The sequence below is a fragment of the Streptomyces sp. NPDC048751 genome, from assembly GCF_043198595.1.
GTDB lineage: Bacteria > Actinomycetota > Actinomycetes > Streptomycetales > Streptomycetaceae > Streptomyces.
Genome location: NZ_JBICUX010000002.1, coordinates 788058 through 897020, shown reverse-complemented (window position 1 = coordinate 897020; position 108963 = coordinate 788058). Strand labels below are relative to the sequence as shown.

Annotated in this window: 125 protein-coding genes, 3 tRNA genes and 2 pseudogenes (2 of these 130 running past the window's edge); 74 read left to right on the top strand and 56 right to left on the bottom strand. The window is 69.0% G+C overall.

The annotated features are described in order from the left end of the window. The 6 genes and pseudogenes from ACGFNV_RS11150 to ACGFNV_RS11125 form a co-directional block, all read right to left on the bottom strand. A protein-coding gene (locus ACGFNV_RS11150; protein ID WP_393621310.1) for a hypothetical protein crosses the window boundary here: on the bottom strand, positions 1-1715 show its 5' portion. Its footprint begins 460 nt before the window's first position; 1715 of the gene's 2175 nt are visible here — the first part of the coding sequence; its start codon is at positions 1713-1715; its stop codon lies beyond the left edge, outside the window. Continuing rightward, a complete protein-coding gene (locus ACGFNV_RS11145) occupies positions 1708-3864 on the bottom strand; it encodes a hypothetical protein (protein WP_393621308.1) in 2157 nt (718 codons plus the stop codon). Before ACGFNV_RS11145 ends, ACGFNV_RS11150 begins: the two co-directional genes overlap by 8 nt. 109 nt (positions 3865-3973) lie before the next feature. Further along, positions 3974-4336 (bottom strand): annotated as a pseudogene (locus ACGFNV_RS11140) (RRQRL motif-containing zinc-binding protein); the annotation flags it as partial. A 13-nt stretch (positions 4337-4349) separates the two neighbouring features. Then, positions 4350-5240, bottom strand: a complete 891-nt coding sequence (locus tag ACGFNV_RS11135; protein ID WP_393621306.1) for a DUF2637 domain-containing protein — start codon at positions 5238-5240, stop codon at positions 4350-4352. Beyond that, the gene (locus ACGFNV_RS11130; protein WP_393621304.1) at positions 5237-5548 is read right to left on the bottom strand and encodes a hypothetical protein; all 312 of its coding nucleotides are present in this window, start codon (positions 5546-5548) and stop codon (positions 5237-5239) included. The genes ACGFNV_RS11135 and ACGFNV_RS11130 overlap by 4 nt, the downstream gene beginning before the upstream one ends. Next, positions 5545-5856, bottom strand: coding sequence for a hypothetical protein (locus ACGFNV_RS11125; protein WP_393621302.1), 312 nt, complete (start codon positions 5854-5856; stop codon positions 5545-5547). The genes ACGFNV_RS11130 and ACGFNV_RS11125 overlap by 4 nt, the downstream gene beginning before the upstream one ends. A 742-nt stretch (positions 5857-6598) precedes the next feature. Between ACGFNV_RS11125 and ACGFNV_RS11120 the strand changes: the two genes are divergently transcribed. Beyond that, entirely contained in the window at positions 6599-7399 is an 801-nt protein-coding gene (locus tag ACGFNV_RS11120; RefSeq protein ID WP_393621300.1) for a GntR family transcriptional regulator, read from the top strand. Between the two features lie 25 nt (positions 7400-7424). After that, positions 7425-8093, top strand: coding sequence for a histone deacetylase (locus ACGFNV_RS11115; RefSeq protein ID WP_393621298.1), 669 nt, complete (start codon positions 7425-7427; stop codon positions 8091-8093). Between the two features lie 92 nt (positions 8094-8185). Here the strand turns inward: ACGFNV_RS11115 and ACGFNV_RS11110 are convergent, their stop codons facing one another. From ACGFNV_RS11110 to ACGFNV_RS11100, 3 genes are all read right to left on the bottom strand, one after another. Beyond that, positions 8186-8608: a hypothetical protein gene (locus ACGFNV_RS11110; RefSeq protein WP_393621297.1), complete on the bottom strand. Its 423-nt coding sequence runs from the start codon at positions 8606-8608 to the stop codon at positions 8186-8188. A 132-nt stretch (positions 8609-8740) separates the two neighbouring features. Further along, on the bottom strand, positions 8741-9898 hold the full coding sequence (locus ACGFNV_RS11105) for a helix-turn-helix domain-containing protein (RefSeq protein WP_393621295.1): 1158 nt from the start codon (positions 9896-9898) through the stop codon (positions 8741-8743). Then, a complete protein-coding gene (locus ACGFNV_RS11100; protein ID WP_393621293.1) occupies positions 9891-10649 on the bottom strand; it encodes a hypothetical protein in 759 nt (252 codons plus the stop codon). Before ACGFNV_RS11100 ends, ACGFNV_RS11105 begins: the two co-directional genes overlap by 8 nt. Positions 10650-11055: 406 nt before the next feature. Here ACGFNV_RS11100 and ACGFNV_RS11095 point away from each other — a divergent pair, with 406 nt between their 5' ends. Beyond that, positions 11056-11427 carry a DUF6009 family protein gene (locus tag ACGFNV_RS11095; protein WP_393621291.1) on the top strand — a complete coding sequence of 124 codons (372 nt, stop codon included), beginning with the start codon at positions 11056-11058 and terminating at the stop codon, positions 11425-11427. A gap of 245 nt (positions 11428-11672) precedes the next feature. On the opposite strand, the gene ACGFNV_RS11090 is transcribed toward ACGFNV_RS11095, so the two are convergent. Continuing rightward, positions 11673-12062, bottom strand: coding sequence for a VOC family protein (locus ACGFNV_RS11090; protein ID WP_393621289.1), 390 nt, complete (start codon positions 12060-12062; stop codon positions 11673-11675). Between the two features lie 160 nt (positions 12063-12222). Next, positions 12223-12513 carry a hypothetical protein gene (locus ACGFNV_RS11085; RefSeq protein ID WP_393621287.1) on the bottom strand — a complete coding sequence of 97 codons (291 nt, stop codon included), beginning with the start codon at positions 12511-12513 and terminating at the stop codon, positions 12223-12225. 218 nt (positions 12514-12731) lie between these two features. Between ACGFNV_RS11085 and ACGFNV_RS11080 the strand changes: the two genes are divergently transcribed. After that, positions 12732-12944, top strand: coding sequence for a hypothetical protein (locus ACGFNV_RS11080; protein ID WP_393621286.1), 213 nt, complete (start codon positions 12732-12734; stop codon positions 12942-12944). Between the two features lie 10 nt (positions 12945-12954). Here the strand turns inward: ACGFNV_RS11080 and ACGFNV_RS11075 are convergent, their stop codons facing one another. The 3 genes from ACGFNV_RS11075 to ACGFNV_RS11065 form a co-directional block, all read right to left on the bottom strand. Continuing rightward, positions 12955-13326 carry a nuclear transport factor 2 family protein gene (locus ACGFNV_RS11075; protein WP_393621284.1) on the bottom strand — a complete coding sequence of 124 codons (372 nt, stop codon included), beginning with the start codon at positions 13324-13326 and terminating at the stop codon, positions 12955-12957. A gap of 2 nt (positions 13327-13328) precedes the next feature. After that, entirely contained in the window at positions 13329-13985 is a 657-nt protein-coding gene (locus tag ACGFNV_RS11070) for an SDR family oxidoreductase (protein WP_393621283.1), read from the bottom strand. 85 nt (positions 13986-14070) lie between these two features. Further along, positions 14071-15330, bottom strand: a complete 1260-nt coding sequence (locus ACGFNV_RS11065) for an amidohydrolase family protein (RefSeq protein WP_393621281.1) — start codon at positions 15328-15330, stop codon at positions 14071-14073. A 229-nt stretch (positions 15331-15559) separates the two neighbouring features. Between ACGFNV_RS11065 and ACGFNV_RS11060 the strand changes: the two genes are divergently transcribed. The 5 genes from ACGFNV_RS11060 to ACGFNV_RS11040 all read left to right on the top strand — a co-directional run bounded on the left by ACGFNV_RS11060 (position 15560) and on the right by ACGFNV_RS11040 (position 17005). Continuing rightward, positions 15560-15632: transfer RNA gene (locus ACGFNV_RS11060), tRNA-Thr, on the top strand. 46 nt (positions 15633-15678) lie between these two features. After that, positions 15679-15751: transfer RNA gene (locus tag ACGFNV_RS11055), tRNA-Met, on the top strand. Between the two features lie 90 nt (positions 15752-15841). Beyond that, entirely contained in the window at positions 15842-16006 is a 165-nt protein-coding gene (gene rpmG / locus ACGFNV_RS11050; RefSeq protein WP_003948671.1) for a 50S ribosomal protein L33, read from the top strand. Between the two features lie 110 nt (positions 16007-16116). After that, positions 16117-16569, top strand: coding sequence for a MaoC family dehydratase N-terminal domain-containing protein (locus ACGFNV_RS11045; protein ID WP_393621279.1), 453 nt, complete (start codon positions 16117-16119; stop codon positions 16567-16569). A gap of 7 nt (positions 16570-16576) precedes the next feature. After that, positions 16577-17005 carry a MaoC family dehydratase gene (locus ACGFNV_RS11040; RefSeq protein WP_393621277.1) on the top strand — a complete coding sequence of 143 codons (429 nt, stop codon included), beginning with the start codon at positions 16577-16579 and terminating at the stop codon, positions 17003-17005. Between the two features lie 85 nt (positions 17006-17090). On the opposite strand, the gene rox is transcribed toward ACGFNV_RS11040, so the two are convergent. Further along, on the bottom strand, positions 17091-18515 hold the full coding sequence (rox, locus tag ACGFNV_RS11035) for a rifampin monooxygenase (protein WP_393621275.1): 1425 nt from the start codon (positions 18513-18515) through the stop codon (positions 17091-17093). 212 nt (positions 18516-18727) lie between these two features. Between rox and ACGFNV_RS11030 the strand changes: the two genes are divergently transcribed. Then, positions 18728-19783, top strand: a complete 1056-nt coding sequence (locus ACGFNV_RS11030) for a UDP-N-acetylmuramate dehydrogenase (RefSeq protein ID WP_393621274.1) — start codon at positions 18728-18730, stop codon at positions 19781-19783. Positions 19784-19796: 13 nt separating this feature from the next. Here the strand turns inward: ACGFNV_RS11030 and ACGFNV_RS11025 are convergent, their stop codons facing one another. Both ACGFNV_RS11025 and ACGFNV_RS11020 read right to left on the bottom strand, forming a co-directional pair. Further along, positions 19797-20834: an adenosine deaminase gene (locus tag ACGFNV_RS11025; RefSeq protein WP_393621272.1), complete on the bottom strand. Its 1038-nt coding sequence runs from the start codon at positions 20832-20834 to the stop codon at positions 19797-19799. Positions 20835-20961: 127 nt separating this feature from the next. After that, complete coding sequence (locus ACGFNV_RS11020; RefSeq protein ID WP_393621271.1) at positions 20962-22188, bottom strand: pyridoxal phosphate-dependent aminotransferase; 1227 nt, start codon at positions 22186-22188, stop codon at positions 20962-20964. 283 nt (positions 22189-22471) lie between these two features. Between ACGFNV_RS11020 and ACGFNV_RS11015 the strand changes: the two genes are divergently transcribed. From ACGFNV_RS11015 to ACGFNV_RS10955, 13 genes are all read left to right on the top strand, one after another. After that, positions 22472-22544 (top strand) — tRNA-Trp (locus ACGFNV_RS11015). A gap of 108 nt (positions 22545-22652) precedes the next feature. Further along, on the top strand, positions 22653-22940 hold the full coding sequence (gene secE, locus ACGFNV_RS11010; protein WP_133927707.1) for a preprotein translocase subunit SecE: 288 nt from the start codon (positions 22653-22655) through the stop codon (positions 22938-22940). Positions 22941-23021: 81 nt separating this feature from the next. Continuing rightward, entirely contained in the window at positions 23022-23891 is an 870-nt protein-coding gene (gene nusG / locus ACGFNV_RS11005) for a transcription termination/antitermination protein NusG (protein WP_393621269.1), read from the top strand. A gap of 168 nt (positions 23892-24059) precedes the next feature. Further along, positions 24060-24494, top strand: a complete 435-nt coding sequence (rplK, locus tag ACGFNV_RS11000) for a 50S ribosomal protein L11 (RefSeq protein WP_003998857.1) — start codon at positions 24060-24062, stop codon at positions 24492-24494. Between the two features lie 91 nt (positions 24495-24585). Beyond that, the gene (gene rplA, locus ACGFNV_RS10995; protein ID WP_393621267.1) at positions 24586-25311 is read left to right on the top strand and encodes a 50S ribosomal protein L1; all 726 of its coding nucleotides are present in this window, start codon (positions 24586-24588) and stop codon (positions 25309-25311) included. A gap of 178 nt (positions 25312-25489) precedes the next feature. Then, complete coding sequence (locus ACGFNV_RS10990; RefSeq protein WP_393621265.1) at positions 25490-26404, top strand: hypothetical protein; 915 nt, start codon at positions 25490-25492, stop codon at positions 26402-26404. A gap of 113 nt (positions 26405-26517) precedes the next feature. After that, complete coding sequence (locus tag ACGFNV_RS10985) at positions 26518-27372, top strand: DUF1396 domain-containing protein (protein ID WP_393621263.1); 855 nt, start codon at positions 26518-26520, stop codon at positions 27370-27372. 295 nt (positions 27373-27667) lie between these two features. Continuing rightward, complete coding sequence (rplJ, locus tag ACGFNV_RS10980) at positions 27668-28198, top strand: 50S ribosomal protein L10 (RefSeq protein WP_016434607.1); 531 nt, start codon at positions 27668-27670, stop codon at positions 28196-28198. Positions 28199-28319: 121 nt separating this feature from the next. After that, positions 28320-28703: a 50S ribosomal protein L7/L12 gene (rplL, locus tag ACGFNV_RS10975; RefSeq protein ID WP_393621500.1), complete on the top strand. Its 384-nt coding sequence runs from the start codon at positions 28320-28322 to the stop codon at positions 28701-28703. Between the two features lie 539 nt (positions 28704-29242). Beyond that, a complete protein-coding gene (gene rpoB, locus ACGFNV_RS10970; protein ID WP_393621261.1) occupies positions 29243-32728 on the top strand; it encodes a DNA-directed RNA polymerase subunit beta in 3486 nt (1161 codons plus the stop codon). A gap of 104 nt (positions 32729-32832) precedes the next feature. Then, positions 32833-36732, top strand: coding sequence for a DNA-directed RNA polymerase subunit beta' (locus tag ACGFNV_RS10965; RefSeq protein ID WP_133927700.1), 3900 nt, complete (start codon positions 32833-32835; stop codon positions 36730-36732). Between the two features lie 193 nt (positions 36733-36925). Beyond that, complete coding sequence (locus ACGFNV_RS10960; RefSeq protein ID WP_393621259.1) at positions 36926-37450, top strand: FHA domain-containing protein; 525 nt, start codon at positions 36926-36928, stop codon at positions 37448-37450. Then, positions 37447-39849 (top strand): serine/threonine-protein kinase, encoded by a 2403-nt coding sequence (locus ACGFNV_RS10955; RefSeq protein WP_393621257.1) that lies wholly within the window; start codon positions 37447-37449, stop codon positions 39847-39849. The genes ACGFNV_RS10960 and ACGFNV_RS10955 overlap by 4 nt, the downstream gene beginning before the upstream one ends. Before the next feature lie 15 nt (positions 39850-39864). Here the strand turns inward: ACGFNV_RS10955 and ACGFNV_RS10950 are convergent, their stop codons facing one another. The 15 genes from ACGFNV_RS10950 to ACGFNV_RS10880 all read right to left on the bottom strand — a co-directional run bounded on the left by ACGFNV_RS10950 (position 39865) and on the right by ACGFNV_RS10880 (position 54175). Further along, on the bottom strand, positions 39865-41199 hold the full coding sequence (locus ACGFNV_RS10950; protein ID WP_393621255.1) for a protein kinase: 1335 nt from the start codon (positions 41197-41199) through the stop codon (positions 39865-39867). Next, positions 41196-42446: a hypothetical protein gene (locus ACGFNV_RS10945; protein ID WP_393621253.1), complete on the bottom strand. Its 1251-nt coding sequence runs from the start codon at positions 42444-42446 to the stop codon at positions 41196-41198. Before ACGFNV_RS10945 ends, ACGFNV_RS10950 begins: the two co-directional genes overlap by 4 nt. Before the next feature lie 127 nt (positions 42447-42573). Continuing rightward, positions 42574-42840, bottom strand: a complete 267-nt coding sequence (locus ACGFNV_RS10940) for a hypothetical protein (RefSeq protein ID WP_393621251.1) — start codon at positions 42838-42840, stop codon at positions 42574-42576. Continuing rightward, entirely contained in the window at positions 42837-43094 is a 258-nt protein-coding gene (locus ACGFNV_RS10935; protein ID WP_393621249.1) for a hypothetical protein, read from the bottom strand. The genes ACGFNV_RS10940 and ACGFNV_RS10935 overlap by 4 nt, the downstream gene beginning before the upstream one ends. Positions 43095-43109: 15 nt before the next feature. Further along, a complete protein-coding gene (locus ACGFNV_RS10930) occupies positions 43110-43991 on the bottom strand; it encodes a peptidoglycan-binding protein (RefSeq protein WP_393621248.1) in 882 nt (293 codons plus the stop codon). Between the two features lie 80 nt (positions 43992-44071). Then, the gene (locus tag ACGFNV_RS10925) at positions 44072-44479 is read right to left on the bottom strand and encodes an ATP-binding protein (RefSeq protein ID WP_393621246.1); all 408 of its coding nucleotides are present in this window, start codon (positions 44477-44479) and stop codon (positions 44072-44074) included. Positions 44480-44502: 23 nt separating this feature from the next. Continuing rightward, positions 44503-45225 carry a hypothetical protein gene (locus tag ACGFNV_RS10920; protein WP_393621245.1) on the bottom strand — a complete coding sequence of 241 codons (723 nt, stop codon included), beginning with the start codon at positions 45223-45225 and terminating at the stop codon, positions 44503-44505. After that, positions 45225-46328: a hypothetical protein gene (locus ACGFNV_RS10915; protein WP_393621243.1), complete on the bottom strand. Its 1104-nt coding sequence runs from the start codon at positions 46326-46328 to the stop codon at positions 45225-45227. The genes ACGFNV_RS10920 and ACGFNV_RS10915 overlap by 1 nt, the downstream gene beginning before the upstream one ends. Positions 46329-46358: 30 nt before the next feature. Then, positions 46359-47381: a hypothetical protein gene (locus ACGFNV_RS10910; protein WP_393621241.1), complete on the bottom strand. Its 1023-nt coding sequence runs from the start codon at positions 47379-47381 to the stop codon at positions 46359-46361. A gap of 35 nt (positions 47382-47416) precedes the next feature. Further along, on the bottom strand, positions 47417-48607 hold the full coding sequence (locus ACGFNV_RS10905; protein ID WP_393621239.1) for a hypothetical protein: 1191 nt from the start codon (positions 48605-48607) through the stop codon (positions 47417-47419). 21 nt (positions 48608-48628) lie between these two features. Then, positions 48629-49843: a hypothetical protein gene (locus tag ACGFNV_RS10900; RefSeq protein WP_393621237.1), complete on the bottom strand. Its 1215-nt coding sequence runs from the start codon at positions 49841-49843 to the stop codon at positions 48629-48631. 60 nt (positions 49844-49903) lie between these two features. Next, a complete protein-coding gene (locus ACGFNV_RS10895) occupies positions 49904-50824 on the bottom strand; it encodes a phage distal tail protein (protein ID WP_393621235.1) in 921 nt (306 codons plus the stop codon). A gap of 19 nt (positions 50825-50843) precedes the next feature. Then, positions 50844-52136 (bottom strand): tape-measure protein, encoded by a 1293-nt coding sequence (locus ACGFNV_RS10890; RefSeq protein WP_393621233.1) that lies wholly within the window; start codon positions 52134-52136, stop codon positions 50844-50846. Then, positions 52133-53329 carry a phage tail protein gene (locus tag ACGFNV_RS10885; protein ID WP_393621231.1) on the bottom strand — a complete coding sequence of 399 codons (1197 nt, stop codon included), beginning with the start codon at positions 53327-53329 and terminating at the stop codon, positions 52133-52135. Before ACGFNV_RS10885 ends, ACGFNV_RS10890 begins: the two co-directional genes overlap by 4 nt. Before the next feature lie 27 nt (positions 53330-53356). Further along, entirely contained in the window at positions 53357-54175 is an 819-nt protein-coding gene (locus tag ACGFNV_RS10880; RefSeq protein ID WP_393621229.1) for a hypothetical protein, read from the bottom strand. 63 nt (positions 54176-54238) lie between these two features. Here ACGFNV_RS10880 and ACGFNV_RS10875 point away from each other — a divergent pair, with 63 nt between their 5' ends. Next, positions 54239-54670 carry a DUF3592 domain-containing protein gene (locus ACGFNV_RS10875; RefSeq protein ID WP_393621227.1) on the top strand — a complete coding sequence of 144 codons (432 nt, stop codon included), beginning with the start codon at positions 54239-54241 and terminating at the stop codon, positions 54668-54670. 148 nt (positions 54671-54818) lie between these two features. Here ACGFNV_RS10875 and ACGFNV_RS10870 read toward each other — a convergent pair whose 3' ends face one another. Beyond that, complete coding sequence (locus tag ACGFNV_RS10870) at positions 54819-55028, bottom strand: hypothetical protein (RefSeq protein ID WP_393621225.1); 210 nt, start codon at positions 55026-55028, stop codon at positions 54819-54821. A 286-nt stretch (positions 55029-55314) separates the two neighbouring features. On the opposite strand from ACGFNV_RS10870, the gene ACGFNV_RS10865 reads away from it, so the two are divergent. Continuing rightward, a complete protein-coding gene (locus ACGFNV_RS10865) occupies positions 55315-56544 on the top strand; it encodes a hypothetical protein (protein ID WP_393621223.1) in 1230 nt (409 codons plus the stop codon). 57 nt (positions 56545-56601) lie between these two features. Here the strand turns inward: ACGFNV_RS10865 and ACGFNV_RS10860 are convergent, their stop codons facing one another. The 5 genes from ACGFNV_RS10860 to ACGFNV_RS10840 all read right to left on the bottom strand — a co-directional run bounded on the left by ACGFNV_RS10860 (position 56602) and on the right by ACGFNV_RS10840 (position 59491). Next, positions 56602-56955, bottom strand: a complete 354-nt coding sequence (locus ACGFNV_RS10860; RefSeq protein ID WP_393621498.1) for a hypothetical protein — start codon at positions 56953-56955, stop codon at positions 56602-56604. 65 nt (positions 56956-57020) lie between these two features. Next, positions 57021-57311, bottom strand: coding sequence for a hypothetical protein (locus tag ACGFNV_RS10855; protein WP_393621222.1), 291 nt, complete (start codon positions 57309-57311; stop codon positions 57021-57023). 88 nt (positions 57312-57399) lie between these two features. Continuing rightward, positions 57400-57999 (bottom strand): phage tail protein, encoded by a 600-nt coding sequence (locus ACGFNV_RS10850; RefSeq protein ID WP_393621220.1) that lies wholly within the window; start codon positions 57997-57999, stop codon positions 57400-57402. 149 nt (positions 58000-58148) lie between these two features. Then, positions 58149-58562 (bottom strand): hypothetical protein, encoded by a 414-nt coding sequence (locus ACGFNV_RS10845; RefSeq protein WP_393621219.1) that lies wholly within the window; start codon positions 58560-58562, stop codon positions 58149-58151. Positions 58563-58990: 428 nt separating this feature from the next. Further along, a complete protein-coding gene (locus ACGFNV_RS10840) occupies positions 58991-59491 on the bottom strand; it encodes a helix-turn-helix domain-containing protein (RefSeq protein WP_393621218.1) in 501 nt (166 codons plus the stop codon). Between the two features lie 207 nt (positions 59492-59698). Here ACGFNV_RS10840 and ACGFNV_RS10835 point away from each other — a divergent pair, with 207 nt between their 5' ends. The 7 genes from ACGFNV_RS10835 (at position 59699) to tuf (ending at position 65620) form a co-directional block, all read left to right on the top strand. Beyond that, complete coding sequence (locus tag ACGFNV_RS10835; RefSeq protein WP_393621216.1) at positions 59699-60007, top strand: hypothetical protein; 309 nt, start codon at positions 59699-59701, stop codon at positions 60005-60007. Then, complete coding sequence (locus ACGFNV_RS10830; RefSeq protein ID WP_393621214.1) at positions 60000-60689, top strand: hypothetical protein; 690 nt, start codon at positions 60000-60002, stop codon at positions 60687-60689. The genes ACGFNV_RS10835 and ACGFNV_RS10830 overlap by 8 nt, the downstream gene beginning before the upstream one ends. After that, entirely contained in the window at positions 60686-60928 is a 243-nt protein-coding gene (locus ACGFNV_RS10825) for a hypothetical protein (RefSeq protein ID WP_393621212.1), read from the top strand. Before ACGFNV_RS10830 ends, ACGFNV_RS10825 begins: the two co-directional genes overlap by 4 nt. 331 nt (positions 60929-61259) lie before the next feature. Next, positions 61260-61631 (top strand): 30S ribosomal protein S12, encoded by a 372-nt coding sequence (rpsL, locus tag ACGFNV_RS10820; RefSeq protein ID WP_003948652.1) that lies wholly within the window; start codon positions 61260-61262, stop codon positions 61629-61631. Between the two features lie 2 nt (positions 61632-61633). After that, positions 61634-62104: a 30S ribosomal protein S7 gene (gene rpsG / locus ACGFNV_RS10815; protein WP_003992340.1), complete on the top strand. Its 471-nt coding sequence runs from the start codon at positions 61634-61636 to the stop codon at positions 62102-62104. A 39-nt stretch (positions 62105-62143) separates the two neighbouring features. Continuing rightward, positions 62144-64270, top strand: a complete 2127-nt coding sequence (fusA, locus tag ACGFNV_RS10810; RefSeq protein ID WP_393621210.1) for an elongation factor G — start codon at positions 62144-62146, stop codon at positions 64268-64270. Between the two features lie 156 nt (positions 64271-64426). Further along, positions 64427-65620 (top strand): elongation factor Tu, encoded by a 1194-nt coding sequence (tuf, locus tag ACGFNV_RS10805; RefSeq protein ID WP_133927676.1) that lies wholly within the window; start codon positions 64427-64429, stop codon positions 65618-65620. 83 nt (positions 65621-65703) lie between these two features. On the opposite strand, the gene ACGFNV_RS10800 is transcribed toward tuf, so the two are convergent. The 5 genes from ACGFNV_RS10800 to ACGFNV_RS10780 all read right to left on the bottom strand — a co-directional run bounded on the left by ACGFNV_RS10800 (position 65704) and on the right by ACGFNV_RS10780 (position 68681). Further along, positions 65704-66111, bottom strand: a complete 408-nt coding sequence (locus ACGFNV_RS10800) for a contact-dependent growth inhibition system immunity protein (RefSeq protein ID WP_393621208.1) — start codon at positions 66109-66111, stop codon at positions 65704-65706. Positions 66112-66121: 10 nt separating this feature from the next. Beyond that, positions 66122-66709 (bottom strand): Uma2 family endonuclease, encoded by a 588-nt coding sequence (locus tag ACGFNV_RS10795; protein WP_393621206.1) that lies wholly within the window; start codon positions 66707-66709, stop codon positions 66122-66124. A 111-nt stretch (positions 66710-66820) separates the two neighbouring features. Then, positions 66821-67156, bottom strand: a complete 336-nt coding sequence (locus ACGFNV_RS10790; RefSeq protein WP_393621204.1) for a hypothetical protein — start codon at positions 67154-67156, stop codon at positions 66821-66823. Next, positions 67153-68007: a helix-turn-helix domain-containing protein gene (locus ACGFNV_RS10785; protein WP_393621202.1), complete on the bottom strand. Its 855-nt coding sequence runs from the start codon at positions 68005-68007 to the stop codon at positions 67153-67155. The genes ACGFNV_RS10790 and ACGFNV_RS10785 overlap by 4 nt, the downstream gene beginning before the upstream one ends. A gap of 200 nt (positions 68008-68207) precedes the next feature. After that, positions 68208-68681, bottom strand: a complete 474-nt coding sequence (locus ACGFNV_RS10780) for an ATP-binding protein (protein ID WP_393621201.1) — start codon at positions 68679-68681, stop codon at positions 68208-68210. Between the two features lie 111 nt (positions 68682-68792). Here ACGFNV_RS10780 and ACGFNV_RS10775 point away from each other — a divergent pair. Together ACGFNV_RS10775 and ACGFNV_RS10770 are read left to right on the top strand one after the other, a co-directional pair. Beyond that, positions 68793-69670, top strand: a pseudogene (locus ACGFNV_RS10775) (helix-turn-helix domain-containing protein). Then, positions 69667-69870 (top strand): DUF397 domain-containing protein, encoded by a 204-nt coding sequence (locus ACGFNV_RS10770; RefSeq protein ID WP_393621199.1) that lies wholly within the window; start codon positions 69667-69669, stop codon positions 69868-69870. The pseudogene ACGFNV_RS10775 and the gene ACGFNV_RS10770 overlap by 4 nt, the downstream one beginning before the upstream one ends. Here ACGFNV_RS10770 and ACGFNV_RS10765 read toward each other — a convergent pair. From ACGFNV_RS10765 to ACGFNV_RS10750, 4 genes are all read right to left on the bottom strand, one after another. Continuing rightward, positions 69863-70234, bottom strand: coding sequence for a hypothetical protein (locus ACGFNV_RS10765; RefSeq protein WP_393621197.1), 372 nt, complete (start codon positions 70232-70234; stop codon positions 69863-69865). The genes ACGFNV_RS10770 and ACGFNV_RS10765 overlap by 8 nt on opposite strands. Before the next feature lie 39 nt (positions 70235-70273). After that, the gene (locus tag ACGFNV_RS10760; RefSeq protein WP_393621195.1) at positions 70274-71260 is read right to left on the bottom strand and encodes a hypothetical protein; all 987 of its coding nucleotides are present in this window, start codon (positions 71258-71260) and stop codon (positions 70274-70276) included. A 25-nt stretch (positions 71261-71285) separates the two neighbouring features. Then, entirely contained in the window at positions 71286-71825 is a 540-nt protein-coding gene (locus ACGFNV_RS10755; protein ID WP_393621193.1) for a GNAT family N-acetyltransferase, read from the bottom strand. Between the two features lie 78 nt (positions 71826-71903). Then, positions 71904-73289: a S41 family peptidase gene (locus ACGFNV_RS10750; protein WP_393621191.1), complete on the bottom strand. Its 1386-nt coding sequence runs from the start codon at positions 73287-73289 to the stop codon at positions 71904-71906. 116 nt (positions 73290-73405) lie between these two features. Here ACGFNV_RS10750 and ACGFNV_RS10745 point away from each other — a divergent pair, with 116 nt between their 5' ends. Next, the gene (locus ACGFNV_RS10745; RefSeq protein WP_393621189.1) at positions 73406-74383 is read left to right on the top strand and encodes an NAD-dependent epimerase/dehydratase family protein; all 978 of its coding nucleotides are present in this window, start codon (positions 73406-73408) and stop codon (positions 74381-74383) included. Positions 74384-74558: 175 nt separating this feature from the next. On the opposite strand, the gene ACGFNV_RS10740 is transcribed toward ACGFNV_RS10745, so the two are convergent. Further along, positions 74559-75458 carry a LysR family transcriptional regulator gene (locus tag ACGFNV_RS10740; RefSeq protein WP_393621187.1) on the bottom strand — a complete coding sequence of 300 codons (900 nt, stop codon included), beginning with the start codon at positions 75456-75458 and terminating at the stop codon, positions 74559-74561. A gap of 72 nt (positions 75459-75530) precedes the next feature. On the opposite strand from ACGFNV_RS10740, the gene ACGFNV_RS10735 reads away from it, so the two are divergent. Genes ACGFNV_RS10735 through ACGFNV_RS10725 form a run of 3 tightly spaced genes read left to right on the top strand, consistent with a single transcriptional unit; the run spans position 75531 to position 78136 of the window. Next, complete coding sequence (locus ACGFNV_RS10735; protein WP_393621185.1) at positions 75531-76019, top strand: YybH family protein; 489 nt, start codon at positions 75531-75533, stop codon at positions 76017-76019. A 58-nt stretch (positions 76020-76077) separates the two neighbouring features. Continuing rightward, the gene (locus ACGFNV_RS10730; protein ID WP_393621183.1) at positions 76078-76515 is read left to right on the top strand and encodes a hypothetical protein; all 438 of its coding nucleotides are present in this window, start codon (positions 76078-76080) and stop codon (positions 76513-76515) included. Continuing rightward, positions 76508-78136 carry a multicopper oxidase family protein gene (locus ACGFNV_RS10725; protein ID WP_393621181.1) on the top strand — a complete coding sequence of 543 codons (1629 nt, stop codon included), beginning with the start codon at positions 76508-76510 and terminating at the stop codon, positions 78134-78136. The genes ACGFNV_RS10730 and ACGFNV_RS10725 overlap by 8 nt, the downstream gene beginning before the upstream one ends. Positions 78137-78185: 49 nt before the next feature. Here the strand turns inward: ACGFNV_RS10725 and ACGFNV_RS10720 are convergent, their stop codons facing one another. The 5 genes from ACGFNV_RS10720 to ACGFNV_RS10700 form a co-directional block, all read right to left on the bottom strand. Continuing rightward, the gene (locus ACGFNV_RS10720) at positions 78186-78860 is read right to left on the bottom strand and encodes a hypothetical protein (protein ID WP_393621179.1); all 675 of its coding nucleotides are present in this window, start codon (positions 78858-78860) and stop codon (positions 78186-78188) included. Positions 78861-78864: 4 nt separating this feature from the next. Beyond that, the gene (locus ACGFNV_RS10715; RefSeq protein ID WP_393621177.1) at positions 78865-80397 is read right to left on the bottom strand and encodes a putative T7SS-secreted protein; all 1533 of its coding nucleotides are present in this window, start codon (positions 80395-80397) and stop codon (positions 78865-78867) included. Between the two features lie 23 nt (positions 80398-80420). Then, positions 80421-81212 (bottom strand): hypothetical protein, encoded by a 792-nt coding sequence (locus ACGFNV_RS10710; protein ID WP_393621175.1) that lies wholly within the window; start codon positions 81210-81212, stop codon positions 80421-80423. Then, the gene (locus ACGFNV_RS10705; protein ID WP_393621174.1) at positions 81209-81595 is read right to left on the bottom strand and encodes a hypothetical protein; all 387 of its coding nucleotides are present in this window, start codon (positions 81593-81595) and stop codon (positions 81209-81211) included. The genes ACGFNV_RS10710 and ACGFNV_RS10705 overlap by 4 nt, the downstream gene beginning before the upstream one ends. 174 nt (positions 81596-81769) lie before the next feature. Next, a complete protein-coding gene (locus ACGFNV_RS10700; protein ID WP_393621172.1) occupies positions 81770-82051 on the bottom strand; it encodes a hypothetical protein in 282 nt (93 codons plus the stop codon). A gap of 157 nt (positions 82052-82208) precedes the next feature. On the opposite strand from ACGFNV_RS10700, the gene ACGFNV_RS10695 reads away from it, so the two are divergent. Both ACGFNV_RS10695 and ACGFNV_RS10690 read left to right on the top strand, forming a co-directional pair. After that, positions 82209-82712: a hypothetical protein gene (locus tag ACGFNV_RS10695; protein WP_393621171.1), complete on the top strand. Its 504-nt coding sequence runs from the start codon at positions 82209-82211 to the stop codon at positions 82710-82712. 47 nt (positions 82713-82759) lie between these two features. Then, positions 82760-83272, top strand: coding sequence for a hypothetical protein (locus ACGFNV_RS10690; RefSeq protein ID WP_393621169.1), 513 nt, complete (start codon positions 82760-82762; stop codon positions 83270-83272). Positions 83273-83294: 22 nt separating this feature from the next. Here the strand turns inward: ACGFNV_RS10690 and ACGFNV_RS10685 are convergent, their stop codons facing one another. After that, entirely contained in the window at positions 83295-86081 is a 2787-nt protein-coding gene (locus ACGFNV_RS10685; RefSeq protein ID WP_393621167.1) for a poly(A) polymerase, read from the bottom strand. Positions 86082-86103: 22 nt separating this feature from the next. Then, positions 86104-87765 (bottom strand): RNA ligase family protein, encoded by a 1662-nt coding sequence (locus ACGFNV_RS10680; protein ID WP_393621165.1) that lies wholly within the window; start codon positions 87763-87765, stop codon positions 86104-86106. A 524-nt stretch (positions 87766-88289) separates the two neighbouring features. Here ACGFNV_RS10680 and rpsJ point away from each other — a divergent pair. The 32 genes from rpsJ (at position 88290) to truA (ending at position 106192) form a co-directional block, all read left to right on the top strand. Continuing rightward, positions 88290-88598 carry a 30S ribosomal protein S10 gene (rpsJ, locus tag ACGFNV_RS10675; RefSeq protein WP_003948644.1) on the top strand — a complete coding sequence of 103 codons (309 nt, stop codon included), beginning with the start codon at positions 88290-88292 and terminating at the stop codon, positions 88596-88598. A gap of 17 nt (positions 88599-88615) precedes the next feature. Continuing rightward, on the top strand, positions 88616-89260 hold the full coding sequence (gene rplC / locus ACGFNV_RS10670; RefSeq protein WP_020135811.1) for a 50S ribosomal protein L3: 645 nt from the start codon (positions 88616-88618) through the stop codon (positions 89258-89260). 8 nt (positions 89261-89268) lie between these two features. Then, positions 89269-89925 (top strand): 50S ribosomal protein L4, encoded by a 657-nt coding sequence (gene rplD / locus ACGFNV_RS10665; RefSeq protein ID WP_133927652.1) that lies wholly within the window; start codon positions 89269-89271, stop codon positions 89923-89925. After that, entirely contained in the window at positions 89925-90344 is a 420-nt protein-coding gene (gene rplW, locus ACGFNV_RS10660; protein WP_393621164.1) for a 50S ribosomal protein L23, read from the top strand. The genes rplD and rplW overlap by 1 nt, the downstream gene beginning before the upstream one ends. Before the next feature lie 38 nt (positions 90345-90382). After that, positions 90383-91219 carry a 50S ribosomal protein L2 gene (gene rplB, locus ACGFNV_RS10655; protein WP_133927650.1) on the top strand — a complete coding sequence of 279 codons (837 nt, stop codon included), beginning with the start codon at positions 90383-90385 and terminating at the stop codon, positions 91217-91219. Positions 91220-91231: 12 nt separating this feature from the next. Further along, on the top strand, positions 91232-91513 hold the full coding sequence (gene rpsS / locus ACGFNV_RS10650) for a 30S ribosomal protein S19 (RefSeq protein WP_033528345.1): 282 nt from the start codon (positions 91232-91234) through the stop codon (positions 91511-91513). A gap of 41 nt (positions 91514-91554) precedes the next feature. After that, positions 91555-91902 (top strand): 50S ribosomal protein L22, encoded by a 348-nt coding sequence (gene rplV, locus ACGFNV_RS10645; RefSeq protein WP_133927829.1) that lies wholly within the window; start codon positions 91555-91557, stop codon positions 91900-91902. Next, positions 91902-92723: a 30S ribosomal protein S3 gene (gene rpsC, locus ACGFNV_RS10640; RefSeq protein ID WP_393621163.1), complete on the top strand. Its 822-nt coding sequence runs from the start codon at positions 91902-91904 to the stop codon at positions 92721-92723. The genes rplV and rpsC overlap by 1 nt, the downstream gene beginning before the upstream one ends. Before the next feature lie 5 nt (positions 92724-92728). Beyond that, positions 92729-93148, top strand: a complete 420-nt coding sequence (rplP, locus tag ACGFNV_RS10635) for a 50S ribosomal protein L16 (protein ID WP_009327094.1) — start codon at positions 92729-92731, stop codon at positions 93146-93148. Then, the gene (gene rpmC / locus ACGFNV_RS10630; protein ID WP_121894850.1) at positions 93148-93372 is read left to right on the top strand and encodes a 50S ribosomal protein L29; all 225 of its coding nucleotides are present in this window, start codon (positions 93148-93150) and stop codon (positions 93370-93372) included. Before rplP ends, rpmC begins: the two co-directional genes overlap by 1 nt. Beyond that, positions 93372-93659 carry a 30S ribosomal protein S17 gene (gene rpsQ, locus ACGFNV_RS10625; protein ID WP_037680399.1) on the top strand — a complete coding sequence of 96 codons (288 nt, stop codon included), beginning with the start codon at positions 93372-93374 and terminating at the stop codon, positions 93657-93659. Before rpmC ends, rpsQ begins: the two co-directional genes overlap by 1 nt. Before the next feature lie 100 nt (positions 93660-93759). Continuing rightward, positions 93760-94128 carry a 50S ribosomal protein L14 gene (gene rplN, locus ACGFNV_RS10620; RefSeq protein WP_003998823.1) on the top strand — a complete coding sequence of 123 codons (369 nt, stop codon included), beginning with the start codon at positions 93760-93762 and terminating at the stop codon, positions 94126-94128. 2 nt (positions 94129-94130) lie between these two features. After that, positions 94131-94454 (top strand): 50S ribosomal protein L24, encoded by a 324-nt coding sequence (rplX, locus tag ACGFNV_RS10615; protein ID WP_030039760.1) that lies wholly within the window; start codon positions 94131-94133, stop codon positions 94452-94454. Continuing rightward, the gene (rplE, locus tag ACGFNV_RS10610; RefSeq protein WP_152771821.1) at positions 94454-95011 is read left to right on the top strand and encodes a 50S ribosomal protein L5; all 558 of its coding nucleotides are present in this window, start codon (positions 94454-94456) and stop codon (positions 95009-95011) included. Before rplX ends, rplE begins: the two co-directional genes overlap by 1 nt. A 5-nt stretch (positions 95012-95016) precedes the next feature. After that, positions 95017-95202, top strand: coding sequence for a type Z 30S ribosomal protein S14 (locus ACGFNV_RS10605; protein ID WP_003948630.1), 186 nt, complete (start codon positions 95017-95019; stop codon positions 95200-95202). A 213-nt stretch (positions 95203-95415) separates the two neighbouring features. Further along, entirely contained in the window at positions 95416-95814 is a 399-nt protein-coding gene (rpsH, locus tag ACGFNV_RS10600; RefSeq protein ID WP_007384075.1) for a 30S ribosomal protein S8, read from the top strand. A 24-nt stretch (positions 95815-95838) separates the two neighbouring features. Continuing rightward, on the top strand, positions 95839-96378 hold the full coding sequence (gene rplF, locus ACGFNV_RS10595; RefSeq protein WP_058923759.1) for a 50S ribosomal protein L6: 540 nt from the start codon (positions 95839-95841) through the stop codon (positions 96376-96378). 3 nt (positions 96379-96381) lie between these two features. Next, complete coding sequence (rplR, locus tag ACGFNV_RS10590; protein WP_030039763.1) at positions 96382-96765, top strand: 50S ribosomal protein L18; 384 nt, start codon at positions 96382-96384, stop codon at positions 96763-96765. 39 nt (positions 96766-96804) lie between these two features. Continuing rightward, on the top strand, positions 96805-97410 hold the full coding sequence (gene rpsE / locus ACGFNV_RS10585; RefSeq protein WP_009190144.1) for a 30S ribosomal protein S5: 606 nt from the start codon (positions 96805-96807) through the stop codon (positions 97408-97410). A gap of 2 nt (positions 97411-97412) precedes the next feature. Next, on the top strand, positions 97413-97595 hold the full coding sequence (rpmD, locus tag ACGFNV_RS10580) for a 50S ribosomal protein L30 (RefSeq protein ID WP_003974250.1): 183 nt from the start codon (positions 97413-97415) through the stop codon (positions 97593-97595). Between the two features lie 2 nt (positions 97596-97597). Next, on the top strand, positions 97598-98053 hold the full coding sequence (rplO, locus tag ACGFNV_RS10575; protein WP_037680385.1) for a 50S ribosomal protein L15: 456 nt from the start codon (positions 97598-97600) through the stop codon (positions 98051-98053). A gap of 175 nt (positions 98054-98228) precedes the next feature. Continuing rightward, on the top strand, positions 98229-99542 hold the full coding sequence (secY, locus tag ACGFNV_RS10570) for a preprotein translocase subunit SecY (protein WP_393621159.1): 1314 nt from the start codon (positions 98229-98231) through the stop codon (positions 99540-99542). Then, a complete protein-coding gene (locus ACGFNV_RS10565; protein WP_393621157.1) occupies positions 99542-100198 on the top strand; it encodes an adenylate kinase in 657 nt (218 codons plus the stop codon). Before secY ends, ACGFNV_RS10565 begins: the two co-directional genes overlap by 1 nt. 219 nt (positions 100199-100417) lie before the next feature. Then, positions 100418-100780 carry a hypothetical protein gene (locus ACGFNV_RS10560; protein ID WP_393621155.1) on the top strand — a complete coding sequence of 121 codons (363 nt, stop codon included), beginning with the start codon at positions 100418-100420 and terminating at the stop codon, positions 100778-100780. A gap of 167 nt (positions 100781-100947) precedes the next feature. After that, positions 100948-101784, top strand: coding sequence for a type I methionyl aminopeptidase (gene map, locus ACGFNV_RS10555; protein ID WP_393621153.1), 837 nt, complete (start codon positions 100948-100950; stop codon positions 101782-101784). Between the two features lie 203 nt (positions 101785-101987). Further along, complete coding sequence (gene infA, locus ACGFNV_RS10550) at positions 101988-102209, top strand: translation initiation factor IF-1 (RefSeq protein ID WP_003948620.1); 222 nt, start codon at positions 101988-101990, stop codon at positions 102207-102209. A gap of 67 nt (positions 102210-102276) precedes the next feature. Continuing rightward, positions 102277-102390, top strand: a complete 114-nt coding sequence (gene rpmJ, locus ACGFNV_RS10545; RefSeq protein WP_004984509.1) for a 50S ribosomal protein L36 — start codon at positions 102277-102279, stop codon at positions 102388-102390. A 193-nt stretch (positions 102391-102583) separates the two neighbouring features. After that, complete coding sequence (gene rpsM, locus ACGFNV_RS10540) at positions 102584-102964, top strand: 30S ribosomal protein S13 (RefSeq protein WP_020135802.1); 381 nt, start codon at positions 102584-102586, stop codon at positions 102962-102964. A gap of 65 nt (positions 102965-103029) precedes the next feature. Beyond that, on the top strand, positions 103030-103434 hold the full coding sequence (gene rpsK, locus ACGFNV_RS10535; protein WP_003956432.1) for a 30S ribosomal protein S11: 405 nt from the start codon (positions 103030-103032) through the stop codon (positions 103432-103434). Positions 103435-103586: 152 nt separating this feature from the next. After that, a complete protein-coding gene (locus tag ACGFNV_RS10530) occupies positions 103587-104609 on the top strand; it encodes a DNA-directed RNA polymerase subunit alpha (RefSeq protein ID WP_003966937.1) in 1023 nt (340 codons plus the stop codon). Between the two features lie 84 nt (positions 104610-104693). Then, on the top strand, positions 104694-105191 hold the full coding sequence (gene rplQ / locus ACGFNV_RS10525) for a 50S ribosomal protein L17 (protein ID WP_393621151.1): 498 nt from the start codon (positions 104694-104696) through the stop codon (positions 105189-105191). A gap of 143 nt (positions 105192-105334) precedes the next feature. Continuing rightward, positions 105335-106192: a tRNA pseudouridine(38-40) synthase TruA gene (truA, locus tag ACGFNV_RS10520; protein ID WP_393621149.1), complete on the top strand. Its 858-nt coding sequence runs from the start codon at positions 105335-105337 to the stop codon at positions 106190-106192. Between the two features lie 21 nt (positions 106193-106213). Here the strand turns inward: truA and ACGFNV_RS10515 are convergent, their stop codons facing one another. Then, the gene (locus ACGFNV_RS10515; RefSeq protein ID WP_393621147.1) at positions 106214-107089 is read right to left on the bottom strand and encodes a hypothetical protein; all 876 of its coding nucleotides are present in this window, start codon (positions 107087-107089) and stop codon (positions 106214-106216) included. 74 nt (positions 107090-107163) lie between these two features. On the opposite strand from ACGFNV_RS10515, the gene ACGFNV_RS10510 reads away from it, so the two are divergent. After that, positions 107164-108387 carry a glycosyltransferase family 87 protein gene (locus ACGFNV_RS10510; protein WP_393621145.1) on the top strand — a complete coding sequence of 408 codons (1224 nt, stop codon included), beginning with the start codon at positions 107164-107166 and terminating at the stop codon, positions 108385-108387. A gap of 204 nt (positions 108388-108591) precedes the next feature. Then, a protein-coding gene (gene rplM / locus ACGFNV_RS10505; protein WP_037680366.1) for a 50S ribosomal protein L13 crosses the window boundary here: on the top strand, positions 108592-108963 show its 5' portion. It continues 72 nt past the right edge of the window; only the first 372 of its 444 coding nucleotides appear in the window; the start codon lies at positions 108592-108594; its stop codon lies beyond the right edge, outside the window.

Sequence of the window (108963 nt, the reverse complement as noted above, 5' to 3'; positions counted from 1 at the left end):
AGGCGGGACCACTCCGGTGTGCCGGGCCGGATGCCCGCCCCCGCAGCTCCGCTGAACGAGCGCGCTGCGGGCGCCGGTTGCCTGGTCGGCACGTCGATGACGGGGACATCGGTGTAGGGGTGGGTGACCTCGTGCAGGGTCTCGCCCTCGTACAGGTGGGGCAGGACGCGTGCCCAGCGTGAGGGGTAGTACTTGCCGTACTCCACGGATGCGGAGATCTCGTCGAGCACCGGCCGGCGGGCGGAGACGGCGGCGGCGATGGCGTCGATGCGGTCGGGGGTGAGCGCGTACGCCTTGAACGGGCGGGGCTTGGTGGAGTTGTAGGCGTTGAACCCACACCCCGGCCAGGGCGCGTCCGCCGGATCAACGTTCTGGTACCCGGCGAACAGGTACGACAGCTCTTCGGGGTCGGTGACGTACATGCCCCAGCGCCACTTGGCCCGCTTCTTGACCGCCACCGGCACCGAGTCGGACGTGGCGCGCAGCGAGGAGACCTCGACACGCACCCGCACGGCGCGGCCGGTGTTCATGACGGTCTCGATCATGCCCTTGATGTCGCCGGGCAGATCGGCCGTCTCGTCCACCACGATGATGATGGCCGGGACGTCGGCGCGGGCGGGGAGCTTGGTGTCGTTGGCCTGCCGCATGAGCTTCTGGTAGCGGCGCTTGCGGGTCTCGATGATCTGCACGGCCATGGTGAGCATGGCGCGGGTCTCGTCGTGGGTGTGGGCGCTCCAGTCGATGACGGGCCGCTTGTGGGTGCCCTCGATGGCCCAGGAGGTCAACCAGGGCAGGGACAGGCCGGCGCCGGTGGTGTCGATGTGCCACACCAGCGCATCGATCGTGCGCACGAGCTGGGCGTTGACGACGGTGAGCGTGTTGGTCTTGCCGGAGCCGGTGTCGCCGATGCCCAGGCCGCAGATGTGGGCGAGGGAGCCGAGTGCGGGGGTGCCGTCGCGGTGCAGGCCGATGGCGAACTCGTCGTCGATGCTGGTCGGGCCGATGTCGAGGGGGTAGGGGATGGTCTGTTCCATCACGTTGACCGTCGAGACGCGCACGATCACCGTGCCCTTGCGCCGTCCGGCCGCGACCTCCACCCCGCACCCTTCAGGCAGGCGCAGATCGGAGCCGAACGCTTCCTCATGGGGCTTGATCTGCCTGACGGTGGTGCCGCCCGGCAGGTCGGCTTCCACGGTGTAGCCGGTGTTCCCCGCCCACGGCTGGATGGCCACCACTCGCGTCCCCGCGGGGATCTTCGCAACGCGGGTGAGGCGTTCTTCCCACTGTCCGCCCCACGCATCGTGCAGGGCCTGCTGCTCCGCCTGCTCGGCCGCGTACTGCTGCTGACGCCGGCGCACGATGGCGGCCTGCTCGGCACGGCCCACGGCGTTCCAGGTGAGCCGGCCGAACAACCCGCCGCCCGCGAGGACGGCGAGGGAGGTGAGGGACCAGGGCGGGCCGCCCGCGGCGGCCCACGAGCACCAGCCCCCAGCCGACAGCCACAGCCCGGCACGGTAGGCGAGGGTGGAACCCACGTGCCCGCGCCGCGCCCCGTCGACCGCAGCCCCGAGCGCGCCGGCCGCACCGACGGCCAGGTCCCACAGGGGGTGGATGCCAGCCGCGTAGGTCAGCGACGAGGCGGCCAGCGCCGTCGTGACGGCGGTCGCGGTGCCGGTGTTGATGTTGTGTCCGCTGTTCCAGTCCAGTTCAGGCACTTGCGGCGCCTCCCTTCGGCACGTTCCACATCTCCTCGCCGTTGCGGGGGTTCTCGTTGTGCTCGATCTCCGGTTCGTGCAGCCGCCGGAAGGCGGGGTAGAGCTCCATCGCTGCGGAGACGGCCTTGCGCAGGCCGTGGACGACGTCCGCGACCATCTCCGCAATGCACGGGTCGACCGGCCAGGTGTCGGCGGAGCGGGTGGACAGGGACGTGACCGCTTCGGCGAGGTGTTCCAGGCCGGTGGGGATGCCCTCGTACTCCGCACCCACCACCATCGCGGCGGACTCGCCCTGCCCTTCCGGGCTCCACTGCTGGTAGACGCTGCGGATTTCCTCCGCGGCGGTGGCGAGGACGGAGGGCTTGGCCCACAGGGCGCCGTCGCCGTCGATACCGCCCACGTTCCACCAGTGCTCGTTGGTCCGCGGGTTCTCCAGCCGCATCAGGTCGCGGTCGTGGACCTGGCGGAAGGTGGGTTCGATCTCGTCGGCGTAGGCGGCGGTCGCCTCCAGGATCTTGGCGACTTGGTTGACTCCGTCGGCCATCGCCGGGTCCATCGGGTAGTGCTCGGCGCTGTTCTCCGCCAGCGCCATCACGGCCTCGTTCACGTGCCGGATCGCATCCGGCAGACCCTTGTACTCCGCGGCCACGGAGGCCATGGCGGGCGGTTCGTAGACGGCGTAGGCGTTGGCGACTTCTTCGGCAGACGTGGCGAAGACGCTCACGTGCTCCCCCTTCATGGGTGGTGTGGATTCCGGCACCGGACGCTGCGTGCCGGGGTCGTCGCAGACATGGCCCACGTGCGGGCGTTCCTCGCCCGTGATGGGTTCGGCCATGTCGGAGAGTTGGCTGTGCAGACGGCGTCGGGAAGCTTCTGCCAGCCGCCCGAAGACCTTGTGGAACACGCGCTTCGGCCAGGCCATCCCGACGTGGTTGAAGGCGAACCGCTTGCTCAGGACAGCGGGGATGTTGGCGACCAGGCCCACGAACAGCGAGGCAGGCATGACCGCGAGAGCGGCGATCAGGGCGAAGAACGCTGCCGCGGACAGCCGCAGCAGATGCCGCAACCTCGCCCACCCCCTGCGACGCGCGCCGGCCGTGCGGTCCCACAGCCAGCCAAGCCCCCGCCGCAGCCAGCCACCCAACCTCGACAGACCCCGGCCAGCCGTGTCCTGCAGCGCCCTCGACCAACGGGCGATGCGGCCCTGAGCAGCGGCGACGGTGGATCGGGCCGCACCCGCACGCCGCCCCTGCCCACCCCCGGCGCTGTTGCCGGAGCCGGTGTTGGCCGTGCCGCGGCCGGAGAACAGGCCATCACCAGAACCGCGGACTCCGCCGTGGCGGCCAGCTCCGCGGCGCCCACCGGACAGCAGACCGCCGCCGGATGCGCCACGGCGAGCGTTGCCCGCGCTGCCGTGGCCGGTGGCGGCCCCACCGAGCAGGCCACCACCACGCCCCGTCCGGGACGATGTCCCGCGGCGGTGAGACGAGTTGTGCAGCCCCGCGCCCTGGCGTGAGGTTCCGCCGGAGCCGTGCGCGGCGGCGGTGTGTCCGGTGCCCGTGCGGGCCGTCCGGCGCCCGGCGGTCGAGCCACGCCCGCCACCCGTGCGGCCACCGCCACCCGTACCTCCGCCCGTGCCTGCGCCTGCCGTGCGACGGGAACCAAGCAGGCCCCGTCCACCTCGCGCCAGGCCACCACTGCCCTGGACGGCGCGGGCGCGGGAAGTTCCCGCGCCCGTCAACCGGCCCGCACGTCCGGCGCCCCCTGCACCAGCAGCACGCGTTGCGGCGCGGCGCCGTGCCGCAACAACCGCCGTGGTGGCCGTGCCGGCCGCGGCCACCGCCGCCGCCCCCAGCGCCAGCACAGGGCCCGCGTAGGAAGCGGCGGAGCAGACACCGACCGTGGACAGGTTGACCGCGTTGGTCAGCAGCGGCACCGCCGCCAACCCGTCGCCAACCTCCTCGTCGGCGGCCTGTTCTTTCTCGTCCTCGCCGGTGTCCTGCTCGGGCGTGGTGTGGCTGTCCGGGTCCGGTCCCGGTGCCAGCCACTCGGGGGCCGACGCGGGCGCGGTCGGCTGCGGGGTGGTGGGCTGGTGCGGTTCGGTCTCGGGCGCTTCCGCCCGCTCGTCGATTGCTGTGTTCTCGGGCATGCTGAAGAACTCCGTCTCACTGATGAGGGATGGAGACCGGCGCGGCCCCGGGCCTCGCAAGCGCGGGCCGCGCCGGGTGAACCGCCCTTTCTGTGACCGTCGTTCCGGTCTCGGGGTGGGCGCACAGCACGCACATGCCGAGCGAGGCCGGTATGCAGTAGCTGTAGACGATCTGGCACTTCGGGCAGGTGCGGCGGGCGAGCATCGCCAACGCCAGCGCCCCCCACTTGCGCGACGTCATCGGCCGCACCGGCTTTGCCAGGTCGATGCGGTAGAGGTAGGCAACCAGCGGCGGACGCCGAAAACGCGGCAGCATGATCTGTGCCGCTACCGGCTGACCGCCAGGACGCAGCCCCATCTCCCGCAGGCCGCGGCGGGTGGCGTAGCCGTCCGGGGCGTAGCGCCACGGGTAGGTAGGGATGCCGTAGCGGACCCCGTCGGGGTCGAAGCACTGCGTGTAGCCCAGCGACATGACAGCCCCCGCCTCAACCGGCAATCGCGGCGGGGAAGTCGGCCAGGTACGGCTCACGCGCCTTGACCCGACCGCGCGCCGTGCGTGCCGTCGACTCCGACCCGCCCAGCCCGGCGCCGGTCATGGCCTGCGTCATGCGTGCGGTGCTCGGCTGCGTGAAGTCCGTTCCGTACAGCGCCCGCACCAGCTGATCGACCCGGTTGGCGTAGACGACCGGCATGCACAGATCGACGGCCGTCGACTCCGCCTCGACGCCGATCGGCTCAGCGGTGACGGGCGTCGAACCCGCCTCGACGCCCACCGACAGTGCCGGACGTTCCGGCACCGGATTCGCCTCGACAGCCGACGGAGCAGGCGGTGTGACGGGCGGGCGATCGACGCTCACGTTGACGGGCGTCGAAGGAGCGTCGACGCCCGGCGGCGGGGTGGCCACGCCCGTCGACGCCCGGCGGGCAAGGTAGGCGTGCACCTGCCGCATCAGCGCCCCGAACGCCAGCAGCGCCGCCACCGGAGGAACCGCGGCCACCACGTAATCCAAGGCATTGGCGTCCTTGCCCACCCCGGCCACGTTCAGGGCGATGGACGCACCGTCGCCTGCCGTGACCAGGACGATCGCCCACCAGTCGACCTTGTGGGCCAGTGAGGCACGCAAAATCAGCAGCTCACCGATCACGATGAACAGATCCACCGTGGCCGGCCACGCCCACGAGCGGGCCACTGCTTCGGCCATGCCGTGAGCGGCGGCCACCTCCTGCAAGTGCTCATACGACAGCCAGAACGCCACCGCAGTCAGCACCACCGTCAGGACCGCCGCGATGACGGTGATGGCGTTCTCCGCATTGACGGGCGTCGACGCGCTTTCGACGGGCGTCGACGAGGCGTCGACGTAGGCGGGGGCGCTCATGCCGCACCGGCTTCCACCGCCGCCGAGACGTAGGTGGTGTAGACGTGGAAGTCGACGCCGTGGACCGTCGCGTCGAACTCCAGCGACGACCGGTCACCGAGCCGGTCGACGCAGACCAGGTCCGCGTCGACGCCCAACGCCTCCCGCCACGCCTCCACCTTGCTGACACTGTCCAGCTGCACGTTCAGCTCCCGCGGTGCGTGGCGGCTGATCGTGATGTAGGCGGCGGGCAGATGCGGGTGCCCGACCGCGAGACCGGCCAGGCACGTGATCAGAGCCGCCTGCTCGGCCAGGGTCTCGGCGCTCACGCAGCCACCCCCTGAGGGGCGGTGCAGCGCACGTTCTGCCGACGCTGGGAGCTCCGGCGCGAGCGGCGCGCGGTCGGCTGCGGCTTGAGCGGGCTGCGCCGCAGCAGCGACTCGGCGTAGGCGGCGGCCTCGGGGTCCGTCTCGCGCAGCTCCGCGAGTACCTCGCGGGCCACGTCCAGCCGGGCCGCCCGATCCTCCTCGGACTCGCCCATGGCCGGACCGGCGAACAACTCCAGGTCAATACCGAACGCCAGCTCCGCGAACTCAGCCGCCGTAACGGCTTCATGACCAGCAACGATGCACTTCATGGGTCGTTTTCTCCTTCACAGTGGAACGGCCCGAACCGCGGCTCCGGTGTTCCAGCACCGGAGCCGCTCGCCGTTGAAGCCGGAACTTTCGGCTCCCTGCACCCCGCCCGTACGACCACCACGAAGAACGCGTGGACGGACGGGCGGAGGAGGCAACCGGCCGCAGCGCCGGCGACGCTGCGACACGTCCTCCATGCGCGATTCGTGCCGTCGAGAGCTCGGGGGCACCGCGCGCATCGGAGGGGCTTTGTAAGGCTCGGGCGTGGCCGCGGGCTTGGTTCGACACCCGTGGCGGCCCTAGGTATGTCGTCGGTTCACGACCGACCTCCCGCAAATCGCAGGGGCACGGCTTCACCGGTGCGCCGTTGCCACGGCGCACCGGCCCCGAGCCGGGAGATTCGGGTGCGTCATCGTCACTGCTCTGACGCCAGCAGGGCGGCGCATGCAAGGTGGCGCGCAAGAGGTCGGTTCCCACCGATCCCTTGGCGTTTCTCCAGTGCTGGCACGCGAGAAAGTGGCCGCCAGCGGCCTTCACCCAGCCGCTACGGGGACGGGGAGTCGCACCCCGTCGAACTTGACGCTCTGTTGAGTTCTTAAGGAACGACCAGCTCAGAGGCTTACGGCGAGCCGCAGTAACCCTGCCTGGCATAAAGACTGACTCGTCGGTGTTGGTGGTGTTGTACCAACAACCGATGCCCCGAGTGTTGCCTCAAGCTGTTGGGGCCGTCAAGGCGATAGGCGTATGTTGTTGGCACAAGTCAGCCAACTAGTGGGAGGCACGGTGCGGGAGCAGCGCCCGAGGTACCACCGGATCGCGGATGACCTGCGCGGACAGATCGAGCGGGGGGAGCTTGAGCCTGGTCAACAGCTCCCTACGGAGTTTGAGTTGGTCGAGCAGTACGAGGCGAGCCGGAACACGGTGCGGCTCGCGTTGCGTCGACTGACCGAAGAAGGGCTCATCATTGCTGGTCAGGGGCGAGGAAGCTTCGTCCGCCGCAGCTTGACCCCGGCCATCTGGGACTGGTCAGTCCTGGAATCGCGGGCTCGACACAAGACAGACGATCAAGGCGACCAGTGGGCCAGCATCGTGGCTGAAAGTGGTCGTCAGCCCCGGCAAGAGGTGCGCGTATCGATCCGGCGTCCGCCGGCCGAGATCGCGGAACGCTTGGGTCTGGATCCCGATACCGCGTTGACGGTCGTACGGGAGCGCGTCCGCATAGTTGACCAGGACCCTTACGCCTTGGCTGACTCGTACTTCCCTGAGGAGTTGGTGCGAGGCACGCCGCTGATGCTGCCGGAGGACGTATCAGCCCCCGGCGGCGTGCTTGCCAGCGTTGGCCTTGTCCAGGCTCGCTATCGAGACGAGATCACCGTGCGCATGCCGACCCGCGCAGAGATCGAAAAACTGTCACTGCCCTCCGCCACTCCTGTGGCCGTGCACATGCGTACCGGCTACGACGAGAATGACCGCCCCCTACGAGTAATGATCACGGTTCTTCCGGGAGATCGTCATGTCATCAGGTACGACGTTTCTGCCGAGTGAGCACGTGCATCAGGAGCAAGCCAGCGTGAAGGCTTTGAACAGCATCGATCCGACGTTGCCGACTGACCAGTTCCCAGAGCAGGTCTGGTACACGTCCTACGGCTCCAACATGCACCTTGATCGGCTCGCGTGCTACATCCGGGGGGGCCGCCCTCCCGGTGCGGCGAGGGAGTACCCCGGGTGCCGGAATCCGGCGATGCCACACCGGTCGATCCCAGTCGAACTGAACGGCGCCATGTACTTCGCCACCGAGTCACCTGTGTGGGGTGGCGGTAGGGCCTTCTATGACCCGCACTCGAATGGTCGTGTGCTCGCTAGAGCCCATTTGGTGACTACCGACCAGTTCTTCGACATTGCCGCCCAGGAGATGTACAGGGGACCCGGAGCAAACCTCGACCTGGTCGAGGTGCTGACGGAGGGGCGGGCCGTACTGGGTGAGGGACGGTACGAAACTTTGGTCTGTGCTGGTCAGGTTGACGGCTTGCCTGTGCTGACCTTCACCGCACCGTGGGGGATGGATGACGTGCCCTGGGTTCCGCCCTCCCCGGCCTACGTACGGTTCTTGGCCGCAGGACTGTTGTCAGCCGAAGCTTGGGACACGGACGCGGTGGCTTCCTACGTAGCGGCCTGCCCGGGCGCGGCTGGCTACTGGTCACAGCAAGCTATCTGCGACCTGCTGTACGAGGAGCAGTGATCCCTTGACGGGCGGATTAGCAGTGCTCAATCGTTCGCGAAGCGCGAGGCTATACAACGCCATTGGTTGCTGCTTTCCGTCGCTTTGCCCTGCTAGACGAAGGGTGGCCAGCGGACGCCACCTTTAGGGGTATCCGATATGAATCGAAGGATGAACCCTCCCCTGTTTTCTCCCGTGAAGTACCGGAATACTCGCACTCGGTGGGGATCGTCTCCCGGGGCGTCCTCTTTGATCACCTCAACTCGGTGATAGACATCCTTCGTGTAATCCAATTGCTTCTCGGACCACCTAAATCGAAGGCTTGCTACCGTGATATCCGTGACGTCCGTTCGAAGAGAGATGCCCCCATCCGTGCATGCCTCACGGAAAAGGCGCACGATCTGCTTCCTCGCCTTAAGCTCCTTGTACCAATCTTTGGCGAGGTCGATCGCAAGATCGGTCATTACGGACTTGGCCGCTCCGCCAACTACCCTGCCACCGAATCCGCTACTTCCTGTCTCGCCAGTCTCGGGCATGCCCCCCCCCTTTCTTTGGTGTGGGGACGATACCCCTCGCTGCCTTCTTTACACCTGGTCGGATAGAGGGGTGGTTGCCGAATGTGGCGAACGATTCAGCAGTGATGAGAGTGCCCGATGAATCTGGCAATCTCACACCAGGTGCAGCGCCGGACGTGGGTCCCCGAGGTGTAGTAGCGCCTGGACATCCTCAGCATTCCAGTGCAGCGCATCGGCCAGTTGCTTCTCAGTTGCCCCTTTTCGCTGGGCGATTCGGTAGGCCTGCTGTAGCATAACGGGAATTTCTCCAGGGAAACCTTCGACTGGAGTACTTGGTAGCAGCCCCTGACTCCTGAGGGTCTTGAGGCGTCGCCAGGCACGCGAACTTGTGGCATCACTATGAAGCCCGAGTTCGCGGCATCGCACCAAGAGCGAATCCAGTGAAACACCCCATGACTGCTGAAGATCTGACAGCGCAGTGAAATCGACGCGACTGGGAAGGGAGGCGGCAATCGAGTGGCTTGGAGTTAGAAATTCTGCCGCAAATGTGTCGGCCTGTCGTTCATGATGAATGTCCCCGGGATGTGCGTCGCCATGCAGGATTAGATGACCGAGTTCATGGGCTGCACTGAAACGATGTCGGTACACATCATTGCGTTCTTCGTTCAGAATCACTACTGGCCGTGGCAGTCGCGAGGTCGAGAAGCCGTCGAGCTTACGGCTATCGGCATTCACATATGGCAAGATGGTGACAATGATCCCCCGGGATTCCAGGAGTCGAACCATGTGTGGAACCGGCCCCTCGCCGAGTCCCCATTGCGCACGCAGCGCATGGGCTGCCGTTGCTGGTTCGTCCAGTGCATTATGGGCGATCTCTCCGCCATCCCATCCAGGAAGATTAACTGGAGGCAGGCGTACATATGCTTCAAGCTCATGTGCCAGCTCCCACAATCGCTCAGTGAACGCGAGCGCCCTTTCTCTCTCCCGCGCTGGCGCCGAACGCAGCGATCTGAAGTGAACGCCGCCTGTGTCCAGGGCGGCACGAGGCCTTCCGGCCGCAAAGAAAGAAGCTGGACAGTCAAAAATCTCGGCGATTCGCCTGACTTGCTCAGGGCGGGGTCGAATTGCACCTGCCTCGTACTGGCCGACAGCAGCCGGTGTTACATCGATGCGACCGGCCAGCTCCTTTTTCGTCCAGCCACGCAGCCGCCGCGCTTGAGTGAGGCGGGCGCCGTCGAAGGCGTCCGCCACGGCGGCGGCTACGTCAAGCTGAACGACCTTGGCCAGAGTCAGTGAGCGCTCATCAGTCATTGCTGTCGGCGGCGGACGAATCCGCGTCCTCCATGGGGATTTCGTATAGGTCGGCAGAGTCGAAGCGAGGCCCGCCGGAGCTGGGAGGACCGACAGGGGACGGGCCAGCTCCGGACTGCCCGTCCTGCCCCGATTGTCCAGGGTCAGCGGTCGGGAGCGACTCCAGCCACTTCCAGTCCACTCTACCGTTAGGGGTGAGCTGGGCTTCGCCGACGTGACAGCTCAGCAATCCCGCATTGCGATTGCTCGCGTAAGCCAGCAATAGCATTGTGGGCTGATCAGGGAGCAAGTCCGGCTCTTCAGGCATCTCTTCGATCGACCACTCAGGCCCCTCAACGCCATCGCTAATTGCCAAAGCCGTTTGTACCTGAGGCGCAAGCTGCCCATAGGCGGAGAAAAGTTCCCTGCGAATACGCGAGCTGCGAACTTTCATTTCGCGCACGTCGGCGGTGGCGTCATTGGCGTAGCACACCGGATAGAGGACAGTGCCCCCCATGGAAAGCATGAAAGTGCTGCTGAGCCGTAGGGGCCGCGCGTCGGGCAGCGTCGCTAGTGCCCTCTTGTCCTTGAGGGCGCCGATGCAAAAGCGCCAGCGATTGGTGCCCCATGTGTGCCCGTCGCTGTATTCGCTGAAGTCGTAAGCGGCGATGGCTTCCTGGTTGCCCTTCCGCAGGGCCCAGATCACGTGGCGCCGCACTAGCGGGGCGGACGGGCCGATGAGGTCGTCGAACCTAGAGCTGTGCAGCGGCACGCGGCCACCTCCTAGAGCGGCAACAGATCGCAGGCAGACTTTACTGCTTGCGAGGATCATGATGTGTCACTTTAGTTTTTGCGTCAAGCCGCATCTTTGAAGTGTGCTGCTTGCTCCAGCTTGACCAGGCAGCCGCCGCGCTGCGGCGCGTGGTGAGCCGCTGAGGGCGCGGGCCGGCGGCTCGATGATCTCCGTCTCGCGTCTGCGCCGTAGTGGCTCCGTCGTCGCGGAGGGGGAGCCGTGGGCTATGTGTGGGCCAATGCGGCGGGCGGGGTGGGAATCTGAGGCATCTGCGCAGCTCAGGCTGGAGATCAATGTCTACCTCGGCGGCGCTCTTGAAAGCCGTTGCAGCGACCTATGAGAGTTAGGCAAGAAGCTTGGATGCCCAGAGCCCTTGGGAGGGCACGTGCAAGAGGATCGTTCCGCGTTAGAGCATGAGGAGCGCATCGTGTGGTCCGGAGATGTCGAGGGCTTCGACTACGTCCGGCAGTCCGTGGCGCGCTCTGTGTCCAGTCGCAGCGCCCCCGTGCCGTGGAACGGTCCCGGCCGGCGAGTGGGCTACGCCGTACTCCGCACCGATGCCCCAAGCGGGGAGGTTCCTGGCAAGTTCGTGCGGCGCGTCTTCTGGGTCAAGGAGCATGACCGGTCTGAGCAGCCAGACGGCTTGTACAAGACTTCAGCCCCCAGTGGGGCTGTGGACCCACGCACGGTGGCTCCCGGTGTGTGGGGTGAGCTGACGGAGCGCGCATGGGGTGCCCCCTTCCCCGCTGTCGAATAGCGGGCTGGGAGATCGTTGAGGGGCGGTTTCCCCCAGGTGTCCCCCAGAGGCGAGGGAAATCGAGAGATTCCCTGCTCACAGCCAGAACCGTCGGCCCGCTGTAAATCTGCCGGCTTCGCCTTCCCAGGTTCGAATCCTGGCGCCGCCACTTTGGGGAGACCCCCTCTACTCTGCGGAGACGCGGAGGAGAGGGGGTCTCTTCATGTTCGAGGGTGATCGCCCGAGGGGGCTGAGGAGCTGGGCGGCTACGCGGGCCGGCCGCCGTACGGAACGGTGATGAGTTCCATGGCGTGGCCGGTGGGGTCCATGAAGTAGACGCCGCGGCCGCCGTCGTTGTGGTTGATGGTGCCCGGTTGCTTCTTGTGCGGGTCGGCGTAGTGCTCGATGCCTTGCTGCCTGATCCGTGCGTACGCCGCGTCGAACTGCTTCTCGGAGACGAGGAAGGCGTAGTGCTGCGGGGTGATGTGTTCCGCGGGGATCGTGGCGAAGTCCAGGGTGACGCCGTTGCTCAGGGCGACCGCGATGAACGGGCCCCACTCGGTGGTGATCTCGAGGTCCAGCAGGTCCGCGAAGAACTCAGCGGATTCCCGGTTGTTCCGGGCGTGGACGATCGTGTGGTTCAACTCGACTGACAAGGAATGCCTCCATGGGCATGTCCCGACACCTCCATGCCTCACCCAGCCGGTGACCGACACGCGATGTTGCCGTCGATCATAGTTCGGTCCCGTCCGCCCGGCGGTATGCATTCAAGCCACGGTCGAACGCCTGTCCAGTCGGCCGCTCCTTCGCCGTCGGCTACTCCTCCGCCGTCGGCTCGTCCGCGCCCGCCCGTGCCGCCTTCTTCACGTCGGCCTCGACGTCGTGGCGCAGCTTCCCCTCGTCCTTGGCGTACTCGGTCACCGCGGACTGCACGTCCCGTGCCAGGTCGCGCCACGCCCGCCACGCGGTCTCGTAGGTGTCGGTCTGTTCCTTGGTCCACGGCTCCGCGGTGGGGGCCCCGAACGTGTCCCGCAGCTGCACGACCCGCACGTGGGCCTCGTTGGCCGTGCGCTGCTTCTCCACGAGTTCTTCGAAAGTGTGTGCCACGTGGTCGGATCCTAAGGAATCGAGCGCCTTTTCGCGCGCCGAGCATGGGTCCGTGAGCGGGCGTGTCGGCCCGACCGGGGCGATCGCGCCAGCAGTGACCACCGCCGGAGGAGAGGGCCACCACAGCGGCGGAGAGAGGGGAATGAGGGGGCAGAGGGGAGAATCGGGACGGTGGAAGCCGTTCGACCGGCCCCCGTAGCGAAGGAGTTGACGGACGTATGTCGTCCCGCCGCAGGAACTGCCCCGAGTGTCGCCGGGAGATCGCCGTCGTCGCAGGCCGCTTCGCACGCCACGACCCGCCGGGCGCGCGGGAGGACGGGACGCTGACCTCCTGCCCCGGCTCCCGCAGGCAGGCCCAACTGGGCGCGGTCCAGCCGTCGTTGGACGGCCATGTCGTGCCGGACTTTCCCGGGCAGCTGCCGCTGTTCTGAGCCGGCTGCCCTAGGACACCGTCCGTACGTCCATCCGGGTCACCAACCCGTCCGCGCCGAAGCGGTACACGTGTTCCACCGTGCCGGCCCAGTGCTCCTCGTCCGCGGTCCGCAGCCCTTGCCGAACGGTCGCCACCACCGCCTCGCCGTCGTGGTCGAGCCGCAGGCCCTCCAGTCGTACGAGGGGATGGGCGGCGGCGAACTGCCGTGCCCAGTACGCCTGTACCGCCTCCCGGCCGTGCAGCCGGGTGCCGTCCAGGACGTTGGGCCAGTCCACGTCGGGCGCGAGACACCGCACGACGAAGGTGTCCCGCTCGTCCGTCGAGAACACCTCGTACATGCGGCGCAGCATGTCCTCCCGCGCGGCCGGCACGGTCGTCATGCTCAGTTCCCCGCGACCGACCTCACCGCCACCGACACCGGCGTCGACCCGCTGATCAGCTCCAGGGTCAGACCGGTCGTCGCCGGGGTGTCGACGAGCTCCGCGAGTACGGCGGCCACGTCGTCGCGCGGGACCGAGCCGCGGCCCGTGTGCGCCTCCAGGCGGACGAGGCCGGTGCCGGGGTCGTCCGTCAGCGCGCCGGGGCGCAGGATCGTCCAGTCCAGGGCGTCCTGAGCCCGCACGTACGCGTCGGCCTCGCCCTTGGCGCGCAGGTACACGTCGAACACCTCGTCGCCCCGGTGCTCCGGGTCCGCGCCCATGGAGGACACGATCACGAAGCGGCGTACGCCCGCCCGGACCGCCGCGTCCGCGAACAGCACGGCCGCACCCTTGTCCACGGTGTCCTTGCGGGTCACCCCGCTGCCCGGGCCCGCGCCCGCCGCGAACACCGCCGCGTCCGCGCCCCGCAACCGCTCCGCGACCTCCTCGACCGAGGCCGACTCCAGATCCAGTACGACGGGTTCGGCGCCGACCTCCCGCAGGTCGCCGCCCTGTTCGGCCTTGCGGATGATCCCCGCGACCTCGTCCCCACGCCCGGCGAGCAGCCGCTCCAGCCGCAGCGCGATCTGACCATGACCACCAGCGATGACAATGCGCATGCCTTCGACCGTACGCCCGGACGGCCGCATCCGCCCCACCACTCCGGCCCCGCCCCAGGGGTATGGCGCCCTGACCTGCGCGCTCCTACGAGGGCTTGCCCCGCCCCTGCCGCGGCAACCCCAACTCCGTGGCCGTCGCCGAGTCGCAGTACTCCCGGACCGCGCTCGTCCGCGCCACCACGCGCCCCTGGTGGACCACGATCCGGCTGTACGCGAGGGACAGCGCGCCCGCCAGCCGGTCGCCGCGCACCGCGAGGAGTTCGGCGGGAAAACCCGCCTCGACGCGGACCTCGGGCAGGCCCAGTGCCGCCCGCGCGGACGCGCTGACGGCGTCGTAGGCCTCCTCCGGCCGTAGGCCGTGGCGGGAGGCGAGCAGGTAGGCCGCCTCCAGCGGGTCCCCTCGGCCCACCGGGTTCGAGACGTCCCGCAGGGCGCCGCTGCCGGCCGCCACCCGTACCCCGGCCGCGCGCAACAGCCCCACCGGTGCCGTGTCGCGGCCCTCGGCGCCCCCGCAGCCGCCCTGCGGGAGGCACACCACCGTCACCCCGGCCGCCGCGAGCTGGTCGGCGGTGCGGGAGGCCATGTCGACGGGCAGCCGGGCGAGGCCACCGCACGGGCCGAGCGTGACACCGGGGCGCAGCCCGCCGGCCATCGCCGCGAGGCGGGCGAGGCGGGCCGGGTCGTCGGCGTCGGTGTGCAGGTCCACGGGGCAGCCCTGCTCGGAGGCGACCTCCAGGACGGCCTCCACATAGCCCGCCGGATCGGGGTCGACGTCGGGACAGCCCCCCACCACACAGGCGCCCATCTTCACCGCGTCCCGCAGCACCGCCAGCCCGTCGGCTCCGGCCACCCCGGTCAGCACCCGGGGCACGGCCACCGTCGTCACCTCGGCGAGCCCCCGCAGCGAACGCCGCGCCTCGAGGACGGCGGCCAGCGCGCCGAGCCCCTGGACGTCGCCCACGCGCACGTGCGCACGCAGCGCGGTCGCCCCGTGCCCGAGTTGCAGCAGCGCCGCCTCCGTGGCCCGGAGCTGGACGTCCTCGGGGGCGTACGAGACCGGTCCGTCGGCGTCGGCGGACAGCGCGGTGTCGGCGTGGGTGTGCGCCTCGGCCGGAGCCGGCAGGAGCAGATAACCGCTCAGGTCCACCCGCGCGCCGCCGCCCACGGCCGTCCCCGCCGCCGTAGTGCCCGCCAGGCTGCCCGCCGTGCCGACCGCCTCGATGCGCCCGCCGCCCAGCCGTACGTCCACGGTCCGGCCGTCGGTGAGGCGCGCACCGCACAGCAGGAGGGCGGGTTCGGAGGGGCGGCCCGGCGGGGGCGACGGCTGCGGCCTGCTGTCGGGCATCGGGCTCCAGGTGCTCGGGCTGTGCGAGGAACTCAAGATCACGCAGAGTGAGTCGAGCCTAGGGCGGCATCCCGCTCCCGTCGGGGAGGAGCGCAATAGTCGTACCGGTGTGGCCGCCCGTGTCCGAGGGGCGTCCGAGGCCGCTGGGAGGCCCGGGAAGGACCCCCGACGGCCAGCGCGAAACGGATTTGGGTGAACGGCTGCCGAGCGTGTAATGTCTTCATCGCTCGCCCCAATAGCTCAGTCGGCAGAGCGTCTCCATGGTAAGGAGAAGGTCTACGGTTCGATTCCGTATTGGGGCTCTGGTGAGAGAGGTTCCCGTCGCGAGACGGGGCTCGATCCCACCGCAGCGGTGTAGCTCAGTCGGTAGAGCAAGCGGCTCATAATCGCTGTGTCACCGGTTCAAGTCCGGTCACCGCTACATGCAGTAGCCGATTGTGGGGTCGGTCCTTCGATCGGCTACTCTTTTTTGTGTTGAATCAGTCCTATCCGTTCGTCAAGGAGCACTCACGTGGCTGCCACCGACGTCCGCCCGAAGATCACGCTGGCCTGCGTGGAGTGCAAGGAGCGGAACTACATCACCAAGAAGAACCGGCGTAACAACCCGGACCGTCTTGAGATGAAGAAGCACTGCCCGCGTTGCAACGCGCACACCGCGCACCGCGAAACGCGATAAAACAGGCTCGTACACGAGGCCGTCCCCGAGTGATCGGGGGCGGCCTCGCGTCGTTGAGCGACCCATACCGGTCAGTAGAGCAACGCAGAGCAACCAGGAGGTGCCGAGCCATGGCGCTCGACCAGTCCTTCGTGGGGCGGATCTACCCGCCCACCGATCCCTATGAGGTCGGCCGGGAGAAGATCCGCGAGTTCGCCGAGGCGGTGGGGGACACCAACCCCGCGTACACGGACCCGGAGGCCGCCAAGGCGCTCGGCCACTCCGACGTGATCGCCCCGCCGACCTTCGTCTTCTCGATCACCTTCAAGGCCGCGGGGCAGGTCGTCGAGGACCCTCAGCTCGGCCTGGACTACGGCCGCGTGGTGCACGGCGACCAGAAGTTCGCCTACGTCCGCCCGGTGCGCGCGGGGGACCGGCTCACGGTCACCTCGACCATCGAGGGGATCAAGTCCCTCGCGGGCAACGACATCCTGGACATCCGGGGCGAGGTCCACGACGAGGCCGGCGAGCACGTCGTGACCGCCTGGACCAAGCTGGTGGCCCGCGCGGCCGAGGAGGCGTGAGGACGCGATGACCGCGAAGATCGCTTACGACGAGGTCGAGGTCGGCACCGAGCTGCCTGCCCAGACCTTCCCCGTGACCCGCGCCACCCTCGTCCAGTACGCGGGCGCCTCCGGGGACTTCAACCCGATCCACTGGAACGAGAAGTTCGCCAAGGAGGTCGGGCTGCCGGACGTCATCGCGCACGGCATGTTCACCATGGCCGAGGCGATCCGCGTGGTCACCGACTGGGCCGGGGACCCGGGCGCCGTCGTCGAGTACGGCTGCCGCTTCACCCGCCCGGTCGTCGTCCCCAACGACGACAAGGGCGCCGTGATCGAGGTCACCGGCAAGGTCGGTGCCAAGCTCGACGACAACACCGTGCGGGTCGACCTGACGGCGACGAGCGACGGACAGAAGGTCCTGGGCATGTCCCGGGCGGTTGTGCGACTGGCCTGACGACGGGCCCGCGTGCGCAAGAGGGCGCCCCGCGGGGCGCCCTCTTGCAGCCCTACGCGCGCGTGGGGCGGCTCTTCCCGCCCGCTCAGCCGGCGGCGGCGCCGAACCACCGGGGCAGTCGGTCGAGCAGCTCCCGCTGGTCCTCACCGGCCCACGCCACGTGGCCGTCCGGCCGCAGCAGCACCGCGGGCACGCCCAGGTCCTCGCCGACGTCGACGACGTGGTCGACCCGGTCCTCCCAGCCCGCCACCGAGAGGCGGCCGGTCTGGTCGAGCAGCAGGCCGCGGCCGGCGTGCATCAGTTGGTAGAGGCGCCCCCGCTTCAGCTCCACGTCCCGCATCCGCCTGCCGAGCAGTTCGTGACCCTCGCCGAAGTCGTACCGGACCCCGATCGCGACGATCTTCTCGGTCACGTACCGGCTCACCTCCTCGAACGCCATCAGCTCCGACAGCAGTCGGCGCACCGCCCGGGGGCCCGGCTCGGTGGACAACAGCTCCATCTGCGCGCGGGTGTTGTTCAGCACATCGGCGGCCACCGGGTGCCGTTCGTCGTGGTAGCTGTCCAGCAGCCCCTCCGGTGCCCAGCCGCCCACCTCGGCGGCCAGTTTCCAGCCCAGGTTGAACGCGTCCTGGATACCGAGGTTGAGCCCCTGCCCGCCGACCGGCGGGTGGATGTGCGCCGCGTCCCCGGCCAGCAGCACCCGGCCGACCCGGTAGCGCTCGGCCTGCCGGGTGGCGTCACCGAAGCGGGAGAGCCAGCGCGGTGAGTGCACACCGAAGTCGGTGCCGGCGAACTTCCGCAACTGTTGCCTGACCTCATCGAGGGTCGGCGGGACCGAGCGGTCCCCGGTCACGCCCTCGGCGGGCACGACGACGCGGTACACGCCCTCACCGAAGGGCCCGAGGCCGAACCGCTTCTGGGTCTCGCGGACCTCGGCCACCACTGCGGCCACCGTCTCCGGCGGCACACCCACCTCCATCTCGCCCAGCAGCGTCTCGGCCCTGGTCGACTCGCCGGGGAAGCCGACGCCGAGCAGCTTGCGCACCGTGCTGCGGCCGCCGTCGCAGCCGACGACGAAGCGTGAACGCAGCCGCGTGCCGTCGGCCAGCTCCGCGGTCACGCCGTCGTCGTCCTGGCTCAGCCCGACCACTTCGCTGCCGCGCCGGATCTCGGCGCCCAGCTCGACGGCACTCTCCTCCAGCAGGCGGTCGGTGACGGGCTGCGGGATGCCGAGGACGTAGGCGTGGGCGGTGTCCAGCTCGGGCACGGGCTTTTCGATGCCGGCGAAGAAACCCCCGACCGGGAACTGCCGGCCCCGCGCCAGGAACTGCTCCAGCAGACCGCGCTGGTCCATCACCTCGATGCTGCGCACATGCAGGCCGAGCGCGCGGACGAACGCGGGCGGCTCCGTGTCCTTCTCCAGCACGAGCACCCGCACATCGTGCAGCCGCAACTCGCGGGCCAGCATCAAGCCGGTCGGTCCACCGCCCGCGATGATGACGTCGATCATCCCGACCCCCCTTTGTTTTCGCAGGTCCTGGCTTCGGCCGGTGATTCTCCGGTACGACCGGGGCCTTGCCGCAAGCCCCCCGGCGCGCTATACGTTGAGAGTGGCAAGGAGTGACCGACCTCCTTGCCTTCGCTGTTTTCCCGGCGCCTTCGCCTGTTTCTCGGAGGTCCGCGGCGCCGGTGCCGTCAGTGGCGTCTCGTAGTCTTGGGCCCGTGTTGGAACTCCACGATGCCCCTCTCGCTCCGTTGACCACCTTCCGGCTGGGTGGGCCCGCGACCCGGCTGCTGACCGCCGCGACCGACGCCGAGGTGATCGACGCCGTGCGCGAGGCCGACGCGGCAGGGACACCGCTGCTGGTCATCGGGGGCGGCTCGAACCTGGTGATCGGGGACAAGGGCTTCGCTGGGACCGCTCTGCGCATCGCCACGCGTGGGTTCGAGCTCGTCGGCACGCGTCTGGAAATCGCGGCCGGCGAGGTGTGGACGGACGCCGTGGCCCGGACCGTCGAGGCGGGGCTGGCCGGCGTCGAGTGCCTGGCCGGCATCCCCGGTTCGGCCGGTGCGACGCCGATCCAGAACGTGGGGGCGTACGGCCAGGAGGTCTCCTCCTCGATCACCGAGGTGATCGCCTACGACCGCCGCGCGGGCGAGACGGTCACCCTGACTAACGCCGAGTGCGCCTTCTCCTACCGCCACAGCCGCTTCAAGGCCGACCCCGAGCGGTACGTCGTCCTGCGCGTCCGCTTCGAGCTGGAGGACGCGGGCGGGCTGTCGGCGCCCCTCAGGTACGCCGAGACGGCCCGCGCGCTCGGCGTGGAGCCCGGCGACCGCGTGCCGCTCGCCGACGCCCGCGAGACCGTGCTGAAGCTGCGCGCGGGGAAGGGCATGGTGCTGGACCCCGAGGACCACGACACCTGGTCGGCCGGGTCGTTCTTCACCAACCCGATCCTCACCGACGCCGACTTCGCCGTCTTCCACGCGCGCGTGAAGGAGCGCCTGGGCGCCGACGCCGAACCGCCCGCCTACCCGGCCGGGGACGGGCACACCAAGACCTCCGCCGCCTGGCTGATCGACAAGGCGGGCTTCACCAAGGGCTACGGCAGCGGCCCCGCCCGCATCTCCACCAAGCACACGCTCGCCCTCACCAACCGGGGCGAGGCGACCACCGAGGACCTGCTGGCGCTGGCCCGCGAGGTCGTCGCCGGGGTGCGCGAGGCGTTCGGGATCACGCTGGTCAACGAACCCGTGACGGTCGGCGTCAGCCTCTGAGGCCGGTCAGTCCTCACACCGGCTGCGCCAGCCAGTCGTCCACGCCCGCCAGCAGCTTGTTCTTCACGTCCTCCGGCGCCGCCGAGCCCCGTACCGACTGGCGGGCGAGTTCGGCGAGTTCCTCGTCGGTGAAGCCGTGGTGGCGCCGGGCGATGTCGTACTGGGCGGCCAGACGGGAGCCGAACAGCAGGGGGTCGTCGGCGCCGAGGGCCAGGGGGACGCCCGCCCCGAAGAGGGTGCGCAGGGGGACGTCCTCGGGCTTCTCGTAGACGCCCAGGGCCACGTTCGACGCGGGGCACACCTCGCATGTCACGCCCCGCTCCGCCAGGCGCTTCAGAACGCGCGGGTCCTCCGCGGCCCGTACGCCGTGGCCGATGCGGTGCGCGTGCAGGTCGTCCAGGCAGTCGCGGACCGAGGACGGGCCGGTCAGCTCGCCGCCGTGCGGCGCGGACAGCAGGCCGCCCTCCCGCGCGATCGCGAAGGCACGGTCGAAGTCCCTCGCCATGCCCCGGCGCTCGTCGTTGGAGAGCCCGAACCCGACCACGCCCCGGTCCGCGTAGCGCACGGCCAGCCGGGCCAGCGTGCGGGCGTCCAGGGGGTGCTTCATACGGTTCGCGGCCACCAGGACCCGCATGCCCAGGCCCGTGTCGCGGGACGCCGTCTCCACCGCGTCCAGGATGATCTCCAGCGCGGGGATCAGACCGCCCAGCCGAGGCGCGTACGACGTCGGGTCCACCTGGATCTCCAGCCAGCCCGAGCCGTCCCGTACGTCTTCCTCGGCGGCCTCGCGGACCAGGCGCTGGATGTCCTCCGGCTCCCGCAGGCACGACCGGGCGGCGTCGTACAGGCGCTGGAAGCGGAACCAGCCCCGCTCGTCCGTCGCCCGCAGCTTCGGCGGCTCCCCGCTCGTCAGCGCCTCCGTCAGCGTGTCGGGCAGGCGCACGCCGTACTTGTCGGCCAGTTCCAGCACGGTGCCGGGCCGCATCGAGCCGGTGAAGTGCAGGTGCAGATGGGCCTTCGGCAGGTCAGAGACATCACGTACACGCTCCATCTGAAGATCCTGCCGTACGTCGCCGTCGTGCCGGTAGCTCTTTCCCCGAACGTGGTCTTGCTCGCACAAACGACAGGGGGCACACCTCGACGTTCAGGTGTGCCCCCTCCGGAAAAGCCGGGAGACCTCAGGCCTTCGCCTCCGCCAGCAGCTTCTGGATCCGGCTCACGCCCTCGACGAGGTCCTCGTCACCCAGGGCGTACGACAGCCGCAGATAGCCCGGTGTGCCGAACGCCTCACCGGGGACGACCGCGACCTCGGCCTCCTCCAGGATCAGCGCGGCCAGCTCGACCGTGTCCGCGGGGCGCTTGCCGCGGATCTCCTTGCCGAGCAGCCCCTTCACCGAGGGGTAGGCGTAGAAGGCGCCCTCGGGCTCCGGGCAGACCACGCCGTCGATCTCGTTGAGCATCCGAACGATCGTCTTGCGGCGCCGGTCGAAGGCCTCACGCATCTTCGCCACGGCGTCCAGGTCGCCGGAGACGGCGGCCAGGGCGGCCACCTGGGCCACGTTGGAGACGTTCGACGTGGCGTGCGACTGGAGGTTCGTCGCGGCCTTGACGACGTCCTTCGGGCCGATGACCCAGCCCACCCGCCAACCCGTCATCGCGTACGTCTTGGCGACACCGTTGACCACGATGGTCTTGTCGGCCAGCTCGGGCACGACCACCGGCAGGGAGTGGAACTCCGCGTCGCCGTAGACCAGGTGCTCGTAGATCTCGTCGGTCAGGACCCACAGGCCCTTCTCCGCGGCCCAGCGGCCGATCTCCTCGATCTGCGCGCGGGTGTAGACCGCGCCGGTCGGGTTGGAGGGGGAGACGAAGAGCAGCACCTTGGTGTTCTCGGTGCGGGCCGCCTCCAGCTGCTCCACGGAGACGCGGTAGCCGGTCGTCTCGTCGGCGACGACCTCGACCGGGACACCGCCGGCGAGACGGATCGACTCCGGGTACGTCGTCCAGTACGGCGCCGGGACGATGACCTCGTCGCCCGGGTCGAGGATCGCGGCGAACGCCTCGTAGATGGCCTGCTTGCCGCCGTTGGTCACCAGGACCTGGGAGGCGTCGACCTCGTAGCCCGAGTCGCGCAGGGTCTTCGCGGCGATCGCGGCCTTCAGCTCGGGCAGGCCCCCGGCCGGGGTGTAGCGGTGGTACTTGGGGTTCTTGCAGGCCTCGACGGCGGCCTCGACGATGTAGTCGGGCGTCGGGAAGTCGGGCTCACCCGCGCCGAAGCCGATCACCGGACGCCCGGCGGCCTTGAGAGCCTTCGCCTTGGCGTCCACGGCAAGGGTGGCGGACTCGGAGATCGCGCCGATGCGGGCGGAGACCCGGCGCTCGGTGGGAGGGATTGCAGCGCTCATGCGGCCCATCGTTTCAGACCGGAAACTCCCCCGGCACGGGGGTTTCACAGACTGAACAGCATCGGACCAGGTCCTGAACAAGTGTCCGGAAATCGGGCAGTGGCCTGGGCGATCTTGCCCCGCCCGCCCGCCGATCTTCCGGTCGCGGGGCCCCGGCGGGCACTTTCTGTTCGACGAGGCGCTCAGGAACACGTACACTCTCACCTCGTTGGCCTCCAGCAGCCGTGCCACAACCGGTGCACACCGAGCACTCGGTCGGATGCGGTACGTTGGGGACACACAAAGGGTCGTAGCTCAATTGGTAGAGCACTGGTCTCCAAAACCAGCGGTTGGGGGTTCAAGTCCCTCCGGCCCTGCTACACACACCTTCGCCAGGATGTGTGCGCATGTACGTACAGCAATGCACCGCCGTGCGGCTCAGACCGGGCGCGGCACGGCCACGACCCGGGAACAGGTGAGGACGAATGGCGGACGCCGTGGGCTCCATCGATACGCCTGATGCCCAGGACGAGGCGCCCGAGTCCAAGAAGAAGGCTCGTAAGGGCGGCAAGCGCGCCAAGAAGGGCCCGCTGAAGCGCCTCGCGCTCTTTTATCGTCAGATTGTCGCTGAACTTCGCAAGGTCGTCTGGCCGACGCGTAATCAGCTGACGACGTACACGACTGTTGTGATCGTCTTCGTCGTCATCATGATCGGCCTTGTGACCGTGATTGACTATGGACTCAGCCACGCCGCCAAGTACGTCTTCGGCTGAGCCTAGAGCGAAGGGCGCCGAGGTACCCGGCGCCCCTTTTCGCATGTTCCACCCCTATGTATCCAGGAAGAAGCAGCCATCGTGTCTGACCCGAACCTGAACGACGCCATCGAGCCCGACAAGTCGGTCGATGACGAGCTCGACATCGTCGAGGGCGCGGACGAGCAGGACGAGCAGGACGAGTTCGAGGCTGCCGAGGCCGAAGCGGGGGAGCCGGCCGAGGAGGCCGCCCTGACCGTCGTGGACGAGGACGAGGACCACGACGAGCGCGACGAGGACGAGGACGAGGACGAGGTCGCCGCGGAAGAGGCGCCCGAGGAGGAGTCCGAGCCCGTCGACCCCATCGAGGCCCTGCGCGAGGAACTGCGCACCCTGCCCGGCGAGTGGTACGTCATCCACACCTACGCCGGCTACGAGAACCGTGTGAAGACCAACCTCGAGCAGCGCGCCGTCTCGCTGAACGTCGAGGACTACATCTTCCAGGCCGAGGTGCCGCAGGAAGAGGTCGTCCAGATCAAGAACGGCGACCGCAAGACCATCCGCCAGAACAAGCTCCCCGGCTACGTCCTGGTGCGCATGGACCTGACCAACGAGTCCTGGGGCGTCGTCCGCAACACCCCGGGTGTCACCGGCTTCGTGGGCAACGCCTACGACCCGTACCCGCTGACGCTGGACGAGATCGTCAAGATGCTCGCCCCGGAGGCCGAGGAGAAGGCCGCCCGCGAGGCCGCCGAGGCCGAGGGCAAGCCGGCTCCGCAGCGCAAGGTCGAGGTCCAGGTGCTGGACTTCGAGGTGGGTGACTCGGTCACCGTCACCGACGGCCCGTTCGCCACGCTCCAGGCGACCATCAACGAGATCAACCCCGACTCGAAGAAGGTCAAGGGCCTCGTGGAGATCTTCGGTCGCGAGACCCCGGTCGAGCTGAGCTTCGACCAGATCCAGAAGAACTGACTCTTACTGGACCCACCGCTTCCGAGCAGGTCAGGCGAACGCTCGAAGTTTGCCTGACCTGCTCGGTTTTTGGCCGCGCACCTATACCCGTTATCGTTGTGCGGTATGCCTTCATCCGGGACGCGACCTGGGCGAGGGCGCACTCGAATCGAAAGGACCCGGAGAGCTATGCCTCCCAAGAAGAAGAAGGTCACGGGGCTCATCAAGCTCCAGATCCAGGCCGGTGCGGCCAACCCGGCTCCGCCGGTCGGCCCCGCGCTGGGTCAGCACGGCGTCAACATCATGGAGTTCTGCAAGGCCTACAACGCCGCGACCGAGTCGCAGCGCGGTTGGGTCATCCCGGTGGAGATCACGGTCTACGAGGACCGTTCCTTCACCTTCATCACCAAGACGCCTCCGGCCGCCAAGATGATCCTCAAGGCCGCGGGCATCGAGAAGGGCTCCGGCGAGCCGCACAAGACCAAGGTCGCCAAGATCACCGAGGCGCAGGTCCGCGAGATCGCCCAGACCAAGCTGCCCGACCTCAACGCCAACGACCTGGACGCCGCCGCGAAGATCATCGCCGGTACCGCGCGTTCCATGGGCGTCACGGTCGAGGGCTGACCCCCACCTTCGTAGAAAAGCGGCTCCGGCCGCACGTGGAAGGGCCTGCTCGGCCTGTACCACGACTCCTTCAGAACACACAGGAGCAGTAGTGAGCAAGCGCAGCAAGTCTCTCCGCGCTGCGGACGCCAAGGTCGACCGGGAGAAGCTTTACGCCCCGCTCGAGGCCGTCCGTCTCGCCAAGGAGACCTCCACGACCAAGTTCGACGGCACCGTCGAGGTCGCCTTCCGTCTGGGTGTCGACCCGCGCAAGGCCGACCAGATGGTCCGTGGCACCGTGAACCTTCCGCACGGCACCGGTAAGACCGCCCGGGTCCTGGTCTTCGCGACCGGTGACCGTGCTGCGGCCGCGGAGGCCGCGGGCGCCGACATCGTCGGCTCCGACGAACTGATCGACGAGGTCGCCAAGGGCCGCCTGGACTTCGACGCCGTCGTCGCCACCCCGGACCTCATGGGCAAGGTCGGCCGCCTCGGCCGCGTGCTCGGTCCGCGTGGTCTGATGCCGAACCCGAAGACCGGCACCGTCACCCCCGACGTGGCCAAGGCCGTCACCGAGATCAAGGGCGGCAAGATCGAGTTCCGCGTCGACAAGCACTCGAACCTGCACTTCATCATCGGCAAGACGTCCTTCGAGGACGACAAGCTGGTGGAGAACTACGGCGCCGCGCTGGAGGAGATCCTCCGTCTGAAGCCGTCCGCCGCCAAGGGCCGCTACATCAAGAAGGCCGCCGTCAGCACCACCATGGGTCCCGGCATCCCGGTCGACCCGAACCGCACCCGTAACCTCCTCGTCGAGGAGGACCCGGCCGCCGTCTGAGCCCCGCGCTCACCCCGGTAGCCGCGTTCGGAACGCGTCAGCAAGGGCGGGCCCCGCAACCTCTCGAGGTGCGGGGCCCGTCCCTTTCTTTGTGCGCTCCTGTGTGGCCCTGGGGACACGGCTGTCAGTGCCCCGGGTTAGCGTGCGACCACAGCAATCGCTTAGGGGTGGGGGAAAAATGAAGAGCACGAGTGCGCGCCGCGCGGCCCTGTCGATCGCGGTGGCGGCCGCGCTGACCGGGCTGGCCGCCTGTTCGTCCTCCGGCGGCTCGGACACGGGCGGCAAGCAGAACGAGGGCAAGGCGGCGGGCAAGGGCACGACCCGCGTCAGCCCGATAGCCGCCCTGCGCTCCGCCGAGCAGTCCACGGACAAGGCCGACTCCGCCAAGGTCGAGGCCACGACCGTGATGGGCTCGGTGATGTCCCTGAAGGCGGAGGGCGCCCTCTCCTGGAGCGACGGCCTGGGCGGCGACCTCACCCTCACGTACACCGGCGGCACCGTGGCCGACACGATGCGCAAGCAGCTGGGCACCACCTCGATGGAGGCCCGCTATCTGCCCGACGCCTACTACGCGAAGATGGGCGAGAGGTTCGCCCAGCAGGCGGGCGGCAAGCACTGGATCCGGTACGCGTACGACGACCTGGAGAAGCTCGCCGGCAGCTCCGGCGCGTACCTCAAGGACCAGATGCAGAACACCACGCCCAACCAGTCGGTGAAGCTGCTGCTGGCCTCCGGGGACGTGCAGAAGGTCGGCGAGGAGACGGTGCGCGGCGTGCGCACCACCCACTACGCGGGCACGGTGAAGGTCGCCGACCTCGCCGCCAAGAACTCCGACCTCGGCGCGAGCCGGCTCGCCGCCCTGCGGAAGCAGCTGGAACAGGCCGGGGTCAGCACCGAGACCATCGACATCTGGGTCAACGACCAGGACCTGCTGGTCAAGAAGATCGAGAAGGGGGAGATGGCGACCGGTGAGCTCACCCAGACCGCGTACTACAGCGACTACGGCGTGAAGGTCTCCGCGCAGGAGCCTCCGGCGGGTGACACGGAGGACTTCCAGGCACTGCTGAAGAAGCAGGGCGGCGTCACGTCCTGATCCTGCTGGTCCCCCAGAGCGCACGATCGTTAATCACAGGACTGTTCGATTCCCCTGGGATACGCTCGCCGTTCCGGCTGTGTGTCAGCCGTGCGTTTCCTGGGGGGAAATCGATGAAGACTGCCGTACGTCGTCCTGTGCGCGCTCGTACCGCGGGCGCCGGGCTCGCCGTCCTGCTGCTCGCCGCCGGCGCGACGGGTTGCGGCTCGGAGGAGTCGCCCGCCATGTCGCCCGCGGCGGCCGTCGCCAAGGCGGCGAAGAAGACCGAGGCGATCAGCTCGCTGCGCTACGAGATGAGCGGCGAGATACCGGGGGAGGGCCACGTCGAGGCCGAGGCGGCGATGCGCGTGAAGCCCCCGGCCATGAGCATGAAGATCCACATGCCCGACGACCCCGAGGTCAAGGGCACGGTGGAGATGCGCATCATCGGCAAGGCGCTGTACATCGGCGGTGACGCGGCCGCCCGCGAGATGGACGGCAAGAGCTGGATGAAGCTCGGCGCCTCCGAGCTGGGCGGCGCCGAGAAGGGCCTGAACTCCGACGCCAAGGGCCTCGCCCAGGCCGACCGCAACCCGACCTCGGAGGTCGCCTTCCTCAGCGGCGCCAAGGACGTCGAGGAGGTCGGCGCCGAGACGATCGACGGGGTCAAGACCACCCACTACAAGGGCACCGTCACCCTCGACGACATACGCGACTCCTTCAAGGGCAAGGACAAGGCCACTCGCGAGCGGCGCGAGAAGAGCATGAAGCAGTACGAGGACATGGGCGTCGACAGCTTCGTCATGGACATGTGGGTCGACGGTGACGACCACACCAAGCGGTTCCGCATGCGCGGCGACGCCGACAAGGGCAAGCTCGACATGACGCTCACCTTCCTCGACCTCAACAAGCCGGTCACCATCACGGCGCCGCCCGCGAAGGACACCATGGACCTGGCCGAGATGATGAAGGACCTCGACAAGGCCTGAGTCCGAGTCCCCGTACGGGCGGATTTGCTCGACGGGGACCCGTTCACGTACTCTCCTACAGAAGCCAAAGACCGCTGGTCGTTGCCGTGCGCTCGTAAGAGGGCCCGGTGGCCGAAGGATCCGCTGAACAGCGGACGACCCGCGCAGGTGACAGTGGAAGTCGCTCCCGGAGACCGCCGCCCATGTGCGTGCGACCGCCCGGTCGAGCTACGCCCCGTGCGCCTGCGCCGGGGCGTTTCGTTTACCCCAGCCCCTTCCGAGCGGTCGTCATTCACCCGGAAGGAGGCCGACGCTCATGGCAAGGCCCGACAAGGCTGCCGCGGTGGCCGAGCTGACGGAGCAGTTCCGCAGCTCGAACGCCGCCGTGCTGACCGAGTACCGGGGTCTCACCGTGGCGCAGCTCAAGACGCTGCGCCGTTCGCTCGGTGAGAACGCCCAGTACGCCGTGGTGAAGAACACGCTGACCAAGATTGCGGCCAACGAGGCCGGGATCTCGACGCTCGACGACCTGTTCAACGGTCCGACGGCGGTCGCCTTCGTCACCGGTGACCCGGTGGAGTCGGCGAAGGGTCTTCGTGACTTCGCCAAGGACAACCCGAACCTCGTCATCAAGGGCGGTGTCCTTGACGGCAAGGCGCTGTCCGCCGACGAGATCAAGAAGCTCGCGGACCTCGAGTCCCGCGAGGTTCTGCTCGCCAAGCTGGCGGGCGCCCTGAAGGGCAAGCAGACGCAGGCTGCTCAGGTCTTCCAGGCGCTCCCGTCGAAGCTCGTCCGCACCGTGGACGCGCTTCGTGCCAAGCAGGACGAGCAGGGCGGTGCCGAGTAACTCGGCTCGCATCATGACCGCCGCCTGAGGCAGCCCGCCCCAGGAAGCGGTCGTAGCGGGCCGAACGTACGCCCGCCAGACATGTACATCCGGCACCAGCCGAATTAGTGGAAGGAAAGCCATCGTGGCTCTCACCCAGGACGAACTGCTCGCCGAGTTCGAGGGCATGACCCTCATCCAGCTCTCCGAGTTCGTGAAGGCGTTCGAGGAGAAGTTCGACGTCACCGCCGCCGCCGCGGTCGCCGTCGCCGGCCCGGCCGGCCCGGCCGCCACCGCTGAGGCCGAGGAGGAGAAGGACGAGTTCGACGTCATCCTCACCGGTGCCGGCGACAAGAAGATCCAGGTCATCAAGGTCGTGCGCGAGCTGACCTCCCTGGGTCTGAAGGAGGCCAAGGACCTCGTGGACGGCGCCCCGAAGCCCGTCCTCGAGAAGGTCGCCAAGGACGCCGCCGAGAAGGCCGCCGAGTCCCTCAAGGGCGCCGGCGCCTCCGTCGAGGTCAAGTAAGACCTTCGCGAAGGCTGAAACAGTCCTCTAGGGCTGTAACGCTCACGCACTGAAGAGCGATCATCCATCCGGGTGGTCGCTCTTCGGCGTTCTCGGGGGTCGGCCACGGTTACCTTGCACCTCGGTTGACGAGGGGTATGGTGATCTTCGTCGTGTCTCCGGGTCCCCCAGGGCTCGGGCCAGGGGGCCTTGACGAACCGCACGCAGCGCGCAATTCTCAGGACGCGTCGTCACAACGATCCGGGTTCCGAGGCATGGATCGACGACGAAGAGGGCAGTATCACCGTGCGTTGAGGGCAAGCAGACCGAGGGCGTTGAGAACAACGAGGGTCTCGAAAAACCCGCACTGGACATCAGTGTGCCAAGTGGCTACACTGACCCTTTGCGCTGCCTGTTAGCTGTCCCCTGCCCGTCACCAGGGGCATGCCCTCACTTGAGTCCGGACGTCAGAAGACCCCTCACCTGGGATTTCTGTCTCTGTGCGCGAGAGAGGGGCCGGTACGCGCGTAGTGAGTCCGAGCCCTCGGAAGGACCCCCTCTTGGCCGCCTCGCGCAACGCCTCGATCGCGAATACGAACAACGCTGCCAGCACCGCCCCGCTGCGCATCTCCTTTGCAAAGATCAAGGAGCCCCTCGAGGTTCCCAACCTGCTCGCGCTGCAGACCGAGAGCTTTGACTGGCTGCTCGGAAACACCGCCTGGCAGAGTCGGGTCGAGGCGGCTCTGGAGTCCGGTCAGGACGTCCCCACCAAGTCCGGTCTCGAGGAGATCTTCGAGGAGATCTCCCCGATCGAGGACTTCTCCGGGTCGATGTCGCTGACGTTCCGCGACCACCGTTTCGAGCCGCCGAAGAACAGCATCGACGAGTGCAAGGAGCGCGACTTCACGTACGCCGCCCCGCTCTTCGTGACGGCCGAGTTCACCAACAACGAGACCGGCGAGATCAAGTCCCAGACGGTCTTCATGGGCGACTTCCCGCTCATGACCAACAAGGGCACCTTCGTCATCAACGGCACCGAGCGTGTCGTGGTGTCGCAGCTGGTTCGTTCGCCGGGTGTCTACTTCGACTCCAGCATCGACAAGACGTCCGACAAGGACATCTTCTCCGCCAAGGTCATCCCGTCCCGGGGTGCCTGGCTGGAGCTGGAGATCGACAAGCGCGACATGGTCGGTGTCCGCATCGACCGCAAGCGCAAGCAGTCCGTCACCGTCCTGCTCAAGGCGCTCGGCTGGACCACCGAGCAGATCCTCGAGGAGTTCGGCGAGTACGAGTCCATGCGCGCCACCCTGGAGAAGGACCACACCCAGGGCCAGGACGACGCGCTGCTCGACATCTACCGCAAGCTGCGTCCGGGCGAGCCCCCCACGCGTGAGGCCGCGCAGACGCTTCTGGAGAACCTGTACTTCAACCCGAAGCGCTACGACCTGGCCAAGGTCGGCCGCTACAAGGTCAACAAGAAGCTGGGTGCGGAGGCTCCGCTCGACGCGGGCGTCCTGACCGTCGAGGACGTCATCTCGACGATCAAGTACCTGGTGAAGCTGCACGCGGGTGAGACCGAGACGACCGCCGACAGCGGTCAGACGATCGTCGTCGAGACCGACGACATCGACCACTTCGGCAACCGTCGTCTGCGCAGTGTCGGCGAGCTCATCCAGAACCAGGTCCGTACGGGTCTGGCGCGTATGGAGCGTGTCGTCCGTGAGCGCATGACGACCCAGGACGTCGAGGCGATCACGCCGCAGACCCTGATCAACATCCGGCCGGTCGTCGCCTCCATCAAGGAGTTCTTCGGCACCAGCCAGCTGTCGCAGTTCATGGACCAGAACAACCCGCTGTCGGGTCTCACCCACAAGCGCCGTCTGTCGGCTCTTGGCCCGGGTGGTCTCTCCCGTGAGCGGGCCGGCTTCGAGGTCCGTGACGTGCACCCGTCCCACTACGGACGTATGTGCCCGATCGAGACCCCTGAAGGCCCGAACATCGGTCTGATCGGTTCGCTCGCCTCCTACGGCCGCGTCAACGCGTTCGGTTTCGTGGAGACGCCGTACCGCAAGGTCGTCGACGGCCAGGTCACCGACGAGGTCGACTACCTGACGGCCGACGAGGAGGACCGCTTCGTCATCGCGCAGGCCAACGCCGGCCTGAACGACGACATGCGCTTCGCCGAGAACCGCGTCCTGGTCCGCCGCCGTGGCGGCGAGGTCGACTACGTCGCCGGTGACGACGTGGACTACATGGACGTCTCGCCGCGCCAGATGGTGTCGGTCGCGACCGCCATGATCCCGTTCCTCGAGCACGACGACGCCAACCGTGCCCTCATGGGCGCGAACATGATGCGTCAGGCCGTGCCGCTCATCAAGTCCGAGTCCCCGCTCGTCGGCACCGGCATGGAGTACCGCTCCGCCGTCGACGCCGGCGACGTGGTCAAGGCCGAGAAGGCGGGTGTGGTCCAGGAGGTCTCCGCGGACTACATCACCACCGCCAACGACGACGGCACGTACATCACGTACCGCCTGGCCAAGTTCGCCCGCTCCAACCAGGGCACCTCGGTCAACCAGAAGGTCATCGTCAACGAGGGCGACCGGATCATCGAGGGCCAGGTCCTCGCCGACGGTCCGGCCACCCAGAACGGCGAGATGGCGCTCGGCAAGAACCTGCTCGTGGCGTTCATGCCGTGGGAGGGTCACAACTACGAGGACGCGATCATCCTGTCGCAGCGCCTCGTGCAGGACGACGTCCTCTCCTCGATCCACATCGAGGAGCACGAGGTCGACGCCCGTGACACCAAGCTCGGCCCCGAGGAGATCACCCGGGACATCCCGAACGTCTCCGAGGAGGTCCTCGCCGACCTCGACGAGCGCGGCATCATCCGCATCGGTGCCGAGGTCATCGCCGGTGACATCCTCGTCGGCAAGGTCACGCCCAAGGGTGAGACCGAGCTGACGCCCGAGGAGCGCCTGCTGCGCGCGATCTTCGGTGAGAAGGCCCGTGAGGTCCGTGACACCTCGCTGAAGGTGCCGCACGGCGAGACCGGCAAGGTCATCGGTGTGCGCGTCTTCGACCGCGAGGAGGGCGACGAGCTTCCCCCCGGTGTGAACCAGCTGGTGCGCGTGTACGTGGCGCAGAAGCGCAAGATCACCGACGGTGACAAGCTCGCCGGCCGCCACGGCAACAAGGGCGTCATCTCGAAGATCCTGCCGATCGAGGACATGCCGTTCCTGGAGGACGGCACCCCGGTCGACATCATCCTCAACCCGCTCGGTGTGCCGTCCCGAATGAACCCGGGACAGGTGCTGGAGATCCACCTCGGCTGGCTCGCCAGCCGGGGCTGGGACGTCTCCGGTCTCGCCGAGGACTGGGCGCAGCGCCTCCAGGTGATCGGCGCCGACTCCGTCGCCCCCGGCACCAACGTCGCGACCCCGGTCTTCGACGGTGCCCGCGAGGACGAGCTGGCGGGTCTCCTCCAGCACACCATCCCGAACCGCGACGGCGAGCGCATGGTGCAGCCGACCGGTAAGGCGAGGCTGTTCGACGGCCGCTCCGGTGAGCCGTTCCCGGACCCGATCTCGATCGGGTACATGTACATCCTCAAGCTGCACCACCTGGTCGACGACAAGCTGCACGCCCGTTCGACCGGCCCGTACTCGATGATCACCCAGCAGCCGCTGGGTGGTAAGGCCCAGTTCGGTGGCCAGCGGTTCGGCGAGATGGAGGTGTGGGCGCTGGAGGCGTACGGCGCCGCTTACGCCCTCCAGGAGCTGCTGACCATCAAGTCCGACGACGTCACCGGCCGCGTGAAGGTCTACGAGGCCATCGTCAAGGGCGAGAACATCCCCGAACCCGGCATCCCCGAGTCCTTCAAGGTGCTCATCAAGGAGATGCAGTCCCTGTGCCTGAACGTGGAGGTGCTGTCCAGTGACGGTATGTCCATCGAGATGCGCGACACCGACGAGGACGTCTTCCGCGCTGCGGAGGAGCTCGGCATCGACCTGTCCCGGCGCGAGCCGAGCAGCGTCGAAGAGGTCTGACGGGAGTTCGGCGGGCCTTTGACCCACACAGTCGAAGGCCCGCCGGCCCCGGGACCCCCGTTTCAGACCCCAAGACTTACAACCCTGAGAGGGATTGACGCATAGTGCTCGACGTCAACTTCTTCGACGAGCTCCGGATCGGTCTGGCCACCGCTGACGACATCCGTCAGTGGAGCCACGGCGAGGTCAAGAAGCCCGAGACCATCAACTACCGCACCCTCAAGCCCGAAAAGGACGGACTCTTCTGCGAGAAGATCTTCGGTCCGACCCGGGACTGGGAGTGCTACTGCGGCAAGTACAAGCGCGTCCGCTTCAAGGGCATCATCTGTGAGCGCTGCGGCGTCGAGGTCACTCGCGCCAAGGTGCGCCGTGAGCGGATGGGCCACATCGAGCTGGCCGCCCCCGTCACGCACATCTGGTACTTCAAGGGCGTCCCGAGCCGTCTGGGCTACCTGCTCGACCTGGCTCCCAAGGACCTCGAGAAGGTCATCTACTTCGCCGCGTACATGATCACGTACGTCGACGAGGAGCGCCGCACCCGCGACCTGCCCTCCCTGGAGGCGCACGTCTCCGTCGAGCGGCAGCAGATCGAGAACCGTCGCGACGCCGACCTCGAAGGCCGGGCCAAGAAGCTCGAGACCGACCTGGCCGAGCTCGAGGCCGAGGGTGCCAAGGCCGACGTGCGCCGCAAGGTGCGCGAGGGTGCCGAGCGCGAGATGAAGCAGCTGCGCGACCGCGCCCAGCGCGAGATCGACCGTCTCGACGAGGTGTGGACCCGCTTCAAGAACCTCAAGGTCCAGGACCTCGAGGGCGACGAGCTGCTCTACCGCGAGCTGCGTGACCGCTTCGGCACGTACTTCGACGGCTCGATGGGTGCCGCGGCGCTGCAGAAGCGCCTGGAGTCCTTCGACCTCGACGAGGAGGCCGAGCGCCTCCGCGAGATCATCCGTACCGGCAAGGGCCAGAAGAAGACCCGTGCGCTGAAGCGGCTGAAGGTCGTGTCTGCCTTCCTGCAGACCTCCAACAGCCCCAAGGGCATGGTCCTCGACTGCGTCCCGGTCATCCCGCCGGACCTCCGCCCGATGGTGCAGCTGGACGGTGGGCGCTTCGCGACCTCCGACCTGAACGACCTGTACCGCCGTGTGATCAACCGGAACAACCGACTGAAGCGCCTTCTCGACCTCGGTGCGCCCGAGATCATCGTGAACAACGAGAAGCGCATGCTCCAGGAGGCCGTCGACGCGCTGTTCGACAACGGCCGTCGTGGCCGTCCGGTCACCGGTCCCGGTAACCGCCCGCTGAAGTCCCTCAGCGACATGCTGAAGGGTAAGCAGGGTCGATTCCGTCAGAACCTGCTCGGCAAGCGTGTGGACTACTCCGCGCGTTCCGTGATCGTCGTCGGTCCGCAGCTGAAGCTGCACCAGTGCGGTCTGCCGAAGGCGATGGCGCTGGAGCTGTTCAAGCCGTTCGTGATGAAGCGCCTGGTCGACCTGAACCACGCGCAGAACATCAAGAGCGCCAAGCGCATGGTGGAGCGCGGCCGCACGGTCGTGTACGACGTCCTCGAAGAGGTCATCGCCGAGCACCCGGTGCTGCTGAACCGTGCTCCCACCCTGCACCGCCTCGGCATCCAGGCCTTCGAGCCGCAGCTGGTCGAGGGCAAGGCCATCCAGATCCACCCGCTCGTCTGCACCGCGTTCAACGCGGACTTCGACGGTGACCAGATGGCCGTGCACCTGCCGCTGTCCGCGGAGGCGCAGGCCGAGGCCCGCATCCTGATGCTGTCCTCGAACAACATCCTCAAGCCCGCCGACGGCCGTCCGGTGACGATGCCGACCCAGGACATGGTCCTCGGTCTGTTCTTCCTCACCACCGACGGCGAGATGCGCGAGGTGAAGGGCGAGGAGCGTTCCTTCTCCTCCGTCGCCGAGGCGATCATGGCGTTCGACGCCGGTGAGCTCTCGCTGCAGTCGCGCGTGGACATCCGCTTCCCGGTGGGCACCATCCCGCCGCGCGGCTGGACCCCGCCGGCGCAGGAGGAGGGCGAGCCGGAGTGGCAGCAGGGTGACTCGTTCCGTCTGCGGACGACCCTGGGCCGTGCGCTCTTCAACGAGCTGCTGCCCGAGGACTACCCGTTCGTCGACTACGAGGTCGGCAAGAAGCAGCTCTCCGAGATCGTCAACGACCTCGCCGAGCGGTACCCGAAGGTCATCGTGGCGGCGACGCTCGACAACCTGAAGGCGTCCGGCTTCTACTGGGCCACCCGTTCCGGTGTCACCGTCGCCATCTCCGACGTCGTCGTTCCCGAGGCGAAGAAGGAGATCGTCCGCGGCTACGAGGCGCAGGACGAGAAGGTCCAGAAGCAGTACGAGCGCGGTCTGATCACCAAGGACGAGCGCACGCAGGAGCTCATCGCGATCTGGACCAAGGCGACCAACGAGGTCGCCGAGGCGATGAACGACAACTTCCCGAAGACCAACCCGATCTTCATGATGGTGAACTCGGGTGCACGAGGCAACATGATGCAGATGCGTCAGATCGCCGGTATGCGTGGTCTTGTGTCGAACGCGAAGAACGAGACGATCCCGCGTCCGATTAAGGCGTCGTTCCGTGAGGGTCTGTCCGTGCTGGAGTACTTCATCTCCACGCACGGTGCCCGTAAGGGTCTCGCGGACACCGCCCTGCGTACCGCCGACTCGGGTTACCTCACCCGTCGTCTGGTGGACGTGTCGCAGGACGTCATCATCCGCGAGGAGGACTGCGGCACCGAGCGCGGTCTGCGGCTCGCCATCGCCGAGCGCGGCGCCGACGGCGTCCTGCGCAAGGCGGACGACGTCGAGACGTCCGTGTACGCGCGCTGCCTCGCCGAGGACATCGTCGTCGACGGCAAGGTGCTGGCCCCGGCCGGTACCGACCTCGGTGACGTGCTCATCGACGAGCTGGTCAAGAACGGCGTCTCCGAGGTCAAGACCCGCTCGGTCCTGACCTGCGAGTCCGCCGTCGGCACCTGCGCCATGTGCTACGGCCGTTCGCTGGCCACCGGCAAGCTGGTCGACATCGGTGAGGCGGTCGGCATCATCGCCGCCCAGTCCATCGGTGAGCCCGGCACCCAGCTGACGATGCGTACCTTCCACACCGGTGGTGTGGCCGGTGACGACATCACCCAGGGTCTGCCGCGTGTCGTCGAGCTCTTCGAGGCCCGTACCCCGAAGGGTGTCGCCCCGATCTCCGAGGCCCAGGGCCGCATCCGGATCGAGGAGACCGAGAAGACCAAGAAGATCGTCGTCACCCCGGACGACGGCAGCGACGAGACGGCGTTCCCGATCTCGAAGCGTGCCCGACTCCTGGTCAGCGAGGGCGAGCACGTCGAGGTGGGCCAGAAGCTCACCGTGGGTGCCACCAACCCGCACGACGTGCTGCGCATCCTGGGTCAGCGTGCCGTCCAGGTCCACCTGGTCGGCGAGGTCCAGAAGGTGTACAACTCGCAGGGTGTGTCGATCCACGACAAGCACATCGAGATCATCATCCGGCAGATGCTGCGCCGTGTGACGATCATCGAGTCCGGCGACGCCGAGCTGCTGCCCGGCGAGCTGGTCGAGCGCTCGAAGTTCGAGCACGAGAACCGTCGTGTGGTCCAGGAGGGCGGTCACCCGGCCTCCGGTCGTCCGCAGCTCATGGGTATCACCAAGGCCTCGCTGGCCACGGAGTCCTGGCTGTCGGCGGCGTCCTTCCAGGAGACGACCAGGGTCCTCACGGACGCGGCGATCAACGCCAAGTCCGACTCCCTGATCGGCCTCAAGGAGAACGTCATCATCGGTAAGCTCATCCCGGCCGGTACGGGTCTGTCCCGCTACCGCAACATCCGGGTCGAGCCGACCGAGGAGGCCAAGGCCGCGATGTACTCGGCCGTCGGCTACGACGACATCGACTACTCGCCGTTCGGCACGGGCTCCGGCCAGGCCGTTCCGCTGGAGGACTACGACTACGGTCCGTACAACCAGTAATCGCGAGCGATCGCTTGAAGGGCGGTCACCCCGTGTGGGGTGGCCGCCCTTCGGCGTTCGTCGGGGCCCGCCGTTTTCCTCTCCCGCCGTCGCTAGAGCGGCTAATATGGCCAAATAGGGCCGCGAGCTGGGCATTTGTCTCTGCCTCGGCCTGCGGGAAGACGGGAAGCGCAACGCCGGCGGGGGGCACCGGATGGGGAGCGGAAAGCGGCTGCGTACCTGCCCCTGCGGGGTCAGACCGACCACCCCTGCCCAGCTGGTGTGCCGGGGGTGCCTCACCCCGCTGAGGCTCACGGTCCGCCCCGCCACCCAGCCCGTCCCGGCGCGGGCGAAGAAGAAGACCGCGGCCGTTCCGGTCGCGGCCGGGGTGACGGTACGCGATCCGGTCCGGCCCGCCTCGTCGGCGGGCCTCAAGCTCCAGTTCTCCACGGGGTCCATCGTCGTACCGGTGGGAAAGACGGTGATCCTGGGGCGGGAACGCCAGGGATGCCCCGACGGCGAGATCCTTGAGCGGTTCCACAACCTCTCCCGTCGGCACGCCACGGTCTTCGTGGACCCGGACGGCACCGGCTGGATCCGGGACGAGGACTCCACCAACGGCACGTTCCTCGACGGACGGCGGCTCAGCCCCGGCAGCCGGGTGCGGCTGAAGCCGGGCGACTCCCTGCGCCTCGCCGCCGATGTGCACGTCCGGGTCCTGAGGTGCGGCCGTCGATGAGCCGGACCTCTCCCGGGATGGGCATGACACTCCCGAAGCCGCTCCACACGTACCAGCTCATCGCCCCGCTGCCCGGGCAGGGGGCCGAGGCGGATGTCTACCGGGTGCGCGACTCCGCCGGCCGGGACCGGGTGGTAAAGCTCTACCGGTGGGGATTCGGCGCCCAGCGGGAGGTGTGGCGCAAGCTCCACCTGCTGCAGCACAGCGCGCTCATGCCCATCCTCAAGAAGGGCACGATCCAGGACGGCCGTGACGACGGCCGTGACTACGAGGTCATGCCGTACCTGTCCGGCGGCACCGTGGAAGGGCTGCTGCGCGGGGGACCGCAGCGCAGCGCCGACATCATCCGTCTGGTGAACCAACTGGCCGGAGGGATCAACGCACTGCACGCCGCGGGCATCGTCCACCGCGACCTGAAACCGGCGAACCTGCTCCTCGAAGCGGACCGGCGGCATGTGGTGATCGCCGACTTCGGCATCAGCCGCGACCAGGCCCTGGTGAACGGCACGACCTCCAGGACACCCGCCTACGCGCCGCCGGAGGCCGGACGCGGTGCGGTCACCAACGCCTGGGACTGGTGGTCGCTTGGCATGATCGTCCGTCAGCTCGTCACCGGGGCACCGCCGTTCGCCGGAATGGGGCTGGAAGAGATCCAATGGGCCCTGCTCGACCGGGACATCGACTTGCGTCAGATGCCCGAGGGCCCGCTGCTCACGCTGTGCCGGGGACTGCTCATACGCGACCCGGCGAGGCGATGGGGCGCTCGGCAGGTACTGAGCTGGCTCGACGGCGAGACACAGGCACCGGGCCCGGCGCCCAAGGCGCACCAGGGCGCGGCGCCGACCCAGGTCGACCTACAGCCGCCGGCGGCCTCCGGGGCGGCCAAGCAGGCCGGCGCCAAAGCGGCTCCGGGCAAGGAGAGCGCGGGCAAGCAGACCCCGCCCAAGGCGGCCCCGGCCAAGGCGAGTCCCGCGCAACCGCCGCAGGGCACCGCCGGCAAGGCGTTCTCGTTCGGCGGGGAGGCGCACCGCACGGCGGCGGAACTGGCCCGTGCCCTGCGGGAGTCCGGCGCCGACCTGACCAGGAAGCTGCTGGGCACTCCCGAACCCAACGAGACCCAGCGCCGCCGCCTGAAGGAACTGCGTTCCTGGGCGGAGCAGTTGCCCGGCGCGGTCGGCCGCGGGGACCTGGACATGCTGTTCGGTCGGCTGCTGTCGGCCGAGCCGACCGAGACCAAGGTGCTGCATCTGCTGCGCTGGCTGGAGCCGTCGGGCGCGGCCGCCTACCACGGCCGGGTCGTGACGGTGACCTCCCTCGCCCAGACGTGCGCCGCGACGGTCCGGGGTGGCGATGCCGAGGCCACGCAGCTGATCGCGGATCTGATCGACCAGAAGCTCCTGCGGGTCCTCGCCGACTTCGCGCCGCTGCGCCAGCTCAAGGGCGTCCAGGAGGCCCACGCCCGCCTGGTCAAGCAGTGGCGCGCGAGTGTGAGCCGTCGCGCGACGGTGCCCGAAGAACTGCGAGACCCCGGATCGCACGCGGTACTGGCGGGGCTGCTGCTCGCCCTGCTGCCGGGAACGGAGGCCGCGAAGCGGCTCGGGGCACTGCAGGCCGGCCACCCGCTTCCGGCGGGCGCCGAAGTGGAGTGGTTCAACGGGCTCATCAAGGACCTGGGCGGCAAGGGTGGCCCTGGCGAGCAGGCGGTGCGCGCCGTGTGCGCCAAGTACGCGGTGCGTGACGTGCGGCAGCGGGAGGCGAAGAAGCAGGCGGCCGCCCAGCAGAAGCAGGAACAGACGGTCGTCAAACAGAAGGCGGCGGCGCCCAAGCAGAAGGCGGCGAAGCCCAAGCAGAGTGGTACGACGGTGAAGGCGCCGATGGCGGGCACGGTGCCGGTGTCGAGTCCGCACCGTCGCGAGGCCCTCAACCGCGCCGGTGAGTGGACCATGGTGTGGGCGGCGCTCTGGGCGGCGTCGGCCTGGCTCGGCTGGGGCTGGTTCAACGTGCAGATCAGCGGGCTGCTGACCGTGCAGATCCTCGCCCTGATGCTTGTCCCCCTGGGCCTGCGGCTGCGTACGGCCGCTCGGCTGCGGGGCGCCTACCGGCCGCCGTTGCACCAGCCCCTGCGCTGGCTGCACGAACCGCGGAAGTCACCCTGGCGGCCATGGAACCGCCTCCAGTTCGCCGTCGGCTTCGTCGCCTGCTCCGGCGCGCTGATCAGGGGCGCGGCGTACTACGAGACGAAGGGGGCCGAGGACCCCTTCGTCGTCGCCGACGCGATCCTGTGGGTGGTGGCGCTGGCCTGGCTCTTCTCCAGGGACCGCAAGCACCTGCGGACCTGGGACTCCCGGCAGACGATCTGGCGCCCGCAGCCGCGCCGCCAGGCGAACCACAAGCGTTAGCCGAAAGGGCAGGGATCAAGGGCTGTCGCGCAGCTGGCGCCCCACCGCCGCGGTCAGCTGGTGGCCGGGGCCGAGGGTGCTGACGAGGCGGTCGTTGAGCCTGGTGAGCCGGTTGCGGGCGGTGACGTGCCGGCCCAGGGCGGCCAGGGCCCTGGCGCGTCCGAAGAGGGCGGCGAAGAACGCGGGGTGGTCGGCGGCGCTCAGCGCGGTCAGTTCGGCGGAGATCCGCGCGAACGTCTTCTCCGCCTCGGCGGCCTCGCCATTCACCAGCAGTCGCTCCGCCTCCTCGAGGCCGGGCCAGAAACGCTCGGCCAGGGACGTCCCGGTGGCACCGGACTGCTTGCCCGGGGAGCGCGGGGCGTCCTGTCCACCGGGACCGTTCGGTACGCCGGTGGGGATGTCCCGTTCCCGGACCACGAGCTGCTGGGCCGAAACGGCGGCCCGCCCGCGCGCCGCAGGCCCGCCCTGGGGGGCCGCGGCCCCGCCCGGCCGCCGGTCGCCGCCCAACGCCCAGGTGGCGTGCCGGGCGGCGGCCGCGAGTTCACCGCGTACCTCCTCGATCCCCGGCCGTCGTTCCGGGGCCGGTTGCAGCATCCGGCCGATGACGGAGGCGACCGCCGCCGGAACGTCAGAGCGCCAGTGCGTGACGGGTTCCGGGGGCGCGCCGAGCACCCGTACCACGGCGGCGGCCGGGTCCGGGGCGGCGAACGGGGAGGCCCCGGCGAGCAGGGCGTACAGCGTCACACCGAAGGAGAAGATGTCGGAACGTGCGTCGCCCGGCCCGCCCGCGGCCTGCTCCGGTGACATGTAGCCGGGGGAGCCGAGCACACTGCCGCGGACCGTGTAGCCCGGTCCGTGCGGGGACACCTGGGTGACGAGACCGAAGTCGCAGATCTTCACCCGCTGCTCCGTGGTGAGCAGCAGGTTCGTCGGCTTGATGTCCCGGTGCGCGATCGCCGAGGCGTGGGCGGCCTCCAGGCCCTGCGCGATCTGCCCGGCGTGGCGCAGCACCTCGTCGACGGGCAGTGGCCCGCGGGTCTCCAGCTCCGCCGCGAGGCTCCGGCCCGCCAGCAGCTCCATCACGATGTACTGGGTGCCGTCGTGCTCGCCGCGGTCGTGGATGGTCACCACGTGCGGGTGCTTCAGACGGGCCAGGGCCCGGGCCTCACGGTCGAACCGGCCGTGCATCATCGCGCGGTGGGTGACGCCCCCGTCGGCGGACAGGGCCAGCGTCTTCACGGCGACCGGTCGCTGCAGGTTCTCGTCCCAGGCCTCGTGAACGGTGCCCTGGCCCCCGCTGCCCAGGCGCCGCACCAGCCGGTACCGTCCGGCGAGCAGGGTCCCGCTCATCGCCGCCCCCGCTTCCCCCGGGACCTCTGGTTCTGTCCTCCGCCTGCTCGGCGACCGGGTGTTCCCCCGGCCCCTCGGCCGCGTTCCGGGCCGGGCGCGAGCATCGTCGGGTGGGCCGTTTCCCTGGCCGCGGCCGTCGGCCGGCCGCCTTCGGGCCCCTCCTGCGGGGCCCGGACGCCGTTGTCGTCGAAGAAGAAGTTCCGGCCGCTGAGTTCCAGGAAGGCGGTGTCGTGCAGCACGATCGACTCGCCCCGACGCAGCCGCCGCGTCCCCTGGGGCGGCAGACGCACGTCCTCGCCCCGGGGCCCGCGGATGCGCGTGCCGTTGGCGCTGATGTCCCGGACCGTGAGGCTGCGGCCGGCCAGTTCCAGCACGAGGTGGTTGCGGCTGATCCACTGGAGCGCCGCCTCTCCCAGGTGGGCGGCGAGCGGCACCGCGTCGCCGGCCACCGTGGGGGCGCGGCCGACCGTGAGGGTCTGGCCCTCCACGAGCAGGAAGCGGTGCCGTACCTCGCCCTCGCTGCGCACCTTCAGCTGGACCTGGTGCGGCCGGGCGCCGGTGTCCTTGAGCGCCACGCCGTGCGTCGGGCAACGGACGGTGCCGCCGCGGCGGGTGGGGCAGGGCTGGCCGCCGCCGCGGGAGGGACCGAACAGCGGGCAGCCGGGCTCGGGGCACAACCAGTGCCGCAGGAGCAGGTCCTGGCGGGCGCCGCCGAGCCGCCGGTCGTACAGGCCCGCGGCGAGCAGCGCGCTCTCCTCCTCCTTGCGCGAGATCTGCCAGTCCTCCGGCTCCGGCATGATCCGGGGCCGCACATGGACCGTGCCGTCCGGGCCCGCGACGGCCCGCAGGAAGTGCTGACGGTCGCCCGGCAGCCAGGGGTGTTCGCGGTAGTAGTCGAGGAAGTTGTCGTCGGTGACCACGCGCAGCCGGGCCGCGGAGGCGAGTTCGACCAGTCGGTCGTCGGCGACCGGCAGGACCTCCAGCAGCCCGTCCGAGGACCAGCTCCCCAGCGTTTCGCGCTCGGCCGCCGTCAGCCGCTCGTCGGTCATCAGCGAACGGTCGGTGACGCAGTAGACCTGTACGGCGTCGTCGCGGTGGAAGGCGGCCAGCGCGTCCAACACGTGCAGCAGTCGCCTGAGTTCGGCACCGCGACTGCCACCCAGTGCGGTGTTGCGCACGATGTTCGCGACATCGACGGCGAAGTCGGCTGTCGACGCGTCGAGGGTCAACCGGTGGTCGGGTCGCATGGGCCCCGAAGCTAGCAGCCGCCTGGCGCCGGAAGCGGACGTTTCGCCGAATACGGTCAGGGTCAGGAGCGCGGCTCGATACCGGAGGGCGGTCACCCCGTAGCGGGGTGGCCGCCCTCCGGCGTGTTCAGCGGCCGGTCAGTTCCCAGACCGCGACGGCCGTCGTCGCCACGGCGGCCACGGCGCCGATGCTGGCGATGGGCCAGCGGGAGCGTTCCAGCGCGTCCAGCCGCTGCTCGTGGTCGGCCAGTTGCTTGTCGGTCTGGTCGCTGCGCTGCACCAGCAGGGCGAGTTGCCCGTCGGCCCGGGCGAAGCCGGCCTCGACGGTGCCCCGCAGGCGTTCGAGTTCGACGGCGACGACGGCCCGATCGGAGACGGAGGCAGGATCGGTCACGCCTTGCCCTCCTCTCGGCGCTCTTCCGATGTCGCAGCGTCCGGCGTGCTCGTCCGCAGCCAGGAGGGAAGGGCGGCCTGTACGGCGGGCAGGGCCATGACGCGGGTCACGGCCCCGGCGACCGCCAGGGCGCCGGCGACCCAGGGGAGGGTTTCGGGGACGCCGACGGCGCCCACGACCGCCGGCAGCAGGACGCACAGGCCGACAGCGGTCTGGACAACGGTACGGAGGGTTCGCTTGGCGGCCTCTGACACGGTGGACCTCGTTTCTCAGGAGCTGTACGGGACCTTCAGCGCCGCCCAGGACTTGGCGCCGGGCCAGCCGTCGGCGGAGGCGCCGGAGTAGCCGAGCTTGCGCTGCCACTTGGCGTAGGAGCGGCGGTCGGCCTCGGTCCACTGCGGGCCGGGGCCCGAGGTGTAGGCGGAGCAGCCGACGGCGACCAGGCGCTTGCCCATCGCCGTGACGATCGCGGACCGGGGGGTCTTCCGGAACCACTCGGCACCGGGGAACGGCTGGTACTGCGGGGTGCTGGGCGCAGGGGCCGAGCCGGTCGGTTTCCTGGCCAGGCGCGCGGCGATGCGGGCGCGCAGGTCGGCCATGGCGAAGCCACGCGGATCGATCTTGGTGCTGGTCCACTCCTTGTGGCCGATCACGGAGTGGGCGCTCCAGCCGTGCGCCCGGCACAGGGCGGCGGCGGCCCGCTCGATGGCGTCGAGCTGGACCTCGGGCCACGGATCCCTGCCGTCGCCGAGGTTGACGCACTCGAAGCCGTAGAAGTGGGCGTTGCCGTCCGTGGTGCTGTGGCGGGGGGCGGGCAGCTCGGCGCGCTCGGCGGTGACGGCGGCGAGGACGTCGGGGTCGCCGACGCCGGCGTGGTTGGCGCGTCCGTTGCCGACCAGGTGGACCGTGCCGTCCTTGGCGATCACGCCGTGGCAGAGCGGGCCGGGCAGCTCGGAGTGGCCGTCGAAGCAGAGGTTGACGCTGTTTGTGGTCCCGGAGGTGACGGTGTGATGGATGATCACGCCGTTGAGCGGGCCCCAACTGCCCTTGTGGTTGCGGTTGTGGGTGCGCCATCCGGGGTGTTCGACGACGGTGACGCCCTCGGCCCGCAGGGCGGACACGAGGGCGTCGGCGGACAGGGGTCTGGCCATGGGCGGTGCCTCCAGGGCATGAGAGAACCCCGGCCGGTCGGGCGGCTCGGGGCGTCGGGTGTGAAGGGACGGGCGGGGGCTCAGGCGGCGGGGTCCGTACCGCCGTCCGGGTCGGGCTCCGGCTCGCCGTCCGGCGTCCACCGGGCGCACAGGTTCACGTACGCCTCCGTGTTGGACCGGAAGTCGGCGACCGCCGCGGCGACGGCGCGCGGTACGGCCGTCGGGTCGGGGACGACCGGGTCCGTGCCGACGGGCTCGACGCCGATCCGCCCGTAGCCGCGGAGCACGGCGCCGTTGGTGCCGGTCTCGGTGAACTGGGCGGTGACGCTGACGGACGCGTGGCGGCCGGTGAGCGGGTCGGGCGTGATGATGCTGCTGAGGCTGGTGTCGGTGACGTTGATGTAGACGGTGTGGCCCGCCTCGGTGAGGGTGGCGCGGCCGGCGTAGTCGATCGCGACGCCCCAGGGCTGGGTGGGGTCGATGTCCATGGGTTCCTCCGATGTCGGGGGCACTAGGTGGTCTGGAGGCCGTACATGATCCGCGGCTGGGCGTAGACCGTGCCGGTGCCCGAGGCGACGCGGGCCTGGATCTCGAACTTGAGCAGGTTGCTGAACGAGGCGTCGAAGTTGTTGACCACGAAGTCGGTGTAGTCGAACGCCGCGGGAGCCGTGACGGTGCCGCCCCACTGGGTGTCGTTGACCATGACCCGGACCTCTCCGGTGGCGCCGGAGGACACCGAGGTCGAGATGTACATCCGCATCTTCGGCTGCCACAGCGGGTTCCAGGACCGGGCGACGGTCGACCAACTGCCCGAGGTGGTGCGCGGCCAGCGTTCCAGGGCCGTGTCGGTCGGCATCGTCATCGACAGCCACGGGCGGGCCAGGCCGCCGGTGTCGACGTCGTCGGCGAAGATCTCCTTGCCGTTGCGGTCGAAGATCCGCAGCGGCTGCTGCGAGGTGGAGGTGCCGTCGCCGTTGTGCAGGCTCAGGGCCATGGAGCCGGTCTGGCGGCGGATGGCCAGGCCGTACTCCTCCTCGGACCACATCCCGACCGCGAACACGGCCGGACCGCCGTCCGGCGGCCACACGGTGAGATAGCCGCCGTTGCTGATCTCCACGCCGCCCTGGGACACCTTGTTGAGGGCGGGCCGGGTGTTGACGGCGGTGGACAGCTGCTGGATCCGGCGTTCCATCGCGGTCAGCCGGTCGATGATGTCCTCGGGCAACTGGGGCATCAGACCTCCTCCAGGTAGAGCTCGGCGGTGTCGGGGCGGCCGCGCTGCGCGGGGCTGACCTTGACGCCGATGATCCGGTAGCGGTTGTTCAGTCCCTCGGTGAACCACTCGTCGGTGATGCGGATGCGCACGGTCCGGCCGAGCAGCGCGGGCGGCACCAGGTCGTCGAGGCGGACGGTGATCTCGGGGATCACCACCGCCCCGGTGGCCTCGGCCAGTTCGGCCTTGGCGAGGGACAGCAGGGTGGCGGTGTCGGAGACCTCGTTGTGGTCTGAGGACAGGTCGATGCGCGGATAGCCGGCGTTGATCAGCTCCGTGGCCTCGGGCGCGTCGGCGAAGAGCGGACGGGACTCGGCGGCCTGGTTGGAGTTGTCCGTGGCGCCGCGCGCCCGCGCGGTGGTGCCGCCGCGGGTGGCGTCGCGTGGGAAGGAGTACGCCAGGATGTTGCCCGGCCGGTCCATGACCAGGTCGGTGGTCCCGGTGTTGATCTTCGGGCTGCCCAGGCGCAGCCGGCGCACCCGCTGCCCGGTGGACGGGTCGCGGTAGACGGCGATGTGGTGCTCGAATCCGGGCTCCACGGCGGCCATCGCGTCGATGGCCTCCAGGTAGATCGTCTCGTCGCCGTCGCGCCAGTTGCCCGAGCGGCGCTCCTTCGAGCTCTCGTCGCCGTAGGTGACTCCGATGTCGCTGCCGGGCAGGGTGGTCTGCAGGTAGGTCCACACCGCGCGGACCACGGCCAGCGGGTCCTGGTTCTTGTAGTAGAGACTGGCGCGGATGCGGCGGCGGGCCGCGTACGACTCGAAGGTGGCGGCCTGGATGCCGAGGGTCAGCACGCCCCGGTCGTCGCTCTGGAGGGTGCTGGTCCAGACGATGCCGCCCCACCACAGGTCGTTGCCGCGCTGGAGGTAGACCGCGGTGCGGCCCTCCTCGATGCGGCGGACCCGGGCGGCCATCGCCGCGTCGGGTACCGGGACGGTGCCGGAGAGGGATCCGGGTTTGCCGATGTAGTCGTCGACGGTGACGTCCCGCAGCGGCAGGATGTCGATGGTGGTGTCCTCGCGCAGATCGCAGAAGATCGCGCGGTACGGGGTGTTGGTGGTCATGCGGCGGTCAGCTCCTGGGTGAGGCGGTGGTCACTGCACGAAGCAGGCGGAGAACCGCAGGGTGTTGCCGACCTGGATGACACCGCTGGTCGACCAGCTGAGCAGGTACACCGTGCCGTCGGGGTTGATGCGGACGGCGCCGTCCGCGTACCCGTCGGTGGCGGACGCGTACGTGTCGTTGGCGGGCCGCCACCCGGCGGGCAGGGTGCAGATCAGCTCGTCGTTGACGTTGCCCGGGTTGGTGCTTCCGGCGGCCGTCGCGGTGAGGGAGGCGGTGGTCCGGGCGAGCGAGACGCTGAAGGAGCAGACACCGCGGGTACGGCGGGCGTTGTACGAGCTCAGCGACCAGTTGCCGGACGCGGTGACGCCAGTGGTGTTGGTCTCCACGGCGACCGGCGGCTGGTAGTCGGCCCAGGCGGTGCCCGTCCAGCGCTGCAGGACGCCGCTCATGTCGCGGTACTGGCCGGGATGGGCGCCGATGGCCGTGTCCGTGGTGACGGGCAGGATGCCACCGACGGAGACCGTCGCGGTACGGCGGCCGGTGAGGGCCGTGCCCCAGGGGATGCCGTTGGTGCCGGCGCTCGCGCCCTTCGGCACCGTCACCTCGTACAGCGGCAGGGACATGGCGGGCGCGGCCGGTACGACCGGGATGGCGGCCGGGGTGCCCTTGACGATCTCGACGGCGGCCTCGGTGCGGCCGGAGCCGTCGTAGGTGTCGTCGTAGATCTTCAGGACGACGAGGTCGAGGCGGCCGTACTGGGCGTCGCCGTCCTCGAAGGTGAGGGGCAGGTACTCGGTGAGCGCGACCGGGTAGGCGCCACGGGCGTCCGTGCCCTGGACGACGGCCCGGCCGGGGCTGACCGTGGCGGTCATGGAGTTCGCGGTGCCGGTCAGGGTGAACCCCGAGATGCGGGACTGGCCGTCGGCGGAGCCCGGCAGGATGCCGGAGCGGGTGGCGACGGCCGAGGTCGGGGTGAGCGTGCCGAGCGGGACGACCCTGGTGTCCTCCAGGGACTGGCTGTCGGGGGAGAGCCAGCCGGAACGGACGGGCATGGTCGACTCCTTTCCGTGAAGCGTGAGGCGGGAGTTCAGGCGATCGGGTCGACGCGCAGATAGCGGGCGTCGAACCAGCAGGTGACCGTGGCACTGGTCGACCGGTACATGGCGGTGACCGTGCAGGTGGTGCCGACGGCCAGGCCGTTCAACCGCAGCTGGGTCGACACCGACTTGCCGATGTCCCCCGAACTCGTCGCGGTGCGCTCGTCGTCGGCCGCCCAGATGACGGTGGAGCCCTGGGTGACCTGCGGGGACATGTAGGCGGAGACGGTCTCGCTGGACCGGGTGAGCATGCGGGCGCCCAGGCCGATGAGGACCGAGCCGGACGGCGGGGCCGTGAAGGTGAGCGTGAGCGGGGTGGCCGACGCGTCGGCGAGTGTCGGGGTGTAGGTGGTCGAGGTGGTCGACCCGGCGTCCAGGGTGTTGGCGAACACCGGCCCCGGCACGGCCGGCAGCCACACCGTGCCGTTCCAGCGCTGGAGCTGTCCGGCGGCGGAGTCGCGGTACTGGCCCGGGTAACCGCTGCTGGTGAGCGCGCCGGCCGGGACGATGCCGCCCACGTCCCTGGGATACGGCACCCACGCCGTGCCGTTCCAACGCTGGAGCGTGCTGTTGACGTCGCGGTACTGGCCCGGATAGGCGCCGGTCACGGTGTCGTCCGGGCCGGCCGGCAGGATGCCGCCGACGGCGACGGTGGTGGGCCGCAGGTCGGTCTGCGCCGTGTCCCAGTCGATGCCGCCGGTGCCGGAGCTGCGGCCCTTGGGGACGGCGACCTTGAACAGCGGCAGGGACAGGCCCGGTGCCGCGGGCGCGGCCGGGGTGGCCTCCGGCTTGCCCTTGACGATCTCGACGACGGCCTCGGTGCGGTCGCTGCCGTCGTAGGCGTGGTCGTAGATCCGCAGGACGACCAGGTCGATCCGGTCGTACAGGGCGTCGCCGTCCTCGAAGGTGAGCGGGACGCCGTCGGTGACCGCCACCGGGTAGGCGCCGCGGGACTCGGCCGCCTGGACGACGGCCCGCCCGGAGCTCACGGTGGCGGTCATGGTGCCCCTGGTGCCCGCGAGCCAGAAGCCGGAGACGCGGTGCTCCCCGGTGTAGGAGCCGGGCAGGATTCCCGAGCGGGTACCGATGGGCGAAGTGGGGGTGAGGGCACCGAGCGCGGCGACGCGGGTGTCCTCACGGGTCTGGCCGTCCGTGGACAGCCAGGCGGAGCGTGCGTTCATGGCGGGTCCTGTCGGCAGGGGTCAGGAGGCGGCTTCGTAGGTGCCGTGGAGGGACAGCACGTCGTTGGCGGCCCACACGAACGGCAGCGACTTGTCCCACACGCCCGTGCTGGTCTTCAGGGTGTCGCGCAGCCGGTAGACCATGCCGCCGTTCGCCGTCGCGAGCAGACCGGTGCCCTGGTGGAACAGGCCCGCCGAGGCGTCGAACGCCTCCGCGGTCATGACCCGTCCGTCCAGCTTCCAGGCGGTGGACACCGGCGCGGTCGGCAGGGAGAAGGACCAGTCGCCGTTGGTGTCCTGGGCAGCCAGGTTGGTCGTCGAGCCGATCTTGAGATAGATCCGCACCTGGACGACGTTGCCGGTCTTCACGTACGACCCGGCCAGCGTGCCGTTGCCGATCGTGGGCGCCGTGCCGTTCTCGCTGCGCCAGACCGGGGTGTAGTCGGTCCAGTTGGCGACCGGCTGGTACGACACCCAGGTCGAGCCGTTCCACCGCTGGAGCACTCCGGAGGAGCTGTCGCGGTACTGGCCGGTGTAGCTGGCCGTGGTGACCGTGCCGGCCGGGGCGATGCCGCCCAGGGCGCTCGGGTAGGAGACCCACGCGGAGCCGTCCCAGCGCTGGAGGGCGCCGCCGGAGTCGCGGTACTGGCCCGGGTAGGCGCCGTTGCCGGTGTCGCCGTACGCGGGGAGGATGCCGCCGATCGCGACGGTGGTGGAGCGCAGGTCCGTCACGTCGTTGTTCCAGTTGATGCCGCCCTTGCCGGCGCTGATCCCGGCCCGGACGGTGACCCGGTAGATCGGCATCGCGATGTCCGGGAGCGCCGGCGGGGTCGGGTTGGTGTCCGCCTTGCCCTTGACGATCTCCAGGGAGACCGTGGACTGCGCCGAGCCGTCGTAGAGCTTGTCGGAGATTTTCAGGACGACGAGGTCGATGCGGTCGTTGGCCTCGCCGTCGACGAAGGTGAGGGACTGCGGTTCGGGGAGGGTGACGGGGTAGGCGCCCTGGTTGCTGTCCGCCTGGACGACGGCCCGGCCCTCGTGGACCTTGGCGGTCATGGTGCCCGCGCCGCCCTCCATCCAGAAGCCGGAGAGGCGGTACTGGCCGTCGAAGGAGCCCGGGAGGATGCCTGACCGGACCTCCAGCGGGTTGGTCGGGGTGGTCGCGCCCAACTGGGTCAGTCGGGTGTCCTCGCGGGTCTGGCCGGTTTCGGCCAGCCATGAGCTGCGCAGGTTCATCTGCTGGTCTCCTGTGATCTCCGGAAGGTACGGGGGAGGTGAGGGGCGGTCAGGGGGCGGTCACCACTCCGCGTCGCGCCAGCGGACCGTCATCCGGGCACCGGTGTCGAAGGTGTCCGGGCGGAACGCCAGCTGGGCGCGGCCCGGTTCGAACGCGAACAGCTCCTCGGGGCTGCTGTCCGCCGCGGCCGTGTCACGGCGGGAAGCGGTGCTGTTGAGGGTGACCGTGCCGGCGGCGGTGTCGACCACGAGCTCGTCGCCGTCGGCGAGCTTGATCTCGTAGCGCAGTCGGCGGCCCGAGGTGCGGTCGGTCACCGTCGGGCTGGCGCACGGGCCGGTGAAGGTGATCAGCGGATGCGTGGGCGCGGAGCCGGAGTTGGCGGCGATCACGTCTCCGGTGGAGGCCGACTGCCCCCAGTACAGCGGCCAGGTCAGCGGCCAGGTCAGACCGCTCTCCGGCTGCGGGGCGCCGGTGACCGCGCTCTGCTCGGTGACCGAGTAGCGGCGCGGGTCGGTGGCGTACCACTGCACGGACGCCCGGGCCACGCCCTGCGTGGTGTACGTCCGGTCCGCGGCCAGCACGCGCTGGCTGACCCGGGCCCGCACGGCCAGGGTCTCGCCGTGCAGCCGCACCGCCAGCCAGCGCTCCGCGTCACCGAGGAGCAGGGCCTGGCGCAGGGCGCGCATCGCGGACAGCGAGGAGTCCGAACTGTCCTCCGACGGTACGGTCCACACCGTGCCGCCGATCTTGCGGGGCCGGGCGTAGCGGGCGCCCGGCCAGGCGCCGTGCGCGGTGGGGTGGTCGGCGTCCGAGGTGTCGTACTCGGGCAGGTCCTCCCAGCCGCTCAGTCCGCCGCGGTCGATCTCGTAGGGGGTGCCGGGGCCCAACAGCAGTCCGGCCCACTGCATCTGCCCGTCGCGGGTGATGAGTGAGCCGGGTGCGGTGTCCTCGGTGTATGCGGTTGTGGTCGTCTCGGCCATGGGGCCGTCACCTCACTTCTCAGGCTGGGGTGCGTGCGTGGGCCGCCGCGAGGAAGAGCAGGTCCTCCGCCGTGCCGTGGGCACCGGCGCCCCGGCTCTCGTGGAACTCCGTGATCCGGTGCGGGGGCCCGGGCCGGTGGCGGTTGCGCAGGGCGAGCGCCTGCTGCCGGCGCAGGGCGGTGAGCGGCAGTACCCTGCCCGCCCGCCGCGTGGCGCCCGGGACCGCGACACCGCCCTCGGCGAGCATCGGGATCTTGTCCAGGTCGACGCCGAACTTCTTGCCGAACAGGCTGAAGCTGAGGCTGTTCAGCCCGTCGACGATCCAGTTGGCGAACGCGATCAGGCCGTTGACCGGCCCCTTGATCACACCTGCGACGGTCTGCGCGCCGGTCTCCACGAACTGCCCGAGCCCGCGCATCGTCCCGGACAGGGCCTCCTTGATCCGGGTGAACATCCGGGGGATGTCCTGACTGATCCATTTCAGCGCCGGCCCGACCGCGTCCTTGAACCCCCGCCACACCGCGGACACCTTGCCGCTGAGGGCACGGGTGTCGCCGGTGGTGAGGGCCTTGAGGACGGCGAAGCCGGTGCCGATGAGGGTGGCGATGCCGGTGACCGCGGTGGTCACGACCGAGAGGTAGCCGCTCACGTAGGTGCTCACCGCGCTCGCGATGCCCTTGAGCAGCGGGGCCATGATCGTCAGGTAGCTCTCGACGTACTTCAGTACGAGCGTGGCCAGCTGCTCCATGAACCGCTGCCCGGTCTCCGAGTTCAGCGCCAGGTCGACCAGCCACCCGGCGACCGGGAGGAGGAGGCCGGTGACGAAGCCGATGGGGTTGGCGCGGGTGAGGGCGTTGATGACCAGCATGACGCCGGAGCCGATGGTCATGGCGGTGCCGAAGGTGTCCAGCAGGTTGCCGAAGAGTCCGGCGGCGTCGATGAGTCCGCCGACCAGCGCCACGACGCCGCCGAGACCGGACGCGAGCCTGCCGAGGAGGCGGCCACCGCCTTTCGCCCCGGAGCCGACCCTCTTCACGCCGGTTGCGGCGGAGGTGGCCTCCTGCCCGGTCCTGGTGACGGAACGGGCGGCGGCGTCGGCGCTCGTCTGCATCCGACGCAGGGCCGTGTTGCCCTGGCCGGCGGCCGGACGGATGCGATCGATGCCGGTGGCGGCGCCCTTGATCCTGCTGGTGAAGGAGCGCAGGGTCCCGTTGGCCTGTTCCACCCGGCTCCGCATGGAGCGCAGGGTCGGCGCGGTCCCGGCGAACGGATTGCGGAGCAGGCCGCCACCGGCGGCGACGGCGGCACTCATCCGCGTGCCTTCGCCAGGAACATCAGGGCGTCAGCGGTCCGCTGCGGGCTGCTCGTCTCGGCCGCGTAGTAGTGCTCGATGTGCAGCGCGCCGCCGGCCGCCCCGGACGCTCCGGCGTACGCCGGCCCCTGCGCGGCCGCCCGCTTCAGCAGCCGGTCGAGCTTGCTCAGCGGCAGCACCGCCTCCGCCTCACCGGCCTCGGCGAGGAGCGCCGGGACACCGCCCGAGCGGGGCATGACGACACCACCGGTGGCGAGCGCGGGGATGCGCGGCAGGCTGACGCCGAAGGACTTGCCGCCGACCTTCGGCACCCAGCCCGGGATCGACACCTTGATGCCGTTGAGCCTGCCGATCGCGGAGTTGATGATGCCGATGACCGCGTTGATCGGGCCCCGCACCGCGCCCTTGATGCCGTCGAAGGCGCGGCTCGCGATGCCCTTCAGGCCGCCCCAGATGCTGGACAGCTTGTCCGTGACGGCCCGGAAGGCGTTGGGGATCGCCGACTTGATCCAGCTGACGACGGGTGAGACGACGGACTTGATGCCCTTCCAGACGCTGCTGACGACCGTCCTGATCGCCTTCAGCGCGGTGCTGATGACCTGCTTCCAGATGTTGACGTAGGTCTTGATGACCGTGGCGATCGCCTTGACGACGGCCGAGACCGCCTTCTTGATGCCGCTCCAGACCGACTTGATCAGCTTGGCGGCGTTCTTCATGATCGGCCCGATGGCCTTCATGACCTTGCTGATCACCGATTTGATGACCTCGAAGGCGGTTTTGAGTACCTTCTGCATGGTCTTCGACCGGGTCGCCATCTCGACGACCTTCTCGATCAGGGGCGCGAGCAGGTCCATGAGCATGCCGAAGAAGTTGCCCTTCATCGACTTGTTCATCTTGTCCTGGCCCTTGGCGGCCCTGCTCGCCCCCGCCTCGTACTTGCCGAGGTTCTTGCCGGCGGTGGAGCCGGTCCGGCCGGCCTTGCCGATGGACTTCTCGGCCTGATCGGACGCGCGCTTGAGGTCCTTGAGCTCCTTCTCGGAGCCCTGGGCGGCCGTCTTGAGGGCCTTGAGCTTGGTGGCTCCGGCCTGGCCGGCACTGCCGATCCCCTTCGCGGCGTTCGCGGCGCCGTCCGCCTTGGACTTGAAGTCCTGCAGCGAGCCGGTCGCCTTCTTCAACGAACTGACGAGACTCATCGAACACCTCCTTTCGAACTACGGCGGTCAGGACTGACCCACGGCTCCAGCAGCGGCGTTGGCGTCGGAGGCGAGCGATCGGAAACGGTCTCCGAGGGTCTGGGTGGCGCTGGAGAGGTCGCGGGTCGCGCCGGCCACGTCCCGCAGGGTGCGTGGCTTCGGGAGCCTGTCGGGGTCGTAGTTCCTGAGCTTTCCGTTGAGCGCGCCGACGGCCTGGGCGACGTCCCTGATGTCGTCGGCGGGGTTCGGGCTTATCGCGTCCTTGATCTTCCCGAGAGCCGTGGCGATCTGGGTGAGGGTGCGCGGGGATTTCATGTTCCGCGCCGCCGAATTGAAGGCGACGATTTCCGGAGTGAGACCGTTCAGTGCGGTCTTGAGGCCGTTGAGGGTCTCCTCGGAGAGGTTGTGGGGGTTGATGGAGACGGACTGGGCGGCATCGACCTGGGCCCGTGTACGCCGTTCCGGAAGACCGGTCTCCGTTATGGTCCAGAGCCTTCCGGTCACCCGTTCATGAAGGTTGTTGAGAATGGTCCCGAGCTTGAGGAACCGGTCGTTGATGAAGGCCAGGCCCGCGGCCACCCCGAGCAGCGTCATGCTGATCGGGTTCAGCTGCTGGAAGGACTCCAATACGTCCTTGAGCCCGATGGCCTCGGCGAAGGCCTCCCAGGCGTTCTTCTGCTCGTCCTTGCCTGCCTTGACGGCTTCTACGATTTCCTTCTTGCCCTTGTCGAACTCGCTGTTCGTCAGGTTGTTTCCGGGTTTGACGTGTGTATTCAGCGTGGCGTTGACCGTGCTGATTTCCTTTTTGATGTCGGCTATCTTTTCGAGAATATCGGCCTCAGCCATGTGTACCTCGGTTCGGATAGCGAGGGGTTGACCCTCGCGAACGGCCACTGCTAGCTTCGCTCTGTGGAAACCTCAACTGCTGTTTTTCTGGCTCTGGGATTCGCTCTCGTATTTCTGGCAACCATCAGCTTGGTCGTTCAACTGCAGAGTTTTCTGACCCACCGCCTCCTGTCGAATCTGGAGCGGCACGGGGTCGAGGGCGAGGCGATAGCCAGGCGTCAGGACGTCATGGCCGGGCAGGCGCGCGTCTACTTCGAGGTCCGGCTGCCGGAAGGTGAGCCGAGGGCCGAGTTCTACGAGCTGTTCCTGACCTCGCCGGGTCCGGTGGGCACGGTGGTGCCGGTCGTGTACGACCGGAGGAAGCCGAGCCGGGCGAAGACCGGAACCCGGCAGGAGATCGACTTCCGCGCCGAGCGGCGCCTGGTGCAAGTGATGGGCGGCGGCGGGCTGGTGATGTTCGTCGTGGGGGTGGTGCTGTTGTTCACCGCCAGGTGAGTGCGGGCGCGGGCCGGTCGAGGCCGCACAACACAGCGGCGCGGTGACGGTCGGCGTGCGTGCCGACGCATCCCACGCCGTTTTTCGTGCCTGTGTGCTGGTGGGGCTCCCAAGTGGGGTCAGGACGACATGATCGGCCGGGAAGCTCCTACGAGCGGTTGCGGTCGCGTGACCGGTGGGCCTCCGTCAGCGCGTCCGACCAGCCGGCGGCGTAGGCACGTGACTCCCGGTCCAGCAGTTCTTCGTACACCCGGTCGAGCAGGGCCTCGCGGCTGGCGGCGGGGGTGCGCAGCAGATGGGCGAGGCGGGTGTAGGTGTCGATCGGCTGCTGCGGGTGGTTGCTCGTGCCAGTCGCCATGTCGGCCTGCTTTCCCTTGTGTCCGTCGGGCTGTTGGTACACGTGGCGCCTACGGAGGCGTTCGAGACGCGTGTTCGAACTAGTGTACGAGTAATCCTGTGGTTCGGGCGGTGTTTGCCTCGTCGGCTCCCCCTCACCCTCGTGCGGACCTGCGGTGATACGGGGGGACGCGGCGAACGGTCCGTCAGGTTCTTGGGTTAGGATCCGGCCGTTCTCCCGTTCGTGAACGAAAAAGTGAACGACCAGGCCCCCCAAGGAACTCGGAGGGCCCGGTGTGGGACGGTGGATGGCTACGGCAGCCGTCCTCGCGCGGGGGGCGCGCGAAGGAGCAGCGGACGAGAGCAAGATCTACGGGGTGCCTTACGGGGTGGACGGCGACGCGAGCAATGCGCGGGACGACCGGGCGATCGACTGGCTTGAACAGTCCCCTGACCTCCCGCACCTCATCGCCCGCCTGTCCGAGCTCGTCCACCGGCTCGGACACGCCCCCGAAGACCTCCTCGTCCTTCCCCGCGCCGAACTCGAACGGCGTGAACTCGCCGCCTACAGCGCCGGCTGGGCCGACGTCGTCGCCGAGGAACTGCCCGCCGTCCGACGCGCGTACGAGGAGCGGATCACCGCCGCCTACCTCCAGGGCCAGGAGGACGCCCGCACCGGCGACCGCCCCCGCCGCGCCCGGCGCCCCGAGGGCCAGGAGGGCGGCCACGTCATCCCCTTGCCCTATCTCCAACTCCTGCGGCCGCCCACGGAGGTGACGCGGGTAGAGGAGCGCGGTGAACGGGAGCGGTCGGTGGCGGACGGTTCGCCGGCACCGACGCCGGAGCCGGCGGACGAGGGTGAGGGCGCTTCCGGGGAGGAGCGCGGTGCGGAACAGGTGCCGGACGACGGCAGGGACAAGGGCGGCATACTGCTCTCCGCCCGTGATGTGCGCGGGCGTTCGGCACGCTCCGACCGGCGCCGGGTCGTCCGGCGCAACGGACGGCCGAGTGTCCCTCCGCTGACCAGACCGGGCGACCACCCCGCCGGGCGTGAGAAGGGCCGCCGCCCGGACGCGCCGGAACAGCACGAGGAGCCGCCCGAGACTTCCGGCCCCCGCCCCGAGGACCGCCCCCGGCTCTCCGACAAGGCCCGGGCACTCGCGGACGAGCTGGAAGGCAGAGGGAAGGGCCGCCACCGCGACGAGGACGACGACCAGCCCACCCCCGAAGGCCCCCGCGACCGTGACCGGCCGCAGGGGCGTGGGGAGCGGGACCGGTCGGACGGACGTGGGGAGCGGGAACGAACGGACGGACGTGGGGAGCGGGAACGAACGGACGGACGTGGGGAGCGGGAACGAACGGACGGACGTGGAGAGCGGGACCGGCCGGACGGACGCGGGGAGCGGGACCGGCCGGACGGAGGCGGGGAGCGGGATCGGCCTGACCGGGCCGACCGCCGCGACGGACGTGGGAAGAACGCCCCGCAGGACCGCGCGGCCAAGCGCGACCAGCGACCGGGGACAAGACGCCCCCGCTGAGGCCCCCTTGTCACTCGGTCCCGCGCATCCGCCCGGCGCCACCCCCCGCGCCGTTCCTCAGCCGAAGAAGCGGGCGAGCTGGACCGGGCTCGGGGCGGAGTTGTCCTCGGTCGGCGCTGGGGTGTCGCCGACGGGAGCGTCCCGCTCCTCCTCCGGTGGGTCGCCCGGGCGCGGTACCGGTACCGGGGGTTCCGGGGCCTCGCCGTCCTCGGCCGTGTTGACCGTGGCGAACATCCAGTTGGCCGCCGCCAGATGGTCCACGGCCGCGGCCAGCAGATGGTCGGTCACCGACCACTCCGCGGCCTCCCCGTGCAGATCCCGGTTGAGCGCGCTGTCCCGCGGCAGGTGCTTGATGAGCACCGAGAGCCGCCGCGCGGAGAGGCGGTCACGGTGCCAGTCGAGCAGGTCGATGCCGTAGTGGCGGAGCAGATCCGCCTCGAGTGCCTCGGCGTGTTCGTCGACGAACCCGACGAGGCTCAGCCTTCCCCCAGGCCGAGCCCGGTCTCCTTGCCGTAGGCCTCCAGGATGGCGGCGATGTCCTGCATGGTGATCTCGTGCCGCTCGAAGCGGGCGAACTGCTCCTCGCCCATGAGCAGTCCGAGCAGCCCGTCGACGTCGTTGTCGTCGAGGTCCCGCAGGGCGCGGGCGGTGGCCCGGGTCAGCTCGGTGGGCAGTGTGAAGGAGTCGCCGTCGAGCTCGAACGACCAGGTGCGGCCGAGGGCTTCGAGGCGCTGGGCGCGGGCGGCGTTGACGTCGAAACGGGCCATGGGGATACGTACTCCTCGGGGTTGTCGAACGGGGTGCCGAAGCAGTGGAAGGGCGGGCGGGGCGGACGAACCCGCCCCGCCCGGTGGATCAGGCCGCGTACGAGTCGTCCTTCATGACGAAGCTCGCCAGCGCCGAGCCGTCGGCGTTGGCCATGGCCGTGAAGGTGATGCCGAGCTGGGCCGCGGACTTGCGGGCCAGCTTGATGTCGTCCGCCGCCGTGACCTGGCCGCGCGGGATGCCGAAGCGGTAGGTCACGGCCGAGCCGTCGCTCGCCTGGACGTCCGTGAACTCCAGGCCGAGCGCGCGGACGTCGGCGAACGGACGGTCCGCGATGTCGTACTGGAAGACGTCCGTGGCGCCGGCCACCGGGTTGATCTTGCCGCCGCCCATGAAGAACGGCAGCGTGTCCTCGTTGAACTGGAGCAGCGAGAACTTCAGGGTCAGGTCCCGGTCGGAGTAGACGAAGTGCACCGGGCTGACGGCCTGCCACACGTCGACCGGCTCCAGCTTGTCCTTCTTGCTGAAGGTGACGCCGTCCCCGGAGGTGTAGCCGAGGTCCTTCCAGTCGGCGCCCCAGTCGGTGGCGGAGGTGCCGGTGAAGGCCGTCGGGACCTTGGTGTCGGCCTTCGCGACGAAGAGGCGGCCGACGCCGGCGATGCGGATCTCGGAGGAGTTGGTGCCTGCCATGGTTGGGGTTCTCCTTGTGTGAAAGGGCAGCGCGCGGATGCACGCGCCTCAGGGGGGCGCACCTGGAGCGGTGCTCCGGGTACGACGAAGGCCCCGCCGGGTGACGGGGCCTTCGGTCTGTGGGGCGGCGCGAGTGCGCCACGGGGTGCTCAGTAGACGTTCAGGAACACCTTGAGCACGCTCACGTAGCGGTTGGCCGCGGAGTAGAGGTAGTCGGGCAGCCAGCGCGGGCCGTCCTGTTCCTCCACCTCGGTGATCTGGTTCCGGCCGTAGCGGTTGCCGGCCGCGGCGAGCAGGGCGCGGCGGGCCGCGTTCGCCAGGGTGTGCGCCGCCTCCTTGGTGGGCCCGTACACCTCCAGCTCGATCAGCGGCTGGTCGACGTGGAGCTCACCGATCCAGGCGCCGCCGCGTCGGTTGACGAGGACGGCGGCGGCCCTGCCGTCGAACCCGTCCGGCGCGTCGACGCGGACGAGGGCCGTGGAGAGTGCGGGGTCGGCCTCCAGGACGTCGACGACCAGGGCCTCGACGTCGGGGAAGGCGCTCGGTGGGGTGGGCGTGGTCATGCCGGGTCACCTCGGGCTGCTGGGCGCGCGGGGCGCGCGGTACGGAAGAGGGCGCGAGTGCGGAAGGGAAGGGCGCCCGGTACCGGCGTAAGGAGAGACGCGGTACGCGTGGGACGGGCGGGCACCGCCCGACTCGCGGGCACAGCTCCGCCGCTGCACCAACTGTGACACGGATCGTGCGCGCACGCAACTTATTGGGTGGGGGAATCCCCGGAGATGTGATCAGAGGGGGCGGAGGTGCTGGTCGGAACGGTGATGCCAAGGTGCTTCGGGAGACGGGCCCGAGCCGCCCATGGAGCGGGATGGCGCGCTGGAACCGGTGGGAAGGGAGGTGTGACGCCGGCCGCCTTCCCCGTCAGTGGGCGAGTCCCACTGCCTCGGCGGCCGTGCGGCGGAGTGCGCCGTACGTCGTGCCTCCTGTGCGTGGATCAGTCTGCGGACTGCGAGGAGGGCACCGCCGAGGCCGCCCCTGTCGTGATCCGCGCTCCTTCGAGTCCCTGCGGTGCCGACTCCGCGTCGCCCGGCAGGAACTGCTCGACGACTTTGACGAACATCTCCCGCCGGTCGGCGGGCACCCCCAGCAGATCGGCCACCTCCTCCAGCGTGGGACGGCGGACGACGTCCGCGCCCGGTGGATGAGGTGTGCTCAAGTACGCTTGGGGATCGGCAAGTTCCTCAGCGGTGAGCCGACCGGAGCGGATGAGCATGTCGCGCACCGGAACGCCGAGCACGCGCGCGAGCCGGCGCGTGGTTTCGAGGTCCGGCATGCTCTGCCGCTGGAGCAGACGTGTGACGGCGGCGCGGTGCACGCCCGCCTCGTCCGCGATCCGGGACTTCCCCCCGCCGCGAGGACTGTCGATGTCGTAGCCGCGCTCCCGCATGAGGTCCTCGACCCATGCCGCGAACGCGTCCAGATCCTGGCTGGTCATCTCTGCTCGCTTCCCTTGGAGGAGGCAAGTTTAGCTTGCTTGCGCGCGCGGAATTACGTGCTCTCGAGCAAGCACTTAGGAAAATAAGTGCAACTTGGGGAGATTTCGAGAAGGCGGCGATCCCAGGCAAAGTTGCGAGCGCGCACGCAATCTGGCAAGGTTGAGGTCGTTCGCTGCACTGGCTCGGCCCGCACGACAGGGGGACACATGCCGACCACAAGCCCACATCGCCCGCACTCCACCTGGCGCTCCGCCGCGGCCTGCGTCGGCCTCTCGCCGCGCGTCGTCTTCTCCCGGCGCCCCGCCGAGGCCGCTCCCGCGTTGCGTGCGTGCACCGTCTGTACCGTGCGCCGGTCCTGCGAGGAGGCCGTGGCCCCGGCCGACACCTGGTTCGACGGCGTCTGCGCGGGCCGCCTCTGGCGCTCCGGCCGCCCGGTCCGACTCCCAGCCACCCCTCACCCCGCCATCCCTGCCTCCGCTCACCCCGCCACTGCCCCGGGAGACACCCTTGCCTGAGGACCAGCCGATCGCGCAGGCCGCCCTCTGGATCGGTCAGCTCCTCCAGCAGTTCCCCGAACTCGCCTCCGAACTCGTCCCGGGCCGCGCCTCGGCGGCCGCGCGCCCCGCGGCCGCACCCCCGCCCGGCCTCGACGCCCGGCTGCGCCAGGAGCGCGAGGAAGCGCTTCTGCTCCAGCAGCGCCACGGCCTCACCGCCCCGGGCCACAGCGCGGCCCCGCTGCGGCTGCACGTCTCCGACACCATCCGCGACATCACCGACGGCGTGGTGGAACTGGAGGAGGCGGTGCGCGACCGGCTCGGCCTGCCGCGCCCGCGCCGCGCCACCGTGCCGGAGCGGCTGCGCCGTATCGCCGGACTCCTCGACGACATCGCCGCCGATCCCGTCCTCGCCGCCCACGTGCGCGACGAGGCCCGCCGGATGGCCCGCCGCTGCGCCCGCGCGCTGGGCGACACCGAAACCGTCGTACGGATGTCCGGCCGCTGCCCCTGGTGCGACTCGGTGTCGCTGCGGGCCTTCCCCGACCGCGGCGCCGTCCTCTGCATCAACCCGGCCTGCCGCTGCGAGGACCCGCACTGCGGCTGCCGCGACGACCCCGCCTACCGGCACACCTGGTCCGAGGGGGAGTGGGAGCGGCGTACCTCCGCGGCCGCGCGCAACGACCGGAAGGCCGCCCGATGACCATGCCGTACGACCGTCGGGGCGGCGCCCCGGCCCTCATCCCCGGCGAGCTCGCCGCCCGTGAGGCCGGAGTGGCCCCCGCCACCATCCGCAAGTGGGTCCAGCTGGGCCGTCTCGCCGCCGCCGGCCGGGCGGGCCGGGCGCTGCTGTTCCGCCTGGAGGACGTCTTCGCCGCGGAGCGCGCCACCCGGCGCACACGGAAGCGAGGCGGAGCCGAAGACCGAAAGGCCGAAGACTGAAGACTGAAGACTGAAAGACAGAGGACTGGGACGTCTCGGATGCGGGCACCCGGCAGGGCAGGCGATTTGGGATGATTGACATGGTTCTGCCGGGCCCGCCCATTTGTTTTGACCACAGCGAATGAGGTAGGTACGCTCAGACCTTGTGCCTGGGGTGTGCCCTGGCCCTCGTGCGTGTCTTGAAACCGCAGCGGGGGCCGCGATCGGCCACCGCAATCCGCGCCCTTTCCGCCTCGCGGCGGGATGCTGCCGGATTCGACACACCCGACCGCGTGGGTCGGCGACGTTCCAGGTTAGCTTCACCATTCGGCACACAGAAACCGGAGAAGTAGTGCCTACGATCCAGCAGCTGGTCCGCAAGGGCCGGCAGGACAAGGTCGAGAAGAACAAGACGCCCGCACTCGAGGGTTCGCCCCAGCGTCGCGGCGTCTGCACGCGTGTGTTCACGACCACCCCGAAGAAGCCGAACTCGGCCCTGCGTAAGGTCGCGCGTGTGCGTCTGACCAGCGGGATCGAGGTCACCGCTTACATTCCGGGTGAGGGACACAACCTGCAGGAGCACTCCATCGTGCTCGTGCGCGGCGGCCGTGTGAAGGACCTGCCGGGTGTTCGCTACAAGATCATCCGCGGCTCGCTCGACACCCAGGGTGTCAAGAACCGCAAGCAGGCCCGCAGCCGCTACGGCGCCAAGAAGGAGAAGTAAGAATGCCTCGTAAGGGCCCCGCCCCGAAGCGCCCGGTCATCATCGACCCGGTCTACGGTTCTCCTCTTGTCACCTCTCTCATCAACAAGGTGCTGCTGAACGGCAAGCGCTCCACCGCCGAGCGCATCGTCTACGGCGCCATGGAGGGCCTGCGTGAGAAGACGGGCAACGACCCGATCATCACGCTGAAGCGCGCTCTGGAGAACATCAAGCCGACCCTCGAGGTCAAGTCCCGCCGTGTCGGTGGTGCGACGTACCAGGTTCCGATCGAGGTCAAGCCCGGTCGTGCCAACACGCTTGCGCTGCGCTGGCTGGTCGGTTACTCCCGCGCCCGTCGTGAGAAGACCATGACCGAGCGTCTGCTCAACGAGCTTCTCGACGCCTCCAACGGCCTCGGTGCCGCTGTGAAGAAGCGCGAGGACACCCACAAGATGGCCGAGTCCAACAAGGCCTTCGCGCACTACCGCTGGTAGTCGCTACCCACATCGAGACCGAGAGAAGACTGAAGCCTTATGGCTACCACTTCACTTGACCTGGCCAAGGTCCGCAACATCGGGATCATGGCCCACATCGACGCGGGCAAGACGACCACCACCGAGCGGATCCTGTTCTACACCGGCGTGTCGTACAAGATCGGTGAGGTCCACGACGGCGCCGCCACCATGGACTGGATGGAGCAGGAGCAGGAGCGTGGCATCACGATCACGTCTGCTGCGACCACCTGTCACTGGCCGCTCGAGGACAACGACTACACCATCAACATCATCGACACCCCGGGTCACGTCGACTTCACCGTCGAGGTGGAGCGCTCCCTGCGCGTGCTCGACGGTGCCGTGACGGTGTTCGACGGTGTCGCCGGTGTCGAGCCGCAGTCCGAGACGGTGTGGCGTCAGGCCGACCGTTACGGCGTGCCCCGTATCTGCTTCGTCAACAAGCTGGACCGTACCGGCGCCGAGTTCCACCGCTGCGTGGACATGATCTCGGACCGCCTGGGCGCCCAGCCGCTCGTCATGCAGCTGCCGATCGGTGCCGAGGCCGACTTCAAGGGCGTCGTGGACCTGGTCCGCATGAAGGCGCTCGTGTGGTCCGCCGAGGCCGCGAAGGGCGAGATGTACGACGTCGTCGACATCCCGGCCACGCACACCGAGGCCGCCGAGGAGTGGCACAACAAGCTCGTCGAGGCCGTCGCGGAGAACGACGAAGAGATCATGGAGCTGTTCCTGGAGGGCCAGGAGCCCACCGAGGAGCAGCTGTACGCCGCGATCCGTCGCATCACCATCGCGTCCGGCAAGTCCAGCGACACCACGGTCACCCCGGTGTTCTGTGGCACCGCGTTCAAGAACAAGGGCGTCCAGCCCCTGCTCGACGCGGTCGTGCGCTACCTCCCGACCCCGCTTGACGTCGAGGCCATCGAGGGCCACGACGTGAAGGACCCCGAGGTCGTGATCAAGCGCAAGCCGTCCGACGACGAGCCGCTGTCCGCGCTGGCGTTCAAGATCATGAGCGACCCGCACCTCGGCAAGCTCACCTTCGTCCGGGTCTACTCGGGCCGCCTGGAGTCCGGCACCGCCGTGCTGAACTCCGTCAAGGGCAAGAAGGAGCGCATCGGCAAGATCTACCGCATGCACGCGAACAAGCGTGAGGAGATCGAGTCGGTGGGCGCCGGCGACATCGTCGCCGTCATGGGCCTGAAGCAGACCACCACCGGTGAGACGCTGGCCGACGACAAGAACCCGGTGATCCTGGAGTCCATGGACTTCCCGGCGCCGGTCATCCAGGTCGCCATCGAGCCCAAGTCCAAGGGCGACCAGGAGAAGCTGGGTGTCGCCATCCAGCGCCTGGCCGAGGAGGACCCGTCCTTCCAGGTCCACTCGGACGAGGAGACCGGCCAGACCATCATCGGTGGTATGGGCGAGCTGCACCTCGAGGTGCTGGTCGACCGTATGCGCCGTGAGTTCAAGGTCGAGGCCAACGTCGGCAAGCCGCAGGTCGCGTACCGTGAGACCATCCGCAAGGCGGTCGAGCGGGTCGACTACACGCACAAGAAGCAGACTGGTGGTACCGGCCAGTTCGCCAAGGTGCAGATCGCGATCGAGCCGATCGAGGGCGGCGACGCGTCGTACGAGTTCGTGAACAAGGTCACCGGTGGCCGCATCCCGAAGGAGTACATCCCTTCGGTGGACGCCGGTGCGCAGGAGGCCATGCAGTTCGGCATCCTCGCCGGCTACGAGATGACGGGCGTCCGCGTCACGCTCATCGACGGTGGCTACCACGAGGTCGACTCCTCCGAGCTCGCCTTCAAGATCGCCGGTTCGCAGGCCTTCAAGGAGGCCGCGCGCAAGGCCAGCCCCGTGCTGCTCGAGCCGATGATGGCCGTCGAGGTCACCACGCCCGAGGACTACATGGGTGAGGTCATCGGCGACATCAACTCCCGCCGTGGTCAGATCCAGGCCATGGAGGAGCGGGCCGGTGCCCGCGTCGTCAAGGGTCTCGTGCCCCTGTCGGAGATGTTCGGCTACGTCGGCGACCTCCGCAGCAAGACGTCGGGTCGCGCAAGCTACTCGATGCAGTTCGACTCCTACGCCGAGGTTCCGCGGAACGTCGCCGAGGAGATCATCGCGAAGGCCAAGGGCGAGTAACGCACAGCGTTCCGACGCTTTAGGCTTGACTCCGGAGCCTCACGGGGCAAACGCGCACATTCGCGAGTGTTTGTCCCGGGGCCCGGGTTTTACCAGCAAAGATCACCTGGCGCCGATGAAGTAAGGCGTACAGAACCACTCCACAGGAGGACCCCAGTGGCGAAGGCGAAGTTCGAGCGGACTAAGCCGCACGTCAACATCGGCACCATCGGTCACATCGACCACGGTAAGACGACCCTCACGGCCGCCATTACCAAGGTGCTGCACGACGCGTACCCGGAGCTGAACGAGGCCACCCCGTTCGACAACATCGACAAGGCGCCCGAGGAGCGCCAGCGCGGTATCACCATCTCCATCGCGCACGTCGAGTACCAGACCGAGGCGCGTCACTACGCCCACGTCGACTGCCCGGGTCACGCGGACTACATCAAGAACATGATCACGGGTGCGGCGCAGATGGACGGCGCCATCCTCGTGGTCGCCGCCACCGACGGCCCGATGCCGCAGACCAAGGAGCACGTGCTCCTGGCCCGCCAGGTCGGTGTTCCGTACATCGTCGTCGCCCTGAACAAGGCCGACATGGTGGACGACGAGGAGATCATGGAGCTCGTCGAGCTCGAGGTTCGTGAGCTCCTCTCCGAGTACGAGTTCCCGGGCGACGACCTGCCGGTCGTGCGTGTCTCCGCGCTGAAGGCCCTCGAGGGCGACGCGCAGTGGACGCAGTCGGTCCTGGACCTGATGAACGCCGTCGACACCTCCATCCCGGAGCCCGAGCGTGACGTCGACAAGCCGTTCCTCATGCCGATCGAGGACGTCTTCACGATCACCGGTCGCGGTACGGTCGTCACCGGCCGTATCGAGCGTGGTGTCCTGAAGGTCAACGAGACCGTCGACATCATCGGCATCAAGACCGAGAAGACCACCACCACGGTCACCGGTATCGAGATGTTCCGCAAGCTGCTCGACGAGGGCCAGGCGGGCGAGAACGTCGGCCTCCTCCTCCGCGGCATCAAGCGCGAGGACGTCGAGCGCGGCCAGGTCATCATCAAGCCGGGCTCGGTCACCCCGCACACCGAGTTCGAGGCCCAGGCCTACATCCTGTCGAAGGACGAGGGTGGTCGTCACACCCCCTTCTTCAACAACTACCGTCCGCAGTTCTACTTCCGTACGACGGACGTGACCGGCGTCGTGACCCTCCCCGAGGGCACCGAGATGGTCATGCCGGGTGACAACACCGAGATGAAGGTGGAGCTCATCCAGCCCGTCGCCATGGAAGAGGGCCTGAAGTTCGCCATCCGTGAGGGTGGCCGGACGGTCGGCGCCGGCCAGGTCACCAAGATCAACAAGTGATCTTGAGCCTGACTGGTAGCACAGCCTGAGCTGAGCTCCTGAAGGGGCCCGTACGACTTCGGTCGTACGGGCCTCTTCGCATGTCACGGGTGACGTGAGCCGGCGGCGAGGGCGGCGAGGAAGCGGTCCGCGTACGGTCGCAGGGGGCCAGGGAGGTCGAGGGTTACGTCGATGACCGCGGCCAACTCCCGCGCGGCGTCGGGTATCTCGGCCCAGGCGGCCGGGGCCCTGCTGAGGACCGCAGCGAGCAGATCCCCTTCGTACAGGTCCCCCTCGGCCAGCGGGTTGCTCCGCAGCACCTCGACGGCCAGGGGCAGCAGGTGGACGAGGCCGATGTCCTGTCCGATCAGCAGGCGCAGGTCTTCGACGGTGAGTGCGGCGAGCGGCTTCTGGCGGAGGGCGTGTGCGGTGAGGATGAACCGGGAGGTGTCGGGCGGGGGCGCGGGCCAGCGGGCGCCTTCGATGTCCTCCAGGGAGCGTGATCGGTCCATGCCGTAGACGCTAGTACCGGGGCAGGCCGTCCGTGGAGATGGTCCAGTCGGCGATGGTGACGTCCTCGCCGTAGACGAAGTCCTTGCGGGTGGCGTAGCGGGGGCCGTCGGGGGTGGAGTGGATGTCGGAGAGGACGGCGCCGGTGGCGGTGCGGGGGTCGAAGATGGCGTAGATGGGGATGCCGATCAAAGGGTAATCACGCGATTTCCCGACCCAGTCGTTGTCCGGGTTGGATCGGGAGACGACCTCGATGGCGGCAATCACGGTGCGCGGGTCGATGGAGCCCTCGGCGCTGAGATCCTCCCACGCGATCACCATCACGTCAGGGTGGCGCATGATGCTTTCTGGCTTGTCCTCCACGTCGGGTGTGCCGTTGTGGGCCAGCAGCTCGTCCGGCATGACCTTCTCCAGCCTGCGGCTGATGTGGGCTGCCGTGACCTCATGCGGTCCTCCTGGCGACATCATGTCGTGGACGATCCCTTCCTTGGTGATCTCGAATTTGCCGGGGAGGGTGTCGTCCATGGACTGAACGAAGTCCCGCATGGCCTGGTAGACGTGGGAGGCGCCGTGCTGCGCGTCGTCCGGTGCGATGGTCATGGCGCTCGCTCCTCGTCGTCTGTGCCCGGGGGCAAGGGTCGTCACCTTCATGCTAGGCGGCCTCCCGGAGATCGGGTCGGCGCTCCCCTGGCGGCGGCAACCCGGACCAGCTCACTCGCGCACTGCCTTCATGGCTGTGTCCAGGACAGCGCTCACTTCCCGCAGGGCTTCCTGAGCTGTGGCCGGATTCTCGTGCTCCAGGTTGTTCTTGGCTTGGGCATAGCGAGTGGACAGGTCGTGGCGGCGGGCGATCTCGATGTCCCTGGCCCAGGCCAGGACCCAGCTCTGCACAGGGGTCAAGGATTGCCACTCGACTGCCTTGGTGAAGGCCTCGTCCTTCTCGGCCTGCATTGCCTCCAGTCGGTCGGGAGCAACGATTGCGAGTGCCGCACGCAGGGCGTCAGGGGTCAGCTCGGGGCGGGGGATCAACTCGTCTCCGTGCATCATGCGGCCGTGGGGGCGGGGACACGGCAGTCGCGGCAGCGACCGGGTTGAGGGGAGCGGAAGGCGCGGTCGCAGCCGTCGCAGGTCTGGAGCCGGTCCGGGGCAGCTGGTCGTGGGGCCGCTGGGGCGCGGAATGGTGGCGGGGCCGGCAGGTGGCTGGCCAGGCGGTGGGCCAGCAGAGCGGCTGGGCGGTGTAGGGGGCCGTCCGGGAGGTTGGCGGTCAGGGAGTGGCGTACGGCGGTGGGGGTGACGTCGCGTTCCAGCCAGGCGGCGATGCCGGGGGCCAGGTGGGCCGTGTCGCAGGTGGAGAGGAGGAGGCGGGGGTCCTGGCGGCGGAGGGTCGTCAGGAGGTCCGTTGCCGTTTGGAGGAGGGTGGGGGAGGCGCACGCTGGTTGCGGTACGGCGGGGAGGGGCTTGCGGGGGGCGCGCTTCTTCTTCGGGGGCGCCGGCTTGTGTTCGGTCCTGGCGCCTCCGCCGGGCTGGTTGCACGAGATGGTGCGGGTGATGATTCGGCCACTGGGGATCCGCTCGCGCTCCCGGCGCAGGTAGCCGTGTGTCTCCAGTTCGCGCAGGGCCGCCGCGATACGGGTCGTGCCCTCCGTGAAGCGGGCGGCGAGGCTCTTGATGTCGACGCGGGCGCCGCTGGGGAGTGACTGGATGTGGACCGCCAGGCCGATCGCCAGGAGCGACAACTCCGTGTGCTGGGCCAGGTGGTTGCCGATCACCGTGAAGCGGGTGGTGTGGCGGGTGTGGTCGTGGATCAACCCGCCTGAGTGGCCGTGCCGGTTCGGGTGGTTGTTGGCGGCTTGCCGGGACCGGGCGCGCGAGGGCGCGCTAGGGTTCTGCGTATCCATCAGGAAGCGGCTTTCTTCCTCGGTGGTCAGGCCCTCGCACTGGGATGGCAGTCCCGGCGAGGGCCGACGTGTGTCTGCGGTTGTTGCGCTGAGCGTAGGGCAGGCAACCAGTCCGAAATCCAGCTGAGTTGGCGATGTTCACCCGCCCGGGTGAGCGGAGCCACGGGCGGGAGGAGGGGTGGGGCTTGGTGCGGGTTCTTTCACCTCCGTGTTTCTTGGGAAAGGCCGCCCGTGGCACCGAAGCGTGAGGTTTCGGGTTCCGGTGGGAGTTCGAGTTCGGCCCACACCGTCTTGCGGGGCGCCGGGCCCTCCATGACTCCCCAGCGGTCGGCCAGTGCCTCCACCAGGAGCAGGCCCCGGCCCGATTCCGCATCCGGGGGCGGCAGTTCCGCGTGCGGCCGGCGGTCACCTCGGGTGTCCGTGACCTCGATACGGAGGGTGCCGCCCACGACGTAGACCAGGAGCCGGAAGTCCCGTCCCGGTACGCGGCCGTGGGTCACCGCGTTCGACGCCAACTCCGCGACGAGGTGCGCCGCCGGGTCCAACGGCAGGCCCCATGAACGCAGTTGCTCCGTGGCGAGCAGGCGGGCGAGGCGGGCGCCCCTTGGCGTTGGCGACAGCTGTACGCCGAAGCTGCGGATGGGGGTGTGGGGAGGGTGGATTTGCTGCTTCACGTCACTCAGCGTGGCGTTGCGTGGCTACCGTGAACAGTGACGGTGGCGATACGTACGGTCACTGTCGGGTGCTTGTCCAGTGGTGTCCGGGCTTGTCAGGAGGGGTGAGGAATGCTGCACGTGGACGGTGAGGCGGGGCGGCTCAAGAGCGAGGCCGACGAGCCGGGTTGGGAGGTCGACCCGGACGACGACTGGGGTGTGGCCGTCGTCGCGACGGTGGGGCGTCAGCTGAAGCTGCGGCGCGAGGCCGTGGGGATGCGGGCCGCCGAGTTCGGGGAGGCGGTCGGGTACGGCGAGGACATGGTCTACAAGATCGAGAGTGGGAAGCGGATTCCTCGTCCTGAGTATCTGGACAGAGAGGACGAGGTGTTGGGGGCGGGGGGCTTGCTTTCCGCCATGAAAGAGGACGTGAAGAAGGTCAGTTACCCGAAGAAGGTGCGGGCTCTGGCCGACATGGAGGCGAAGGCAGTCGAGATCGGGGTGTACGAGTGCAACATCATTCCCGGGCTCTTGCAGACGCCGGAGCACGCCCGAGCCTTGATCGAGGCGGCACAGCCGCCGTACTCACCGGCCGATGTGGAACGCATGGTGGCCGCTCGGCTGGCCCGGAGGTCGGTCTTCGAACGGGACCCGGCGCCGTCGATGCAGTTCGTGCTGGAAGAGGCGCCGCTACGCCGGGAAGTCGGAGGCACAATGGCATGGAGGCGGCAGCTCGAACGCCTGCTGGAGGTGGGACGATTGTCCTTCGTCGCACTTCAGGTCATGCCGACCAACACCGACCCCCACCCGGGGCTGGACGGCAGGATCGAGTTGTTGAAGTTCGCGGACGGCACGGCTGTGGGGCGCGGCGACGGAGCGTTCAACGGCAGGGCGGTCGAGGACCCGAAGCAATTGCACATCCTTGAGCTGTGGTTCGGCACTGTCAGGGCGCAGGCTCTCCACCTCGGGAGTCGCTGGCTTTCATCGAGAAACGGCTGGGAGAAACATGATCCGCAAGGCCTCCGCCGGGGACACCTTGGACCTGGTGTGGTTCAAGAGCAGCTACAGCGGCGGCACCAGTGGGGAGTCCTGCGTCGAGATCGCCATAGCACCCCGCACCATCCACGTCCGCGACTCCAAGCACCTCACCGGCCCCCGTCTCGCCCTCACCCCGGCCGCCTGGGCCGACTTCCTTCACGCGCTCACGTAGCGGGCGTCGGCTGCGGGCCGATCGCCATCACCGCGAGGGTCGTCACGCGGACGATGACGCCTCCCAGCAGGGCCGCCAGGAATCCGTCGACGTGGACGCCGATGTCCAGATGGCCGCTGATCCAGGACACCAGGAACCAGATGAGGGTGTCCTGGACGATGCCGATCGCGGCGAAGACGACCACGGGAGAGCTTCTGACGTTGCTGGGATAGCAGTGGATCAGCTGGTTCACGATGAGGAAGACGGACCCGCACAGGATCAACTCCCACGGCGGGTCGTCGAGAACCGGGGAAATACCGGGCAGCAGGACGATGGCGAGGGCGGCGCCGAGATAGGTGCCGAGAAGGCGTCGTCGTTTGTACATGGGGCGGATCATGGGAGTGATCCGCCCGGCATTCAAGGGTTACTGCATGTTCCGGATGTGCGGATGGTCGTACGACACCGTGCAGACGTAGAGCTGCATGCTGTAGCCCCGGCCGATGTTGAGCTTGGTGGCGCAGGCCGGGCCGTCGGAGTGGTAGCCGGTGTAGTCGGCGTCCTCCACGGGGCGCCAGCTCCCGCTGCCGCCGTCCCACTCGCAGCCGTCGAGGGTGAGGAGGGGGCGGACGTCGGAGCCGCACTCGGCGCAGGACATGGGGAAGGGATCGGAGAAGCTCCACGGGCCGTAACCGCCGACCTTGCAGCCGGGGGCGACGCCGAGGTCGTACTGGTACTCCACCACACCGGACCATTCCTCGTGGATCCGCTCGACCAGTTCCTCCGGCAGCTCGTGCGGGGCCGGGTACTCGGTGACCGGCTCGGGGTGCAGGACGCAGGGTTCGGGCAGGTAGCAGTCGTCGCCGATGGCGGCCGGGCGGGGCGGGGTGCCGAGCGGGTCGGTGATGTCGGCGGAGTTGCGCCAACGGAGTTCGGTGCGCGGGAGGTAGTCGTCGTCATGGTCGAACGGGCACCAGAGCACTTGGAAGAGGTCGGTGCCGGTCGGGCGGGGGAGGTCGGGCACGTCGGCCGCGTAGAGCTGGGCCACCGGGATCATGGGGATGGGGCCGTCCTGCGATATCCGCCGCTCGTCCGAGCGTTCCACGATGCTCCGCTCCTCGGCGGTCAGCAGGTCCTCGTCCTCCGCGCGTGGCCGCCTCCATGCCTCGGCGAGGACACGGCGGCTCAGGTGGACGTCGTCCGGCGCGTACCCCACGTACCAGGGGTCACTGTGCTCCGGGCAGGTCGGCCAGGGCTCGTCGGCCGGCCACAGCAGTGGGCCGCCGATCGAGCTGTCCGCTGCCGTGGGGTTCCCGGCGCGCGGGTGCAGGCGAACCGTGGTGCGGGCCAGCGGCGCCAGCTCGGGGAAGCGGGCCGTGACATCGACGGGGCGCGGTGGCGTGGTGCGGGTCATGGCCGTGAGGGTACGGGGCGCACGCTCAACTGGACGGAGCGACCGGGGACCACATGCCGAGCCACTGCTCGGCGCCCCAGGCCTCGAACCGCTCCACCTCAGTGAACCCCAGCTTCGCCGCGAGACGCATGGAGCCGACGTTGGCGGTCTGGGTGGTGAGCACCACCGGTTCACCGGGAAGCGCGTCGGTGAGCCAGCCGAGTGCCGCCGTGCACGCCTCGGTGGCGTACCCGAATCCCCACGCCCGGGGCAGGAACAGATAGCCGAGATCGGCCTTCCCCACGGCAGCCGGGCGGCGGTGCCCGGTTGCTCTCCTGAGCAGGATCTGGCCGATCATCGACCCGTCGAGAGCCACGACGAAGCTCCCGGGCCGCCGCCCGGGCACCTCGGGCATCTCGCGCTCGAGCTCGTCACGCGGGCGGGGGCCGCCGAGGTAGGTGTGCACCTCCGACGAGGCGTGCAGCTCGATGAACGCCGCACGGTCCCGGGCCTCGGGCTCACGTAACACGAGCCTCTCGGTCTTGATCGGCTCAGGCGGCCAAGCCACGGGTCCCAGATCTTCCATCCGCGCAAACTAACAGGTGGTCAAACAAATCGAACGGTTGACGCTCGACTCCGCCTGGAGCCGAACCCCGAACTGCACCTAACTCCGTCCAGCCCTCAGCACATTCACCGCGCGGTCGAACGCCGAGTCGCGGCCCTCGGTGAACTCCTCCTCCGTGAAGACCGGTTCGGTCAGGTGCGGCGGGATACCGGTGCCGTCGAACGTGCGGCCGGTGCGGGTGAGGAACTCCTCGTTGGGCAGCCAGGCGGTCATGCCGTTGGGGAGGTTGCGGGACATGACGTCGGAGAAGACGCCCTGGGTGGGCTGTCCGATGCGCACCGTGCTGCCCGGCCGGTCCATGAGGGCCTGGGTGAACGTCTCGCCCGCGCTCACCGTGGAGCCGCCGGTCAGTACGGCTACGGGGCCGGTGTAGCGGGGAGCGTGGGCGGGGACCACGGGGACGGGCTCGGGACGGGTGTGCCGGGTCGGGTCGGCGGGGTCGTTGCGGGCGCGCTTGGCGTAGGCGGTGTACGGGGTGTCGGTGAGGCGGCCGGCGAGGTGGATGCCGAGGGCGTCGGAGCCGCCGCCGTTGATGCGGAGGTCGATGATCAGGCCGTGCAGGCGCTGGATGCGGGGCGTGGTGAAGACCGTGTTCAGCGTGCGGTCCAGTTCGGCGAGCTGGGCGGCATGGGCCGGGTCCTTCGTGTCGTACCCGGAGAAGCCGGACAGCCGCAGGTAGCCGCGGCCGCCGGGCAGGTCGGCGTAGGTGATCCGGCCGCTCGCGAAGTCCTGGCGGTACGTCGCGCGGGCGAGGTCGCGTTCCACGATGAACTGCTTGACCTTGGCGTCCAGTTCCTCGCTCGGCGCGGTCGTGCCGGGACGGACGTCGCCCTCGAAGCGGTCGCCGTCCTGTACGACGACATGGGCGTCGTACAGCGGCTTCACCATGCGGCTGAAGAGGGCGAACAGCTCATCGCGGGAGGTGTCCGCGTGCACCTGCGGGCGGTAGCGGTCCCGCACGGCGTGCCAGTCGACGCCCTTGGCGGCGAAGAACGGGTAGTTCTCCTCGAAGGACTGCCAGAAGACGTCGAAGGTGGTGCGGGGGTCCTCGGGCGTGGGGCGGGTGCAGGCGGCGGGCAGTGCCGCGATGCGGCGCAGGCCGCGGTGGCCCACCGAGGCGTCCGCGGCGAGTGAGGCGCGCTCGGGGCCCGGGCCGGGGCGTACGGTCAGGACGACGCCGTCCGTGGTGTACGTGCCGGGGCCGGTCCGCCGTGCGGAATCGCCCTTGAGGCAGCTCACGGCGGTGGTCTGGTACTCCTGGTACGTGCCGCCGCGAAGGTCGAGGACGGTGCCGTAGCCGTCCATGCGCCACAGGCCGTCGGTGGTGGCGCTCCCGGACGCACTGGCGTTCGGTGCGACCCCGGCGGCGAGGGCCAGGGCGACGGCGGCGGCGGTGGTGGCGGTGCTGGCGGTGGCGATGCGCACGGTCTAGTTCCCCCTATGGACTTGGTTCGCCCCTCACCGTGACGCAGGGAGCGGCGCGCGGACCATCCGGCGAACAGGTGGATCGGGGCTGAGGGCAGCCCTACCCTTTGGGTCGGATGAGCGAAGAGGGTTTGGAGGCACGGGAGTTGAGTCCCCGCGTACGGATCGCCCTGACCGGGCCGACCGGCTTCATCGGCTCCGCCGTCCTGCGGGAGCTGGCGCGACTGCGGGAGACGGAGGCGCTCGTGGTGAGGGCCGTCGGGCGGCGCGCGACCGACGGGGTGCGCGCGCTCGCCGACGAGTGGACGTACGCCGACCTGGCCGACGCCGACTCATTGCGCGGGGTCTGCCGGGACGCCGACGTGCTGCTGCACCTCGGCGGGGTCCTCGGGCCGACCCCGGAGGACTGCCAGACCGTGAACGTGCTGGGCACCGCGGCGCTCATGGGGGAGGCACGGGCCGCGGGCGTCGAGCGAACGGTCCACCTCTCCACCGCCGCCGTCTACGGCCCGGGCCCGCATCACGGCATCGCCGTCGACGAGGTGGCGCCGGCCCCGGTCTCCGCCGCCAGTGCCTCCCGGCTGGAGGCGGAGGGATTCGCGCTGGCCGCGGGGGCCGTCGTCCTGCGTCCCGGGCTGGTGCTGGGGGAGGGGGACCGGTGGGTGGTGCCGGCGCTGGCCGAGCTGGTTCGGCGTGTCCCGGCCCTCTGGGACGGGGGGAGGGCCCGCCTCTCCACGGTAGACGTCGAGGACCTGGCCCGGCTCATAGTGTCCCTGGCGCTGGACGGTACGGGTGTGAAGGGCGGCATCCACCACGCCAGTCACCCCGCCCCCGTCACCACCGGCGACCTGCTGCACACCCTCGCCGAGCTGGGCCTACTGCCGCGCGTGAGCGAGTCGTGGTCCTGGGAGCGCTGTCTGGAGCAACTGCGGCGGACCGAGGGCCGGGTCAGCGAGCGGCAGCTGTCCCTCGTCGCGCTCGACCACTGGTACGCGAGCGAGGAGATCTGGCGGCTGACCGACTGTCCGCCCGGCCCGGGGAGCCTGCACCGCCTCGCTGAGGCCGCCGATTGGTATCGATCGCTGGGACGCTGACCTGCGTCCTTGCACCGCAGGCAGTTCGGCGTGCCGGCTCCCGAGCGAGCGGTGCGGACCGCTACGGCCTGACGGGCAGCGGACGCCGGCAAGGCCACGGAGTCGGCAAGCCCAGGGAGGCGGCAAGGTCACGGACGCGTGGTCCGGCCCGGCGGCAGCCGCTGCCGGGTGATCGTCAGCGTGGGGCTTGGGGCTCCCCTGTGCCCCAGTCCCAGTCGGTGAGCGTGGTGCGCATCAGCCGGGCGGCGGTTGACGGGCGGTTGTCGGCGCCCCAGTAGAGGGTGACCGTGCGACGGCAGTCGGGGCTGTCCACGGGGATCCACGCACCGGGGGCACGCGTGACGCTGCGGCGGGCGAAGTCGGGGACGAGACCGATGCCCAGTCCCGCGCTGATCAGGTCGGCGATGGCGCTGTGTTCGTCGCTTTCGCAGACGATCTTCGGGGTGAGGCCGCGTGCGGCGAAGAGCCGGTCGAGCAGTCGGCGTAGCCAGTGTCCCTCGCGGGCGGTGACGAAGGGCTGGTCGGCGAGTTCGTCGATGGTCAGGAACGTGCGGTCCGCCAGCGGATGATCGAGTGGCGTGCCCACCCCCACCGCATCTTCGAACAGCTGCACGAACTCCAGGCCCTCGGCGTGGATCGGCTGCGAGGCGACGCACAGGTCGACCTCCTGGGCGCGCAGTCGGCGGGCCATGTCTTCGGGCGGCGACCAGTGGAGCTCGATCTCGACGGCGGGATACGCGCGCTTGTAGGCCGCCAGCGGCCCGGTGAGGGTGAGGAAGGTTTCCGACGCCAGCCTCACGGCGCCCAGGCCCTCGCTGGTGGCCTCGGCGACAGCGCGCCGTCCCGCGTCGAGCTCGCCCAGGGCCCGTTCGATGTGATCGCGGAAGAGTCTGCCGCTGTCATTCAGCCGGAGCCGACCGCCCCTGTCGAACAGCGGTGCCCCTAGTTCGCTCTCCAGTCGGGCGATGGTCCGGCTCAGGGACGGCTGGGCGACGTGCAGCTCTTCGGCGGCCCGGCTGAGGTGCTCCAGCCGCGCCACCACCAGGAACTGCCTGAGCGAGTTCAGCTCCATCATGCCCCCGAATGCATAACGCCATAGCAATATTCATCTTAGACGGGATAACTCCGGGGTCATAGCGTCGAGTTCGTGAGCAGCAGCCAGGATTCCACCGTGAAGGGACGGGTCGGGGTAGCCATGACGACGCGGCACGAAGTAGACGAAGCCAGGATCCGCCGACACATCCACGCACTCGTCGAAGCACTGCAGGGCAAGGATCTCGATCGTCTGAGGCGGCTCTACGCGACGGACATCGTGTCCTTCGACGTCCAGCCGCCGCTCCAGCACGTGGGGATCGAGGCCAAACTCAAGAACTGGGCCCCCGTGTTCACGTCCTTCGAGACCGTCACGTACGAGGTTCGCGACCTGACGCTCACCGTGGGCGACGACGTGGCGTTCGGGCATGCCTTCGCTCGTCTCGGCGGCACGCTCAAGGACGGGACGGCGGTCGGCGGTATGTGGGTCAGGGTCACGTACTGCCTCCGGAAGATCGACGGCACCTGGTTGATCGTGCACGACCAGGTCTCGGTGCCGCTCGACATCCTGAGCGGCACCGGAGTGGTCGACCTCGAGCCCTGACACCTGGAAGGGAGCAGCGGCACGGCCTCATCCGACACGACCCGAGAGGTCCCCTGAGATGGCAGTTTCCAAGTGTGCCCGGGTATTACGGGCGGTCGTCAGCGTGCACGCGGTAGCGATCTTCGGTCAGCCCGTGTTCGCCGGCGTCTATCTGAGCGGCGACTACGACGGACTGCGCTGGCACCTGGCCGGCGCCAACACGGTCACCTCGCTCGGCTACGTGCAGTTGATCGTGGCGATCGTGGTCTGGGTCCGGCTGCGTCGGGCTTGGCCGTTCGTCGCCACGCTGGCGTTGGTGGCGGCGGAGACGGTGCAGTACTTCGCCGGGATGGACGGCGCACTGTGGCTGCACCTTCCCCTGGGCGTGCTGACCATCGCGGCGCTCACCGTGCTGTTCATCGCCGTATGGCGGCAGCCCGTCCTGCGGCCGGCTCCGCGCACGGCATCGACCCCGCGCACGGCATCGACCCCGCACAAGGAGGGAGTCAGTGGCTGAGACTCGTGGAATCGGCAGGCGCCAGTTCCTCGGCACCGGCGGGGCGCTCGGGCTGACGGCGGTCACCGGACTGACGGCCGCGGCAGGCTTGGCGCGCCACCCGGCCTCTACCGGCGACGAGTTACGCAGCGGTGTGCCCCTGCCGCCCGCGTTCCAGGTGCCGTTGCCGCTGCCGTCCGTCCTGAAGCCGGTCAGCACCTCGGGCGGCGTCGACCGCTACGAGATCACCCAGCGTGAGGCGACCCTGGAGGTCCTGCCCGGCGTCAAGACGCCGATGTGGACCTACGGGGGGACGTTCCCAGGTCCGACGATCGAGGCGCGCCGCGGCCGTCCGGTCACCGTGACGCACCACAACGGGTTGCCCGTGCCGACGGTCGTGCACCTGCACGGCGGACGGACTCCAGCCGCTTCCGACGGCTACCCGACCGACCTCGTCCTGCCGGAGAACTGGCGGGAGCCCGCGTCCCCCACGACGCACGGCGCGCATGGCGCGCATGACATGAGCGCCAAGGACGGCATGCAGGGCATGCAGGACCCGAAGGCTCTGGTGACCAGGCTGACACGGGACTACACGTTCCCGACGGACCAGCGGCCGACACTGCTCTGGTACCACGACCACCGGATGGACTTCACCGCCCCCGCGATCTGGCGCGGCCTTGCCGGGCTGCACATCATCCGCGACGACGCCGAGGACTCGCTCGACCTGCCCTCCGGGCGGCGGGAACTGCCGCTGATGATCGCCGACCGGGCGTTCGACGAGCACGGCAACCTGCACTACCCGTCCCTGGATCCGACCCTGCGCAACCAGCCAGGTGTCGAGGAGGCCTACCACGCCGGAGTCCTCGGAGACGTGATCCTGGTCAACGGTGCCCCGTGGCCCGTGCACGAGGTCGACGCGGCCCGCTACCGGATGCGCGTGCTGAACGCGTCCAACGCCCGTCACTACGACCTCGAAGCGGTCACCGACGACGGACGCCGCCTCGACCTCGTCCAGGTCGGCGCCGACCAGGGCCTGCTCGCCGCGCCGGTCACCCACCGCACCCTGCCGATCGCCCCGGCCGAACGCTACGACGTGGTGGTCGACTTCGCGAAGGTCCCGGTAGGCGGGCGCGTCAGGATCGTCAACCGGCTGGGCTCCGGCCGTACCCGAGACGTCATGGCCTTCCGGGTCGCACGCAGGGCCGCCGACCACAGCCGCATCCCGCGCGTCCTCTCCCACGACCTGCCGAACTGGCGCCGGTCGGACGCCAGGCGCACACGCGACTTCTCCTTCCGCGCCGGACGCATGCACGGCGGCCACGGCTGGCTGATCGGAGGAGCCTCGTTCGACCCGGCCCGCTCCGACGTCACCACCCGGCTCGGCGATATCGAGGTGTGGCGGCTGATCGCGGACGTCCACCACCCCGTTCACCTCCACCTGGTCGGGTTCCAGGTGCTGTCGCGCGGCGGGAAGAAGCCGCTCCCCCACGACGCCGGCCTCAAGGACACCGTCTCGCTCCGCCCGGGCGAAGCGGCGGAGATCATCACCCGCTTCGACGGCTATCGCGGTCGCTACCTCTTTCACTGCCACAACGCCGAGCACGAGGACATGGGGATGATGGCCAACCTCGACATCATCTGACCGTTCCTCGGCGTACCGATCGCGGGCGCGGTGACGGGTGCCGGCCGGCTCAGCTCCTGCGCTGCCAGGTCTGGAGGACTGCCAGGGCGTAGGCGACCCGGGGGTCCAGGCGCTCGGGATCGTGGCGGTAGACCTTGTTGACGCCCCGGTAGTCCAGGACCGTGCCGGTGCCCGGGACGCGCCAGCGGGTGCGGACCGGTCTGCCGAACGTGTAGTCGTCCGTGGTTCCGTCGAAGAACGCGTACAGCAGCGCGCAGAGCGCGAACAGGAACCAGACGGGTGCCGTCACCACATAGAGGAGCCAGGCGTACGAGGTTCCCTGCCGGCCCGTGACCGGCTGCGGTGCGCCGGTGAGCTGCGCGGACCAGCGGACGCGGCGGGGCCAGGGCAGGAGCCTGCCGGGGCGGTGGGTGATCCTGGCCAGGGGGGTGCCGTCGGCGGCCTGGACGTCGTAGGTGTCGGGTGCGGCCGGGTGGACGGAGCACCAGGGGCTGCCGCCCGGTCCGTCGTGGATCCAGAACGGCGAGGGTGCCTTGCGGCTCCACCGCTCCGCGGAGCGGGGCGCGATGACCCGGGCCAGCGGGGTGTCCTCCGGGCGGCGGGCGGTCGTCGACCGGATCGTCGCTCGCACGTCGGCGTCGGGCGGCAGTCCCAGCGACCGCGGATCGGACACCGGAACGGGGTTGTTGCCGGAGACGAGGAACGTGTACGGGCTGTTGTGCACGGGGTCATCCAAACGGGTTGGCGTCGGCCAGGCGGCCGATGACGTCGCCTGCTGTGTCGCGGGCCCGGTCGATCCCCTCGTGGATCTTCTCCGAGCCGTACTCGACGGGGTCGGTGGCGCTCCGCACACCCTCCTTGTAGAGGTTCTTCGCGCCGAGCGCCGCCTCGTAGCCGCGGGCCGTCCAGGAGCGGGGGTCGATGTAGCGGCCGACGGTCTCGCCGGCGTTGTCGACGATCGGCTTGACGGAGTCCGCGAGCGCGGGGATACGCCCCAGCGGGGTGTTCTCGATCAACTGGGGCATCACCTTCTGGAAGGCGACGTCCGTGATGCCCGCACCGGCCTTGTACAGGTTGAAGTCCCCGAACTCCTTGGCCACGGCCACCTTGAAGCGGTCCGCCATCGTGTCCGCGGTGATGTGGATCGCGTGCGCCTTGCTGCCGAGGGCGCTGACGTTCCGCATCACCCATTCCTCGGCGTCGTCGCCCAGCTTCGCGGTCCCACCGACGTGCTCGACGATGTCGTCCGCGCGCTTCCACGCGTCGGAGGCCTTCGCCCCGAAGTCCAGGACGTTCATCGGGATCTTGACGCCCTTGAACATGCCCTTGCCGACCTTCCCCAGCCGCAGCAGGTCCCCGAACGGGACGAATCCCACCACGTCCAGGCCGATGTCCAGCCAGTTGCCCTTCTTCGCCCCGGCCGCCCAGCCGACGCCGTGGAAGAGGAGGGCGCCGCCGTTGAGCACCATGCCGAGGCCCTCGAAGACGACGGCGCCGATGATGGTCTCGGAGAAGACCACCGCGAGGACGTCGCAGGCGGCACTGGCGTAGCCGAGCCAGTCCCCGATCTCGTAGATCGTGTCCGCGTGGTTCTTGATCCATCCCCAGAGGTCGCCCGCGAGATCCTTGATCCGTTCGCCCAGGCCGGCGATCGCGTCGACGAGCTTGTCGAGCAGGGACTCGACCGGCGCGGCCTCGGCCGCCTTGCGGATCAACTGGGCGGCGAGGCGCGCCGCCTCCTGGTGATCGTGCAGCAGCTCCCGCGCCTTCTTGATGATCGCGTCCAGGTCGCCGCTCGCCTCGTTCACCCGCTTCGTCGCGTGGTCCAGGCGCCGCTGTGCGTCCCGCAGTTCCCCGTCCGTGTCGAACGTCCGGCCCGCGAGCTTCAGGTCCGGGTTGCTCCGCGCCTCCGCCAGCGTCTCCTTGGCCGTCGCCGCCTCGTGCTCGTAGTGGCGCGCCTTGGTCTGGAATTCCGCCAGCTGCGACTCCCAGGTACGCAGCGCGTGCGCGGCGTCGATCAGTGAGTCGTGCCCGTTGTCCAGGTACTTCGGCAGTACGCCCGTCTTCTCGGCGAAGGCGGACGCCGCTTGGCCCACCCATGCGCCGTCCGCCTTTCCCAGCCGTGTCAGGGTGCCGTGCGCGTCGTGGAGCTGTTTGCCCGCGCTGGTGAGCACGGTGACGAGTTGGTGCACGGAGGCGGGCATGCCGGGGGCGGGGTCGAAGCCGAGGGCGTCGTACGTCGTTGCCGTCTGTGGGTTCATGGGGGGCGATCTCCTCGACGCGATCAGTAGGAGCCGAAGGGGGAGGGCGGGGCGGCCTCTTTCGTGACCGCGGCCGCGGGTGCCTCGGCTTCGGCCTCGCCGAAGGTGATGGTGTCGGCGATGTCCGCGAGGACGGCCTGGTAGTGGAAGAGGTCCTGGACATCGGCCGTGCTCAGGCAGAGCAGGAGCAGGCGGTCCTCGCCGGGGAAGGGAACCCAGAGCTCGATCCGTACGAAGAACCGTTCCTGCTCTCCTCCCGGCCCGTCCGCTTCTCCCTCGGGCAGGTCCCACACGGCGCGGGCCCCGGCAATGTGGACGACCGCGGGGCCGACGGGCAGGGAGACGAGCTGGACCTCGCCGCCCTGGCTCCCCTTGTCCAGGACCTCCGCGATGCCCGCGGCCGTGAAGTGCGGGTCGGGGTTGTCCAGCTCGCGCACGCTGACGGTGAGCGTGGCCCGGCTGACGCGCTCGGGGGGTTCGGGGGACTCGGAACCGTCCGCGCCGCCGCCGATGGGGAAGATGCCGAGCGCGTTGTACACGGTGCCGCCCTCGACCAGACTCTGCGCGTTCGCCGCGTACATGGCCGTGGTCAGCCTGCGCAGGGGCTCCAGGTCCTCGCGCTCGCCCCAGTAGTCGCGGGCGAACTGCCGTACCTGCGCGTGGAAGACGTCCGCTTCGTCGCCCAGGCCCAGCGGGACCGCATGGAATTCGGACGGTACCCGGAAGTGGAAGGCAGGCGGCGCGCCCATTTCAGCGGAGCCGGAGCCGGAGTTGGAGTGGGCGGAGCCGGAGCCGGAGTTGGAGCCGGGCCTCACTGGTCGGCTGCCTTCATGCTCTTGTCGGCGAGCTTCACGGCCTGCAGGAGTACGGCGGCCTCGTCCTCCAGCCGCTGGTACACCCGGCCCGACTGCCCGACCTTCTCCGTGATGCCGCCCGTGGCATCGGCGATCAGTTCGATGCCGTAGCCCCACTTCTCCTGCAAGTCGTCACAGGCCTCCTCGAGCTCGCTGGAGCCGGCGCCCTTCGGGCCGATGTCCTCCAACTTCCTCATCGCGGACCGCATGGTGTCCGCACATTCGGCGAGGTCGATGACGAGCCGGGCCATAGCCTCGAACTCGACCTTGTAGTAACCGGTCATCCCTGACGTGTCCCCGTGACGCTGGCTGATCGCCGTGATCATCGCACGCGACTCAGGCATCAAAAGGGAAATCCCGGTCGTCGGCACAGGTGTACAACGGAAGCTCCCCGACCCCTCCACGCGGGAGGAACCGCGCATCGCCAACCCCTTTGCCCATCAAGGCTGTTCATGACTCGGCGTGTGTGGTTGTGAAGCAACGGTGAGAAAGGATAAGAAGCTTCAGGCGATCAGTCATCACTCATCCCCGTCTTCACGGATGCCGGTCAAGGCGCTCTCACGCAGCAGATCGGCAGCGTGATCGGCGACAGCGCGGAGACGCATCAGATGGACAGCAGTGTCGAGACTCACACTGCGAAGGACGAAGTCTATCGAGCAGGACAAATTGCTGCGGAATCCCCGATGCAGCATTTCGCGGAGAAATACGGGATTGGGCGCGATAAAGCCGACTTTGGGCAAGATCTGGAAGAGGCGCTGAATAGCGGGTACACGAAGGGTTGTAATGGTGAGAACCAGCATGGTGCGCTTCCCAAGGCTTGAAGTTGCGGCTGTGACAGCAGCTGTCCTTCTTGCAGCCGGGTGCCAAGGCGGTGATCCCGCAGGGGCGGGCACGGTGAGTCCTAGTCCCACAGAGGTGACCTGTGCCAGCGTCCTGAGTGGTCAGGCCAAAGCTGCCATGAAACGGATCGCCGACATTCCTGCGTCCGTGGAGACCACCTACCTTGGAGACCCGCAGAGGGCAGCCGACGGCTTGGTCGCTCAATACGATGCCGGGACGGCAAGCGAATGGGCCGAGGAAGGGTTCTGTGCAGCCCACGAAGGGTCGGCTGGGCTTGACTCTGCCCGAGTGACGTTCTCCCTTGCCCAAGAAGTTCCTGAGGAAGGTAAAGTAGCCTCGATTTTCAAGGAATACCGCATGGCGAAGGCGGCTCTCGCAGGCATCAAGGTCGGTGTGCTTTATTTCGAGTGCTCCAGCGGAAACTTCGCCTCTGGGGCAGGCGCGACTGTATTGGTCCGCGGAGAAGTTCGCAGTAGATACGAAACTTCCGAAGCCGAGGGTGCGGCGAGGAAGGACACTCTTCGCGTCGTGTACGAAGCAAGCCGGGCCCTGTCGAAGCTGCTCGGCTGCAAGTCGAACGCCGGCTTGCCCAGCAGTTTCAGCATGCCTCCCGAGGTGTGACGGGCCGTTCTCAGAGCGAGTTCACCGTCGCCAGGTAGGTTGACCCCATGGGCCTCTTCGACAAGTTGACGGGAACTCAGCGCCCCGCAGACGGTGTTGTGCCAGTAGCTGCCGAGGAGGTGCGGGCAGCCCTGCTCAGCTTGAACAGCTCGGATGTTCCGTATGTCATCCGCGACGGCGGCGCGGATGGCGCCGACCTCGTGGCGGAGTGGCGGTTGGCGGAGCCCACCTGGCAGCACCTCTTCGTTCAGTCCCAGTTGAGCCGTGCTCTGCGGATCCGGATGCGCCTGGTCCAGGAGGACCATGAGGTGCGCGCCGTCGAGGAGCAGTGGGAAGTCACCCGCGTCGGAAATCCGCCGAGGCCGGCGGTGTCGAGGCAGTACTCGCGCGGGCCGGACAGGACCGTCACGCGCACCTGGACGATCGAACGCGGAAGCAGTGGCCGCCTCCAGGCGACGGAGACCTTCCGCTTCGACGGCGCGGATCTGCGCGATCCCCTGCGGAACGCCGTGCTCAACTCCGGCTGGACCTGGCGGGGGCTCCTCCTCGGCAAGCTGTAAGGGTGCGGCGGCGCCCCGATGATCAGCGGAGGGTGGGAATTTCGCCGCCCTCGGCTCTCCTCAGCGTGACCCCCGCCAGGCCGCGCAGTCGGCGTTCCGCGATCGTGGCGAGGTGGTCGGTGGTCGGTGGGGTGGAGCCGAGGCCGATGGCGTAGCGGGTGGGGGCGGTGGTGAAGGGGTGGGGCCAGGCGTGGCAGTCGGGGGCCGTTTCCGCCAGGTCGGTGATGAGGGCGCGCATCCTGCCTCGTACCCGGCCCTCGTCGGCCGCAGAGTCCACCGTCACGACCGCCCAGGCCGCGTGGCGGCGGTGGAGTGGGGGAGGGGCGAGGAGTTCGGCCCAGGAGGACGGGTCCGGCGTCTCGTCCAGCAACTCCCAGGCGCGGAAGAGCTCTTGGGTGATGAGGTCACGCATGCCCGGTGTGACCTGGTCCGTGCAGGGGCGTACGGGGGCGGAGGGTGTCGTGATGGTCAGGGGGAGGGAGTGGGGCCGAACGCCCTGCGGTCCCACCGGCTCGCGCCAGTCCCAAGCCGCCCAGGTCGCGAAGAAACGCCGTAGCAGATCCGCCGGAGGCAGTTCGCCGGACTCGCTCGCCGTGCGGGCCGCCAGGACGGACCAGGCGAGGCCCGGCAGGCCCCCGAACGGTGCCGAGTCCAGGCCCCGGGCCTTCGCCCAAGCCTTGACCTGCCTGGCCAGCCGGGCGAAGGCCGGACCCTGTGCGCCCACCGAGGTGAGCACCGCGTCGGCGTCGGTCACCGCGCTGAGCGCGATCGCCGCCGCCTCTCCCAGGTCGGCCCGGCGAGTCACCGCCCCGGCGGGGTCCAGCGAGCCGGTGGCGACGACGACCAGGTCCACGTCCAGCCCGTCGACCCGCAACCGCAGACCGGGTACGCGGGCTCCGACCACCTCGCGCACATCGGTCGCCGAGGGGAGGGCAGCCGCCAACTTCGCTCGCACGGCGGTGAGTTCGAAAGCGCCGGGCAGCGCTGCCACCAGGTCCAGATCCGCACCGGGCAGCGCGCAGCCCATGCGCCGGGAGCCGACGACGTGCACGACACCGTCACCGAGCACGTCCGTGATGCGGGCGGTCACCAGGTCGGCGAGAGAGGTGTCGGTGGGCTCGTAGGCCTGCTGCCCGGCCTCCTCCCGCCAGCTCACCTCTCCCGTCCCCAGCCTCACCGTCCCCCGCACCCGCATCGGCTCGTCCCCGCGCCGCGACAGCAGTGCCAGCTCGCCGACCCTGACCGGCATCGGAGCGAGCCGGGTCTCGCAGGCCGCGGCCAGGGTGTTCGGGTCGGTGGTGCGGCCCAGGCTCAGGTGAGGGGTGAAACCGGCGCGGCGGCCGCGGCAGCCGGGGAAGTGGCGCAGGAGGGTGCGGTGCAGCTCGGTCCACGGCTCCTCGCCGGCGGCCGCGGGATCGAGCCAGACGGTGGCGTCGTCCCGGTGGCCGAACCAGTGCACGCCCTCCAGCCGGGCGTCGAAGGGAGCGGTGGTGGCCGTCGCGAGCACCGATGCGGCCTGCTCGAAGGCGTGTTCCGGTACGAATCCGAAGAGCAGGTTCACATGCGGAGGCCAGCGGAGGATCTGTGGGTCGTGGTCGCGGCGGATGTCCTGGAGCGGCGGCCACAGCTCCTCGGGCGGGATCCACGCCAGTGCCGTGCGAGGCGTCGGCCGTACATCCAGGCGACCGAGGACAGCCGAGTCCTCCGCGCCCTCCCCCGTCACCTCCACCCGCACACCGAAGTGATCGGAGATGAACAGCCCCTCCGCCGTGGGCGCGTCGCCGTACAGCTCGGCCCGCCGTACCCGCAGGTCCTCCCCGCGCAGCAGCACCCGGTCCAGGCGGGAGGCCCGGCCGGTCAGGGACGAGATCGCGGCCAGCGGGTTGGCGCCGGGGTCGAAGGTCGGGGTCGTGTCGTCGGCGCCGTGGGCCTCGCTCCAGGCGTCCCGCATCCCCAACGTCAGCTGCGGTGTGTCACCGCCGTCGTTGAAGTCGCCCATCAGGATCAGCTCGGCTTCGAGGCCCGCAATACCCTCCGCGATCCGCGTCAGCTCGGCATCGCGCCGGTCCGCACCGTTCTCGGAGTGGTCGCTGCTCAGATGCGTCGCCGCGACGACCAGGGGACGCGCGCCCGTCTCCACGACGAGGGCGGTCACCGCCTTGTGCGGGCCCAGCGCGTGGAACGCGGCCTCGCGCACGGGCAACCGGCTCAGGAGCAGCAGACCGCACTCGTCCACGTCCCGCTCCCGCGGATCCGTCCCCAGCGTCCAGCCCGCCCGCACCCACGGCTCACGCAGCAGCGGGACGAGGAGGTCCGCCTCGACCTCCTGCAACGCGATCACGTCGGCGTCGGCGTCGCGCAGGGCCCGCAGCAGCTCGGGCCTGCGCCGGGCGCTGTCGATGCGGTCGGCGTCGTACCGGTCCCAGAGGGTGTTCCAGGTCAGCACCCGCACCCCGCCGGGGCCGGAAGCGGCGCCGGCCGGTGAACGCGCCGGCACCCAATCCTCCCCGTCCCACGCGTAGGGCGTACGGGCCGTGAAGAACGGCGCCCGGAGCAGACGAGCCTCCCGTACCCGCCCGGCCCCCGTCGCGTCGATCCGGTCCACCCCCGTGGCCCGGTCCCACACCATCTCGCCGTCGGCCTCGAAGAACAGCACCCGGTGCCACGGGATCTCGCCCCCGGGCACGAACGCGGGCAGCGGAACACGCTTGGGCGCGGCCCCGCGCTGCAGGATGCCCAGCACGAAGCGGGCCGGGTCGAAGCGCGCGTCCCAGCGCACCCGGTGATAGATCTCCTCGCTCGTCCGCACGGCCAAAGCCCTCTCAGCGCTCTCAGATCTCTTCCTCGACCGTCCCGCTCGCCCCGATGTACCAGGTGCGATGCGCGTCCCCCGGATACGGCGGGCCGAAGCGGCGCAGCTGGGCCGCGAGCACCTCCGGGGGCACCGGGTGCTCGCGGTGGGCGTTGCGCCGTACCAGCTCGTCCTCGTCGACCAGGACCACGGCGTGGGTGATCATCGCGTGGCGGCGGTGGGCGATCGTGTGCACGAGCGAGCGTTGCTGCTTGTTCAGGGACGTGGCGTCCCAGACCACGGTCCCTCCGTCGGCCAGGGCCTTGTCCAGGCGGTCGAGCCCCTCGCGCAGGACGGCCTCGTTGGCCCGCTGGTCGGCGCGTGCGCCTCGCGCCTCGCGCAGATCGTCCAGGGAGACGTACGCGTGCACGCCGGGGAGTCCGCGGGCGAAGGTGCTCTTGCCGCTGCCCGCCGGACCGACCGTCTGGATCAGTTTCGGGAAGTCGCCGGAGCGCCGGCGCCAGGTTGCCGCCGCGGCCTCGTCGACACCGCTGATCCGGCCCTGCGCGTACGCCTCCCGCGCCTCGGCCCGGCACCGGACGGCCGTGTCCGCCGGCAGATCGGCGAACGCCTCCCGCAGCCCCTTCTCGTCCAGGCCCGCCACGTCCTCGGCGTGCAGCGCCGACCACTCCACCTGCTCGCGCGCCTCGTCCGTGGCCGCGGTGGCCCGGGCGACCGCGTGCAGCAGACCGAGGTCGGCGGCGTGGGACAGCCGCACCAGGCCGGCCCGTCGGTCCTCGTCCGGATACGGCCGGTGCAGCGCCGGGTGCAGTCCTACGAGATCGGCGACCCGGCGCGCGAGCGGCATGCCCACCACCCCGGCGAGCCGCGCCGCGAGCCGTGCCCGTCTGCCCGAGTGCAGCAGCGCGGCCAGCACACCGGCGAGCCGGTCGTCCCCCGTTCGCCCCGCCGGGTCGAACCGGGCGGCGGCCACTGGGTCGCCCTCGCCGGGCAGGCCCACGGCCTCCGCCAGCGCCGCCGCGTCGGCGGCCGCCCCCGAACGCACCGCCCACAACGCGGCCGCCGGGCCGAGACCGTTCTCGACGACGGCCGCGTGCATCCAGTGCGTGTCCGTCCGCACATGCCCGGCCCGCACCCACTTGGCCACCCGCTCCCCGAACTCCTGAGCGGCGAAGCCGTCCACGCCCCGGACGACGTACCCCTCCTGCCGCCCGAGGTCCAGCCGCAGAGCGCGCAGCGCCCGCTCGTCGAACACGCCTCGCCACAGCACCCGCGGTACGGGGACGCCGAGCCCGCGCAGAAAGGCCACCGTCCGGTCCCAGTCCAGGCAGCGGCCGTCCGCGTCCCACACGGAGAAGCCGTAGAACCAGCTCTCCAGATCGTCGTACGCGATCGAGTGACGGGCGAACATGTTCTCCCCGCACACCCGCCAGCCCTCGGGGACGGCGTGGCCGATGCGGGCCTGGAGGGCCTTGACCCAGGTGCGGGAGGGGTGGTGGGCCGAGTCGAGCGAGCGGGCGTGCAGCCCGTCGGCGTACAGCGTGGTGTTCTCGCCGTCGAGTTTCTCGGTGACCACGACCTCGCGGCCGCGCAGGCCGGACAGGTCGGTGATCCTGAGGTCGTCGGCGGTGGCGCCGGGGGACCAGGGCAGGTGCCGGGTCCGCGGATAGTGCGTACGCATGATGAACGTCCCCCGTGGCGGCTCGTACCTGATCAGCGTAGGAACGCCGGGCCGCCGTGGGCCAGCGGTTTACGGCGTGGGCGGGGGAGGAGCGGGGGTGGTCACGCGCACGTGTTTGACCTTCGTCACGTCCGGGGTATTCTCTCCGACTCGATTGGCGAAGCCCCAGCTACGTATGGCAGACTAGCGGGGTTGCTCGGTCGAGTGTTGATGCTGCGCGCCTCCCGCCGGGGGGACCGGAAGCGAGTCCCACAGTACTCGTCGTTCCAACTGTCGAAAGGCAGCGCTGGGACGGACGTACGGGAATCTTCCGGGAAGTGTCAGTGCGGCACCGGCCAGGCACCCGGTGGCCTTTTGGCCCTGGCTTGCGGTTCCGGAAGGGCCGTGTTCATTCCCTGGAGGGATGTTCGAACAAGGGACATCTGTGTCAGTGGAAGCGCGACACGCCCGACCGCGTGGGTCGGAGGAAGTCAAGGGAACACCGGGTTCCAGAGCGTTACGAGAGACAGGACTACTGAGTAGCCATGGCGGGACAGAAGATCCGCATCCGGCTCAAGGCCTACGACCACGAGGTCATCGACTCCTCGGCGAAGAAGATCGTCGAGACGGTGACTCGCACTGGTGCGTCGGTCGCGGGCCCGGTGCCGCTGCCCACTGAGAAGAACGTGTACTGCGTCATCAAGTCGCCGCACAAGTACAAGGACTCGCGCGAGCACTTCGAGATGCGCACGCACAAGCGCCTGATCGACATCCTCGACCCGACGCCCAAGACCGTTGACTCTCTGATGCGACTCGACCTCCCGGCCGGTGTCGACATCGAGATCAAGCTCTGAGGGCTGGTGATCTGAGAATGGCTAAGCAGATCAAGGGCATCCTGGGCGAGAAGCTCGGCATGACGCAGGTGTGGGACGAGAACAACCGTGTTGTTCCGGTCACCGTCGTCAAGGCCGGCCCCAACGTCGTCACCCAGGTCCGCACGAACGACGTCGACGGCTACGAGTCCGTCCAGATCGCGTTCGGCGAGATCGACCCGCGCAAGGTGAACAAGCCCCTCAAGGGCCACTTCGCCAAGGCCGACGTCACTCCCCGCCGCCACCTCGTCGAGATCCGTACCGCTGACGCCAGCGAGTACACCCTCGGCCAGGAGATCACCGCTGAGGTGTTCGAGGCCGGCATCAAGGTCGACGTGACCGGCAAGAGCAAGGGCAAGGGCTTCGCCGGTGTCATGAAGCGTCACAACTTCAAGGGCCTCGGCGCCGGACACGGCACCCAGCGCAAGCACCGCTCCCCCGGTTCCATCGGTGGCTGCGCCACCCCGGGCCGCGTGTTCAAGGGCCTCCGCATGGCGGGTCGCATGGGCAACGAGCGGGTCACCACCCAGAACCTGACCGTCCACGCCGTTGACGCGGAGAAGGGTCTGCTGCTCATCAAGGGCGCGGTTCCCGGTCCGAACGGCGGCCTCGTCCTGGTCCGCACCGCGGCCAAGGGGGCCTGAGGTAACCGATGAGCACTGTTGACATCCTTTCGCCTGCCGGCGAGAAGGCCGGTACCGTCGAGCTCCCCGCGGAGTACTTCGGCGTGGAGAAGGTCAGCATCCCGCTGATCCACCAGGTCGTCGTCGCGCAGAACGCCGCTGCCCGCCAGGGCACGCACAAGACCAAGACCCGCGGTGAAGTCCGTGGTGGCGGCAAGAAGCCGTACCGCCAGAAGGGCACCGGCCGCGCCCGTCAGGGTTCGACCCGCGCCCCGCAGTTCGCCGGCGGTGGCGTCGTCCACGGCCCGCAGCCGCGTGACTACTCGCAGCGGACCCCGAAGAAGATGAAGGCCGCGGCCCTGCGCCACGCCCTCACCGACCGGGCCCGCCACAACCGCATCCACGTCGTCACCGGCGTGATCGAGGGCGACACCCCCTCCACCAAGGCCGCCAAGACGCTGTTCGGCAAGATCTCGGAGCGCAAGAACCTGCTCCTGGTCGTCGACCGCGCCGACGAGGCCGCGTGGCTGTCCGCCCGCAACCTGCCCCAGGTCCACATCCTGGAGCCGGGCCAGCTGAACACGTACGACGTGATCGTCTCGGACGACGTGGTCTTCACCCAGGCCGCTCTCGAGTCCTTCGTCGCCGGCCCGAAGGCCAACGACACCGAAGGGAGCGAGGCCTGATGGCTACGCGTCACCCGAGCATTGCCTCCAAGGCTGCGAAGGCCGCCAAGGCCGCGCGCGTCGCCAAGGCGCGTCGCCACGCCGCCGAGGGCAAGAACACCGTCGTCACTCCGGCGAGCAAGGCGTACACGGACCACCGTGACGTCCTGATCAAGCCGGTCGTGTCCGAGAAGAGCTACGCGCTTCTCGACGAGAACAAGTACACGTTCATCGTCGACCCGAGTGCCAACAAGACTCAGATCAAGCAGGCCGTCCAGGCGGTCTTCTCGGTCAAGGTCACCGGGGTCAACACGATCAACCGCCAGGGCAAGCGCAAGCGGACCCGTACGGGCTTCGGCCAGCGTGCCGCCACCAAGCGCGCGATCGTGACCCTCGCCGAGGGCGACCGTATCGACATCTTCGGCGGTCCGACCGCGTAAGCGGGTCGGATCGTCCGATATCGGACGAGGACTGAGAAATGGGAATCCGCAAGTACAAGCCGACTACGCCGGGCCGTCGTGGTTCCAGCGTCGCCGACTTCGTCGAGGTCACGCGGTCCACGCCGGAGAAGTCGCTGGTCCGCCCCCTGCACAGCAAGGGCGGCCGTAACAACGCCGGTCGTGTGACCGTTCGCCACCAGGGTGGCGGACACAAGCGCGCCTACCGAGTGATCGACTTCCGTCGTCACGACAAGGACGGCGTGCCGGCGAAGGTCGCGCACATCGAGTACGACCCCAACCGCACCGCGCGCATCGCGCTGCTGCACTACGCGGACGGCGAGAAGCGCTACATCCTCGCCCCGCGCAACCTGCAGCAGGGTGACCGCGTCGAGAACGGTCCCGGGGCCGACATCAAGCCGGGCAACAACCTGGCCCTGCGCAACATCCCGGTCGGTACGACGCTGCACGCGATCGAGCTCCGTCCGGGCGGCGGTGCCAAGTTCGCCCGCTCCGCCGGTGCCTCCGTACAGCTGCTCGCGAAGGAGGGCTCGATGGCCCACCTCCGCATGCCCTCCGGTGAGATCCGCCTGGTCGACGTGCGCTGCCGCGCGACGATCGGCGAGGTCGGCAACGCCGAGCAGAGCAACATCAACTGGGGCAAGGCCGGCCGCAAGCGCTGGCTGGGCGTCCGCCCGACCGTTCGTGGTGTGGCGATGAACCCGGTTGACCACCCCCACGGTGGTGGTGAGGGCAAGACCTCCGGTGGTCGCCACCCGGTCAGCCCCTGGGGTCAGAAGGAAGGTCGTACTCGTTCGCCGAAGAAGGCTTCGAACAAGTACATCGTCCGCCGCCGCAAGACGAACAAGAAGCGCTAGGAGCGGGTTTAGATGCCGCGCAGTCTCAAGAAGGGGCCCTTCGTCGACGACCACCTCATCAAGAAGGTGGACGCCCAGAACGAAGCCGGCACCAAGAACGTCATCAAGACCTGGTCCCGTCGCTCCATGATCATCCCGGCGATGCTCGGGCACACGATCGCGGTGCACAACGGCAAGACCCACATCCCGGTGTTTGTCACCGAGTCCATGGTCGGCCACAAGCTCGGCGAGTTCTCGCCGACGCGCACCTTCCGGGGTCACGTCAAGGACGACCGGAAGTCGAAGCGCCGCTAAGCGCGGGGTGAATGACCATGACAGACACTGAAGGGACAACCATGGAAGCCAGGGCCCAGGCGCGGTACATCCGCGTCACGCCCATGAAGGCCCGCCGCGTGGTGGACCTCATCCGCGGCCTGGACGCCGCGGAGGCTCAGGCGGTCCTGCGTTTCGCCCCGCAGGCCGCGAGCGTGCCGGTAGGCAAGGTGCTGGACAGCGCCATCGCCAACGCCGCGCACAACTACGACCACACCGATGTCGACAGCCTCTTCATCTCCGAGGCGTACGTCGATGAGGGCCCGACCCTGAAGCGGTTCCGTCCGCGCGCCCAGGGCCGTGCCTACCGGATCCGCAAGCGGACCAGCCACATCACCGTGGTCGTCAGCAGCAAGGAAGGAACCCGGTAATGGGCCAGAAGGTTAACCCGCATGGGTTCCGGCTCGGTGTCACCACGGACTTCAAGTCCCGGTGGTACGCCGACAAGCTGTACAAGGACTACGTCAAGGAAGACGTCGCCATCCGTCGGATGATGACGTCCGGCATGGAGCGCGCCGGCATCTCCAAGGTCGAGATCGAGCGCACCCGTGACCGCGTCCGTGTGGACATCCACACCGCGCGTCCGGGCATCGTCATCGGCCGCCGTGGCGCCGAGGCCGACCGCATCCGCGGCGACCTCGAGAAGCTCACGGGCAAGCAGGTCCAGCTGAACATCCTCGAGGTCAAGAACCCCGAGACGGACGCTCAGCTCGTGGCCCAGGCCGTTGCCGAGCAGCTCTCCTCCCGCGTCTCCTTCCGTCGCGCCATGCGCAAGAGCATGCAGTCGGCGATGAAGGCGGGCGCCAAGGGCATCAAGATCCAGTGCGGTGGCCGCCTCGGTGGCGCCGAGATGTCCCGCTCGGAGTTCTACCGCGAGGGCCGTGTGCCCCTGCACACGCTCCGCGCGAACGTGGACTACGGCTTCTTCGAGGCCAAGACGACCTTCGGCCGCATCGGTGTGAAGGTCTGGATCTACAAGGGCGACGTCAAGAACATCGCCGAGGTCCGCGCCGAGAACGCCGCGGCCCGTGCGGGTAACCGCCCGGCCCGTGGTGGCGCCGACCGCCCGGCCCGTGGTGGCCGCGGTGGCGAGCGTGGCGGGCGCGGTCGTAAGCCGCAGCAGGCTGCTGCCGAGGCCCCCAAGGCCGAGGCTCCCGCCGCTCCGGCTGAGAGCACCGGAACGGAGGCCTGACCGAAATGCTGATCCCCCGTAGGGTCAAGCACCGCAAGCAGCACCACCCCAAGCGCAGCGGCGCTGCCAAGGGCGGCACGCAGGTTGCGTTCGGCGAGTACGGCATCCAGGCGCTCACCCCGGCGTACGTGACGAACCGCCAGATCGAGGCCGCTCGTATCGCCATGACGCGTCACATCAAGCGTGGTGGCAAGGTCTGGATCAACATCTACCCGGACCGTCCGCTCACCAAGAAGCCCGCCGAGACCCGCATGGGTTCCGGTAAGGGTTCTCCCGAGTGGTGGATCGCCAACGTCAAGCCCGGACGCGTGATGTTCGAGCTGTCGTACCCCAACGAGAAGATCGCCCGTGAGGCGCTGACTCGTGCGGCCCACAAGCTGCCGATGAAGTGCCGGATCGTCAAGCGCGAGGCAGGTGAAGCGTGATGTCGGCCGGTACCAAGGCGTCCGAGCTGCGCGAGCTGGGCAACGAGGAGCTTCTGGACAAGCTCCGCGAGGCCAAGGAAGAGCTGTTCAACCTCCGCTTCCAGGCGGCGACCGGTCAGCTCGAGAACCACGGCCGGCTGAAGGCCGTCCGTAAGGACATCGCGCGGATCTACACCCTGATGCGTGAGCGCGAGCTGGGCATCGAGACGGTGGAGAGCGCCTGATGAGTGAGAGCAACGTGACTGAGCAGACTGCAGAGGCCCGCGGCTTCCGCAAGACCCGTGAGGGTCTCGTCGTCAGCGACAAGATGGACAAGACCGTCGTCGTCGCCGTCGAGGACCGCGTCAAGCACGCGCTGTACGGCAAGGTCATCCGCCGTACCAGCAGGCTCAAGGCGCACGACGAGCAGAACGCCGCGGGTGTCGGCGACCGTGTCCTCCTCGCGGAGACCCGGCCGCTGTCCGCGACGAAGCGCTGGCGCGTCGTCGAGATCCTCGAGAAGGCCAAGTAATCATCCTGCGGGGCACCCCTCGCAGGACAGTTCCGCCAGGCTCCGGGGGACCGCTCGCTGAGCGGCCCCCGGGGAACCGGCAGACAAACAGGAGATAGACGTGATCCAGCAGGAGTCGCGACTGCGTGTCGCCGACAACACTGGTGCGAAGGAGATCCTTTGCATCCGTGTGCTCGGTGGCTCCGGTCGCCGCTACGCGGGCATCGGTGACGTCATCGTCGCCACCGTCAAGGACGCGATCCCCGGTGGCAACGTGAAGAAGGGTGACGTCGTCAAGGCGGTCATCGTTCGCACCGTCAAGGAGCGCCGCCGTCCGGACGGCTCGTACATCCGCTTCGACGAGAACGCCGCCGTCATTCTGAAGAACGACGGCGACCCTCGCGGCACCCGCATCTTCGGCCCGGTCGGCCGTGAGCTGCGCGAGAAGAAGTTCATGAAGATCATCTCGCTGGCTCCGGAGGTGCTGTAAGCATGAAGATCAAGAAGGGCGACCTGGTCCAGGTCATCACCGGCAAGGACAAGGGCAAGCAGGGCAAGGTCATCGCGGCCTTCCCCCGCGAGGACCGCGTTCTGGTCGAGGGTGTCAACCGGGTCAAGAAGCACACCAAGGCCGGCCCGACCGCCAAGGGTTCGCAGGCCGGCGGCATCGTCACGACCGAGGCGCCGATCCACGTCTCCAACGTCCAGCTGGTCGTTGAGAAGGACGGCAACAAGGTCGTCACGCGTGTCGGTTACCGCTTCGACGACGAAGGCAACAAGATCCGCGTTGCCAAGCGGACGGGTGAGGACATCTGATGACGACCACCACCACTCCGCGTCTGAAGACGAAGTACCGCGAGGAGATCGCGGGCAAGCTGCGTGACGAGTTCAAGTACGAGAACGTCATGCAGGTTCCCGGCCTCGTCAAGATCGTGGTCAACATGGGTGTGGGCGACGCCGCCCGCGACTCCAAGCTGATCGAGGGCGCCATCCGCGACCTCACCACGATCACCGGTCAGAAGCCGGCCGTCACCAAGGCCCGCAAGTCCATCGCGCAGTTCAAGCTGCGTGAGGGCCAGCCGATCGGTGCCCACGTCACGCTTCGTGGCGACCGCATGTGGGAGTTCCTGGACCGCACCCTGTCGCTCGCGCTGCCGCGCATCCGCGACTTCCGCGGCCTGTCCCCCAAGCAGTTCGACGGCCGTGGCAACTACACCTTCGGTCTCACCGAGCAGGTCATGTTCCACGAGATCGACCAGGACAAGATCGACCGCGTCCGGGGTATGGACATCACCGTGGTCACCACGGCGACCAACGACGCTGAGGGCCGCGCGCTCCTTCGTCACCTCGGCTTCCCCTTCAAGGAGGCGTGAGCGAGATGGCGAAGAAGGCTCTGATCGCTAAGGCTGCTCGCAAGCCCAAGTTCGGTGTGCGTGGCTACACCCGCTGCCAGCGCTGCGGCCGCCCGCACTCCGTGTACCGCAAGTTCGGCCTCTGCCGCGTGTGCCTTCGTGAGATGGCTCACCGTGGCGAGCTGCCGGGCGTGACCAAGAGCTCCTGGTAATCACCCTTTTAGGGATTCCCAGGGCTCTCGGTAAGCAATGGGCGTGTCAGGCGCCGACCCTTCCATGGCTTAGGCTTGGGGGGTTGGGCGCCTGACGGTCGCCCGTACGACTTACTACGCCGTAGGTCCACCGCGCCGCACCCGTCCCGTCTCGGATCGGGGAGAGGGATGGCGCACCAGGAAACCCCGGCGAGAGAGGCCGAAGGCCAATTCATGACCATGACTGATCCGATCGCAGACATGCTTACGCGTCTGCGGAACGCGAACTCGGCATACCACGACTCCGTGACGATGCCGGCATCGAAGATCAAGTCGCACATCGCGGAGATCCTCCAGCAGGAGGGCTTCATCACGGGCTGGAAGGTCGAGGACGCCGAGGTCGGCAAGAACCTCGTCCTGGAGCTGAAGTTCGGCCCCAACCGTGAGCGCTCCATCGCGGGCATCAAGCGGATCTCCAAGCCCGGTCTCCGGGTGTACGCGAAGTCCACCAACCTGCCGAAGGTGCTCGGCGGTCTCGGCGTGGCGATCATCTCCACGTCGCACGGACTCCTCACCGACAAGCAGGCCGGCAAGAAGGGCGTAGGCGGAGAAGTTCTCGCCTACGTCTGGTAACGGAAGGGAACGGAGGAAACAGCTATGTCGCGTATTGGCAAGCTCCCCATCACGGTTCCCGCCGGCGTGGACGTCACCATCGACGGCCAGACGGTCTCGGTCAAGGGCCCCAAGGGCACGCTGACCCACACTGTCGTGGCGCCGATCGAGATCGCCAAGGGTGAGGACGGCGTCCTGAACGTCACCCGCCCCAACGACGAGCGTCAGAGCAAGGCCCTGCACGGCCTGTCCCGCACGCTGGTGGCGAACATGATCACCGGCGTGACCCAGGGTTACGTGAAGAAGCTCGAGATCAGCGGTGTCGGTTACCGCGTGACCGCCAAGGGCTCGAACCTCGAGTTCGCGCTCGGCTACAGCCACCCGATCACCGTCGAGGCGCCCGAGGGCATCACCTTCAAGGTGGAGACCCCGACCCGCTTCCAGGTCGAGGGCATCGACAAGCAGAAGGTCGGCGAGGTTGCGGCCAACATCCGCAAGCTGCGCAAGCCCGACCCGTACAAGGCCAAGGGCGTCAAGTACGAGGGCGAAGTCATCCGCCGCAAGGTCGGAAAGGCGGGTAAGTAAGCCATGGCATACGGGCAGAAGATCCTCAAGGGCGACGCCTACAAGCGCGCCGCGATCAAGCGCCGCCACATCCGGATCCGCAAGTCGATCAACGGTACGGCGGAGCGTCCTCGTCTGGTCGTGACCCGCTCGAACCGCCACATCGTGGCCCAGGTGATCGACGACCTCAAGGGTCACACCCTTGCGTCGGCGTCCACCCTGGACACCTCGATCCGCGGTGGCGAGGGCGACAAGTCCGCGCAGGCCAAGCAGGTCGGCGCCCTGGTCGCCGAGCGTGCCAAGGCCGCCGGTGTCGAGGCTGTCGTGTTCGACCGTGGTGGCAACCAGTACGCCGGGCGCATCGCCGCTCTGGCGGACGCCGCCCGCGAAGCCGGGCTCAAGTTCTGAGCCTGCCGTAGCTAGCGGAAACAGAGAGAGGTAATTCCAATGGCTGGACCCCAGCGCCGCGGTGGCGGTGCCGGTGGCGGCGAGCGGCGGGACCGGAAGGGCCGTGACGGCGGCGCTGCTGCCGCCGAGAAGACCGCGTACGTTGAGCGCGTTGTCGCGATCAACCGCGTCGCCAAGGTTGTGAAGGGTGGTCGTCGCTTCAGCTTCACCGCGCTGGTCGTGGTGGGCGACGGTGACGGCACCGTGGGTGTCGGTTACGGCAAGGCCAAGGAGGTGCCGGCCGCCATCGCCAAGGGTGTTGAGGAGGCCAAGAAGCACTTCTTCAAGGTCCCCCGGATCCAGGGCACCATCCCCCACCCCATCCAGGGTGAGAAGGCTGCCGGCGTCGTCCTGCTCAAGCCCGCGTCCCCCGGTACCGGTGTTATCGCCGGTGGCCCGGTGCGTGCCGTGCTCGAGTGCGCCGGTATCCACGACGTGCTGTCGAAGTCGCTCGGCTCCGACAACGCCATCAACATCGTGCACGCGACCGTGGAGGCCCTGAAGGGTCTGCAGCGTCCCGAGGAGATCGCGGCCCGCCGTGGTCTGCCGCTCGAGGACGTCGCCCCCGCGGCTCTTCTCCGTGCGCGTGCCGGGGCGGGTGCGTAATCATGGCGCAGCTCAAGATTACGCAGGTCAAGTCCTACATCGGCAGCAAGCAGAACCACCGTGACACCCTGCGTTCCCTTGGTCTCAAGGGCATCAACACGCAGGTCGTCAAGGAGGACCGCCCCGAGTTCCGCGGCATGGTGCACACCGTCCGCCACCTCGTGACGGTCGAGGAGGTCGACTGATCATGGCGGAGAACAACCCGCTCAAGATCCACAACCTCCGTCCCGCCCCGGGCGCCAAGACCGCCAAGACCCGTGTCGGTCGTGGTGAGGCGTCGAAGGGTAAGACGGCTGGTCGTGGTACCAAGGGCACCAAGGCCCGCTACCAGGTTCCGGAGCGCTTCGAGGGTGGCCAGATGCCCCTCCACATGCGTCTCCCGAAGCTGAAGGGCTTCAAGAACCCGTTCAAGACCGAGTACCAGGTCGTGAACCTCGACAAGCTGGCGTCGCTCTACCCCGAGGGTGGCGAGGTCACCGTCGAGGGTCTGGTGGCCAAGGGCGCCGTTCGCAAGAACGCGCTCGTCAAGGTCCTCGGCCAGGGCGAGGTCACCGTGGCGCTGCAGGTGACGGTCGACGCCGTCTCCGGCTCCGCCAAGGAGAAGATCACCGCCGCCGGCGGTACGGTCACCGAGCTCGTCTGAGCGCGATGACGTAAGCAGTCCCGACCGGGGATACCTCACAATGAGGTATCCCCGGTTGGTCGTTCCAAGGCGGGCGGTGTCCCCGGTAAGGTGGCCTGCACTGCTCTTTCACGTATTCGTCGAACCTCAAGACCGTCACCCTTGACGCAGTTGCGCGGGGGTCGCAGGAGGCACCGTGCTCACCGCGTTCGCCCGGGCGTTCAAGACGCCCGACCTGCGCAAGAAGCTGCTGTTCACACTCGCCATCATCGTGGTCTATCGGGTGGGTACGCACATCCCGATCCCCGGTGTGGACTACAAGAGTGTCCAGGAGTGTGTGGACCAGGCATCCGGTAACCAGGGCCTCTTCGGTCTGGTCAACATGTTCAGTGGCGGCGCGCTGCTCCAGATCACGGTCTTCGCGCTGGGCATCATGCCGTACATCACGGCGAGCATCATCCTTCAGCTGCTGACCGTGGTCATTCCGCGCCTGGAAGCCCTCAAGAAGGAGGGCCAGGCCGGTACGGCGAAGATCACGCAGTACACCCGTTACCTCACCGTGGCGCTCGCGATCCTGCAGGGCACCGGCCTGGTGGCCACCGCCCGCAGCGGCGCCCTCTTCTCCGGCTGCACGGTCGCCAGCCAGATCGTCCCGGACCAGGCGATCTTCACGACCATCACCATGGTCATCTGCATGACCGCCGGTACGGCCGTCGTGATGTGGCTCGGTGAGCTCATCACCGACCGCGGCATCGGCAACGGCATGTCGATCCTGATGTTCATCTCGATCGCCGCGACCTTCCCGTCCGCGCTGTGGGCCATCAAGAAGCAGGGCACCCTGGCCGGCGGCTGGATCGAGTTCGGCACCGTCGTCCTCGTCGGCCTGGTCATGGTCGGCCTGGTGGTCTTCGTCGAGCAGGCCCAGCGCCGCATCCCCGTGCAGTACGCGAAGCGCATGATCGGCCGTCGTTCCTACGGTGGTACGTCCACGTACATCCCGCTGAAGGTGAACCAGGCCGGTGTGATCCCGGTCATCTTCGCCTCGTCGCTGCTCTACATCCCGGCCTTGATCGCTCAGTTCTCCAGCGGCGACTCCGAGTGGAAACGCTGGGTCGAGCAGAACCTGACCAAGGGCAGCCACCCGATTTACATCACTCTGTACTTCTTGCTCATCGTGTTCTTCGCGTTCTTCTACGTGGCGATCTCCTTCAACCCCGAGGAAGTCGCCGACAACATGAAGAAGTATGGTGGCTTCATCCCGGGCATCCGGGCTGGCAGGCCGACCGCTGAGTACCTCTCGTACGTGCTCAACCGGATCACCTGGCCGGGTTCGCTGTATCTGGGTCTGATCGCTCTCGTCCCGACGATGGCGTTGGTCGGTTTCGATGCAAACCAGAACTTCCCGTTCGGCGGGACCAGCATCCTGATCATCGTGGGTGTCGGTCTTGAGACGGTGAAGCAGATCGAGAGCCAGCTCCAGCAGCGCAATTACGAAGGGTTCCTCCGCTGATGCGTATCGTCCTCGTCGGGCCGCCGGGTGCCGGTAAGGGAACGCAGGCCGCGTTCCTGGCCAAGAACCTGTCGATCCCGCACATCTCCACGGGCGACCTGTTCCGGGCCAACATCAGCCAGCAGACGGAACTCGGCAAACTGGCGAAGTCGTACATGGACGCGGGCAACCTGGTGCCCGACGAGGTCACGATCGCCATGGCGAAGGACCGCATGGAGCAGCCGGACGCCGAGAACGGCTTCCTGCTGGACGGCTTCCCCCGTAACGTCTCGCAGGCCGAGGCGCTCGACGAGCTGCTCGAGACCGAGGGCATGCAGCTCGACGCGGTGCTGGACCTGGAGGTCCCCGAGGACGAGGTGGTCAAGCGCATCGCGGGCCGCCGTATCTGCCGCACCGATTCGTCGCACGTCTTCCACGTGACGTACAAGCCGCCGGCCAAGGAGGGCGTCTGCGACGTCTGCGGCGGCGAACTGTACCAGCGGGACGACGACTCCGAGGAGACCGTCCGCAAGCGGCTGGAGGTCTACCACACGCAGACCGAGCCGATCATCGACTACTACAAGGCGCAGGGGCTGGTCGTGACCATCTCGGCGCTCGGCAAGGTCGAGGACGTCACGGCTCGCGCCATGGAGGCGCTTCAGCGGGACGGTCAGTAGAGACGTTCGAATTCTTCAGGGAAGCCCCCGTCGTTCCTCAGGGACGACGGGGGCTTCTTTGCGAGTAGCGCACTCGACGTTCGATTGTCGGTGAACACGCAAAAACGTGATCGGTAGGGTCAAGGCGACCACAGCGGAGCACCGGCTCGACGCCGGTGTTCAGCATGCAAGTCGGGTCGTTCGCGATCCGAAAAACTGGGGGTACGAAGAGTGAAGCCCATGCTCAAGCGTGGTGCCATGGTCGGCGCGGCCGTTGCCATGGCGATCGGTTTCGCGGCGGGTCCGGCTGCGGCCACCGACGTCGGCATCTCGCTGCCGAACGGCCGTGGCACCATGAAGTTCATCGACGACGGGGACAAGTTCCGGGTCTGCGACACCAAGGCCGACGGCGAGGGTGTCACCGGCTACGTCAGGCAGCTCAGGGCCGACGGGCGCATCGTCACCATTCTGACCATCGACGATGGTGGCGACGCCGGCTGTGACGAGAAGGAGACCGACCTCATCGGCCGGACGCCCCACGACATGATGCTGTGCTGGCACGGTGGTGGCTGCGTGGTCTCCCCGGTGATCAGGGAGAGCTGAGCCCAGCGAGGCACTGAAGCCCCGGTTGACGCAGGCCACTCGATGTGCCCGCGTCAACCGGGGCTTTGTCACGCCCGGCGGGATGCGTCTGCGGCTTCGGCGCACGTCTGTACGTACGCGTATCCTGGTGGGCCGCGATACCAGTGGCCAGGAGGCGCGTTCCCATCATGGTGCAGATCAAGACCCCCGAGCAGATCGCCAAGATGCGTGAGGCGGGGCTGGTCGTCGCCGCCATCCACGCGGCGACCCGTGAGGCCGCGGTGCCCGGGGCCACGACGAAGGATCTGGACCAGGTCGCCCGCAAGGTGCTCGCCGAGCACAACGCCAAGCCGAACTTCCTCGGCTACGGCGGCTTCCCGGCGACGATCTGCACGTCCGTGAACGAGGTCGTCGTCCACGGCATCCCGTCCGACGACGTCGTCCTCAAGGACGGGGACATCATCTCCATCGACTGCGGCGCGATCATCGACGGCTGGCACGGGGACGCGGCGTACACCGCCTTCGTGGGCTCCGGTCACGCGCCGGAACTGGTCGAGCTCTCCCGGGTGACCGAAGAATCCATGTGGGCGGGCATCGCCGCGATGAAGCAGGGCAACCGCCTGGTCGACGTCTCCCGGGCCATCGAGACGTACATCCGCCGCCAGCCCAAGCCCGGCGGCGGCAAGTACGGGATCATCGAGGACTACGGCGGCCACGGCATCGGCACCGAGATGCACATGGACCCCCATCTGCTCAACTACGTGGACCGCCGCCGAGGCAAGGGCCCCAAGCTGGTCCCCGGCTTCTGCCTCGCCATCGAGCCGATGGTCTCCCTCGGCACCCCGAAGACCGAGGTCCTCGAGGACGACTGGACCGTCATCACCACCGACGGCACCTGGTCCTCCCACTGGGAACACTCAGTGGCTCTGACCGAGCAGGGCCCCCTGGTCCTGACCGCTCCGGACGGTGGCAGGGCGAAGCTGGCGGAGTACGGCGTGACAGTGGCTCCGGATCCCCTGGCATGACCGCGGTGCTGAGCCGCGACCGCCGGTCGGAGGCCGGCGCAGCCACTCGACCCCTTGCATGATGTGGCGCTGTGTGGGGCAGGCTTTCTCGATTCGTGTTTCAGGGTGCGCTGACGTAGACTGACTCGTCGGCTCTCGTGCACCCGCATGCCTGCATGCGCTCGTACGGAGTCGATCAAGGTAGTCGATTCGAAGGGCGAAGCGTGGCCAAGAAGCAAGGTGCCATCGAGATCGAGGGCACTGTCGTCGAGTCTCTGCCGAACGCCATGTTCAAGGTCGAGCTCCAGAACGGCCACCAGGTCCTGGCACACATCAGCGGCAAGATGCGTATGCACTACATCCGCATCCTCCCTGACGACCGGGTCGTGGTGGAGCTGTCTCCGTACGACCTGACGCGTGGCCGGATCGTCTACCGGTACAAGTAGATCTTGCCCCACGTCCCGCGTTTCCCCGCGGGGCCGCCGGCAACTGACCCGGAGAACCTCACATCCCATGAAGGTCAAGCCGAGCGTCAAGAAGATCTGCGACAAGTGCAGGGTGATCCGCCGTCACGGCCGGGTCATGATCATCTGCGAGAACCCGCGCCACAAGCAGCGCCAGGGCTGATCGCGAGCAGATCGCACCCTCTGCTTTTCGTAGAGACTTCGCGCGACGCGAGCTGAATATGTTCATACGCAGATCCCAGGCGAGCGATCGCCTGACACCCCCGGTTCGGAGGCCGGGGACCTGGTTCGTACCTGATACGGCGGCCGGGATCCGGTTCTGTGGAAGACCTCCGAGGATCAACTGGAGCCATTGAATGGCACGCGTTTCCGGTGTTGACATCCCGCGCGAAAAGCGTGTGGAGGTCGCCCTCACCTACGTGTTCGGCATCGGCCGGACCCTTTCGCAGCAGACGCTGGCCGAGACCGGCATCGACCCCAACACCCGCGTTCGCGACCTCTCCGAGGAGCAGCTCGTCGCGATCCGCGAGTACGTCGACAACAACATCAAGACCGAGGGTGACCTCCGTCGCGAGATCCAGGCCGACATCCGCCGCAAGGTCGAGATCGGCTGCTACCAGGGTCTGCGTCACCGCCGCGGCCTGCCCGTCCGCGGTCAGCGCACCAGCACCAACGCCCGCACCCGCAAGGGCCCGCGTCGCGCCATCGCCGGCAAGAAGAAGCCGGGCAAGAAGTAGTCCGCAGCGGACGCCTGTCCACGGTCTTCGCTGTAGGACCGACCACCTCCCGTAGGAGTTAGAAGATGCCCCCCAAGGGACGTCAGGGCGCTGCCAAGAAGGTGCGCCGCAAGGAAAAGAAGAACGTCGCTCACGGCCACGCGCACATCAAGAGCACGTTCAACAACACGATCGTCTCCATCACGGACCCGTCCGGCAACGTGATCTCCTGGGCCTCCGCCGGCCACGTCGGCTTCAAGGGCTCCCGGAAGTCCACGCCGTTCGCCGCGCAGATGGCTGCCGAGTCGGCTGCCCGCCGCGCCCAGGAGCACGGCATGCGCAAGGTCGACGTGTTCGTGAAGGGCCCGGGTTCCGGTCGTGAGACCGCGATCCGCTCCCTGCAGGCCACGGGCCTCGAGGTCGGCTCCATCCAGGACGTCACCCCGACCCCGCACAACGGTTGCCGTCCGCCGAAGCGTCGTCGCGTCTGACGACCGCTTCGTCCGGTCTGTGGTTTCGGGCGGTACGGCACCGTAAAGGGGCCGTATCGCCCGTACCCTTGCAGTACCCGCGCTTCTCACGGGCGCGGTTTCCGTCGGGCGTCAAATAGCGGGCGTCCACGAAAGAAGGATCTGATCCACACATGCTGATCGCTCAGCGTCCCTCGTTGACCGAAGAGGTCGTCGACGAGTTCCGCTCCCGGTTCGTGATCGAGCCGCTGGAGCCGGGCTTCGGCTACACCCTCGGCAACTCCCTCCGCCGCACCCTCCTGTCGTCGATCCCCGGTGCCGCTGTCACCAGCATCCGCATCGACGGCGTCCTGCACGAGTTCACCACCGTGCCGGGCGTCAAGGAGGACGTCACCGACCTGATCCTCAACATCAAGCAGCTGGTCGTCTCCTCGGAGCACGACGAGCCGGTCGTGATGTACCTGCGCAAGCAGGGTCCGGGTCTGGTCACCGCCGCCGACATCGCGCCCCCGGCCGGTGTCGAGGTGCACAACCCCGACCTGGTCCTCGCCACGCTCAACGGCAAGGGCAAGCTGGAGATGGAGCTGACGGTCGAGCGTGGCCGTGGTTACGTCTCCGCCGTGCAGAACAAGCAGGTGGGCCAGGAGATCGGCCGTATCCCGGTCGACTCCATCTACTCGCCGGTTCTCAAGGTCACGTACAAGGTCGAGGCGACTCGTGTCGAGCAGCGCACCGACTTCGACAAGCTGATCGTCGACGTCGAGACCAAGCAGGCGATGCGTCCGCGTGACGCCATGGCCTCCGCCGGTAAGACCCTGGTCGAGCTGTTCGGTCTCGCCCGCGAGCTGAACATCGACGCCGAGGGCATCGACATGGGTCCGTCCCCGACGGACGCGGCGCTGGCGGCCGACCTCGCGCTCCCGATCGAGGAGCTCGAGCTGACGGTCCGCTCCTACAACTGCCTCAAGCGTGAGGGCATCCACTCCGTGGGTGAGCTCGTGGCGCGTTCCGAGGCCGACCTCCTGGACATCCGCAACTTCGGTGCGAAGTCCATCGACGAGGTCAAGGCGAAGCTGGCCGGCATGGGCCTGGCCCTGAAGGACAGCCCGCCCGGATTCGACCCCACGGCCGCCGCCGACGCCTTCGGCGCCGACGACGACGCGGACGCGGGTTTCGTGGAGACCGAGCAGTACTGATCGGTTGTTGCCGGTGAGCATCCGCTCACCGGGTTCCTGACCCCGGTACCTGACACGGCCGGGGCAGATACCAAGGAGAAAGAAATGCCGAAGCCCACCAAGGGTGCCCGTCTGGGCGGCAGTGCCGCGCACGAGAAGCTGCTTCTCGCGAACCTCGCGAAGTCGCTGTTCGAGCACGGCCGTATCACCACCACCGAGGCGAAGGCCCGCCGCCTGCGGCCGTACGCCGAGCGTCTGGTCACCAAGGCGAAGAAGGGCGACCTTCACAACCGCCGTCAGGTGCTCCAGGTCATCACGGACAAGAGCGTCGTCCACACGCTCTTCACCGAGATCGGCCCGCGCTACGAGAACCGTCCGGGTGGCTACACCCGTATCACCAAGATCGGTAACCGCCGTGGCGACAACGCGCCCATGGCTGTCATCGAGCTGGTCGAGGCGCTGACCGTTGCACAGGCTGCGACGGGTGAGGCCGAGGCTGCGACCAAGCGTGCGGTCAAGGAGGCGGAGGAGGCCAAGGCCGCCGAGGCGACCGAGGCCGAGGACGCTGCTGAGGCTCCCGCCGAGGAGTCGAAGGACGCGTAAGCGTTCTGCCGGGGACTGATTCGTCGGCGAGTGCGGCTTCGTCGTGGCTTGTCGCGCAGTTCCCCGCGCCCCTGAAGGGCGTTTTGCGGGTCCGTTCCTTTCGAGGGGCGGGCCCGCTTTTGTGTTGCTGAGAGGATCTCTGTGTGAGTGACGAAGTACAGCCCGGGCATGTCCGTGTGCGCCTCGACCTTTCCTACGACGGCACCGAGTTCTCCGGGTGGGCCAAGCAGGCCGGGGGGCGGCGGACCGTGCAGGGGGAGATCGAGGATGCCCTGCGGACGGTTACGCGGGCGGGGGAGACCACGTACGAGCTGACCGTGGCGGGGCGGACCGATGCCGGGGTGCACGCGCGGGGGCAGGTGGCGCATGTGGATCTGCCGGAGGGGGTCTGGCGGGAGCATCACGAGAAGCTGCTGAAGCGGCTCGCCGGGCGGTTGCCGCGTGATGTGCGGGTGTGGGCGCTGCGGGAGGCGCCCAGTGGCTTCAACGCCCGCTTCTCGGCCGTCTGGCGGCGGTACGCCTACCGGGTCACCGACAACCCGGGGGGTGTCGATCCGCTGCTCCGCAACCACGTGCTGTGGCACGACTGGCCGCTCGACGTCGACGCGATGAACGAGGCGGCGCAGCGGCTGCTGGGGGAGCACGACTTCGCGGCCTACTGCAAGCGGCGGGAGGGGGCCACCACCATTCGTACGCTCCAGGAGCTGAGCCTGGTCAAGGGTGCCGACGGGATCATCACCGCCACCGTGCGGGCGGACGCCTTCTGCCACAACATGGTGCGCTCGCTCATCGGGGCGCTGCTGTTCGTGGGGGACGGGCACCGGGGGGCGGAGTGGCCCGGGAAGGTGCTGGCCGCCGGCGTACGGGACTCGGCGGTGCATGTCGTACGGCCGCACGGGCTGACGCTGGAGGAGGTCGGCTACCCGGCGGACGAGCTGCTGGCCGCGCGCAGCAAGGAGGCGCGCAACAAGCGGACGCTGCCCGGGGCCGGGTGCTGCTGACCCGGCCTCGGGCGGAGGCGGTCAGGAGTTCGCGGCAGCGGACGCCTGGGCCTCGCCGCGCCTGCGGATCTGGCGGAAGGTGAACTCGGCGATGTCGTCGCCGGCCGAGAAGACGGCCGTGTCCTTCGTGGTCACGTCCTTGCCGTTGGTGAAGCCGGCGATGGTGAAGTAGGCGTAGCGGCCGTAGGAGTTGGTGGTCGAGCGGCAGACGGCGCCGTCGCAGAAGGCGCCCACGCCCTGGCCGGTGAGCGACTTCACGATGCTCTTGCTGTCGGCCTGGCCCTTGGCCTTGGTGGCCTGGGCCTCGGTGTCGAACACGGCCACGCCGACCGTCACCGCCACGCCGCCCTTGGTGTAGGTGACGCGCATCAGCCGGGTGCAGCCGTTGTCCTTGAGGACCTTGGGCAGCGTGCCCTGGACGGCCGAGGCGCAGTCGGTGGTGTCGCCCTTCGGCCCCTTCTTGTACACGGTCGAGCCCATGGTGAGCTGCGTGCCCGGGAAGAGGATGTCCGGGCTGTTGGAAGCCTTGTCCTTGTCCTTGCTGGAGACGAACTCCTTCGGGTCCAGCGGGGGTGGGGCGCTGGTCGGCGCGAACGACGGTGCCGTGGCGGACTCGCTCGGGAGGCCCGAGGTGGCGGGCAGCGAGGACGTGGGCCGGTTGGCCTCGTCGCTGCCGTTCGCCGACACCACGGCCATGGCCACGGCCGTGCCCACGGCGAGCGTGGCGACCACACCGCCGCCGATGAGGAACAGCCGACGGCGCCTGGCACGTGTCTCCGACGCTTCGGCGAGCGCGGCCCAGTCCGGAGAGTCGCCGCTACCGCCGTTCCACGGCTGCTGCGAATTCGGTTTCCAGGGATCCCACTGCGACTGAGGTCCCCCCTGCCCATAGCTCATGGGGCGCATCTTAGACGGGACATGGGGTGTGCTGTTCCGCGCCGACAGCCTTCGCAGCACTTAGCGTTCCGTCAATGAGGACGGGCAAAAACGACATCTCCGGGTGGTTGGTGCGACGGGCGCCCTGGCAGTCGTGGGTGGTGCTCGCGGCGGTGCTGGGGGCGACGGCGGCCCACGTGGCGCGGGCGACCCCGGACGGCGGGATGGACAACGCGATCGTCGTCCGGGCGGCCCGGACCTGGCTGGCGGGGGGTTCCCCGTACGACGATCCGCACTTCCTGTACCTGCCGAGCGCGGTGCTCGCCGCCGTTCCGCAGGCGCTGCTGCCGCAGGAGGTGCTGCGGGTGCTGGTCCCGCTCGCGGTCACGGGGTGCCTGGCCGTGGGCTGGGCCTGTGCCCTGCGTCTGCACGGTGTCCCGCTGCGCAGCCGATTCGCCGCCCTGGGCCTGACCGGGCTAGCGGCCGGCTTCGCGCCCTTCGCGCACCTGGTCCTGCTCGGCAACTGGACCGTGACCGCGGCGCTCACGCTGCCGCTGGGTCTGCTCCTGGCGAGCCGGGGCCGGTGGCTGGCGGCGGGGGCGGTGATCGGCGCCGCGGTGGCCCTGAAGCCGCTGCCGGCGCCGGTCGCGCTGCTGTTCGTCTTCGCCGGCCGTCGGCGGGCGCTGGGTCTGCTGGTCCTGGTGCCGACGGGCGCGTCCGCCCTCTCGGCGCTCCTGCTGCCCGACCCGGCGGGCTTCTTCACCCGCACCCTGCCGTTCCTGCTGCGCGGCGACGACGCCTTCGTACGGCTCTACGAGGCGTCCCCGGCCGCGGTGCTGCCCCGGCTCGGGGTGCCGGTGGCCCTTGCCGAGGCCCTGGCCGTGCTGGCCTGCGCCGCCGGGGTGGTCTGCGCGTACCGGCGCTGGCGCCGGGCGGATCCGGGCCCGCTGCGCCTCGCCGAGACCGCCACGACCCTGATGCTCTCCGTGTTCCTTGTCTCACGGCCGTCGTACGACCACTACCTCCTGGTCGTGCTGCCGCTGCTGCTCGCCGGAGTGCCGTACGTCGGCTCGGCCGCCCGCGGTCCCTGGTTCTGGCTCGCGCTGGTGCCACAGCTCACCGGTCTGACCTGGCCGTATCTGGAAGCGGGGCGGCGGCGGGCCTTCAAGGACGCGGTGACGCTGTGTGCTCTCGTGGTGACGATGATGTGCCACTGCGTCCGGGCCAGACCCTCCGGGGGCTCCAGGGCGTTCGTCGCACCGCGCCGGGAGGGAGGAACGGCCGGTAAGGTGAGAACCAGCAGTGATCCCGCGTTTTGACCCCTCAGGGGCGACACGGGTATCCTGCTTGTTCGTTGTGTATTGGCTTGCTCATTCTCACGGGACGGGCCCTTACACCGGTCCACCGGGCCGATGACCAGCGACCAGCACGCGGTTTGCGTCACCGCAGTGCGGTCTGGGCTGTCGTGATCGTCTTCGGTGACCTGTCAGGACCATTCACTGAAGAAGCGAAGGCTACGAACCGTGCGTACGTACAGCCCCAAGCCCGGCGATGTGACGCGCCAGTGGCACGTCATCGACGCTCAGGACGTTGTCCTGGGCCGTCTCGCCAGCACTGCCGCCTCCATCCTGCGCGGCAAGCACAAGCCGATCTACGCCCCCCACGTCGACACCGGTGACTTCGTCATCATCATCAACGCCGACAAGGTGCACCTCTCGGGCAACAAGCGGACCCAGAAGATGGCGTACCGCCACTCGGGCTACCCGGGTGGTCTGCGCTCCGTCCGTTACGACGAGCTGCTCGACAAGAACCCCGAGAAGGCCATCGAGAAGGCCGTCAAGGGCATGCTCCCCAAGAACACGCTGGGCCGTCAGATGCTCTCGAAGCTGAAGGTC

Excerpts from the sequence above, each read along its gene's own strand:
- ACGFNV_RS11145 (WP_393621308.1), bottom strand. The coding sequence starts at position 3,864 with ATGCCCGAGAACACAGCAATCGACGAGCGGGCGGAAGCGCCCGAGACC.
- ACGFNV_RS11135 (WP_393621306.1), bottom strand. The coding sequence starts at position 5,240 with ATGAGCGCCCCCGCCTACGTCGACGCCTCGTCGACGCCCGTCGAAAGC.
- ACGFNV_RS11125 (WP_393621302.1), bottom strand. The coding sequence starts at position 5,856 with ATGAAGTGCATCGTTGCTGGTCATGAAGCCGTTACGGCGGCTGAGTTC.
- ACGFNV_RS11120 (WP_393621300.1), top strand. The coding sequence starts at position 6,599 with ATGTTGTTGGCACAAGTCAGCCAACTAGTGGGAGGCACGGTGCGGGAG.
- ACGFNV_RS11110 (WP_393621297.1), bottom strand. The coding sequence starts at position 8,608 with ATGCCCGAGACTGGCGAGACAGGAAGTAGCGGATTCGGTGGCAGGGTA.
- ACGFNV_RS11105 (WP_393621295.1), bottom strand. The coding sequence starts at position 9,898 with ATGACTGATGAGCGCTCACTGACTCTGGCCAAGGTCGTTCAGCTTGAC.
- ACGFNV_RS11080 (WP_393621286.1), top strand. The coding sequence starts at position 12,732 with ATGTCGTCCCGCCGCAGGAACTGCCCCGAGTGTCGCCGGGAGATCGCC.
- ACGFNV_RS11075 (WP_393621284.1), bottom strand. The coding sequence starts at position 13,326 with ATGACGACCGTGCCGGCCGCGCGGGAGGACATGCTGCGCCGCATGTAC.
- ACGFNV_RS11070 (WP_393621283.1), bottom strand. The coding sequence starts at position 13,985 with ATGCGCATTGTCATCGCTGGTGGTCATGGTCAGATCGCGCTGCGGCTG.
- ACGFNV_RS11065 (WP_393621281.1), bottom strand. The coding sequence starts at position 15,330 with ATGCCCGACAGCAGGCCGCAGCCGTCGCCCCCGCCGGGCCGCCCCTCC.
- ACGFNV_RS11045 (WP_393621279.1), top strand. The coding sequence starts at position 16,117 with ATGGCGCTCGACCAGTCCTTCGTGGGGCGGATCTACCCGCCCACCGAT.
- ACGFNV_RS11040 (WP_393621277.1), top strand. The coding sequence starts at position 16,577 with ATGACCGCGAAGATCGCTTACGACGAGGTCGAGGTCGGCACCGAGCTG.
- rox (WP_393621275.1), bottom strand. The coding sequence starts at position 18,515 with ATGATCGACGTCATCATCGCGGGCGGTGGACCGACCGGCTTGATGCTG.
- ACGFNV_RS11025 (WP_393621272.1), bottom strand. The coding sequence starts at position 20,834 with ATGGAGCGTGTACGTGATGTCTCTGACCTGCCGAAGGCCCATCTGCAC.
- ACGFNV_RS11020 (WP_393621271.1), bottom strand. The coding sequence starts at position 22,188 with ATGAGCGCTGCAATCCCTCCCACCGAGCGCCGGGTCTCCGCCCGCATC.
- secE (WP_133927707.1), top strand. The coding sequence starts at position 22,653 with ATGGCGGACGCCGTGGGCTCCATCGATACGCCTGATGCCCAGGACGAG.
- rplK (WP_003998857.1), top strand. The coding sequence starts at position 24,060 with ATGCCTCCCAAGAAGAAGAAGGTCACGGGGCTCATCAAGCTCCAGATC.
- ACGFNV_RS10990 (WP_393621265.1), top strand. The coding sequence starts at position 25,490 with ATGAAGAGCACGAGTGCGCGCCGCGCGGCCCTGTCGATCGCGGTGGCG.
- ACGFNV_RS10985 (WP_393621263.1), top strand. The coding sequence starts at position 26,518 with ATGAAGACTGCCGTACGTCGTCCTGTGCGCGCTCGTACCGCGGGCGCC.
- rplJ (WP_016434607.1), top strand. The coding sequence starts at position 27,668 with ATGGCAAGGCCCGACAAGGCTGCCGCGGTGGCCGAGCTGACGGAGCAG.
- ACGFNV_RS10960 (WP_393621259.1), top strand. The coding sequence starts at position 36,926 with ATGGGGAGCGGAAAGCGGCTGCGTACCTGCCCCTGCGGGGTCAGACCG.
- ACGFNV_RS10955 (WP_393621257.1), top strand. The coding sequence starts at position 37,447 with ATGAGCCGGACCTCTCCCGGGATGGGCATGACACTCCCGAAGCCGCTC.
- ACGFNV_RS10950 (WP_393621255.1), bottom strand. The coding sequence starts at position 41,199 with ATGAGCGGGACCCTGCTCGCCGGACGGTACCGGCTGGTGCGGCGCCTG.
- ACGFNV_RS10945 (WP_393621253.1), bottom strand. The coding sequence starts at position 42,446 with ATGCGACCCGACCACCGGTTGACCCTCGACGCGTCGACAGCCGACTTC.
- ACGFNV_RS10930 (WP_393621248.1), bottom strand. The coding sequence starts at position 43,991 with ATGGCCAGACCCCTGTCCGCCGACGCCCTCGTGTCCGCCCTGCGGGCC.
- ACGFNV_RS10925 (WP_393621246.1), bottom strand. The coding sequence starts at position 44,479 with ATGGACATCGACCCCACCCAGCCCTGGGGCGTCGCGATCGACTACGCC.
- ACGFNV_RS10920 (WP_393621245.1), bottom strand. The coding sequence starts at position 45,225 with ATGCCCCAGTTGCCCGAGGACATCATCGACCGGCTGACCGCGATGGAA.
- ACGFNV_RS10915 (WP_393621243.1), bottom strand. The coding sequence starts at position 46,328 with ATGACCACCAACACCCCGTACCGCGCGATCTTCTGCGATCTGCGCGAG.
- ACGFNV_RS10910 (WP_393621241.1), bottom strand. The coding sequence starts at position 47,381 with ATGCCCGTCCGTTCCGGCTGGCTCTCCCCCGACAGCCAGTCCCTGGAG.
- ACGFNV_RS10905 (WP_393621239.1), bottom strand. The coding sequence starts at position 48,607 with ATGAACGCACGCTCCGCCTGGCTGTCCACGGACGGCCAGACCCGTGAG.
- ACGFNV_RS10900 (WP_393621237.1), bottom strand. The coding sequence starts at position 49,843 with ATGAACCTGCGCAGCTCATGGCTGGCCGAAACCGGCCAGACCCGCGAG.
- ACGFNV_RS10895 (WP_393621235.1), bottom strand. The coding sequence starts at position 50,824 with ATGGCCGAGACGACCACAACCGCATACACCGAGGACACCGCACCCGGC.
- ACGFNV_RS10890 (WP_393621233.1), bottom strand. The coding sequence starts at position 52,136 with ATGAGTGCCGCCGTCGCCGCCGGTGGCGGCCTGCTCCGCAATCCGTTC.
- ACGFNV_RS10885 (WP_393621231.1), bottom strand. The coding sequence starts at position 53,329 with ATGAGTCTCGTCAGTTCGTTGAAGAAGGCGACCGGCTCGCTGCAGGAC.
- ACGFNV_RS10880 (WP_393621229.1), bottom strand. The coding sequence starts at position 54,175 with ATGGCTGAGGCCGATATTCTCGAAAAGATAGCCGACATCAAAAAGGAA.
- ACGFNV_RS10870 (WP_393621225.1), bottom strand. The coding sequence starts at position 55,028 with ATGGCGACTGGCACGAGCAACCACCCGCAGCAGCCGATCGACACCTAC.
- ACGFNV_RS10865 (WP_393621223.1), top strand. The coding sequence starts at position 55,315 with ATGGCTACGGCAGCCGTCCTCGCGCGGGGGGCGCGCGAAGGAGCAGCG.
- ACGFNV_RS10855 (WP_393621222.1), bottom strand. The coding sequence starts at position 57,311 with ATGGCCCGTTTCGACGTCAACGCCGCCCGCGCCCAGCGCCTCGAAGCC.
- ACGFNV_RS10850 (WP_393621220.1), bottom strand. The coding sequence starts at position 57,999 with ATGGCAGGCACCAACTCCTCCGAGATCCGCATCGCCGGCGTCGGCCGC.
- ACGFNV_RS10845 (WP_393621219.1), bottom strand. The coding sequence starts at position 58,562 with ATGACCACGCCCACCCCACCGAGCGCCTTCCCCGACGTCGAGGCCCTG.
- ACGFNV_RS10840 (WP_393621218.1), bottom strand. The coding sequence starts at position 59,491 with ATGACCAGCCAGGATCTGGACGCGTTCGCGGCATGGGTCGAGGACCTC.
- ACGFNV_RS10835 (WP_393621216.1), top strand. The coding sequence starts at position 59,699 with ATGCCGACCACAAGCCCACATCGCCCGCACTCCACCTGGCGCTCCGCC.
- ACGFNV_RS10825 (WP_393621212.1), top strand. The coding sequence starts at position 60,686 with ATGACCATGCCGTACGACCGTCGGGGCGGCGCCCCGGCCCTCATCCCC.
- rpsG (WP_003992340.1), top strand. The coding sequence starts at position 61,634 with ATGCCTCGTAAGGGCCCCGCCCCGAAGCGCCCGGTCATCATCGACCCG.
- fusA (WP_393621210.1), top strand. The coding sequence starts at position 62,144 with ATGGCTACCACTTCACTTGACCTGGCCAAGGTCCGCAACATCGGGATC.
- ACGFNV_RS10800 (WP_393621208.1), bottom strand. The coding sequence starts at position 66,111 with ATGGACCGATCACGCTCCCTGGAGGACATCGAAGGCGCCCGCTGGCCC.
- ACGFNV_RS10795 (WP_393621206.1), bottom strand. The coding sequence starts at position 66,709 with ATGACCATCGCACCGGACGACGCGCAGCACGGCGCCTCCCACGTCTAC.
- ACGFNV_RS10790 (WP_393621204.1), bottom strand. The coding sequence starts at position 67,156 with ATGATGCACGGAGACGAGTTGATCCCCCGCCCCGAGCTGACCCCTGAC.
- ACGFNV_RS10785 (WP_393621202.1), bottom strand. The coding sequence starts at position 68,007 with ATGGATACGCAGAACCCTAGCGCGCCCTCGCGCGCCCGGTCCCGGCAA.
- ACGFNV_RS10770 (WP_393621199.1), top strand. The coding sequence starts at position 69,667 with ATGATCCGCAAGGCCTCCGCCGGGGACACCTTGGACCTGGTGTGGTTC.
- ACGFNV_RS10765 (WP_393621197.1), bottom strand. The coding sequence starts at position 70,234 with ATGTACAAACGACGACGCCTTCTCGGCACCTATCTCGGCGCCGCCCTC.
- ACGFNV_RS10760 (WP_393621195.1), bottom strand. The coding sequence starts at position 71,260 with ATGACCCGCACCACGCCACCGCGCCCCGTCGATGTCACGGCCCGCTTC.
- ACGFNV_RS10755 (WP_393621193.1), bottom strand. The coding sequence starts at position 71,825 with ATGGAAGATCTGGGACCCGTGGCTTGGCCGCCTGAGCCGATCAAGACC.
- ACGFNV_RS10745 (WP_393621189.1), top strand. The coding sequence starts at position 73,406 with ATGAGCGAAGAGGGTTTGGAGGCACGGGAGTTGAGTCCCCGCGTACGG.
- ACGFNV_RS10740 (WP_393621187.1), bottom strand. The coding sequence starts at position 75,458 with ATGATGGAGCTGAACTCGCTCAGGCAGTTCCTGGTGGTGGCGCGGCTG.
- ACGFNV_RS10730 (WP_393621183.1), top strand. The coding sequence starts at position 76,078 with ATGGCAGTTTCCAAGTGTGCCCGGGTATTACGGGCGGTCGTCAGCGTG.
- ACGFNV_RS10715 (WP_393621177.1), bottom strand. The coding sequence starts at position 80,397 with ATGAACCCACAGACGGCAACGACGTACGACGCCCTCGGCTTCGACCCC.
- ACGFNV_RS10705 (WP_393621174.1), bottom strand. The coding sequence starts at position 81,595 with ATGCCTGAGTCGCGTGCGATGATCACGGCGATCAGCCAGCGTCACGGG.
- ACGFNV_RS10700 (WP_393621172.1), bottom strand. The coding sequence starts at position 82,051 with ATGCTGGTTCTCACCATTACAACCCTTCGTGTACCCGCTATTCAGCGC.
- ACGFNV_RS10695 (WP_393621171.1), top strand. The coding sequence starts at position 82,209 with ATGAAACGGATCGCCGACATTCCTGCGTCCGTGGAGACCACCTACCTT.
- ACGFNV_RS10690 (WP_393621169.1), top strand. The coding sequence starts at position 82,760 with ATGGGCCTCTTCGACAAGTTGACGGGAACTCAGCGCCCCGCAGACGGT.
- ACGFNV_RS10680 (WP_393621165.1), bottom strand. The coding sequence starts at position 87,765 with ATGCGTACGCACTATCCGCGGACCCGGCACCTGCCCTGGTCCCCCGGC.
- rpsJ (WP_003948644.1), top strand. The coding sequence starts at position 88,290 with ATGGCGGGACAGAAGATCCGCATCCGGCTCAAGGCCTACGACCACGAG.
- rplC (WP_020135811.1), top strand. The coding sequence starts at position 88,616 with ATGGCTAAGCAGATCAAGGGCATCCTGGGCGAGAAGCTCGGCATGACG.
- rplD (WP_133927652.1), top strand. The coding sequence starts at position 89,269 with ATGAGCACTGTTGACATCCTTTCGCCTGCCGGCGAGAAGGCCGGTACC.
- rplW (WP_393621164.1), top strand. The coding sequence starts at position 89,925 with ATGGCTACGCGTCACCCGAGCATTGCCTCCAAGGCTGCGAAGGCCGCC.
- rplB (WP_133927650.1), top strand. The coding sequence starts at position 90,383 with ATGGGAATCCGCAAGTACAAGCCGACTACGCCGGGCCGTCGTGGTTCC.
- rpsS (WP_033528345.1), top strand. The coding sequence starts at position 91,232 with ATGCCGCGCAGTCTCAAGAAGGGGCCCTTCGTCGACGACCACCTCATC.
- rplV (WP_133927829.1), top strand. The coding sequence starts at position 91,555 with ATGGAAGCCAGGGCCCAGGCGCGGTACATCCGCGTCACGCCCATGAAG.
- rpsC (WP_393621163.1), top strand. The coding sequence starts at position 91,902 with ATGGGCCAGAAGGTTAACCCGCATGGGTTCCGGCTCGGTGTCACCACG.
- rplP (WP_009327094.1), top strand. The coding sequence starts at position 92,729 with ATGCTGATCCCCCGTAGGGTCAAGCACCGCAAGCAGCACCACCCCAAG.
- rpmC (WP_121894850.1), top strand. The coding sequence starts at position 93,148 with ATGTCGGCCGGTACCAAGGCGTCCGAGCTGCGCGAGCTGGGCAACGAG.
- rpsQ (WP_037680399.1), top strand. The coding sequence starts at position 93,372 with ATGAGTGAGAGCAACGTGACTGAGCAGACTGCAGAGGCCCGCGGCTTC.
- rplX (WP_030039760.1), top strand. The coding sequence starts at position 94,131 with ATGAAGATCAAGAAGGGCGACCTGGTCCAGGTCATCACCGGCAAGGAC.
- rplE (WP_152771821.1), top strand. The coding sequence starts at position 94,454 with ATGACGACCACCACCACTCCGCGTCTGAAGACGAAGTACCGCGAGGAG.
- ACGFNV_RS10605 (WP_003948630.1), top strand. The coding sequence starts at position 95,017 with ATGGCGAAGAAGGCTCTGATCGCTAAGGCTGCTCGCAAGCCCAAGTTC.
- rpsH (WP_007384075.1), top strand. The coding sequence starts at position 95,416 with ATGACCATGACTGATCCGATCGCAGACATGCTTACGCGTCTGCGGAAC.
- rplF (WP_058923759.1), top strand. The coding sequence starts at position 95,839 with ATGTCGCGTATTGGCAAGCTCCCCATCACGGTTCCCGCCGGCGTGGAC.
- rplR (WP_030039763.1), top strand. The coding sequence starts at position 96,382 with ATGGCATACGGGCAGAAGATCCTCAAGGGCGACGCCTACAAGCGCGCC.
- rpsE (WP_009190144.1), top strand. The coding sequence starts at position 96,805 with ATGGCTGGACCCCAGCGCCGCGGTGGCGGTGCCGGTGGCGGCGAGCGG.
- rpmD (WP_003974250.1), top strand. The coding sequence starts at position 97,413 with ATGGCGCAGCTCAAGATTACGCAGGTCAAGTCCTACATCGGCAGCAAG.
- rplO (WP_037680385.1), top strand. The coding sequence starts at position 97,598 with ATGGCGGAGAACAACCCGCTCAAGATCCACAACCTCCGTCCCGCCCCG.
- ACGFNV_RS10565 (WP_393621157.1), top strand. The coding sequence starts at position 99,542 with ATGCGTATCGTCCTCGTCGGGCCGCCGGGTGCCGGTAAGGGAACGCAG.
- ACGFNV_RS10560 (WP_393621155.1), top strand. The coding sequence starts at position 100,418 with ATGCTCAAGCGTGGTGCCATGGTCGGCGCGGCCGTTGCCATGGCGATC.
- map (WP_393621153.1), top strand. The coding sequence starts at position 100,948 with ATGGTGCAGATCAAGACCCCCGAGCAGATCGCCAAGATGCGTGAGGCG.
- rpmJ (WP_004984509.1), top strand. The coding sequence starts at position 102,277 with ATGAAGGTCAAGCCGAGCGTCAAGAAGATCTGCGACAAGTGCAGGGTG.
- rpsM (WP_020135802.1), top strand. The coding sequence starts at position 102,584 with ATGGCACGCGTTTCCGGTGTTGACATCCCGCGCGAAAAGCGTGTGGAG.
- rpsK (WP_003956432.1), top strand. The coding sequence starts at position 103,030 with ATGCCCCCCAAGGGACGTCAGGGCGCTGCCAAGAAGGTGCGCCGCAAG.
- ACGFNV_RS10530 (WP_003966937.1), top strand. The coding sequence starts at position 103,587 with ATGCTGATCGCTCAGCGTCCCTCGTTGACCGAAGAGGTCGTCGACGAG.
- rplQ (WP_393621151.1), top strand. The coding sequence starts at position 104,694 with ATGCCGAAGCCCACCAAGGGTGCCCGTCTGGGCGGCAGTGCCGCGCAC.
- ACGFNV_RS10515 (WP_393621147.1), bottom strand. The coding sequence starts at position 107,089 with ATGAGCTATGGGCAGGGGGGACCTCAGTCGCAGTGGGATCCCTGGAAA.
- ACGFNV_RS10510 (WP_393621145.1), top strand. The coding sequence starts at position 107,164 with ATGAGGACGGGCAAAAACGACATCTCCGGGTGGTTGGTGCGACGGGCG.